This is a genomic window from Pseudoalteromonas nanhaiensis, assembly GCF_051235485.1.
Taxonomy (GTDB): Bacteria; Pseudomonadota; Gammaproteobacteria; order Enterobacterales; family Alteromonadaceae; genus Pseudoalteromonas; species Pseudoalteromonas lipolytica_C.
The window spans coordinates 1-115,343 of the sequence record NZ_JBPNYQ010000005.1 but is presented as its reverse complement, the minus strand read 5'-3'; the positions used below and the strand labels follow the sequence as shown (position 1 = coordinate 115,343).

Genomic DNA, 115,343 nt, shown 5'->3' with positions numbered 1-115,343 from the left:
ATTCAAGTAACAGGATTTAAAGGAAGTATTAAAGAATCAACCCAATTAAAGCGCTACTCTTCAGGTGTTGTTGATGCTATTTCATCAGAAGATATAGGTAAATTCCCAGATACTAACCTAGCAGAATCTTTGCAACGTATTACAGGTGTATCGATAGACCGTAGTAATGGTGAAGGCTCAAAAGTAACAGTACGTGGTTTTGGTCCAGATTATAATATGGTGACTTTAAATGGGCGTACTATGCCAGCAGCCTCACTTCCTGCTGGCGGTGGCTCTCCAAATTCTCGTGCATATGATTTTGCTAATTTGGCATCAGAAAGTGTTAAGTCAGTTGAAGTCTATAAAACCGGAAAAGCAAATATTGCATCAGGTGGTATTGGGGCCACAATAAACATTAATACTGCCCGCCCTCTAGACAATCCAGGTTTAATTACCAATGTTGGTGTAAAAGCTATGCACGATACAACTAATCGTGTCGGCGATGATATTACACCAGAAATCTCAGGTATCTTTAGTTGGACTGACGAAGAAGCGAAGTTTGGTGTATCACTTACTGCAAGCGTTCAAAAACGTGATAGTTCGGCAGCAGGTGCTTTTGTTAACGAATGGAGAACGACTGCATACGACGGCACAATTCCTCAATCTGCAGATGACATCATCATCGAAAATGCACCTGCAATGGGGCAATATTATTCAATGCCTTCCGATCTTCGTTACACAATCGCCGATCGTGAACGCACTCGAACAAACGCGCAGCTAACACTGCAATATAGTCCTGTAGAGTCACTTACCGCAACACTTGATTACACCTACTCTCAACAAGAGTTATTCGAGTCACGTGCTGAGCAGTCAATCTGGATGGATAACTATAAAACGCACTTAATCTTTGATGACAATGCGGTTAAAACACCAATCTACTATAAAGAAGAACGCCGCGATCTATCAACGCGTGATCTAGGCTTAGCGTTACAAGAGCTCAATCAACTTAATAAAAATGACTCTATTGGTCTTAATCTTGAATACTTTGTAAATGACCAACTCAGTTTTGTATTTGATGCGCATAGTTCAAAAGCAACGAGTGAGCCCGATGCGCCTTATGGCAGCTGGGTAAATGCAGGGTTAGGAGCGAATATTGTCGCTTCTCAAGAAGTCGATTTTAGTCGTGATTTACCCTCTATGGTGATTGATTTTGATGATTGTAGTCGTACTAATTTAAACTGTAATGGAGTGTTAGACCAAGATGACGTTGGTACTTCTATACTTGATTCTAACTTTGCACGCCAAGAATCAACGGTTGATGAATTCCGATTACTTGGTAAATATGAAATTGAGTCAGGGGTAATAGACTTTGGTATTGAGTCACGCTCAATGGAAAGTCATTCATTGCAGTCACTTACTCGTAATACGATGGGTAACTGGGGTATCGAAAACCCTGGTGAGTTACCTGATGGCTACCTTGACCCGACAAATTTCTTAAGTGAATTAGACGGCTACAATACCTCAGGTTCATTTGATCAAGGTTTCACTGGCAGCGCGTCAGAAATTGGTTATTGGGCAGCAAGCCAATACGGGTTTAATTTTGCAGCAGATGGCGCATTTGCAACAAATCGTACTATTAAAGAAGATATTCAAGCTGCATTTGTACAATATAAGCATCAAGGTGAAATTGGTGATATGCCATTTAACCTCTTAGTTGGTGCTCGTTACGAAACCACAGATATCACATCAACAGCAAATATTGACTTACCAAATGCAGTCGCTTGGGAAGGTAATAACGATTTTAATGTGCGATATGGCACTGACAAACAAGATTACTCTCTAAGCTCTGATTATAATCACTTTCTACCTAGTATCGATTTTGATATTAACGTGGTTGATGATGTAAAAATTCGTGCTTCATATAGCACCACAATCGCACGACCTACTTATGATAATTTAAGCTCTGCAGCAACGGTTGGAGTACCAACGGGGCCAAGTTTAATTCCAGGTACCACTAATGCACCAGCTTCAACGGGTAACCCAGGCTTAGTACCGCTTGAATCAGATAATATCGATGTTTCAGCTGAGTGGTACTACAGCGATGTTAGTTATGTTTCTGTCGGTTATTACAATAAAAAAGTTGATAATTTTATTGGTTTAACACCAATGACTCAAAATTACTATGACTTACGAGATGTTTCAGCAGGTCCCCGCGCTCAAGCAGCAAAAGCTGAACTAGAGGCTAGAGGTCTTGCCGTAACTGACTCAAACCTATTCCAAATGGTTGCAGCCATGGAAAATGGAGTTGCTTTTGATTCAATGACTTATGAAGAGTTTGAAGCAGCCTACGATATCTTGCCTAACAGCGATGATCCACTAATGGAATTTACAGCTCAAGTTCCTACTAACAATAAAGATGCAAAAATTGACGGATATGAATTTGCTATCCAACATTTCTTTGGTGATTCGGGCTTTGGTATTCAAGCAAACTACACGATTGTAAATGGCGATGTTGACTTTAATGTCGCAGCAGATCCTACGACAACGCAGTTTGCATTAGTAGGTTTAAGTGACACAGCTAACTTAATTGCAATGTACGAAAATGATAAATTTCAAGCTCGTATAGCCTATAACTGGCGTGATAAATTCTTAAACAATGCGGCTCGCTATGTAAATGAACCTGCATTTACTGAAGAGTATTACCAAGTCGATTTTAATGTAGCTTATAACTATAGTGAGAAACTCTCTTTCTTTTTAGAGGGAATTAACATTACAGAGCAAGACAACCGCCAACATGGACGATACAAAGCGCAGTTATGGAATTTAGACAAAAATGGTGCTCGCTACAATTTAGGTGTACGTTATAACTTCTAAGCTATTGCTGAAGCAAGAGTATACGGTCTAATAGCAATTTACATAATATGTGGGCTCTTGGGGATAGAAAGGCGTTATTATTTAGTTATTCTTAATTAGATATTTTTAACGCTAATAGCGTCAATTTAGATCCCCAAAAGTTCACGATTAGCGTGAATTGATAAAAAGCCGCTCCTATTGAAGCGGCTTTATATTTAAAGTAAGCATATGAGCAAAATAATTAATAATATTGTGATCATTGGCGGTGGCGCTGCGGGGTGGCTTACAGCCGGATTACTAGCAAAAGAACATCCACATCTTCATATCACTCTCATTGAATCTGCTGATATTGGTATTTCTGGTGTTGGTGAAGGCACATGGCCGTCAATGCGAAATACTTTACAGCGAATTGGGGTCAAAGAAACTGACTTTTTACGTCAATGTGATGCGTCCTTTAAACAAGGTTCAAAGTTCATCAATTGGCGAGGAGAACAGCAAGGAGATAACTATTATCACCCTTTTATGATTCCTGAAGGCTACTATGAATATGATGTTCATGCTGCTTGGAAGCAATTATTTTCTCAGCAAAAATATGCTGATGCTATGAATATGCAAAGCTTTATTTGCCAAGCAGCACTAGCGCCAAAACAGATTAATACACCACAGTATGCTGGTGTTACAAATTACGGCTATCATTTAGACGCTCATAAATTTGCACGCTTTTTAACACAGCATTGTGTAAATACGCTTAACGTAAAGCATATTGTTGATAATGTGATTTGTGCAAATAACGATGAGCAGGGCTACATTAAAAGTGTCAGCACACAGCATAATGGAGCGATAACAGGTGACTTATTTATTGACTGTTCAGGTAGTCAAGGGCTATTAATCGCCAAGCATTATCAAATCCCGTTTTTAGATCAAAGCCACATTCTATTTAATAACACAGCAGTAGCAGCCCAAATACCATACGAAAGCCAATCTCAAAATATTGCCTCTGCGACATTATCAACTGCACAATCCGCTGGTTGGATTTGGGATATAGGTTTACCAACCAGACGCGGAATTGGCTATACATTTAGCGATAAATATTGTGACGAAGCAAGCGCAATAGAAACACTAAAAAGTTACGCGGCACAAACGATAGGCACTCAACAAGCAGACAAAATTGAAACACGAACACTTCGTTTTACCCCGGGTTACAGAGAAATATTTTGGCATAAAAACTGTGTCGCGATTGGCATGTCACAAGGCTTTATAGAACCATTAGAGGCATCTGCGTTAGCCATGGTTGAACTTAGTATCAGTATGCTAAGTGAGCAAATGCCTGTAGACCAAGATCACATGCAGCTATTAAGTACCCGGTTTAATAAACGTTTTAAATACCGCTGGGAGCAAGTCATTAACTTCCTAAAACTTCATTATGTATTGAGTAATCGTGATGATAATGGTTATTGGCATGCTAACCGCAACCCTAATAGTATCCCACTTGAATTACAGAACTTGTTAACACTGTGGCAGTATCAAGCACCCAGCCGATTTGATTTGGTCGAAAATGAAGAAATCTTTTCTTCTGCAAGTTATCAATATGTGCTGTACGGTATGGGGTTTGAAACCAGTCTAACCACAAAACTTGATGGCCAAAAGTGCCACAAAGCAGAACAACTATACCAACTCAACCGCAACAAGATTGCACAATACTTACAAAAATTACCCACTAATCGACTGTTATTAGAACAATTACAAGGGAGTAAGGTGGCAACATGAGACAACAATCAATTAAACAGGTGATCATCGCTGGCGGCGGAACTGCCGGTTGGATGACCGCAGCTGCGTTAGCCAAATTACTAAATAAAGATATTAAAGTCAGCTTAGTTGAATCGGACGACATTGGCACCGTAGGTGTTGGCGAAGCAACCATTCCACCTATTCGCACCTTTCATAAATTACTAGGTATTGATGAAAAACTTTTTATGAAAGCTACCCAAGCAACCTTTAAATTGGGGATCAGCTTCGAGAACTGGCACAAGCCACAAAGTGACTATATTCACTCTTTTGGTATGACAGGTAAAGAATGTTGGGCTGGCGAGTTTCATCATTTTTGGTTACATGCAAAAAAAATGGGGAATAAAGACGACTTTGGAGATTACTGCTATGAATTACAGGCAGCTAAACAGGGGAAATTTGGTATTAGCCCTCATAACCCAATTAATTATGCATTTCATATGGATGCTAGCCGTTATGCGGCATTCTTACGAGAGTTTGCAGAAAATCTAGGTGTAAAACGCTTTGAGGGCAAAATTGAACGAGTAAATAAGCATGCTGATAATGGTTTTATAAAGAGTTTATTGCTCGATGACGGCACAGAGATAACGGGTGACTTCTTTATTGATTGCACTGGTTTTAAAGGTTTACTGATAGAGCAAGCCTTACATACTGGTTATGAAGACTGGTCACATCTATTACCTTGCGATAGTGCAGTAGCAGTTCAAACGAAAGGGACACCCGAAATCGCTCCTTACACGCGATCCATTGCTCATCAATCAGGTTGGCAATGGCAAATTCCTTTACAAAATAGAGTTGGCAATGGCTTAGTCTATTGTAGCCGTTATTTATCAGACCATGATGCAACTCAGTTATTATTAAATAATCTAAGCAGTGAAACTCTCACCGAACCAAAAATTATCAAATTTAAAACTGGCCGACGACGCAAGGGTTGGAACAAAAACTGTTTAGCGCTGGGTCTTGCCAGTGGTTTTTTAGAGCCTCTTGAATCAACCAGTATCCACCTCATCATGACTGGGATTATTCGCTTTATGCGATTATTTCCTTTTACAGGCATAACCCAGCACGCTATTGATGAATACAATAAACAATTACAGTCAGAGCTTGAAAGTATTCGTGACTTTATTGTTTTGCATTACAAAGTCACCGATAGGGATGACAGTGAATTTTGGCAGCATTGTAAAACAATGGAAACACCTAAGTCACTTGCCCATAAAGTCGCATTGTTTAAAGAGACTGGACGAGTTTTCTTAGATGATGGTGATATTTTCCGCGTCGACTCTTGGGTGCAAGTCATGCTTGGGCAAGGCATAATGCCGGAGCAATACCATCACGTAGCTTCTTTGATGAATGATCAAGAGCTAAGCCGATTTATGCAGGGGATCAAACAGCAAATAGCGCAACGCTTACAACAATTACCGACACATAGAGCGTTTATTGAACAATACTGCCCTGTAGATACTTAAGTCTAAAAAGGCATCACTATTGCTAAAATACTTATAATTAAACGAACTGTAAAGCCACATCAAAAATGTCGGCTTTACCTTAATTGCAAGCTAAATGATGTCTCTTTTGACGATACTTATAAGCGTTAAACTTTCCTAACTATTGAAGAGCTGAGCGTGCTGGCTGTAAAAAGTTAAAGCTAGCAACATAATACAGCACCTAGCTTAGTTACGTCGTTATTAGCTCTTAAATTAGCGCTAAAGTTATAAAAGTAATAAACCATTAACCTATTAATTATTAAAAGATAAAGCAGATTTTCACTGTATATTTCGAGCTAAATAAAATAAACGGTTGACCGTTTGCAGATTAGCCTCTAACCTAAATATGGAAGCGCTACCACAAAACACCAAACACCCTTATGGTTTATTACGGTAATTTTATGGAAGCGCTACCATAAAATTTTAAATTTAGCCGCAAGATTTACTTGCTCTTGTTTACCAAAGGTTTCATTTCATGACTCAGCTCACGTTACCAAAAAACTCAACAATGCTTAGCAAAGACTTTATCTATGGCGTTGCGACAGCTTCGTTTCAAATAGAAGGAGCTGCCGATAAGCGCCTTCCATGTATTTGGGACACCTTTTGCGCGACTCCAGGAAAAATCGCTGATAACTCAAATGGTAATTTCGCTTGCGAGCATGTCAAAAAATGGAAAGACGATATTGAACTAATCGACTCTTTGGGTGTAGATGCTTACCGTCTTTCTATTTCATGGCCAAGAGTCATAAAATTAGATGGCACTTTAAATCAAGAAGGTATTAACTTTTACATTAATATTTTAGACGAGTTAATGCGTCGAAATATTAAAGCATTCGTCACTTTATACCACTGGGATTTACCACAGCATTTAGAGGATAAAGGCGGCTGGTTAAATCGCGAAACTGCTTACGAATTTGCGCATTATGTAGACCTAGTAAGTCAGGCCTTATCAGGAAAAGTCTATTCATACGCGACCTTGAATGAACCTTTCTGCAGCTCTTATTTAGGCTATGAAATTGGTGTTCATGCCCCTGGGATCAAAGGCCGAGAATTTGGACGTAAAGCTGCCCACCACTTGCTGCTTGCACATGGCTTAGCTATGAAAGTACTAAATAAAAATAGCCCAGAGTCACTTAACGGTATCGTACTTAACTTTACTCCTTGTTATCCTGTATCGTCTAGCGAAGCCGATTTAGCTGCAACAGCTTTTGCTGATGACTACATAAACCAATGGTATATGAAACCAGTAATGCAAGGAGCTTACCCTGACATTATCGAACAGTTGCCAGCCGCTCATAGACCTGACATTCTAGCTGGCGATATGGAGATTATTTGCCAACCATTAGACTTCTTGGGCGTTAACTTTTATACCCGATTACGTTATGAAGCAAGTGACACTGATTATTATCATGAACTGCCTCATCAAGCGCCAATGACAGATATCGGCTGGGAGATATATCCACCAGCATTGACTGAGTTATTAGTCTCTTTACATGAAAAATATGAGTTACCGCCAATCTATATCACTGAAAATGGCGCTGCGATGGCTGACAAAATGGTAGATGGAGAGGTAAACGATCAAGACCGTGTTGACTATTATAATGCACACCTAAATGCTGTGAATGACGCAATACTGCAAGGCGTAAACATGGCTGGCTACTTTGCATGGAGCTTAATGGATAATTTCGAGTGGGCAGAAGGTTATTCAAAACGCTTCGGAATTGTTCATGTTGATTACGATACACAAGTACGAACAGTAAAGCTAAGTGGTAAAGCATATAGTCAGTTAATCACGCGCCGATAATAAGACAACAATAATGATAAAACACACTCTTCCTATCTACGAAAAAATAGGCTACGCGATGGGCGATGCCGGCGCTAATTTAGTTTGGCGTGGTGCTTTGGCCTATTTAGCCGTTTTTTATACAGACACATTTGGTATTTCTGCCGCCGCTGCTGCGTTACTTTTTTTAGTTGTGCGCTTATCAGATGGCGTGACAGATATAATAATGGGGATGATTGCAGATAGAACGCAAACACGTTTCGGTAAATTTCGTCCTTGGATATTGTGGTCAACTCCTTTTCTCGCCTTGTTTATGGTGTTGTGCTTCACAACACCTGACATAAGCCCAGCAGCTAAGCTATTTTATGCTTATTTCACTTATATAGGGCTCACTCTAGCTTATACGGTAAGTAACGTACCCTACTCTGCTTTAATGGGGGTTATGACTGGTGATGACCTAGAGCGAACTAAACTGTCTGGCTTTCGCTTTGCCGGAGCATTTGCAGGTGGCTTATTAGTTATGGGCTTTTTACCTGATTTAGTTGCATACTTTGGGCAAGGAAATAGCGCACAAGGTTACCAATACACTATGTATGTATTTGCGGCCTTACTCACTGTACTCATGTTAATCACGTTTGTAAGTACAAAGGAGCGCGTTCAACCTGCAACAAAAACGCAAGTTTCACTAAAAACTGAGCTAACTGATTTAAGTAAAAGCTTACCTTTTATCATTCTTCCTTTATTGGCGATCACATTATTTTTCTATTATCGCGAGCTCTACTCCGGTTTGTTTTTTGCGGCAACAATGATTTTTATGACTGTCGTAATTCGTCGCTTACTTGCAAGCGATCATAGTAAGCTAAGTGGCACTCAACGAGATATGGTTGATTTACTTACAAATAAACCATGGCTGATCTTATTAGGTATGGGCTTTTTAACAATGATGTTTAATGGCATTAAATATGGTGTCATTGCTTATTATTTTAAATATTACGTAGGTAATGAGCTTTTAACTGGCCAATACTTTATAGCTTTATTAATCGTCTCAATTTTCGGCGCGTTAAGTACAGGAAAATTAGCTGAAATTCTGGGTAAACGTACTTTGTTTATCGCTTCATTATTACTAAGTGCCTTCTTTACCATTTGTTTCTTTTGGCTGCCAAATGATAACCTCAGCCTGATCTTTGTTATGGGTTGTCTGTCTGAATTCTTCGCAGCCATGATGCCTACCCTGTTTTTTACGATGCTTGGGGATAGTGCTGACTATTCTGAGTGGAAAAATAAACGCCGTGCCACTGGCCTCATATACTCAGCAGGAACTTTCGTGCAAAAAACGGGGGGTGGATTTGCCGGAGCCTTAGTGCTTGTTGTACTTGCAAGTTATGGCTATGACGGAATGGACGAAACCACCATTGCACACTCACTCGATGGCATGATACTACTAATGAGTTGGCTACCAGCTGCGTTTGCTCTAATAGCCGCAGCACTGATGGCCTTTTATCCATTAACATCTGAAATGACAGAAAAAATAACAGAAGACTTGGCAATTAGGCGTGCAAGTCTGTAAATTAAACAGTTAAGGTTTATATCAAACAGTAATTATGGCAACTATTTATCAGGTATCAGAGCTCGCTGGCGTTTCTTTATCAACCGTATCTCGGGTGTTAAATGAAAATGATTACGTCAGCAAAAAAACCAAACAAAAAGTCCTCGATGCGATGGAGCAGCTAGGTTACAAACCAAATTCGATAGCGCGCTCTCTTGCTTCAAATTGCACCAATAGTGTGGGGATTTTAGTCTCTGAGCTAGACGGTGCATTTTTTGGTGAAATGATGTCTGCTATTGAAGCCCAATTAAGGGCAGCTGGTAAACATGTCATTATTACGCCAGGACACAGTGAAGAAGACAAAGAAAAAAGTGGCTTAGAATTTTTAATTTCTCGTAACTGTGATGCGATCATCGCCCACGTTGAAGCCGTAAGTGATGAATATTTAGTAAAATTAAATAAAGGTAAAACCCCAATCTATCTAATCAGTCGCTATGTAGACCAAATGAAAGAAAACTGCATTAGCCTCGATAACGTAATGGGTGGCTATTTAGCGACTAAGCACTTACTTGAGCAAGGCCATAAACAGATTAATTACATAGCAGGCCCTTTATTCAAGCCAGATGCTTATAACCGACTTGAAGGCCACAAAAAAGCGCTAAAAGAATATGGTATTGCATTTGACGAGCAGTCTCTTTTCGTGGGTGACTTTAAAGAAACAGGCGGATACAAAGGCTTACAGCATTTCTTCAACATCAATAAAGAATTTACAGCTGTTGTATGTGCAAATGATGAAATGGCCTCGGGCGTAATGAAATGTGCAAGAGAGCACAAGCTTGATCTTCCCAAAGATCTGGCAATCATCGGCTTTGATAATGTTCATTTCACAAATTATTTATATCCAACTTTGACGACCGTTGATAACCCTGTCGAAAAAATGGGTATTATGGCCGCGAACTTAGTGTTAAAACAGGTGTATAAACAAAATCGCGCTAATATAGAGCATATATTTACGCCAAACTTGTTGATCCGCGATTCAACAACACGTTTAACCAGATCTTAATAAAAAGCGAATACGATATCGCTTGTTAAAAAGTAACGAACAAAATTGCTATAGAAATGGAGAAGCAGGTGTTTATCGGTGAAGTAGCCAAAAAACCAATTTATCCGTTAAAACAATTCGCTTTTACGAAGAAAAAGGCCTCATAACAACCCCTCAACGTCAAGGAAAGTACCGTGTTTATACAAATGAACACATAGAGGTATTAAAGCTAATCTCAGAAGCAAAATTACTGGGGGTTACACTCGCTGAGTTGAAGGGCTTTATAAAGTATGAAAACGGGCAAGCAAACTGGGCCGAGATTAGAGAATTTTTGTTGCATCTTAAGAGTCGTTTGCAAACACAAATTGAGCAGACAAAACAAAAAATCGCCCATATTGATTCATGTGTTGGCCTTATTAACATCAAATAGTTAGTTGACTCTCCCCTTAAGTGGAGAGTTTATAATCGCTGTAGGTTATTGATTTAATCAAGCTAGATAGCATACACAGTGTGCTTTCAATAAAGTCGTTTTTATATTTTCAAAAATTGGGCCTTTAATAACTTCGATTTCATACCAATTCGCTCTATTAGGTAGCAATTTAGACAAATTAAACCTCGTTGATAACGGGGCAAAGATTACTGATTTAGTTGTTCTAAATAAGAAATCATTAATGCAGGTAGCGACAGGCTTAATCCCTGAAAATAATTAAGCGTTCTTACGAATTAATTAAGGAAGATCATGGAAAAGTTAGCAACCGACATTTGGATTTTTGATGGTGAAGCAGTAACGTTCTTTTTTTTACCTTTTACAACCCGCATGACTGTTATTAAACTCGCGAATGGCGATCTATGGGTACACAGTCCTATCCACCTGAGCGATGCCTTAAAGAGCCAAATAGACCAGTTAGGCCCGGTTAAATACCTTATAGCTCCTAATCACTTACATCACTTGTTTTTACCACAATGGATTGCAGCATATCCCGATGCTAAAACTTATGGCACTAGTGAGGTCATAAAAAAGCGCAATGATATCTCTTTTGATGCATCCCTTAATGACGACTTGGACTGGCAGTGGCAGGCAGATATTTCCCAAGAGTTATTTACAGGCTCACCCTTTATGGAAGAGTGTGTGTTTTTCCATAACAACTCAAAAACATTGATTGTGACTGATCTGATTGAGAACTTTTCTGGTGACAACTTCAAGGCTTGGCAAAAATGGCTCGCAAAAGGTGCGGGGATCTTAGCTCCTAACGGAAAAACACCGATAGATTGGCGCCTCAGCTTTATGTTTAAAAAGCCTCAAGCTAGACAGCATTTTGAAAAAATATTGGCTTGGGAGCCGGAAGTTATCATTATGGCTCATGGAGAATTAATAAAACACCACGCCATGGGGTTTTTACGTGAGTCGTTTAGTTGGCTTAATAAAACCTAACTTTATTGCACCTGTTGACCACTTTATAAAAGCGTTTATATCAGTTTAGTAACTGCACTTACGGGAATTTCATCGGAACGTTGACTGAACAAAATTTCAAAATTTTTTCAGATATCGATTGACTCTCCCGTTAAGGGGAGGCTTTAGAGTAGCAATTATTTCCTAACACAAAGGTCTTGATTGTGAAAAACATACTCATTTTAAACGGAAACCCAAAACCCAATAGCTTTGCTGACTCTTTAGTGGATGCATATGAATGCACAGCTAAAGAAACGGCAAATATACGTACTTTTAGACTGTCTGAAATGGACTTTAACCCAGATCTCAGCTTTGGTTATGATCAGGTACAGCCGTTAGAGTCATGCTTAGAAGCATTTACAAATGCACTCCTTTGGGCCGATCATCTCGTGCTTATTTCGCCAGTTTGGTGGGGTAGCCTACCCGCTAAATTAAAAGGGCTGTTTGATCGCGTTTTTTTGCCTGGGGTTACCTTTACGTTTGAACAAAATAGTTTACTTCCAACACCACTTTTAACCGGCAAAACTGCAAGACTTATCCTAACCATGGACACCCCAAAGGAGCTAATAGATCAATTAGCACAGCCTATTTTAGAGCAGTTGGGTCGACACACGCTTGAGTTTTGCGGTTTTGCACCGCCAAAAGTTAACTTATTTGGCTCAGTTATCTTATCAAGCGACAGGCAAAGATCGGACTGGCAGACTACTGTGGGAGAACTGGGTTCTCAATGTGACTAAAGGCTTATGTTTGTTGTGTAAAATATAATATATTATTATTTCTATTAGGCATTGCTGCAATGATTGAGCAGTGCCTAATTAGAAGTTAGCTGGATAGGACGCATATGGATTATATTAAAGTAAATAGAGATACATGGAATAAAAGAACTGATCTTCATACCCAGTCTAGTTTTTACAATATACCAATGTTTAAAAATGGGAGAAACTCACTCAACCCCATCGAGCTCGCCCTACTCCCAGATGTGAAAGATAAATCGCTATTGCACTTACAGTGTCATTTTGGTCAAGACACGCTCTCTTGGGCAAGGCTTGGCGCGTGTGTAACGGGTGTTGATTTGTCGCCTACTGCAATTGAGTATGCCAATGAGCTCAAACAAAACTTAAATTTAGAAGCCACTTTTATCGAAAGTAATGTTTACGATTTTGACGCTATCAACCAGCAACTTTTTGATATTGTTTACACTTCTTATGGTGTTCTAAATTGGTTACCAGATTTAAATCGATGGGCTAAAGTAATTGCTAACTCTTTACAAGCTGGCGGCACTTTATGTCTGGTTGAATTTCACTCTTTTAATGAGTTATTAAATGGCTACTCTTATTTTCATGACTCTGAACCTACCATTGAAGAAGAAGGAACATACACCGAAAATTGTGATGGTACAAAGTCAAAAACAGTAACCTGGAGTCACTCAATTAGTGACATTATAAACTCACTCATTCAGGCTGGTTTGACGATAGAATCATTCGACGAATACCCATATAGCCCTTATGACTGCTTTGAAGGCTTAGAGTATGTTCATGATAAAGGTTACCAATTACTTCACAAAGGACATCAAGTTCCTTTAGTGTTTTCGATTAAAGCAAGAAAAGGATGTTAATTTGACCCATTTAATTTTTGAGTATGGCAATTCACTTAATTAAGCAATCTACTCTGAGGCAATAAAACCTCGCTAATAACACGGCAATAATTTCGTTATTTAGTGGTTCTAAATAAGAAACTTTAACGCAGCTAGCGACACGTTTTATCCCTTAAAATAATTAAGTATTGCAGATTGGTATTATTATTTTTTGAGGAAGTTATGGATATTAATTTAATCAGTATATTTGTTTCGGTTGCAGCTGCACACTTTCTTGCATTGCTAAGTCCTGGGCCCGATTTTGTTTTGGTTGTTAAAAGTGCATTAAAAGGCAATCAAAAGAATGCGATTGGCGTAGCACTTGGGATCGCAACAGCTAATGCAGTGTATATTACCTTATGCTTAATTGGAGTTGGCGCCATATTATCCACCTCAATTGGTTTGATGGTAACGCTCAAAGTTATTGGTGGCTTATTTTTGATGTATATAGCCTATCACGCCTTAAAAGCCCCTAAAAATGCCTATGCTAATTTCTCCACAAATACCAAGGCATCCACTGAATTTTCATTATCATGCTTTTGCAAAGAGTTTGTAACTGGGTTTCTCTCAGGTATTTTAAACCCTAAAAACTTATTATTTTATTTAAGCTTGTTTACTGTTGCACTAACCCCTGAGGTCAGCATTAGCTTTAAAGTGCTTTTAGGAGTATGGATGACATTAGTCGTCTTTTTTTGGGATGTGGCAATTATTTATATGTTGTCAAAAACGACTATCAGACAAAAATTCATTAGAGCCGCATTTTATATTGATAAAGTAACAGGTGTCGTTCTCGGTGCGATAGGGTTTAACATTCTAAAATCAGTTTGGTCAAAACAGCCGTAAATACTACTGCATAGTAAGGTGCTGTTTATAACGCGGTGTTGTAAAACAGCACCGATTTATTTAAATCAGCTTTTTTAATTGCTTACTGTAGGTTCGACTTACTTTTAAGGTTTTACCTGTAGTTAAGGTTGCCATGTACTCTGAGTTGCGCAATGGCTCAAGCTGTCTTACATAGGCTAAGTTAATAATTGTCGACTTATGGATCCGCAAGAATGCCTCAGGCAGCATATTACTCTCGAGTTCCTTTAATCTTGCTCGCATAACATGGGTATCGGTCGCGGTGTGCACACACATATAATCGCCAGCCGCATCAATCCAAAGAATATCGGTGAATGAAATTATTTGAATCGGGTTTTTAGCATCCCGGATAACCAAGTGATCACTGTCAAAATTATAATCAGACTGATTAGCAGAGTGTTTGTTTTGCTCAGACTTGCTACTCACTTCTTGTTGTAGCGCTATCAACTCACTTTTTTGAAATAGCTTTACTTTACTTATAACTCTTTCAATAGCTTCAGCAAGTCTATCTAGTTTTACCGGTTTTAATAAATAATCGATGGCTCTAACTTCAAAAGCTTGGACCGCATGTTGATGAAATGCTGTGACAAAGATGACCGCAGGACATGCCTCTGGTTGAAAATGCTTTATCAATTCAAAACCTGATTTAGAGGGCATTTCGATGTCTAAGAAAATTAAATCTATTTCTTTGTTATTTATCAGCTCAATTGCATCGTCAACACTGCATGCACTACCAACAATATTAATTTCAGGAAAATGTTCGAGTCGAATACGTAAACCTTCGACGGCGCTGTATTCATCATCAACCAGTATCGTATTTAGTTTTATCATTTATTATGACCACTCATAGGTAATGTTATACATACCCAAGCACCACCTTCGCTTAAGTTGCCCTTTTCTATACGGTGTGACTTTCCATACATTAGCTTTAAACGTTGCTCACAATTAGCTAACCCGATACCTCTTTTGTTGGTACTTTCCTCACCAAATCCCTTGCCAGTATCAGACACTTTTATATTTAAATAACTCTTCGTTTTTTCTATTGCAATGGTGATACACATTTTCTGGTTTGAACACATGCCATGCTTTAAAGCATTTTCGACAAGGGGTTGAATCAACATAGAGGGGATCAACAACTCGTTGCAACCATCGGCAACAGAAATATCAACAACTAGCTTATCAGTAAATCGACACTTTTCTATATCTAAATAATTGCTAAGAATGCCAATTTCTTCCTTAATTGTTACCTTCTCAAGTGGATCTGTATATAAGCTGTGGCGCAATAGATCACACAGTTTTTCGAGCATTTTGACAGCTTCTAAACTTTCTTTCTTCAAAATCAATGTACAAATCGCATTTATACTATTGAACATAAAGTGGGGATTAAGCTGATAACGCAGCATTTTTAATTGTGACTCTTTTGCTAGGTGTGTGGCTTCAGCTGCTTTTTGCGTTTGCTCTAAGTTATCTAAATAAATCTTGATCCCATAATAAAACGCGGCCCATGTTGAAAGCACTGTTAATGACGCCGACGTCCATGTACCAAAGTCAAACCACGTCATTGGTTGCCAAAAGTTTCCATAAAACCACTGCAGCGTAATCCACTTTATTTGTGTCCAAATTAACGTCGCAGTTATAACAACGACAACATGAAGCGCAATCTTCAGTTTTAGCTCAATAAAATTGATATAGGAGAATACTTTTCGCAGGAACAGGGTAATTAAAAAGCCGCAGATTGTATCAATAATCAGATGCGGGATATGGATAGTCCAAGGCTCATCACTTGGTACTTTAATCATTAATTCGGTTAGCATTGCGTAAACAACCCAACCACATATCTGAAACAGCCAAAATAAGTGGCTGCGGGGGTTACTAGTATTCAAATTATTCAATCCATAAGGTAAAGCTGATGGGCATTACTTGCTCATCAGCTTTACTAAGATTTAGTCAGAGCATGAGAGTAAATAAGCATCTGCATTTGGTTTACTAGTCAGTGCTATATCCGCAACAGCTAAGCTGGCAGCATTTGCTGAAACGTTTAGCACCTCTGTCACCTTGGTCATAGTATTTAACGCAGATGGACAATTTAACGGTATCGCTAACGTATGCCATTTCTTATCATTCATCAAGGCTTCTATTGATTCAAACTTAATGTTACGCATGCAATGGTTATTGTTACACATTAATTGTATTTGAGTCGCTTTACTTGGCGCTGTGTTAACTCTCATTTTAAGTTCAAGAATAGCTGACTTACTTGCATCACTGAGCACTTCAGGCTGCTTATAGCTTAAGCTCAAAGTAGCTTTCTTTGCGCCTGCTCGCCAAATGAATTGTCTTGCATCTTCCTGATAAGACAAGTTAACTGATTGCATTAACAAACTAGCACCATCACCACTGGTTGCAGATGAACCTGTTGTTTCGATGGCAGCGGTATTTGCGTCTTTTAAGCGCCAAACTAAGTTCTCTGCTAAGCCTCTAACAAACAGTGGCTTTGCGTCTTCATTAGCTTGCTTTTTAGGTGATGTTTTTTCACTCAGTAAAGGCACATTAACCGTGTCTTGGTAGGTTAATCCGTAGTCGTAAGCAAACAATGGATCATAGTTTTCATCACCTAAGTTTAATGTGTATTGCGTGTCATACTTTGGCCATGAAAAGCTCAACTTACCTGAAAAATCATGTTGAATGTTGCCCTTCGAATCGGTCAATAAAACATCTGCTACGCCCTCGCCTTCTGAGCCAGGTAACCATGCAGCAACAAATGCATCAGATGCATTGAGTTCTTTATTTATCCAAAGTGGTCTACCGCTCAAAAATACAGTAACAACCGCAATGCCGTCTGCTTTTAACTTTTTCAATAATGCTAGATCTGCTTTTGTTTTATGCTGATATTCAAGATATTCGATATCACCAAACCACTCTGCATAAGGTTCTTCGCCAATAACAACAATTGCTACATCAGGTTTGACCGAGTAGTTTCCGGCTTCGTTTAGTTCAATTTGCCCACCGGCATTTTCAACTTGCTTCTTTAAACCACCAAAAATTGACGTCGCATTTGGAAAGTCGTCATTGGTGTTGTCTGTGCCTTGCCACGAAACACTCCATCCACCTGCTTGCTTTGCAATACTATCGGCACCATCACCAGCAACCAGTATCTTGCTTGTTGCTTTAATTGGCAGTATTTTGTCATTATTTTTCAATAATACTAATGATTTACGAACAGCTTCTCTAGCAAGCTCACGGTGCTCAGCAGCACCTAACCATTCAGGATGCTGAGATTCAGATCGGCTTGATGGTTTACCTCTTGAGAATAAGCCCCATCTGATCTTCGCTCTTAAAAAACGTCGAACAGCATCATTAATTCTTTCTTCAGAAATAGTACCCTCTTTCACTTGCGCAACCGTGTTGTGATAAAAGGCTTCAAAGTGCTCTGGAACCATAATAACATCAACACCTGCATTGATAGCTGCAGCACATTGCTCTAAATCACAACCCTCAACAAATTTGTGAGCATTCCAGTCACTGACAACAAAACCATCAAAGCCCATTTGCTTTTTAAGTACCTCTGTTAGCAAGTATTTATCACCGTGCACACGTTGACCGTTCCAGCTATTAAAAGATGCCATAACTGACTGAACACCTTCATTTATTGCTGAAAAATAGCCAGGACTATGAATATCTCTCAAACCTTTTTCATCAATAATAGTGTTGCCACGGTCTATACCACGTTCAGTTCCACCATCACCAACAAAGTGCTTTGCTGTTGCAATACGATTTGTTCCTGTTAAGAAATCATTGTTGATGCTTCCCTGAATACCTACAACCATTTCGCCTGCGTAATCTTTAACTAGATCAGGGTTCTCAGAATAACTCTCATATGTTCTGCCCCACCGATCGTCTCTGACCACTGCGACAGTAGGCGCAAAACTCCATTCTATTCCGGTTGCAGCAACTTCTTTTGCTGTCGCTTGACCAATGCGTTTAATTAGCTCTTTATCTCTGGTTGCACCTAAACCTATGTTATGTGGAAATAACGTAGCTCCATAAACATTGCTATGTCCATGCATTGCATCTGTGCCCCAAACCGTCGGAATTGCGCTTCCATCTATCGATGCATCTACTGATGCCTGATACATCTCATCGGCATATTGAAGCCACTGTTTCATCGAGGCACGTTTATTACCATAAGGCGCGGTGTTACCACCATTTAAGTACGACCCAAAGCCATACTTGCGCATCTGTTCGACACTTAAATAGCCTATTTCAGGTTGAACCATTTGTGCTACTTTTTGCTCAATTGTCATTCCTTCAATGAGCTCATCAATTTGCTTCTCAACAGCAGGGTCTTGTTTGAGTTTAGTGTTTACATCAGGCCAGTTTACCTGTTCGCTGTCGATGGCATGTGAAAGATGACTATAAACAAGCCCAATAAGAACCAATGGGCTTAATAATAATGGTGAAAATTTAAATCTAGACATTTAAAACCTATAATACAACACGTTGAAAAATAAATAGTTAGTTAGGTATGTATTCAATAAAATCATAATATACCCAAGATGAAGCACCATAATATTGCCCAGGAAAGTAATTGGCTTCTTGTGAGTTATCGCCGTGCCAGTGATTAATCATAATTTTGGTGTTATCAACAGGCCAAGCGTATGCAGGTATCTCATTATTTGCCAGCACACCATCACCATTATCTTTATAAACGGTACGAATAGTTTGCTCTTGGCCATTGGCATCATACAGATACCAACGAATAACACTGCTAGACCAATCAAAGCCTATCATGAGCAGATTTTCACGGTAATCAAGCCCAAATTGGCTTAAATCGATGTCTTGTTCCCAGCTTTGATATAAACCACCTTGCGGTTGATAGATAATATTTGTATGTACAACATTACCAAGTGAGGGCAGCAATTCAATGTCTATTTCTTGCCATGCTCGACCTGGACTATCCCACCATGAGGTATAAGTGAATATCGATGAAACCGTACCAGCAACATTGCCTGACTTTAATCGACCTTGTACCTTGCCATAACTATAAAACTGATTGCTCTGTAATTCTGAGCATGTGCCTTGCGATAAGGTTAGTGTTAAGCCATGCTCGCTGGGGCTTTGCATATTAGGCTCAAAGGAGCACCCAAATGGCGTGCCATTGTCACCTTGTCGTGCAGTCCAAATACTCGTGTTGTATCCCCAAGAAAAGTTATCTTTGAAGTAGTTTGCACTTAAATTAGGGGATAAAAAAGCAACACATAAAGTTGCTAGTGGTAGCCATAATTTTTTCATTTTTTTGCCTCATAATCTGGTTAGCTCTCATATTGCAGAGCAATATGAGAGCGCTTAATCGTAAGGTTAAAATGAGAAACCGGCTCTAACACCATAGTATCTCGGCATGCCAAAACTACCTTTTGGTACACCTTTACTCGTGTTGTTCCAATATTGAATGGTCTCATCAGAAGCGTTGTTAATGAATAACTCCGCATACCATTTTTGGCTTTGAGGCTCATACTTCAAAGATGCGTTATAAACGGCGAATGCATCTCGGCTATCATCAATATATTTTGTCGCTTCGTCTGAAACTGCAAAATCCATATCATCTAAATGTTTATCAAGATTCCACACCGTTGAATACGATTTATCTTTCCAACTTGCGTTAAACCAACCATGAATAAAGCCATACTCACCTAAATTGAACGTATGCGTATAACTAATATTCGCAGTGTATTTAGGTGTCATTGCTAGGTTGTTACCTTTGAGGTTTGTCGCTAACAATGTGTTTTCTGGATCTTTTGACTCTTCATAAGAGATATCAAATAGATACTCTGAATCATAATCCCACTTAGTATTCCAATCTTCCGTAATTTTAGCATCAGTCCAAGTTACGTAACCTGTAATGCGACCATTTGGATATGGCTTCCAGTCAAATTCAAATTCAATACCTTTAATTGTTGATGCTGGAACATTCTGAGTGTAATAAGCAATCACAGGTTGATTTTGATAATCAAGAAGAGGCTCGCCATCATCACCTAAAATCGGTGTTCCGTTATCATCTTCCACAACTGATAAGCGTTCAACATTACCGATCGAACCAACCGATGCGTATTGCATATCTGTATAGTCTGTATAGAAAAAAGCAGCTTTTAAATTCAGTGAGTTATCAAAAAAGCTTGATTTAGCCCCTAGCTCCCACGTTAATACTTCTTCTGGATCAAACTTCGTTTCAAACCGGGTAACATCACCGGTTCTATCGTTAACTACTTCGTATACATCACCAATACCACCCGCTTTAAAGCCACTCGCTAAATATGCATACAGCATGGTTTCTGATGAAATGTCATAATCTAAGCCAACACGGAAGTCATGATGTTGCCAGCTTCCTTTGTTGTCATTTTCAAAGTAAGATGCATATATAGATGGGTCTTCGTAATAGTCGACTGGCAGATTGTTTAGGTCTGTTCTATTTAACCAACCTACAGCACACCCATCGGCATTTGAGCATCGATACGTTCTGCCGCCTTTGTCTTGCTTAGTTTCATCACTAAAACGATAGCCTAAAGTTGCATGTAACTTCTCGGTTAGCTTGTATGTTCCTTGACCAAAAATGGCAAATGCATCTGTTGAGCGATCAGGTTGATCCCAAAACGCTTTATCATCCATTGGATTATCATAATAACCCACAGTTGTGGTTTTTTCGTGGAAGTAGTTTGCCCCTACAATCCATATGAAGTCACCATATTCATCAGATTGAAGTTGTAATTCTGTTGAAAACGATTCAGCCCCAGTGCCGTTTAAAAAGTAGGTTGCACCATCCCATGGGTCAAGACCTACTTCACTGTCTTGTGCTGACTCTCTTTTCATGTCTTCATAACCCATCAACCAAACGATATTGTATTCATCATTTAGGTTATAATTTAATGTGTTGCGAAGATAAGTGATGTCTAAATCTAATTGTCCAGGAACATTCACAACCGCTTGATAAGTGTTGTCACTTGGCAAGAAATTTGAGCAATCGCCCCCCATTTCAGCTGGACGTCCTCTTAACTTATCACAGTTAACTAAATCAAGATTATTGTTGCTGTTATTTACGTACTTTTGGAAAACCGTATGGTTTGAGAAATTACCATTTAATGGCTCCCAAAGTGTGCTCACACGGAATGAATATTCATCTGCATTGTTATAAAAATCACTTTTATCTGCAGGTGTTAATGCGCGAACTTTTTGTGCTTCTGGATCGGTACCAGCACCATCAATCCACCAGTTTTCTCTTTGAGTGACGGTTTGACCAACACCTTGATAAGAGTCTTCTGATATTACAGGTGCATTTAATACATCATCAGAAAGCCTGCGAGTATCGTACTGGTTAGGATCATAGTAGCCTTCTAAATAAGAATCACGCTTCAAACCTTTTGCTGCGAAACGAACTGCAAATTCCTCGTTAATTGGAATATTAACAACGCCATCAATGTTTTTGCTGTTGTACTTACCTGCCTCAACATTCACATTGCCAAAGAAATTTTCAAATTGTGGCTTTGCAGATATAACATTAATACTACCAACCGTAGAATTTCGGCCGAATAAGGTGCCTTGAGGACCACGTAATGCTTCAACACGGTCAATATCGTACATCAATGCAAGCGCACCTTGCATTCTCGGTGAATACACCCCATCTAAGTGCACACCAACCGCTGGATCACCTAGCTCTGTTAGGTTGGTTGAGCGTACCCCGCGCATTGAAATAACGGGTGCTGATTGGTCGGTTGCTGTTGAAATATCAAGGCTAGGAACAAGGTTCGCAATATCCTTAATATTATTAACACCATTTTTTTTAAGCTCAGCTTCTGTTAACGCCGTAATTGCTACCGGTGTTTCCATCAACTTCGTTTTGCGTTTTGTTGCCGTAACAGAAATGATTTCTAAGCCACTTTGCGGCTCTTTTGATACTTTATTGTCAATATCCTGCTGATTTTCGTTTTGTGCATGTACAGGTAATGAGCAAGCTAAAGCGACAGCAACTGCTAATGCCTTTTTATTTATTGTGTGCATATTCAACCTTTAGATGTGTGTTCAAATTTAAAAGTATTTACTTTTAATTAACAGTATCTGCAGGTTCATTTTTCATTACCAGTCAAATTCGGCAAGACGAGTTTGAAATAATACAAAGCGAATTTAAAGTTACTTTTACGTTGGATTTTACGTACTTTTTGAGCACAGACCACAAGGAAATAAAGGGGCTTTAAACTGTTCAGATTTAGTTTAAAGCCACCATCATCAATGTCTATTTAAGGTGATCGGATATTAATTTTTCTGTATGAGAGAGCAACTCATATCCGCCTACATCACCATGCCCGGGAACAACCATCACTGCGCTTTTAAATTGTTTGTTTAATTGCTTTGTTATATTTAGCCAAGAATGAATGTCGCCATGAACTAAGTTACCAACAGATGATGACTGAAGTGATCGAACCGCACAACCACCAAATAAAATTCTTTTTTCAGGTAACCATACCATAACATTGTCCATTGCATGCCCGGCCCCTGGATAAAACAGCTCAAGTGAGCCAAATTTAACAACTGAGCCTGCTTCTTTAAGCTCTTTAATGGTATTGTTTGGCACTGCCGCTCCTTGCTCTGTCGTTAGCTGAACAGTTAATGGATGGGCAAAAACATCGATCCCCTTAGATTCAAGTACATCAACTCCTGCAGCTCGGTCGCCGTGGGCATGTGTAACAAATGCTTTGCTTACTGGCAGTTTAATTTCAGAGTGTATTGCTTCGAGAAGATCTAAAGTGAGTAACTCTCCCCACGCAGTGTCGATAAGTGTCAAACTATCTCCTTCTTTAACAATTAAGCCATTTGAAGGAAATCGTGTACCATTTGGGTAAGTATAATAAGATGTATGTAGCCACACCCCTTCATCTAGCGCAGTGATAGTGACTTGATTAGGCTTGCTATCTTGCGCTGCACCATGAAAACTACATATTAAAAGAAAAAAAACAAAATAACCGAGCATCCTAAATTTCATCATCGCTCTATATATCCCTAAATTAAGACCAAAAAAATAAATTATAATAAAAACTACCAACAGGTAGGAATATAATTATGAAGCACAATTTATTTGTAAGTCTATAAGAAGTAGTACTATTTTTTAGTGATATAGAAAGCGAGTATGAGAATTAGTCAGTTATAGCTTTTACGATGTTCGCTAACTAATTCTCTTCAGTGTGATTGAAGAAAGTGGCAATAGTGGCTCTTTGCGCCATAAACATAACACCATAAATCATGGTATGTGGCTTCAAGGTTTAACTACTCAGACTTATCTAAATGTTCACTTTTTAGAGGTAACATACGTTTTAAAGTGTTATCAGCCAAAAAGTAATGGTGAACTAATGCGGCAGCGGCATGTATACCTATTAAGTAGTAGCCAACTTCACCCACTGTCTCGTGTAATTCTTTAATCGTTTTAGCAAGGTCTTTATTTTCACTTGCTAATGGAGGAAGCTCTAAGCCAAAAAATGGCACGGGTTTACCAGCCATACTCAATATCAGCCAACCTGCTATTGGCATTGCAATCATGAAGACATAGAGCGCAAGGTGCACTAGTTTAGCCAATGTATTTTGCCACTTTGCAGGCTCAGGTTTTATCGCTGGCGTTGAGCCTGCCAGTACACGCACTACTAACCTTATACTTACTAGGGCTAAAACAGATAAACCCAACATAAAATGCCACATTTTAAAAGCGTCGCGGGTTTCTGTACCTTTATCAAATAACTCGCGCAATTCAATACTGCCAAAAACAGTGACGATTAAAATAAACATAAGCCAGTGCAATACAATAGAAAAAGTATTGTAATGAGTCGTTGTATTTTTAATATTCATAATGCCTCTTTAGTAAAAACGCCTTTAGATAAGTGCCCAATTTATACGTAATATAGACTCACAATTAAGCTATCCTTTGAGCGCTCATGCTGTAATGATCTAAAACAAAAATGAGCTATCTAAAATTATCTTGTTTACTTATTAGCGAAACTCTACTGTACTTGTTTAAACTTAAAATAAACTTAAGTCATTTAATTATATAAGCTTACTACTCTTTATAGCCCTCAAGATCCGCCTTACATTATCGTGAGCAATACCCAGTTTATTGCCCCAACTGACAAGCATATTTCCGAACACCTCTCACCATCTACTTCTATTTGAGTTCGTAGAATTTGAAATAAAACTTCCTGAGCATTACCGTGAAAATTACAATCCGGTTTTTCGATTACAACAATCCTTTTATTCCATTTTAAAGATTAAAAATAATGAGCAATACTAAACTCATCAAATTATGAGAGTTAGGGTATTCAAAATGATTAAAACAGTTACTTTTGCAATAATGCACTTCACAATCGCGTTTACAGTGACCTACTTTTTAACAGGTAGTTTTTTAATTGGTGGCTTGGTTGCCATTGTTGAGCCTGCGGTCAATACGGTTGCGTTTTACTTTCACGAAAAGGTGTGGCGCAATCTAGAGAGTAAGGATAGCTTCAAACAAAACCCAGATGGGATAATGTTTGCATAAAAATTAGGTTGAATTGACTCGCAAAGCAACGAATACCCCATCTTACACTTCGAACTGTAAATTAAGCTTTGCCACTAGAGCCGGTGGCAGAGCTGCAAACTAAACTGGCTATTGTTGTTAAGCTTTATAGCCAAATTCAAACACATTCTGTAAATGGGCTCTACACTCCCACTTCCCTGAATAATTACCTACATGAGCTGAACCTATCAAGCATATCCCCATGAATTAAAATAAAAAGCAACTATTCCTAAAGCTCTCCTTATCACATTTTAAATTCTTAAAAGTTGCATATAGCTCCGTCAATTTAGAGCTAATACTCAAATTAGACTTGCAATTATCACTTTTCGACTTACACTTGTGCGCTAAGTGAGCGTACACCTGTAAGCTAAAGGCAAAAAATGAGCGCGTTATTTAATTCATTATCAAAACACTTATTACATCATCAATCATGGGCTGGATACTGGGAACCTGTGATCCAGTGCTTTAAACCTGGCTGGCGCGAAGGCTACTTTCGTGCACAAGTAAAACACGTACAAGTGTTTGCTGAGCAAAATGTTGAGCTGGTTCTTGAACCAGAAAAAGCATGGCCAATTCATCAAGCAGGCCAGCATATTGCGTTAACTATACAAACAAATGGACGATTGCTAACGCGTGTATTTACTATAGCCAGCGAACCACACATGGCAAAACAGCAAGGTCAAATTAGGTTACTGATCCGCAGTCAAGAGGTAGGCGCGTTTACATCAAAGCTAACTAGTCTGAAGTCTGGACAATGGCTTAATATTTCTGAGCCTAAAGGCCAGTTTGTTATGCCAAATACTGCTCGCTCTTTAATTATGCTTGCCGGTGGTTCTGGCATTACGCCATTTATAGCTATGCTTAAATCTATACCTGCTGATAGCAAAAAAACCATAACCTTGCTTTATTACGCAAAACCAAACAGCCACTGGCTTAAAGATGAGCTTGAGCAACTAAAACAAACACTGAGCAATTTTGATTACCACTTACTTGAGCGCAGCAAAGATGGCGATGCGACGACATGGCTGACACCAAATGCGCATAAACACTGGTTAGTATGCGGCCCAACTTCTTTGTATAACCAAGCAGCTACTTTAGCTGAACAGTTAGATACACCTATAAATAGTGAGCATTTCAGTGCAGTCCCTGCTGTTTTAGCAACCTCTGATAAGCACGAACTAACACTCACTCATCAGGGCAAAACATTCACTATTGATAACCAACAAACCTTACTGACCCACTTACAAGCGAATAAGCAACCGGTGACAGTTGGCTGTGGTATGGGCATTTGCCATCAATGCCAGTGCGTTAAAAAGCAAGGCATAGTGCGTGATATTCGTACCGGTGAGCTCTCTGATAGCTCAGAGCAATTAATTCAACTTTGCATATCGCAACCAGTCAGTGACGTGGAGTTATCAGCATGAAGACAACAAAAACAGTCAATTTTGAAAAATTAGCAGCTCAACTCGATAGCGTTAAAGCAGATGTAAAATCAAGGCTCGGTGAGCAAGATGCAAAATATATTCGCCGCGTTATTGTTTGCCAGCGAGTGTTTGAATGGAGTGGCCGAATTTTATTAATGCTAGGCTTTATTCAGCCAGTTTTATGGCTCGTGGGTGTGCTTAGTTTAGCCACAGCAAAAATCCTCGATAACATGGAAATTGGCCACAATGTGATGCATGGCCAATACGACTGGATGAATGATAAATACATAAATTCAAAGTCTTACGAGTGGGATATAGCGTGCGATGGAGCTAGTTGGAACCGCGTTCACAACTACGAGCACCACACCTATACCAATATTATTGGTAAAGATCGCGACTTCGGTTATGGATTACTGCGCTTATCGAATGACTTTCGTTGGCGGGTAAAAAACCTGTGGCAATTTGTCACTTACCTATTACTCAGTGTGCTGTTCCAATGGGGTGTGTCGTACCATGAAATGGCAGCCGAGCGAGTATTTTTTGGCAAGAAAAAAGATGACCGCGATTACAAAGTACCGCACAGCGAACTTAAAAAGCGCTTTTTTAGTAAAGGTGCACGCCAGCTAGTGAAAGACTACCTGCTCTTTCCATTGCTTGCTGGGCCTTTATTTTTGTGGGTTTTCACAGGTAACCTAGCGGCTAATTTATTACGTAACCTGTGGACCTCAACCATTATCTTTTGCGGGCACTTTACCGGTGAAGTTGAAACATTTAACCAGCAAGACTGCGAAAATGAATCGCAAGGCCAATGGTATTATCGCCAAGCGTTGGGCTCATCAAATATCAAAGGGGGTAACCTGTTTCATGTAATGACTGGGCACTTGAGCTATCAAATAGAGCACCACTTATTCCCAGACTTACCAGCAAAGCGCTACCGCGAAATAGCCCCAAAGGTGCAAGCTATCTTTAAAGAGCACGGTATTCACTACAATACCGGCGGCTTCTTTCGCCAGTACTTTTCTGTAGTAAAACGAATTGTACGCTACTCTTTTCCGTAAATAATGAACGCCAGTGCAAAGTACTGGCGTTAAATCTCATTCGATTCAGACCAAACCCGTAACTCATCAAGAATATGCAGTGCTGAGCGGCCAAAGTCAGTAAGCTCATAGGTCACCGCTATCGGACGCGTACTAATAACATGACGGGTGATCATCGCTCTACTTTCAAGCTCTTTTAGACGTTGGTCGATCATTTTTTTACTTGCACCACCCAGCATGCGCGTTAAATCATTAAAGCGCACAGGGCCATCTTTTAAATGATAGATAATAGAGCCCGTCCATTTACCGCCAATCAAACGCATGCCTTTTTCAATAGCACACGGCTCCATGCAAGCATTTAAAACTTTTTTTCTACCCTTACTATCTGTTTCTACTGAACTTTCCAAAACATCCTCGCATTTTTCAGCCTAGTTACAAAAAGGTAACTGGTTGATTAAATAATCTAGGTTACTATTATATACCACAGAATGTATTTTGAACACGATAAAGTAACTAGCAAACGGATACTCAACTATGAAAAACGTATTAATTCTTAACGCACATCACTATTACCCTTTTTCTGAAGGTAAGTTAAATGCTGCTTTAATCGAAAAAGCCGACGCTTTTTTTCAAGCAAAAGGCTATCAAACTCGGGTGGTTAATACACAAGACGAATTTGATGTAGAAACTGAACTTGAGAACCATCAATGGGCAGATATCGTCTTTTTGCAATCACCTATTAATTGGATGGGCATGACTTGGTCATTCAAAAAATACATGGATGAAGTGTACACCGCGGGCATGGGTGGAGCGCTTTGCCATGGTGATGGTCGTCATCAAGACAATCCAAAAGCCAATTACGGTAAAGGCGGCACCTTGAATAACACTCAATACATGATGTCGCTGACTTTAAATGCACCTGCAGAATCATTTGCAGATGCCACTGACTTTTTTGAAGGTAAAAGTGTTGATGACCTTGTTTTCCCAATGCATATGAACTTTAAGTTTTTCGGTATGCAAGGGTTACCTACTTTCGCCTGTTTTGACGTGATGAAAAATGCAGACATTGACAGCGACTTTGCGCGCTTTGAAAAACACTTAAACGAGAACTTTTAAGGAGCACTCATGAGTAACGAATCTGTTTATAGCAATAAACTCCATCCGGGCAGTGCATTTCCTAGTATTAGTGCTGCACTTTTGAATGGTGAAGAGGCTGTTCTTGGTCAACCTCAACACGGTGCAAGCTGGCAGCTTGTTGTTGTTTATCGAGGTAAGCATTGCCCTTTATGTACTCGCTATTTAAACAGCCTCGAGCAGTACAAAGCTGCGCTATTAGAAACGGGTGTTGATGTAATTGCTGTTTCAGGTGATAGCAAAGAGCAGTTAGAAGCGCATTTAGAACAGTTATCTGTGTCATTTCCACTTGCTTACGGTTTGACTACAGAGCAAATGCAAACATTAGGTACTTACATATCTGATCCCCGTTCACCGCAAGAAACAGATCACCCTTTCGCAGAGCCTGCTCTGTTTGTGGTTAACGAGCAAGGTAATGTACATGTGGTTGATTATTCTAATAACCCATTTGTAAGACCTGATTTAGCAACCTTGGTAAGTGGGCTTAGCTGGATACGCGACCCAAAAAATAACTATCCAATTCGCGGTATGCATAAGTAGAGAGTAGCCATGAGCAAATTTACAACTTTGCTGATTGGCTTGGTGAGCATAATGATGTGCTCACCACATGCCTTTTCAGCACAACTCCCCCATGCACATATTGCTTCACCTAATCACTATGAAGTATTGCTAGATAACAGTGAAGTACTTGTTTTGCGTATGACTTTAGCACCAGGTGAGCAAGATAATTGGCATAAGCATAATGCTGAAACTGTCTATTTTGAGACGGGTGGTAAGGCAACCATCAGTACTAAAGAGTCACAAACAACACTTGAGATCCCCAATGGCTATGTGATGTGGCATGACGCATGGACTCATCAAGTCAAAAATGAGGGTGAAACCACCATCACTGCAATTATTGTCGAAAGGAAATAGATAGGATCAATTATGGCATTAGAAAACCACCCAATGTGGCGCTTACCTAAGCATCACCTAGATTTAAAAAGTTCACATGACCATGTTCATTGGGTTGAATTATTTTATGATCTTATCCATGTGGTAATCATTTTTCTGCTAGGTAATTTTTTAAGCGACCACTTACATTTAAGTGGTTTTCTTACTTTTGCAGGTTTATTCATCACCGTATGGTTCGCGTGGGCTGACTCCAGCGTTTTTAACTCACTCTATGTCAGTACCGATGTAAAACATCGGCTGATAATGGCCTGCCAAATTGTCACAGCCATGGTTATGGCAGCCTCTATTCCCCATGTACTTGACAAAGGCTGGACATATTTTGCATTGGCCTATGCAGCTAACCGACTTATTACAGCGTATCTATTTCATCGCACCAATCAATTGGGGATCGAATCAACTAAATTAGCACGCAGTGTGAGCCGTAACTACTTTGCACTTGCCATTATCTTTGCGACCACAGCTTTTATGCCTGCACCCTATCGTTATTGGGTATTTGGCACTGCGATTGCCGCTATCCAAGTTTTGTATATGGCTCCAAAAATTGGTGTACTTGAAAATAAACGTTTTTTACCACGCCTTGGGCATATGTCTGAGCGCTTTGCCCTTTTACTGCTCATTGTCGTAGGCGAAGGTTTCTTTAAATTGGTGATTACTTTATCAGAAAAAGGAATTTATAAAGTCGACCCCTCTGTACTGGCTAACTTTATGTTTGGCGGTATTGCAGTATTTGTTCAATGCTGGATTTACTTTGACTTTGTTGGCAATGGTAAACCTAAGAATCAACATAAATGGACACTCGTAAGTTGGTGGTTAGCACACCTATTTTTAATGTTATGTGCAGTTATGGTCGGCGTTGCGCTCGCCGGCGAAGTGAAAGCTGGGTTTTGGCAACCTTACCCACTTAAATATGGTGTCATTGGCTGTGTAGGGTTAGCAGGCTACTTATTGAGTTTATTGTGGATCCAGTTAATAATCGAACACCGTGTAGCCCATCGTTTTGCAACAGCTAAAGTAAGAATGTTTGGCGTTATACTCGCTTTAGTTACCATTCCCATTTTACCCCATGTGCCTTCGCTCATTGGCAACTTACTTTGGGGCACAGCACTGATTTCACAAATTGCCTACCCTGTCACTCGCGCATACTTTACACTTTCAAAAGAAGAAGCTAATTCATAACGATTAAAACACCTTTGCAAAAACGACAAAGGTGTTTTGTTATCCCTGCTGTTTTTCGTAAAGACTTTCCTAGCAATAATATCGCTATTCAATCGCCCCTCTTTAGGGGTTGAAACAAGCATTAACGGACTCATGTCATAACTAAAGGCAATGAAAAATGCCGGTGTGAATCACATTGGCCTGCACTTTAGACGTAACGAATTACCCATCGAATGGGCATTAAAGCACATCGGCGAATATGTTTTGCCCAAGTTCCATAATTAAGGAGTTATGATGTCACAATCAATTATGCCAAAACTGGGTTTTGGTACATTTAGATTACAAGACGAAGTTGCATATCAAAGTGTGCTAACAGCTATTGAAAAGGGCTTTAGACACATCGACACCGCGCAAATTTACGGTAACGAAGAAGCTGTTGGCCGAGCGATTAAAGACAGTGGTGTTGCACGTGGTGAGTTATTTATTACCACCAAAGTATGGAATGATAAGTTAAATAAAACGGACTTTATTAACAGCGTAAAAGAAAGCCTGACTAAGCTCCAACTAGATTACATCGACTTACTGCTTATTCATTGGCCAAGCCCAGCCAATGGCGAAAGCATGGATGAGTACTTAACCGAGTTACAATCAGCAAAAGAGCTTGGTTTAACGAAAAAAATTGGTGTTTCAAACTTTACCATTGCACAAATGGAAGAAGCCTTAAATATTTTGCCAAAAGGCGCGTTATTTACCAATCAAGTAGAAGTACATCCCTACCTAACCAACCAAAAGGTACGTGATTTTTGTGCGCAAAACGACATTCTCGTTACCGGCTATATGCCATTTGCGGTAGGTAAAGTACTTAAAGATCCAACCATTAAAGCGATTGCAGACAAACACCAAGTGAGCACCGCTGAAGTGGTCATTGCTTGGGAATTAGCGCATGACATGGTGACGATACCGTCATCGACCAAACGCGAAAATATGGCTACCAACTTAAAAGCCCTTTCGCTTAGCTTAAGCCAAGACGAGATTAATCAAATTAATGCCCTTAGCTGCGGCGACAGGCAAGCAAACCCGGATTTTGCTCCTGAATGGGATCATGATGAAGTAAAAACAACTCAAGCTTGGCAATTTCAAGGGGCTGATAAAGCACTCGCTTTGGGATTAAAAGCTGTACCAGCACTTAAAGCAGGGCAAATTTTAGTCCGCAACCTTGCAATTGGTATCAATCCAGTTGATTGGAAGTTTATTCAAGCCAATCCTATTAATTGGCCAGATGCACACACGCCAGGCGTAGACGGTGCAGGGGTTATTGAGAAGGTAGGCGATGGCGTCGATAGCAAACTAATTGGTAAAACAGTCGCTTATCATCATAGCTTAAGTGAAAACGGCAGCTTTGCTAAGCACTCGGTGCTTTATGCTGAACGTGTTATGCAGGTACCAAAAGAGTTAGCTGCTAATGTTGCTGCTGCATTGCCTTGCCCACTGCTTACTGCGTGGCAAGCCTTTAGCAAAATACCATTACGCAAAGGCGAAAAAGTATTAGTTACCGGCATGGGGGCTGTTAATAAACTACTGACGCAAATGCTGAACCACAGTGGCTTTGAAGTTCATGCATTATCAACAAGCTTAACGACAGAACAAGCTGAAAAACTTGGCGTTAAGTTAGTATTACGCGACGCGCCTTCTGAAGGTGGCTACTTTGCACTCTTTGATGCTAATGGCCCTGAAGAAGCTAAAAGGTTAGTGCCACTCCTAAAAGCAAATGGCCATGTGATCAGTATATTAGGACGTATTGAAACACCTGTAGATGAGCCATTTACGCGCACTATTTCTTATCACGAGATTGCCCTTGGTGTATTACATGATTATGGCGATACACAGCAATGGCAACGCCTTGTGAGCGATGGAGAAAAGCTCCTTAATGACATTGCTTCGGGTAGTTTAAATGTTGAAGAACCTACTGACTTTGAATTTAACAATCTCAACGATGCGCTTGAGTTTTCTAGAATTCAAAAGCAAAAAGCCGTTGTCGTTGTTTAGTTCTCATTTTAAAGGCCTCTAATGAGGCCTTATTATTTTATTCTGCTGTTTGATTAGGTGTTTTATTAATTACAGCTAAGTGATAGATAATCACTAAGTTCGCAATAAACCACAGATCTTTAATCACAAATTGACCAAGTCCAGCTAAAACGGTTGTACTGCTAAGCGCATTCGGTGCGGTAATTAAAAATGTTTGTGTCATGATAAAAACAGCACTGCAGGCAAGCCCAGCTAACACTATTAGTTTGTTGTTCTTAATTAACAAGCCAACACAAAGCAACAGCACACTGACAATATCAAACACGCCAATCACATTCGATGCACCCTGCACACTAAAAACCTGATATAACCACGACATAAACGGCGATGTTTCTACAAGGCTCACAATTCCCTTCGCTTCAAAAGCAAAAAACTTCATGGCGCCAATCCAAACCAGCACTAATGCCACCGATGCATAATTCAGAGCAATATGCGCTTTATCAGTTAAAGCATCTTTGTAAAACACAAATATAAACAGTGGAATAACAGCAAAATACTTAATGATCCCCTGCCCCGAACCAATCACAGGGAAGCCCCCTTCACTAGCAAGCCAACGATTAGCGCCAAACAGAGTTATTAAACATACCAGTGAGATAGCAAGTGCGGTGACGGTCGGAAGCGCTTTATTAATAAACCCCAAATGTGAATGAAGGCTGGTAATGCCAACAAAACAAAATGCAAAGCCTGCTATCATACTCATTAAATGAGCAGGCACCTGAGCGTCTAAACCATAAAACGAAAATATACTGCCAATGGCATTAGGGTTTGCCCCTAAGATAAAAGACAAGCCCAATAACGAAAAACTGATAGTGATAAGTGCAACCACTAAATTATTTGCTGTACGTAAATTCATTTAACCCCCACTTTACTGCTTATTTAAAAGACCCAAGTTAGGGATAAAAACATTCACACTAAAATCAAATATAAGAAAAGCCAGACCGGAACTATTTATAAGAAATTGAAAAATAAATAAAATCATTACTGCTATTTGCTGTTATTTAGTTAAAAATTAATCTCCTTAATTCAATATCAGCAATTTTGTTCAAGTTTTTAGGTTGCCTGCTTCGCTATATTGGCGTAGGAATAATAACGAAGCGCACAACCTTCAGGAGCATCTGTGAGCAAAGACAATCACTTTAAGTACATCAACAACGAACAGCATCAAAGCATCTCGATGTTAACTGCGACTATGAGTGATTTTACCTATGCAAAGCATGCTCACGAAGAGTATTCAATTGGCATTACTCTACAGGGGCGGCAAGATTTCTTTTGTCGTAATGCGTTTTATAAAAGCGTACCTGGCAATGTCATTTTGTTTAATCCTGAAGATATTCACGATGGTCACTCTGGCACTGAGCAAAACCTAGAGTATCTAATGCTGTACATTCATCCCGATGAATTTCAGCCGTTGTTCAAAGCGCTTGGGTATAAGGAAGATTGCACATTACGTATGGCAAACACCTTGTATGCTGATCCATTACTGCGTAATCAAGTGATTAACTTATCGAGGCTTTTACAAACCAATAGCACCAGCAAAATAGAGCGAGAAGCTGCGCTATTGCAAATGGCGCAGTCTTTAGTAAGGCTCAATGGCAGCCTTGATTTGCCAACTTTAAACACCCGTGTTGATAGCTTACTACTGCGCGCAAAAGACTACATTTTGGCAAATATCGACAATGACATTGCTATTGATGACATTGCCCATGCTGCCACTATGTCTAAGTTTCATTTTATCCGCCGCTTTCGCGAGCACTTCGGTATTACTCCACATCAATATGTTTTGAACTGTCGTATTAATTATGCCCGTAGAGCGTTACAAGTTGGCCGCGATGCCACCAGCGTAGCGGTTGAATCTGGCTTTGCAGATGCCAGCCACCTCAATCGTAACTTCAAACGAGTATTCGGTATGACACCAAAACAATTTCAACTGCAATGGGCTCGTAGATAGAGCTAAATTACTGATTTGGAGCTGTTATGGCAGATATCTTTGGATATGCTATTGGCATTATGTACACCCCTGGGCCAATCAATTTACTTGGTTTAGGCAGCGGCTTAAATAAACAAACTCGTTCACACCTTGGATTTTTTATCGGTGTGGGTAGCGCGATGTTTATCTTATTTGTACTGCTTGGCTACCTTGGCTTACAAGTGATCAATCCGCAGTTTTTGCCTTATGTGAGCTTAATTGGTTGCGGCTATATTTTGTACATTGCTTGGAAGGTTGCAAAAGCAAAAGTACAGGTGAGTGATACGTCTGCTGATGCATCACTTAGCTTTTTCGATGGCCTGTTTATGCAGCTATTAAATCCAAAAGCCTTGGTGGCTACTCTGCCAATTGCTACGATTCAGTTCCCAAGTGCAGATATTACCGGCGCTGCAATCGTATTTTGGTCTCTTATTTTAGCCATTCTTGCCTTTGGTGCGCCTACAAGTTACTCGTTAGCGGGCTTGGTGCTTGGCAAACAAGTATCACGGCCGGGTATTTTTAATGTGTTTAATAAACTGATGGCTGTTTTGTTGGTTTATGTCGCGCTAATGATTGCCTACGAGCATGTGCTAACCCCGTTAATGGCCTATAAAATTGATCATCCCTAGCAAACAGGCATAATAGCGTTATTCAGCAAATGGTTATCACAAAACGATGCAAGGCAACCTATCTATCCGCTCATACAGTACTAAGCCTGTTAGTCATAGCCATGACTATCATCAACTTGTACTGCCCTTAAAAGGTGTGATTGCTATTAGTGTGGGTGATTTTCAAGGTAAAGTCGCCCCCGGTGAATGCGTAGTTGTCAAAGCCTCGCAAACACACCTGTTTACCGCAATGCCAGAGGCACGATTTGTGGTGGCCGATATGCCAACGCTACCGGATAACCTGGCCACTGCTGAGCGCTGCGTGTTTGCTATTAATCAATCACTTTGGGCATTTTTGCAGTTTGTAGCAAAGCAACTTGAGCAAGCGGTTAATCGTGAATTAGAACTTGCCATGTTTAACACCTTCAATTTGCTACTAACTGAGCAAATTATGCAGCCAAAGGTCGACAGCCGAATTAGTGAGGCCTTGCTTTATATTGACAGTCACCTAAGCACTCCTCTTCATATCAAACACCTTGCCAGCATTGCCTGTTTGAGCCCAACACAATTTAAACTGCTGTTTAAGCAACAAACGGGATTGACTGTCATGCACTATGTAACTAAACAACGAATGGAAAAAACCCAAGCCTTGCTAAGTCATACCGACTACCCGCTACAACGTATTAGTGAGTTAGTTGGTTACAATGATCTTTCATCTTTTAGCCGCAGTTTTTCAAAGTTCTTTGGTTTATCACCGAGCAAATTCAACAAATAACTTTAGTTTTAAACGCCAACAAAACCGTCCTTTTTGTCAAAAATTGTGCATCGATTTTGATTATGCTTTTTATATCTTAAATTTAAAGCGAATCATCAATGAACCATACCATCGCGACCATTGCCGTTTTAGTTGCCAGTGTGTTTTGGGGCACAACAGGCACGGCCGCAAGCTTTGCACCAGACATTAGCCCTTTTGCAATAGGTGCGTTTGCGATGGGGGTTGGCGGCGTATTACTTTGTTTAACCTCACTAAAACAGCTAATAAACAATGCGAGTACACTACGTAAGCACTACAGCCTAACCTTGCTCGGCTCGGCTTGTGTGGCTATTTATCCGCTGGCATTTTATACCTCTATGAATAGTGCTGGTGTGGCAATTGGTACTGTTGTTTCGATTGCCAGCGCGCCTTTATTTACCGTCTTATTGGAATACTTAATTGAGAAAAAGCCCATTGCAACTCGCTGGCTAGTCAGCTTTTGCTTTGGTGCAATAGGCATTGGCTTAATCGCGTTAGGTAAAGAGCATAACCTTGCTGCTAAGGGGCTGTTTAGCCAAAACATCGGCATTTTACTTGGCTTAATTGCAGGGCTTACCTATGCAGGTTATTCATGGGTTGCCAAACGTTTAATTAGCAGCGGCGTTCATTCAAGAGCGACTATGGCAAGCCTATTTGGCGGCGCAGCATGTGTGCTTTTGCCTTCGTTATTGATCACTGGAGATGCGCTTTTTGCCTCAGTTACCAACACCTGCGTGGCGCTTTACATGGCCATAGTACCGATGTTTTTAGGTTATTGGCTATTTAGTATTGGCTTAAAAACCATCGCGGCTAGCCAAGCCGTGCTCATTACTTTACTTGAGCCTATCATCGCCACCATACTGGCTATTGTGATTTTAAATGAGCAATTTCAGCAAATTGGCTGGCTTGGAATTGGCTTAGTGAGCGTTAGCTTGATAATTCAAACGGTCAATTTTAAACGAATATTAGTGCGCTACTCGAAACGTTTACTTATACCCTGAATTAAAATAATTAGAGAGGAAACTCAAAAGGACAATGTCTTGATAATATAGATTAAATGTATGCGCTAAGTCAGTTTAAACTCACTTAGCGCATGTTTACTTTAGGCTGTTTTAAAAGGATTACGCGTATCTTGGTTAGCATCAAGATTGCGCATCAAAATTGCGTGATCTAAATCGATATCTTCTGGCAGAGGAATTTTAACAATATGGCCTGAGCCTTTTGCATCGCTAATGGCTTCGCCTTTTTTGTTTTCCATAAAATCTAGCTTGAAGTTGATATTCCCTTTTGGCGTCATAAGCTCGAGTGAGTGACCAGTACAGAATTTATTTTTTACATCAATTTCAACTAAGCCATTATCGTTGCGGCCTAATACCTCACCCACAAACTGCTGTTTATCTGATACCGAATGACCGTACTCATAGTTTTGATAGTCTTGATGTGCATGGCGTTTTAAAAACCCTTCGGTATAACCACGGTGTGCTAAGTTTTCGAGAGTTTTAAATAAGTTTGCATCAAATGGGCGACCAGCAACCGCATCATCTATGGCTTTACGATATACTTGCGCAGTACGAGCAACATAGTAGAAAGACTTAGTTCGGCCTTCAATTTTTAAACTATGCACGCCCATTTTTGTAAGCTGATCAACATATTGAACTGCACGTAAGTCTTTTGAGTTCATAATGTAAGTACCATGCTCGTCTTCAAAAGCAGGCATGTACTCGCCAGGACGGCCTTGCTCTTCAAGCATAAATACTTCGTTACTTGGTGCACCATCACCAAGTGTTGGGATCACCGCTTTAGGGTCGATTTTATGCACCATTTCGCCGGTTTCATTTTCGGTGCCGGGTTTCACATCGTAATTCCAACGACATGCATTAGTGCAAGTGCCTTGGTTTGGATCGCGTTTATTAATATAACCTGATAACAAACAACGGCCAGAGTACGCCATACATAGTGCACCGTGAACAAACACTTCAAGTTCTGTATTTGGGCATAGTTCACGAATTTCAGCGATTTCTTCAAGCGATAATTCACGCGATAAAATAACTCGCTCAATACCCTGCTGAGCCCAAAAGTTCACTGTGGCATAGTTTACTGCATTCGCTTGCACAGATAAGTGAATCGGCATGTCTGGCCACTTTTCACGCACCAACATGATAAGCCCAGGATCAGACATGATCAGTGCATCAGGCTGCATCGCAATGACTGGCTCAATATCGCGTAGGTACGATTTAACTTTGGCATTGTGAGGAGCAATGTTCGACACCACATACAATTTTTTATTTTGCGCGTGCGCTTCGTTAATACCGATTTGCAGGTTATCTAGGTCAAACTCATTGTTTCGAACACGAAGACTATAACGAGGTTGCCCAGCGTAAACAGCATCTGCACCATAGGCAAAGGCATAACGCATATTCTTTAAACTACCTGCAGGTGATAACAACTCAGGCGTAAAAGGACGAGGGGTCAAAATAGGTGACGACATGAAAGCTCCATACATCGAACCGAGTACAAGTCGGTTGCATGAATTAATACGATAATGAAGCGCGGGAGTATAATAATCTGCCCAGTAATTTTATTGATCTAGATCATGATTCAATAAAACTCAGCAGCACGGTTATACCAATACGCTTAATTAAGGGAGCTCTTTTGAAGCAATAAAACCTTGTTAGCGACAGGTTTGATGCTTCAAAATCTTTAAGTATTATTGCGGATTGGTACCACATAGCATGCATATGTATAAATGATGTCTAAAGCAAAAAGTGACCGTAAGATGGTCACCTTTATAGCAAAGTCGACTGACAAGCTATTCTCATTAAAGTTATCGCCTTAAACTCCTGATAAACGCTCTCTGCGCTTTTTCCAAAGTAAAAACTGATAGCCAAGTAAACCGTCAGCTTGCATATTAATACGCCCCCCTGCGGCTTTTTCAATTTTCAACTCAGCGGGCTTGCCTGCTTGCTGAAACTCAAATAGATAAAAGCGCGTAGTTTGTTTATTTAAGTGAATAGCGAGCTGTTGCCGAGAGTCATTATAAAAGCTTATTAGGCTATTATTCTCAAATTGATACCTAACATTTTTATTTGTCGCTATTAACTTAGTCATAAGTTTGGCGAAGCTGTCATTCCAATTTGCTGACTTTTTCGCATATTCTATCGATGCCGGCGCATCTAATTCCCATACAGTCATTAATTCGCTGGGAAATTCACTTTTATCTTGATAGTTATCTGTTGTTGGGTTTGATTGTGCCCATCCATTAAAAGAAGTAAAGCTTAACAACAAGGCGGCAGCATAGAGTGGGATTCTTTTAAACATTGAAAACTCTTTGATACTGTAAAAATTAAAATAAAGACCCACTTTTCAGTGGGTCTTATGCGCTTAACAAAATAAACGATTAGTCATCTAAGTGCGCGCAGCGACCAAATTCAGCACCTAGTTTAACTGCCTCAACCACTTGCTTAGGGAAGCTAAGCTCACGGTCGCGGCCGTTATCACATACAAATGCTTTATTGGCATCAATTTCGATTGACAGTGTTAATCCAGCCACACCAGCCATAATCTCAGAGCCATTCGCACTTAAACCAAACATGTTATCGGTTAAGATACCTTTTGCTTCGGTTACGCCTTGTTTACCAAAGAACTCTTCTGTTGACATCCAACCAATACCTTTAAGGTAAATAGCGCCAACAAAACCGCCTGCTAATGGGCTACCAGCACGACCCGTAATTACTGACAAGTCGTCGTTTGCATCAAGTACCATAACTGAAGGTAAGCCAAAACCTAATTCAACTAACTCTTCATGGCTGTAGCCTAGGTCACAGTAATTAGTCCAAAAGCTTACCGCTGGAATGTTGTCACACCAACGCAGGCTACCAATTTGCTCTGTGGTATTTGATACTGTGTCCCAAACTTTAACGCCAACAGCACGACGGTTTTCAATTGCACCAAACGCAACATAGCGACCATCAACAGAAATAACTGAGTTATCAATCGCACCAAACTCGGTATGAGTATCAACAAGTTCACCATTTACCCAAGCAATTTGGGTAAAGCCATTTGTAGAACCTGTAATAGTCTTACCATTGCCTGATATACGGTCAGCTCGAGCCCATGCTGTACGACGGATCTCGGTATCACCATCTACTAGAGCGATTTCTTTACCTGAACCATACGAACGGTCAACCATCTTAGTACCTGGTAACAGTGTTGCCTTACCTGTTTTAACATCCCATACTGTTGGCATACCGACAGAACGAGCGCCTTCACCTTCTGCACAGCGGTTAGTTCCGTCATAAGGGAAGCGTGTATTACCTACGACAAGTTTACCCGCATCATCCATATCCCAAACACTTTGCGAGCTAAAACCTTGCTGGCTAGATAACGCACAGCTATTACCCGTCAAGTCTTCAAGCATTGATACGTGGCCTGAGTTAATATCCCAGATACCGCCTTGCATAATTCCGTTGTCATTAAAATGTGCGGTGATTGCTGCTTTAGTTGCAGTTTTATTCATCGCAGTATTTGTAGAGCTCAGTAATGCGTATCCATCAGGGCTAACTAATGTGTCAAATGACTTAGTCGCGCTGTCATATAAAAATGGGATACCTGATGACGTTGTTCCTAGCGCCTTCTTACCATTTTTCGCGTGGTCCATAACAAATGCTGAAATAAGTGGTGTATATTGGATACCGTCTTGATAACCGTTAAAGATCATCTCAACTTGCTTTGTCTCGCCTGCTGAAACAACAATTTCAGTTAAAGCACACGCATTATCAGTACTTGGGTCCGCACTTTCATTTTCATTCCAATACTCTGCTTCTGACAAAATATTTGTTTGCTGAGTTGGGTAGCCGCCAGCATTAATCTCTTGGGTATAAAGTGCATAACGCGCACCCGGAGTTAAACCATTAATAGTAAATGATCCATCAGGTCCAATACGACCTTGAGTCATATTACCTGACTGCTGACTGATCACATCTTCATAAGGATTATCAAGATTTCGAGCTATCAAGTTAATACCTGAGTACTCAACGCCTTCTTTTGTAAAAAGCTTGCCTTGAATGCTACCAAACTGTGATTTGTACTCGGCTGTTGGGTAAAGATCAGAGATGTTTACAATATCGTCTTTTACATTAATGGTATGCTGATTAGAACCTGCGCTTGAGCGAACATTAATAAACGGGAACATTGTTTCAATCGCTGAGAAATCTAGCATACTTGAGCTGGTAAACTTAGTTACACCAGCACAACCAGGCACACCATCGTATTGCGGACTATAGCTTGCCGACATATACACTAAATGACCATTTGCTTGAGAGTGAGACATATTAATCGCATGACCGAACTCATGGGTAAATACCCCACCTACTTGCGTGCCGTCAGTATCGTTAATATCAACATACCAGCCATTCATCAACGCAGTGGCTTCTAATATTTCACCTGTTTCTTCATCAGCCCATTCTGGGAATGCAATACCAAGCACTGAATTGCGAGGCACACCAAAATAGTTTTCTAAAATTCCACCGTCGGTGTCGTAGTTAACCCAAAAACCATAGCCGTTTTCAACGCCATAAATTTGGTCTACATTTTCAGCTGTTACATCAGCAATGCCGGTTTTTTCAAAGATTGTGCCTTGAATAGACATCTCAAATGTTGATGTTTCAACATCAGACCACTCTTTTACAGCGTTCGCTGTCACTGCATTTGCTTGCTCAACTGTTAAAAAAGTATAGTCACGGTCGAGCTCTGTATTCGCTGGGATCACAGTGCCATCAGGTAAGGTAACATCAATGTTAAATACGGTACCTTTTTCAAGCACACTAAATGTTTCAACATCATTACCATCTTTGTCTTTGATCAGCTGACCACCATCGGTCCAAACAGGAATACTGCCATTTGAAGTATCCCATTTGTAAGGCTGCATAGTTTGTTCATGAATATACAAAGGGCCGCCAGCTAATGCACCGGTTGATACTGTTGCTAGCGCTAATGCTGCTGCGATTCTTGAAAATTTCATTATTGTTGCACTCCAGATAGTTTACCCACTAAATCCATAAAAACACCTACATCAACCGCACCTGGTGTGGTTAAAAGGTTCTGTTGTTCAGCTGACAACTTACTGGTGTCTAACCCTTCAAAAACGCCTTGATTAGCAAAAATATTTTCTACCTTACCGTTACGTACAACAAACTTACCTTGTGCCAGACCTACCGTAGTTTGAAAGCCTGTAATAGATGCTGGTTTATACATAAAAGCAATCACTTGCTCGCCTTCGCGCCATTTAGAAAATCCCTCAGGTGTAGCCCCTAAGTAAACTTTGCCATTACCCATTGAACGAGGCTTAATCAAACCAAACTGGCGAAATGTATAAGTTGAGTCTTCTTTTACTTTGCCTTTTGCATCAGACGAAACTTCAATGGTCACTTCAGTATAAGGGCGGTTATTATCAAAACCGTCAGTAACACTAACTACGCGTCCTGAAATGATGCTTTGTGATTCCACCGTCATCTGTTGCAAATTTTGTTGTTTTAATTTCATTGCATTCGCTGCTGGCGAAAGTGTCAGCATCGTGCCTAAAGCAAAGGCCGAAGCACATGACAGCTTGGTAAACGCGCTGCGTAATTTCATTGATATCTCCTTCAATTATTAGAATTGTTTTCTCAGAACTGAACTTTGCCCATGACAAAGAAGCAATCCGTTACTAATTTATGACTGAATAGAAGTCGGAATTCACGTAAAACCATGTAGCGTTTTGTACACTCAAATTTAACATTTGAGTTACATTTTGATGTAAGGTGAATTACTAACCACTAATTAAAGAGTGATGCAAAAAGTAGAGTTAAAACACTAATTAATAGGAGAAAATAAAAAACAAAAGGATGATAAAGAATAGAAAACCCAGACTTAAATGAACCTAAAATTAACAACTGCACATTAATTGTTAATTATTTGTTTAAGCTAAATAAAGCTAACTTCAGCTTTAAAATTTGAATGCCTTAAAACTAAAAAAACACCTCGTTATTGCTTAGTAAATATCAGTGAAAATAATGTGCTGATTTTGCACTTCAGGCCTGACATTGAGCATAGAGTTCGCAAAACATCTTTATCTACATCAGCGACATTAAAGGTAAGAGTATCGAGTACAAACTATGCCCCAATTACTTTGGTATCATTAACTTACCATACGATTATTGGTTGACTGCATGACTTCTCTAGGGAAAATTTATACATTCATAAAAATGCCATCACGCTAATGTTTAATTAAATTAGGAATTTTCACGTAAAGCGCGTATAATTCGCGCCCGTTAATATTTATCCTTTTATATTCAAAATTATTGGAGCATAAAGATGGCTTTAGAGCGTACTTTTTCAATCGTAAAACCTGATGCAGTTGCTAAAAACCACATCGGTGCAATCTACAACCGTTTCGAAACTGCGGGTCTTAAAATTGTTGCAGCTAAAATGGTTCACCTTTCAAAAGAGAAAGCTGAAGGTTTCTACGCTGAGCACAGCGAGCGTCCTTTCTTCGGTGCTTTAGTTGAGTTCATGACATCTGGTCCAGTAATGGTTACTGTTCTTGAAGGTGAGAACGCAGTACTTAAAAACCGTGAAATCATGGGTGCTACTAACCCTGCTGAAGCACTAGCTGGTACTTTACGTGCTGACTACGCAGACAGCATCGACGAAAATGCTGTTCACGGTTCAGACGCTGTTGAATCAGCTGCACGTGAAATCGCATACTTCTTCGCTGACGAAGAAATCTGCCCACGTACTCGTTAATTTCGAGTTCACAGCTAAGTCTGTGATGCAGAAGAAAAAGGGCTTTCGGGCCCTTTTTTAGTCATTAGCTAAGCCTATTGTAAATCTGTTTAGCTAATGACTAAGTCGATTAAATAATATACAATCGCGCACCAAAACTACTTACCACCGTCACTGATTGAGGTTGTTTCATGACCACTGAAAAAAAGATTAATTTGTTAGATTTAAACCGAGACGCAATGCGTGAGCTATTCGTATCGTTCGGTGAAAAGCCATTCCGTGGCGATCAGGTGATGAAATGGATTTATCATTTTGGTGTAGACAATTTTGACGATATGACCAACGTCAATAAAAAGCTTAAAGAAAAACTAAAAGCTGAATGCGAAATTGTTGCTCCAGAAATCTCTGTTAAGCAAGTGGCAAGTGATGGCACCATCAAATACGCCCTATTGCTTAAAGGTGGCCAAGAAGTCGAAGCTGTTTGGATCCCTGAAAAAGACCGTGCAACTTTATGTGTTTCATCACAAGTTGGTTGTGCTCTTGAATGTACGTTCTGCTCTACAGCACAACAAGGCTTTAACCGTAACTTATCTGTGTCTGAGATCATCGGTCAGGTTTGGCGCGTAGCAAAAGACATTGGTTTAGACGGTGACAGCACAAAACGCCCTGTGACTAACGTGGTAATGATGGGTATGGGTGAGCCTCTGCTTAACCTTAAAAACGTCGTACCTGCGATGGAGCTTATGATGGACGATTGGGGTTTTGGTTTATCAAAACGTCGCGTTACTTTAAGTACATCTGGCGTGGTGCCTGCGCTTGACTTATTAAAAGAGAAAATCGACGTAGCGCTGGCTATTTCACTGCACGCACCAAACAATGAGCTGCGTGATGTACTGGTACCAATCAATAAAAAGTACCCAATCGAAGAGTTTTTAGCGGCGTGCCGTCGTTATATTGATGGCTCTAAAGCAAATAAAGATGTGACTATCGAATACGTTATGCTGCAAGGTGTGAACGACAGCACAGATCAAGCACACGAATTGGTTAAAACACTAAAAGGGACGCCTTCAAAAGTGAACCTTATTCCGTTTAACCCATTCCCGGGTAACGAATATGGTCGCTCAAGTAACAGCCGCATCGACCGCTTTTCAAAAGTACTACAAGCAGCGGGCATTACCTGTATTGTGCGTCGTACACGCGGTGATGATATTGATGCAGCTTGTGGCCAATTAGTCGGCGACGTTGTTGACCGCACTAAGCGTTTAGCGAAGAAGAAAATGCGCGAAGATAACGCAATTGCGGTAAATGTTCACCAAGCATAATCACAATATTTAAAGTAAAGCCTTTGTGCTAAACCTTTTATTTTTAAAATAATAGATGCAACACAAAGGCTTTTCGGTAAGATAGGCATACGGAATCAAAGAAGAGATTAGGTAATGCGATCTATACTTGCCCTAACAGTTAGTACATTGGCATTAGCAGGATGTGTCACAGAAAATAGCTACGACGGCAGTAACAGACCCGTTGTTGAAAAAGAAATAAACAACAGTGGTGCGGCGCGCACCCGTATAGCCCTTGCTTTACAATACTTAAAAACAGGCAATAATTCTCAAGCTAAGTACAACTTAGAACGTGCTGCCGATTTTGCACCTGATATTCCCGAAGTTCATTATTCTCTTGCCTATTATTATCAACAGGTTGATGAACCAGAACTCGCCGATAAAGCCTATCAACGCGCATTAAAAATTGCTCCAAATGATCCAAACACCTTAAATAACTATGGTGTATTTTTATGTGGTATTGGCGAATACGACCGTGCCGCTGAAGAATTTCTAAAAGCGATCGCAATTCCTAGCTATATTCGAGTTGCAGAAAGTTATGAAAATTTAGCTTTGTGCGCAATTGAGTTTGATGACTTTGATAATGCAGAAAAATACTTAAAATCAGCTTTAAATCACAGTTCACAACGCGCTTCATCGCTGATCACTCTCGCTGGACTTCATTACGCTAAAAGTGATTTACACAAAGCAGAAAGCGTTTTAGAAAAGTACGAATCAACAGGCCGTGTTACCCCAAGAGCATTAATGCTCAGTTATTTAATTCAACAGCGAATGGGCCACATCGAGAAAGCTGAAAAAACAGCCGGGATCATTTTACAAACTTATCCAGGTTCGAGCGAAGCAAAGATAATTTCATCAGGCCAAAATAAACGCTCAGAATTTGAAATTTTACGCGAAAAATATCGCCAAGCTCAGTTAGAAGAGCTACAAATTTCAAGTGATAACTTAGCTGTGAGTAAAGAGCAGCCAAAAATTCGTATCGTAAAGAAAAAAGTACCGCAAACAAAGGCTCGAGCAGGTCAAAGCACGGCTCTGTCTGCTGAATCTAACTCAAAACCAGCTGCGCAAGCGCTAGCAACAACATCAAGTAATGATCAACAAGCGTACGGTATTGAACCATCAACAATTGATGAAAATAAAAGCCAGCAGACAGCTGCAAAGATTGAAACTGAAAGTACCGGCTTTAAAACAGTTACTTCAACACCAAAAAATAGTAACCAAGCTGTCGATACGTCAGCCGTAATAAGCGCGCTATCTGTTGACGTTACCCCACAGACCACTGCCTCAGTCAGCTTACCAAATACTAAAAATGATGACGTAACGATTGTCTCGTTTGGTGAACCACAATCTGCTTATAAGCCAGAGCCTTCGGTTTCATCAAATCAAGTCGAAGCGGACAGTTCAGGCAGTGTGGTATTTTACGAAGCACAAAAGGATGAAAGCGTATTTAGTACCGACTCTGGGTTTTCATCTACATCAAGCCAACCTAGCTATAATGTGAGTGCAGAGCAAGTACAACTCCCCATGCTAAACCCAAGTGTACCTGCGCTGAATATTCCCTACCATATTATTCAAAATGGCGAAAACCTATTTAGCATTTCGGTGCGATACAATGTTAAACTACAGCAGATTTTGCAGTGGAATGGCTTCAAAGAATCGGATCGGGTCGAAAACGGCACCAAAGTGTATTTAAATGATCCGAACATTTATCACACGATCACTGAAGGTGATACGTTGTACAGCATAGCCACCCAGCATGGCGTGTTAATTGATCAATTAATGCGCTGGAATAAATTGAGCCCAGACGTTGCCCTTGAACCTGGGCATAGACTCTTATTAGTGGACCCTGACTCATACTCATTATGAATGAAGAAAATAACCTAGAACAACCGCAAGAAACGCTCGGCCAAGCGCTAAAAAAGCGCCGCGAAGAAGCAGGAATGAGCCTTGAGCAACTTGCCAGTGCATTAAAACTATCCGTTTTACAGCTGCAACGCCTTGAGAACGATGAGCACGAACTACTCGGCCCTATTACGTTTGTAAGAGGCTACATTAAAAGCTATTGCCGTGAGCTTAAAATTGATACTCAGGCAATTCTTGCTCTTTTACCTGAGCAAGTTGAGCCAGCTAAAAAGTCAAAGATGCAGAGCTTTTCGCGTCGTACAGAAAAAGAAGCAAATGATAACCGCTTGATGCTGTTTAGTTACTTTATCTTAGCAGTGATCATTGGCTCATCGGTTTTTTGGTGGTGGCAAAATAGCTCACCAGCACTTGAAGAACAAACCGCGACCGTAATGCCAAGTCAGCTCGAAACCAGTGAACTTACACCAGCAACAGAACAGTTGAGCAGTGAAACTGAGCAACTTAACGCGCAACCAGCAACAAGTTCAGTGCCACCAGAGAGTGAAAATGCACAACCTGCTACCAATGATGCCAACGTCGTTGAAGCTAAAAAGCCTATTGAAGAGCAGAGTAATTTAGACCCAGAACACAGCACTGTGGTAATGCACTTCAATGAAGACAGCTGGGTAGAAATTCACGATGGCAATGGCGATCGTATCGCATTTGGAGTTAAAAAAGCCGGTTACGTGATGACCGTAACAGGCCCTCAGCCGTTTAATGTTGTACTTGGCAAACACCAAGTGGTTGATATTACTTTTCAAGGTGAAGCCGTCGACACCTCACATTTTGCCAAAAATCGCTTAGCCAAATTTACTTTACCGTTATCAGAGTAATCGCAATGTTTTCAGAATCTCCTATTAAACGCAGAAAATCGACCCGTATTAACGTAGGTAATGTACCAATTGGTGATGGTGCACCAATTGCCGTTCAGTCGATGACCAACACCAACACCTTAGATATCGATGCCACGGTTGCGCAAATTCAAGCTATTCAAGATGCGGGTGCCGATATTGTGCGCGTATCTGTGCCGACCATGGAAGCGGCTGAAGCATTTAAAAGCATTAAAGAGCAAGTCACTATTCCACTTGTGACCGACATCCACTTTGACTACCGTATTGCGTTGAAAGTGGCACAATATGGCGCGGATTGTTTGCGTATTAACCCTGGTAACATAGGTAGCGAAGAACGTATTCGTGCCGTTGTAGACTCAGCGCGTGAGCATAATATACCTATTCGAATTGGTGTCAACGGCGGTTCATTAGAGCGTGACTTACAAGAAAAATACGGTGAGCCAACACCAGAAGCCTTGCTTGAGTCAGCAATGCGCCATGTTGAAATCTTACAGCGTTTAGACTTTGATCAATTTAAAGTATCCGTAAAAGCCTCTGATGTATTTTTAGCGGTGGGAGCATATCGTCTACTAGCTAAAGAAATCGACCAGCCTTTGCATTTAGGTATTACCGAAGCAGGTGGTATGCGTTCGGGCTCTGTTAAATCAGCTGTTGGCTTAGGTATGCTGCTTGCCGAAGGCATTGGTGACACACTACGCGTTTCACTTGCTGCCGATCCGGTACAAGAGATCAAAGTGGGTTTTGATATTTTAAAATCATTACGCATTCGCTCACGCGGTATTAACTTTATTGCCTGCCCGAGTTGCTCACGCCAAGAATTTGATGTGGTAAGCACCATGAATCAGCTTGAAGAGCGACTAGAAGACGTGGTTGAGCCTATGTCAGTGTCTGTTATTGGTTGTGTGGTGAATGGTCCAGGCGAAGCACTCGTTAGCGACATAGGTCTTGCAGGAGCTAACCGCCGTTCTGGTTTATATATTAACGGTGAGCGTCAAAAAGCACGTATTGATAACGATAACATTGTTGATCAGCTAGAAGGTTATGTGCGTGACTTTATCGCCAAAAAAGAGAAAGAAACGCCAATCGACATCAAAATCGTTGAATAATTCGCATATACTCGGCAAACCCTCAGGTTTGCCGTTTACCTTTATCGCCCAAACGGTATAATAGCGGGTCAATTTTTTAGTTTTTCTTGATGCGCGATTTTTCAGCGCAAGTACAGTATTTAGGATTTATCAGTGGCAAAACAAATTCAGGCAGTTCGTGGTATGAACGATTGTCTGCCAGGCGATACGCAAATTTGGCAGAAAGTAGAAGACATTTTACGTGAAACAGTTTCATCGTTTGGTTATCAAGAAATTCGTTTTCCAATTGTTGAATCAACCGACCTTTTCAAGCGCTCTATCGGTGAAGTGACTGATATCGTAGAAAAAGAAATGTATACCTTTGCTGACCGTAATGGCGATAACCTAACACTTCGCCCTGAAGGTACTGCAGTATGTGTGCGTGCAGGTAATGAAAACGGTTTACTGTATAACCAAGAACAACGCTTATGGTACATGGGTCCGATGTTCCGCCACGAGCGCCCACAAAAAGGCCGCTACCGTCAATTCCACCAATTTGGTTTAGAGACATTCGGCATCGCCACTGCTGATATCGATGCAGAAGTTATTTTGCTGACAGCCCAATTATGGAAAGAGTTTGGTATTAGCGAACACGTTCGTCTTGAGCTTAACTCACTGGGCTCAAATGAAGCGCGTGCTGACTACCGTGATGCGCTTGTTGCCTATTTAGAACAGCATGTAGATGTACTAGACGAAGACTCAAAACGTCGTATGCACACTAACCCGTTACGCGTTTTAGATAGTAAAAACCCTGATGTACAAGCAATTTTGACTGATGCACCTAAATTATCAGAGCACTTAGACGCTGAATCAAAAGAACATTTTGCAAATTTATGTGAACGTTTAGACGCTGCTGGCGTCGAATACACGGTTAATGAAAAACTAGTGCGTGGTTTAGACTACTACAACCGCACTGTGTTTGAATGGGTAACCGATAGTTTAGGCGCACAAGGCACTGTTTGTGCCGGTGGCCGTTACGATGGACTTGTAGAACAACTCGGTGGTAAAGCAACCCCTGCAGTTGGTTTTGCTATGGGTCTTGAGCGTTTGGTGTTATTACTTCAAGCCTTGGAATGTGTAGGTGACATCCGCCGTAGTGCTGATGTATATTTGGCAGCCATGGGCGACAAAGCAAGCATTCAAGCGCCAATTATTGCAGCTCAATTACGCAATGACGTTGCTGGCCTTCGTGTTATGGTTCACGCTGGCGGCGGCAACTTTAAAAAACAGTTAAAACGCGCAGATAAAAGCGATGCACTCGTGGCCGTTATTATCGGTGAAGATGAATTAGAACAAGGCGTTGTGACAATTAAGTACTTACGTGAGCGTAAAGAACAAGTCACCTTAAAACTAGAAGAAGCGAAAACGCTACTAGCTGAGCTTATTTAAGCCCAGCTAGCAACAGAGGTAAGCATGGAAATTTATTCAACTGAAGAACAACAAGCAGAAGCAATCAAACGCTTTTTCCGTGAAAACGGTTTAGCACTAGGTATTGGTATCGTAGCTGGTTTAGGTGGACTATACGGGTGGAAAGCGTATAACCAAAGCCAAATCACCAATGCAGAAAATGCATCTGACTCATTCAATCAACTTGTTGAAAGTGGTGCCGTGCTAGAGAATGCGGATAACTTCATTAAAAACAATAGCGAATCAAGTTATAGCACGTTAGCTGCTTTTGTTGCTGCTAAAGAAGCAGTAGAGAAAGGTGACCTTGATACAGCTAGCGAAAAGCTAAACTGGATCATCACTAATGAACAAAATAAAGAGCTAAAAGCAACGGCAACAATGCGTCTTGCACGTGTTCACCTTGCACAAAAACAATTTGAGCAAGCATTAACAACCTTGAATGCACAGCTACCAGCATCATTCACCGCTGCAGTTGCTGAATTAAAAGGCGACGTTTATGCTGCACAAGGCGATAAAGCAGAGGCGCGCAGTCAATACCAAGCTGCTGCCGACAATGGTGGCCTTGATAACAATCCGTTATTACAAATTAAACTTGATGACTTAGCACAAACTAGCCCAGCGGCGTAAGGGGTTAAGATGAAAAAGTTAACAGCGGCAACACTTGCTCTGTGTATCGCAACCCTAACTGGGTGTTCGTCAAGTGATGACGAAGAAGAACTTGTATTACCGCAAATTGTTAATCAATTTGAAACGGACGTAGTGTGGCAAGAATCAATAGGTGATGGTGTTCAACACTATTTTTCACGTTTAACACCTGTGGTACACGATGATGTGGTGTATGTTGCAAACCGTGAAGGCCTAGTTGAAGCGCTATCGCTTGAAAATGGCAACACGCTATGGCAAACAGACGTACGTGAAAATGCATCTTTTTGGCCTTGGGAAACCACAGAAAGTGCCAAATTATCGGGTGGTATTTTACAAGCTTACGGCAAGATTTATATTGGCTCTGAACACGGCTATTTAACAGCCCTTGATCGCGAAACCGGTGAAATTGTTTGGCGCAAAACAATGCCTGGCGAAGTACTTGCTAAACCAGCTGCAGGCGATGGCCTAATTTTTGTAAACTTAGCTTCTGGCAAATTATTAGCTGTGCACCCAGATACAGGTGAAGAGCGCTGGCGCTTTGAACAAGAAGTACCACCGCTAACATTGCGTGGTCAAAGCTCACCAACCGTCGCGAATGGTGGTGTATTACTTGGCCTTGAAACAGGCAAGCTAAGCGTACTAATTTCAGAAAACGGTTACTCTGCATGGAGTGCTGAAATTGCCACACCAAAAGGGGCATCTGAATTTGAGCGTTTAGTTGATGTGGATACTCAAGCACTGATCAGTGGCCCATATGCTTACGCAATTGCCTATAATGGTAATTTAGCCGCTGTTGATATTCGTTCTGGTAATGTTGTTTGGAAACGTGAATATAGCAGCTACCGTGATTTATCTATGGATAGCCAGTCTATCTATGTAGTTGATAGCGATGGCGTTGTTTACGGTCTAGATAAGACATCAGGTATTGAGCGTTGGAGCCAACCGGCACTACGCGGCTGGTACTTAACAGGCCCAACTGTGGCTGGTAAGTATTTAGCACTGGGTGACCAAGAAGGTAACCTGCACTGGTTAGACAAAGAAACGGGTGAGCTTGTATCGCGCGAAGACTTTGACAGCTCAGGCTTCTTTATCGAGCCTGTTGTTGCCGGTGACAAATTAATTTTATACACCCGAGATGGTGAAGTTAGCGCGGTTAAAATCCCAAACTAACTTACTAATAGTAAACGTTATTTTTCTAAGGCTTCGCTTGGCGAAGCCTTTTGTTGTTTTTTTAAGAGGTAGTTTATGCTTCCCGTGATCGCTCTTGTTGGGCGACCCAATGTGGGCAAATCCACATTATTTAACCGTTTAACACGTACTCGTGACGCCCTCGTAGCCGACTTTCCTGGCTTAACACGAGATAGAAAATATGGCCAAGCTGACTACGATGGCTATGAATTTATCGTGGTAGACACGGGTGGTATTGACGGCTCTGAGCAAGGTATTGAAACCGAAATGGCTGAGCAGTCGCTATTAGCGATTGAAGAAGCCGATATCGTGTTATTTTTAGTTGATGCTCGCGCAGGTATGACTGCTGCTGACCAAGCGATTGCTAACCATCTACGCAAACAACAAAAGAAATGTTTTGTTGTAGCAAATAAAGTAGACGGTATTGATGCAGACTCATATTGTGCTGAATTCTATCAATTAAGCCTAGGTGAAGTGCATCATATTGCAGCGGCTCACGGCCGTGGTATCACGCAACTCCTTGATACGACTTTACAGCCTGTTATTGCTGAACTTGCAAGCGAAAGTGAAGAGCTTGAAGAAAGTGATGACGAACTAATTGATCTTTACAGCGAAGATGAAGAAGGCGAAAACAGCGAGCAAGCCTTTGCTGACAAGCCTATAAAGCTTGCTATTATCGGTCGCCCTAATGTTGGTAAGTCAACACTTACAAACCGTATCTTAGGTGAAGAACGTGTAATCGTTTACGATATGCCGGGTACCACCCGTGACTCTATCTATATTCCGATGACACGTAACGATAAAGAATACATCCTTATCGATACCGCAGGTGTTCGTAAGCGTAAAAAAGTAAGTGATGTTGTTGAGAAGTTCTCAGTTATTAAAACATTACAAGCAATCGAAGATGCCAACGTCGTGTTACTAGTGGTTGATGCGCGCGAAGGTATTTCTGATCAAGACTTAAGCCTACTAGGTTTTGCTTTAAATGCAGGGCGTTCTTTGGTTGTTGCTGTAAATAAGTGGGACGGCCTTGATGATTACGTTAAAGAGCGTATTAAGTCAGAGCTTGACCGCCGCTTGGGCTTTATCGATTTTGCACGTTTGCATTTTATCTCTGCCTTACACGGCACAGGTGTTGGTCACTTATTTGAGTCAGTAGACGAAGCCTACGAGTCAGCAACTAAACGTATTAGCACAGCTATGCTGCGTCGTATCATGGATATGGCACAAGCCGATCACCAACCGCCACTTGTTCGCGGTCGTCGTGTTAAACTTAAATATGCTCACGCAGGTGGCTATAACCCACCACGTATCGTGATCCACGGTAACCAAGTTCATGACTTACCTGATAGCTATAAACGCTACTTAATGAACTATTATCGCAAAGCATTAAATATTATGGGTACGCCAATCAAAATTGAATTTAGAGAAGGCGACAACCCTTACGCTGGTCGTACTAACAAAGTGACCTTATCGCAAAAACGTAAAATCCGTGCGTTTGCGAAAGAAAATCGCAACAAGTCGTAGCCAATTGCTAAACTAAGTGTAAAGTATTAAAAAAAACCTTGTGAGTATGACTTACAAGGTTTTTTTATTAATAAAACTATGCTTTATTTAATAAACGAACAATAAATAGAGCAACATAAATGGACTTTCTAAGTCAGGTTATTTACGTCGATAACGTAGAAGAAGTACTCGACTTTTACTATCAAGCATTTGGTTTTAATACCAATCATATCAGTGATGATGCCGATTACGGTGAACTTGTTACAGGGCCTGTTAAGCTTGCTTTTGCAACCCATCCGCATGCGCAATCGTATTTTAAGCAAGGGTATATTCGTGCCCACCCTAAGCAACCTGCACTTGGTTTTGAGCTAAGGTTCAGCTGCCATAATTTAGTAGAAAGTTACGATAAAGCAGTGCTTGCTGGCGCTGAGCCATTGTGTCCGCCAACTAAAAAAGACGCCCAGCATTATGCGTATGTTCGTGCTATTGAGGGCACCTTGGTATGTTTAGTAGAAGATTAGCCTTTGGTAAGGTCAGTCTTTTGTAAGATCCGTTTTAGTAAGGTCAGTGTGTAGCTCAAGGGTTAACTCGCGTAATAACTCGATTCGCTCCAAACTCATGTTTGAGCGCGCCATTAACTTAGCCGTTAATGCTTCGGCATCAGTTTTAAGCTGCATGCCCTGCTCTGTTAATGAGATTACTTTTTTGCGCTCATCTTCATTCGATACCTGACGCGTCAATAAACCTTTCGTTTCTAAGCGTTTAACTATTGGTGTTAAGGTGCCTGAGTCTAAGTGCGTATCATGAGAAAGCGCTTTTAAACTCACCTGATTTTTATACCAAAGTGAGTGCATCACAATATATTGCGGATAGGTCAAGTCATAAGCTTCAAGGATTGGTCGAAACGCTCTGATCAACGCATTTGTTGCACTGTATAAAGTGAAACACACATTGTCTGATAAGTTGTTGCTCATGCTATTACCCTAAACTGAAATACAGCCGTATTATTGCCTTAATTTAGTTTGCGCGCAAATTATTTTCTGACGATCTATTGCCTTTTACCGTAAACTTCATTAAATTGGCCGCAAATAGTTTGCGCACAAATAATTTGCGCAGGCTATAATTATTCGCTCACTAGCCTAGCTAGCTCAAGTATTCGAGGTTTATATGGTTACAAGTCAACAAATTCACTTAGTTTCACGCCCAACGGGCATGCCTACACAGGCTAATTTTGCGCAGGTAGACGTATCACTTCCAGATTTGAACGACGGCGAAGTGTTAATTAAAAATACTTGGATGTCTGTCGACCCTTACATGCGCCCACGCATGATCGATCGTAAATCATATATCGCGCCTTTTAACTTAAACGAAGTGATGGAAGCCGGTGCTATCGGCGAAGTAGTTGAATCACGCAATAACGACTTTCCGGTAGGAAGCAAAGTAAGTCATATTAGTGGCTGGCGTACCATGCACATTAGCGATGGCAGCGATTTAACCCTACTACCTAGTGTACCACTGCCTGACCAACTGTTTTTAAGTACTATGGGCATGACAGGGTTAACCGCATGGGCAGGTTTAACAAAGGTAATTAGCCTAAAAGAAACCGACACTGTGTTTGTGTCAGCGGCATCAGGGGCTGTAGGTAGCGTAGTGTGCCAAATTGCTAAGCTAAAAGGCTGTAAGGTAATTGCATCGGTTGGCTCTGACGAAAAAGCGCAGATGGTAAAAGCGTTAGGCGTTGATGAGGTAATTAACTATAAAACGGTAGCAAACCTAACAGAAGCTCTTGAACAAGCGGCACCACAAGGTATTGATGTGTACTTTGAAAACGTAGGTGGCGATCATCTGGAAGCCGCACTTAATGTAATGAACGATTACGGCCGTATTCCTGTTTGTGGCATGATCTCAGGTTACAATAACGACACAGCACAGCCAGGGCCAAGCAACCTGTTTTATATCAACTCGAAAAAGCTCACCATGCAAGGCTTTATCGTGATTGATTATTTTGATCAGTTCCCTGAGTTTATTGAGCAAATGGGCGCGTGGATCAGCGAAGGTAAAATTAAATCTGAAGAAACAGTTTACCATGGCATCGAAAATGCCGTTGATGCATTTCTTGGCCTGTTCGAAGGTAAAAATAAAGGAAAAATGCTAGTTAAGCTTTAACACTTAATAGCTAATAAAGCCTGTATCTTAATTGGTACAGGCTTCTTATTTTCAGTCATTCAAAATCGATAAATAGGCAAGTTCTGCTAGTTTTTCTAAAGATGACGTTGCATTAGACTCAGGCTTTTTAGCATGAACAGAGTGACGTCTTTTCGAGATTTTAACTTGAATAAAACCATGATTATTGGCCATATCAATACGCAGCATTTCACGCTCTTTTGGCGTTAAATGATTTTCATGAATTTTTTCAAGCTCACCATGATCGAGCCAGATAGCCGCACAGTTTGGGCACTCGTCTATTTCAACCACTTTAAGTGGACTAAAAAAACGCCGCATCATCACCACCTCAGGGCACTTAGGGCAATTAATTCGCGTTGCTATATCAACACATTCTGTTGGCAAGGTTTGTAAATGAGCCACCAGCACTTGCGCGGGTTTTAAACTTGGATCGCTAAAGTGAAATATTTGTCGGTTATCAAAAAATACGCCACCAGATTTTGATAAATATACTTTAACATCGCCAATACTCACTTCTTCAAGGGCTGTTTTAGTACGTGGGCAAAACATATTACATCCTTGTTTTTATAATTAATTTAGCGCTTTTGTTATTAACGGCTTAAGTGGCTCAGGTAAGCTGATGTGTCCAGCTAATACAAATTCATGTGCTTCATCTGACATTTTTTGCCATGTTTTACGAATAATACCCAGCCATTTTTGCTCATCGTAATCAGGCTTGCTACTTGCAAAGTCAAGCATGTAATGCTCAATAAACACGAGGCTGGCGATATCTTCAATCAATTGGCTATCAGGATTTCGTTTTATATTCTTTTTAGCAACGGCTGCATAAACACGCTCACAATCAGCCGTTGAATAACCAGCCGCTTTCATGAGGGCTGTTACACGCTCAGCATGAAAATCATATAAAGCTGTGCGCCATTGATAATAACCTTGCTTACCCATAGGAAAATCACTTCGCGGAGAGCGCCAGCGCTCAATATGTTGCCCTCGGGCAGCAATATGCATTAGCTCATCGGCTTGAGGCTTAAAACGATTGAGCATATCGGTCATACGCATGGCATATAAACCTTCTTTTGCAAATTCTTGTTCATCGACTAGAACTCGATTTGGGTCTACTGCATTGGCTGTATCAATGGCTTTAATAACGGCGGTATACATCATGGGTTCTCATTGTTATTGCTTCAAAGTGATTGTAAATGGCAACAATCACTTTGGCTATATTGCATCAGGCAATCTGGAACTGCTAGCTTGAGATCTAGTTTTGCAAAGTTAAATCAGCAGCAATACTTTGCTTTGGTTTTTCTATCATGCGCGCGAGCTCTTTTTCGCCATTGCTAACGATAATGGTTGGCGTATACAGTAAATCGTGCTGCTTTGCTAAACCGGCAGGATCAAGCTTATCGTAGCCTACAGCCACTAATTTAAGGGATCCTAATTGCACATTCGCTGTATCAATAAGTTTTAAAAAACGAGGGACTTCACGTTTAGAGTCATGGCACCAAGTGCCTAAAAACACCAACACTTGCTTACCTTGCAGTGCTCTTATAGTACTTAGCTCTTCTTCACTGGGTGAGTAATCATTATATTCTTCACTAAAAGCAGGATAGTCTTTAAGTAAGTCTGCAACGCTGATATCTCCACTATAAGGACCTGAGCTTGCAAATGTAAAAACAGAAAATAACAATAAAGCGATATAAACTAATTTTTTCATATTTTGTTCTCTGAATATTTTTCTCACCATAACCAATTTAACAGCAACACTCCAGCATGCTATTAGCGTGAATCCTGTTTTTTTGCAGCATAAATTGGCATGTAGAGTAAATGCGAACTACTATATTAGATATATCTAATATAAGGCCTTACAATGCATACTTTAAGAACGATAGCGCTTTGCACTCTATTGCTTTCACCTAACCTTTATGCTGAAACGAATTCTGCTACCCTAGAAACCCAAGCAGCTGAGCGAGTAACTGAATTTGCCACTACGCTCAAATCAGCACTAGGAGCCGCTATAAAACAAGGCGGTTTAGTTGAAGGTATTAACGTGTGCAAAATGCAAGCCCCTGCTATTGCCGAAAGCTTATCAACCGATGGTTGGACTGTGGCACGTAAAAGCACTAAAAACCGAAATCCGAACAATAAACCAGATGACTGGGAAGCTGAAAAAATCGCCCAGCTAATTGATATGATCAGAAACTCAGAAAGCATTGATAATGTGACTTTCTCGACCAATAAAGATGGCCAATTCCGCTTTGCTAAAGCAATAAAAGTCGCGCCAGTTTGCCTCAATTGTCATGGTCAAACGATTGCTCCAGAAGTAAAGCAAGTGCTTAGTGAGCATTACCCCCATGATTTAGCCACAGGCTATCGGCTTGGTGATTTAAGAGGAATATTCTCTATTACCAAAGAACTCGACACGTCTGAGCCATAAAATATAAGCCTTATGCTCGCTTAGTTTGCTCTTAGCCATTAAAATACGCTTTTAAAATTAACCAAGGTGTTTTTATGTCTTTTCCTCCTTGTCCAAAATGTAATTCTGAATACGTATATGAAGATCAAAACAACTTAGTATGTCCAGAGTGCGCTCATGAGTGGGATCCAAATGCTGTTAATAACGATGATGTGATCGATGTAAGAGATGCTAACGGCACCTTATTGGTCGATGGCGACAAAGTGACTGTTGCGAAAGATTTAAAAATTAAAGGCAGCTCACAAGTAATTAAAATTGGTACCAAAGCCGTGATCCGCCGCGTGTTAGATAAAAAAGACCACGAACTAGACTGTAAAGTTGATGGCGTAGGTGAAATGATGGTAACTGCTAAGTTTGTTAAAAAAGCCTGATAACATTATAAAATTGTTATATATTGCTGTGAATAATTACGCAGCAATTTCAATAAGCTAACTTTTTTAATAGCCAAACTTTTCAACAACAATCCCCGTTACTTCACAATGTTCGCAGCTCAACTGCCAGCCAGCAGCCCATGTGGTTGCACTAAGATTTCCTTTGCAAAGTGGGCAAACTTCGCCAGCAAACGTACTGGGGGTAATATCTTTAGCTTGCTTAGAAAACGGTCTTAAAAACCATAGAATATTATCGTCGATACTGATGGTTAGAGCGTGGCGTAACGTCTCGCAATAAGCATCAAACACCGCTTGTTTGTACTGTTTTGCGTCGTTTTCAAACAACCCACAGCCAATGCTCGAAGAGCTTTTCAAGTCAGAAGATGACTAATTTTGTTATTTCTGATGCTATGCATGAATAAAGGTAAGCAATAAAGCATGCTTACCTTTATAGGGCGTGTTGAAATTTAACTAAATTTGTTTTGGTAATTTAGTCGAAATAACGGCGGTAATAACAATAAATAACAGCGATATAGCCAAACACGCTGCTAAGCCATACACCTGAAACACTAAGCCCGACAGCACAGTGCCAATTAAGCGTCCCATGGCATTGGCCATATAGTAAAACCCGACATCAAGTGATACGCCATCGGCGTCAGCCATGCTAACAATTAAGTAGCTGTGCAAAGATGAGTTAATTGCGAATAACACGCCAAATAACATCAACCCGCCTATCAGCATTGGTTTTACAGCCCAGTCAAAGCCAATAGCAAGGGCAATGACTAAGGTGACTAAAGCAAGCAATGATGCCCACTTAACTGTTTCTGCACTTGGTGATGTTTGCTTATTAAGCTTAATGATTTTAGGTGCAAAAGATTGCACAGCCCCATAGCCAATAACCCAACTCGCTAAGAAGGCACCCACGGTCCAGTGGTCCCAATCAAAGGCTTGTGATAAAAACACCGGTAGTGCAACTACAAACCAAACATCACGCGCACCAAACAAAAACAACCTCGCGGCCGACAAGATATTGATTGAACTGCTTTTTGAAAATATCTCGTTAAACTTGGGTTTGTTTTTGGCTTTGCCTAAATCATTTTTAAGTGCATAAATACTAAAACACCACACCACCAGCAAAGTAGCAGCCATAGCAAGCATTGCGCCTTTAAACGACATTAATGTCAGTAGTAAGCCACCTAAAAAGAAGCCCACACCTTTTAATGCGTTTTTAGAGCCCGTAAGTATCGCCACCCATTTAAACAAGGTGCCTTCTTGGCCACTGGCAACCAGCATTTTAATTGAGCTTTTAGCACTCATTTTATTGAGATCTTTTGCAATGCCCGACAGAGCCTGCGCCAACATCACATAGGCTACACTCAGCCATTCAGCGGGGACTGCCAACATGAACAAGGCTGCAACCTGTATGGCAAGGCCAATGTTCATGGTCTTGTTTAAACCAAGCCTTGCGCCTAAATAGCCGCCCACTAAGTTAGTGACAACACCAAAAATCTCATAAAACAAAAACAGCATGGCAATACTCAAAGGCGAGTAGCCAAGCGCATGAAAATGCAGTACCACCAACATTCTCAATGCGCCATCTGTTAGCGTAAATGCCCAGTAATTCCCGGTGACAATTAAGTACTGCTTTATATCAGCGGGAAGATTAGCCAAACGCGTCATTTCTTTTAACCTTGTAGTGATCGCGCAACTTTACGGGCAAGTTCGGCGGTGCGGTTTGCATAACCCCATTCGTTATCGTACCAAACATACAGCTTAACTTGAGTCTCGTTGACAACCATGGTTGATAGCGCATCAACAATGCTTGAGCGTGGATCAGTTTTGTAATCGATAGAAACAAGTGGCTTTTCTTCATAGCCTAAAATGCCTTTTAGCTCGCCCTCTGCGGCTTCTTGCATCCATTGGTTAATTTGCTCAGCGGTGGTTGGCTTTGTAACTTCAAACACACAGTCAGTGATTGATGCATTTGCTAAAGGAACACGAACCGCGTGGCCGTTTAATTTGCCTTTAAGTTCAGGGAAAATATGTGTAATTGCTGTTGCAGAGCCTGTTGTAGTTGGAATTAAGCTCATGCCGCATGCGCGAGCACGACGTAAATCTTTATGCGGTGCATCTAAGATAGTTTGCGTGTTAGTAATATCGTGAATGGTCGTCATTGACCCATGTTTGATACCAATTTTTTCTTGCAGAACTTTAACCACAGGCGCTAAACAGTTGGTAGTGCACGATGCTGCTGTAACGATATCATGCTGATTTACATCGTATAAATCATCGTTTACACCCATTACAATATTCAGCACACCGTCTTCTTTTACAGGCGCAGTTACAACAACTTTCTTCACACCTTGATCAAGATATGCCTGAAGTAGTGACTTTTCTTTCATCACGCCAGAGGCTTCAATAGCGATATCGCAGCCAGACCAATCAGTGTCTGCAATGGCTTTATTTTGCGTGACGTTAATCACCTGACCATCGATGATCACACTGTTGTCGTTACTTTCAACCTCATGAGGCCAAATACCGTGTACCGAATCATACTTTAGTAAGTGAGCTAATGTAGCTGCATCACCCGCAGGGTCATTAATTTGCACAAACTCAACGTCGTCCCATGCAAACGCTGCTCTTAGCGATAAACGCCCCATGCGGCCAAAACCATTAATGCCTACTTTAATTGCCATTGTTAAGCTCCTACTTTTTGAAAATTGTCGAAAAATGAACGTTGTATCGGGTTTTGCAACGACTTAGGGCGAATAGCCTGCACTTGATTAACTATGTCGTTTTTAGCACAGCCAAGCTCATGCATTAATAAACCAATGACTAAGCCTGTGCGGCCTGAACCGCCTTTGCAATGCACAGCCACACTGCCACCATTTTTTATGATGGCAAGAATATCGTTAAGGTGTTTACTGAATGCTTGATTAAACGCTTCGCTTGGCGCGTCATCATCGATAATAGGTAATTGAAACCAGCTGAGATCTTCTTGCTCACATTCGATTGCAAGCTGCTGCGCGCCATTTTTAACAAGCTCTTCATCGTACATCAGAGTAATAATTGCTTTTGCACCTGCCGCTTTTAAATCAGCAACAGACTGTGATAAGCCAACGTCTTTTGTGCCAGGGCAAGGGGTAAAAATAAATGCCCCAGTTTCTAGTTGTAAAATATCAAATGGATGTGATTGCATTATGATTCCCCAATTATTCTTTAAACCAATGTGTTGTTTTATTGACGATTGCAACCAACGACAGCATCACAGGTACTTCGACCAACACCCCAACAACGGTTGCTAATGCTGCACCCGAGTGCAAACCAAATAATGAAATAGCCACTGCGACCGCTAACTCAAAAAAGTTAGAGGTACCAATTAAACATGCTGGCCCGGCAATGTTGCGCTTAAGCTTAAGTTTTAACGCAATGAAATAGGTGATTGCAAAAATACCGTAGGTTTGCAAAACAAGCGGAATAGCAATCAGTACAATGTTAAGCGGTTGGGCTAAAATCGTGTTCGCCTGAAACCCAAACAGTAAGACCACAGTGGCCAATAAGCCAACAACTGAAAACGGTTTAATTTTCTCTAAAAATGACTGCACTGCAGCTTCATTTTGTGCTGAATTATTAAGCGCTTTTCGTGTTAATACCCCGGCGATAAGTGGCAGCAATACATACAACACAACCGAAATCATCAATGTAAGCCAAGGTACATGAATATCAGATACACCCAGCAACAACCCCGCAATAGGTGCAAAAGCAAAAATCATAATAATATCGTTCACAGACACTTGCACTAAGGTGTAATTTGCATCGCCTTTGGTCAGTTGTGACCACACAAACACCATTGCCGTACAAGGTGCAACACCAAGCAAAATCATCCCAGCAATATATTCTTGCGCCGTTTCAGGGCTAACAAAATCAGCAAATAACCCTTCAAAAAATAACCAACCTAACGCGGCCATTGAAAACGGTTTGATTAGCCAGTTAATGATTAAAGTGAGCATCAGCCCTTTAGGGTTTTTACCCACTTCTTTAATCGTTGAAAAATCAACTTGCACCATCATTGGATAGATCATTACCCAAATAAACAGTGCAACAACAATGTTTACATGCGCCACTTCGGCTTTCGCTATTAGTTCAAATAATGGCGGAAACATCACCCCAAGCCCCACACCTATGGCGATAGCAGCAGCAACCCATACAGATAAATACCTCTCAAAAACACCCATTTTCAGCCCTTAATTGCAGCAACGAGCAACACGAGTTGGGCGATCATCCCCCATCGCATTTAGCCTTGCTAACTCGTTTTCTATGAAATTTGGTTCGTTTACCACGGTCGAGGTAATTGCTTGTTTCATCCACATAGGTAGAGTCGGGTTTAAAGAGTAAAACACCCACTGCTGGTGTTTTCTATCCGACAAAATGCCTTGTTTTTTAAGCTGTGCTAAATGCCTTGAAACCTTTGGCTGGCTCTGCTCATTAAGTGCCGTCATTAGTTCGCATACGCAAACCTCTTGCTCAACGGCGATGAGCAATAAGCTTTTTAAACGAATATCATCTGCAAGGGCTTTATAAAATGTAGTTGGTGAAATCGATGCTGGTTTTTCTTTGTTATGGGATTGCACAAACTGTTTAATTCGCTCATTGAGCTCTTGCAAGGTTTTTTCAAAGGCGTGAGGTTCAGGACGCGTTTTAGGATCAATAAAGTCCCATGCAAGGCAATGGCTGCCATCGACGCGATTAGCGCATTCTTTTACAGCGTCATCACATAGGGTAATGACGTAATCAAAATGCAGATTACTGACATCGTTTAAGTGCTTTGAGTGTAAGTCATCGGTTTTTAAGCCAAAATGTTCAATCGCCGCAAGCGTACGAGGGTCTACCGCATAAGGTTCGGTACCCGCACTAAACACCTCAAACTCACCTTTACCATGATGTTTAAGCAACGCTTCAGCCATAATTGATCGGGCAGAATTTTCTGTACATAAAAAGAGAACTTTCACGACTAACTCCATAACAATTTGGTTATATAATATTTTTGTTATATAAAGTGCGCAAGTTATTTATTAGTTTAATGCTGACTCTTAGTGAGAGTTATAAGTGAGGTAATGATGGTTTATCTGGCTATTTACTTGCTTAGGCTTGGGTGATTTTTTAAAAGGCTGCTTTAATAGTTGCAGCCTTAGCAAACTTATTTTGAGGACTTTTAAGAAGTTACTGATGCTCCCTTAAGTCTCTTTCAAATTCAGTTTCTGTTTTAACTGGAGTGCAACGCGTAGTGACTTCAGTTTTGCCAATTTTTTCTGGTTCGTCTGAGCTATAAATCGTGGTGTTATAGCTTCGATCTATTTCCCCTGGGCAGTGATGTTCTGCGGTCACTACATCCTCAAACTCACCCATTTGCTGCTGTGAGGCACAGCCAGATAAAAGTAATGCAATAAAGGTTACCGTGTATTTCATAACAAATCCTTTTCAAAAGTTCGGGGTGAGTTTTTTGGCACTTTGTCTTGGCGTAAAATCCATTTTGCTATGTCATCTTTACGCATAAACTTAACCCTCTTGTGCTGCTTTGCATAGGTTATAAAGTCATCCAACGCTTTCACTCTGGCTGGAGTGCCCGCTAATCTATCGTGAGCACTGATAGACATCATTCTTCTGCGTTGTTTGCCCTCTTCGTAGAGCACATCAAACTCGTCCTTAAGCTCTTGTAAATACGCTTTACCAGTCATGGCTGTGCTGCCAGTGTAGCGAACTATATCGTTGTTTCTATAAGTGTATGGAACAACAACAATGTCGTCACTTCCAACGGGGGTTAGCGATGGCTCATCACGAGATAAATCGTCTATATGATAAATAAAACCTAATTCTTTAAGGATTTTGAGTGTGTTTTTTGAGTGCCTCATCCAAAAAGCGTTAAACCCCACAGGCCGTTGCCCTGTTACTTTTTCAATGATATTTGCACTTTTTATGTATGACTGTCGCTCTTGCTCTTCACTCATAGAGTATTGAGGGGTCCATGTTTGTCCGTGCCCTGATGCTTCATGCCCGCGCCGAACGACTTCTTTTGCTAATTCAGGATTTAATTCAACAGCTCGGCCAACCATATGAGAGGTTACTTTAATTTGATGCTTATCCCATAAGTCTAGCAGTCTAGGTATGCCTTCATTCATGCCATACTGGTACCAAGAAGGCGAAATAGTGTCAGGATAACCCAGCTCTTGCGGTGGAAACGGGCCAGGATCTGATGGGTCTTGCGCTGTTGCCTCAAACTGCATCGAAATAGAGATCACAAGTTGAGCATCATCAGGCCAAAATGCAGGTGTTGCTCCCTTCGCTTGCACTACACCTAAGCAACTAAAAACAACCCCTGAAGCAATTAAAATTGGCTTTAAAAATTTCATCAATTATTCCCTTGGTATGCTGTGTAGTCTGTGTAACCGCGCTCATCACCACCAAATAAAGTAGTAGGATCTGATATTTCATTTAGAGGTAAATTGTGCTCTAAGCGATAAGGTAAATCTGGGTTTGCAATAAACTTTCTGCCAAACGCAACATAGTCAACTAAGCCTTCAGCAATTAGTTTATCGGCCTTTGTTAATGTGTAATTTCCTGCAACCACTATTTTGCCACCAAAGCTTTCACGTAATTTAACTCTAAACTCATCTGTTACGATGGGAGCATCATCCCAATCAGCTTCTGCTAAATGCAGATAAGCAATGCCAAGTTCATCAAACTTTTTAGCTAAATATAAAATGGCATCGATTGCTTGCGGATCATCCATGCCTCTTTGTGTAATAAAAGGTGCTAATCGAATAGCCGTTCTTTCAGGGCCGATAGCTTGGCTAATGCCGGTAATGATTTGCAGCGCGAACTTTGCTCTATTTTCAATATTACCGCCGTATTCATCGGTACGTTTGTTTGATGTTTGCCTTAGAAATTGATCTATTAAATAGCCATTGCCTGCATGTACCTCAACACCATCAAACCCTGCTGCAATCGCATTCAAAGCAGCTTGTTTATAGTCTTCAACAATGCTCTTAATTTCACTGGTCGATAATTCTCGTGGTGTAGGGCAATCAAGCATATTCCCTTCGCCATTTTCATCAACCACCCACACTTGCGCATTTGGAGCAATAGCACTTGGCGCAACCGGCAAGCCGTCTGGATGAAAGACGCTATGCGACATTCTGCCAACATGCCACAGCTGAGAAAAAATGAGTCCATTTTGCTGATGAACAGCCTGCGTTACTTTCCGCCATCCGTTGATTTGCTCTTCAGTATAAATCCCGGGAGTAAATGAGTAGCCCTTTCCTTGTGCTGAAATTTGCGTTGCCTCTGAGACAATAAAACCTGCACTGGCTCGCTGCGCATAATATTCTGCCATTAAACTTGTCGGAATATCGCCAGGTTGAGCCGTACGTGAACGGGTCATAGGAGCCATCACTATTTTATTTGCGGTTTTATGATGACCAATTTGGCCTGTATTAAATACTCTACTTTTCATATGTGTACCTTTTAAATAAGCTCACTGCGTGTAAATAAAATTTCTATTTTTAAGCCATCAGGCCCTTGAATGAACACTTGATGCTCATTCGCTGCCGGCACTTCCCGCTCAACGAATGGTATTGAAGTTGCTTCTAGCCGTGCTTTAACTTCTGGATAATCAGTTGCAAAAAAAGCAAGGTGGTCAACTGTTGATAAGCCCTTTACATTTGTTGATACCGAAGCTTGGGTTAAGTAATCAGACTGCGATTCATTTATCCCAAACTTAGCTGCTATATGAATGCATGGCGTATCCAAGTCGTCATATAACCAAACACCATCAAAATCAAATGCTGGCCTTGGCCCCTTTTTAAGGCCTAACGAAGACTCTAAAAACTGAGCCATGTGCTGGATGTTTGTTGCTAAAAGCAGAGCGTGGTTAAACTGCATTTCTATCTCCTTCAAGTGATGAAATGAGTTTAACTATTTTGACTAAACTGATAATTAACCTTAAAGTTAAATCAGTATTCATTAAAACTGAAGAATAATGTCAAAAATTGATGATATGGCGCTTTTTGTTCACGTTGTAAAAGCGGGAGGTTTAGCCGCTGCGGGAAGAAAATTGGGGCTTTCGCCTGCAAGCATGACAGCACGAATTAATAAAATTGAACAAAGTTACGATACGCGATTATTAACGCGTAATACGCGCAGTATTGCCTTAACAGATGCAGGCGAACGTTTTTATAGTGGCTGTTTAAGAGTATTAGCAGAAGTCGAAAACACTGAAAACATACTTCAAGAGTCGCAACAAAGCCTAAGAGGCCAGCTGAAACTCTCTGCAACATCTGACTTTGGTCGCCAGTTTGTTGCACCCGCATTAGCAGAATTCATCAATAACCACCCAAATGTTAAACCGCATTTAGTACTGACAGATGGGGTTACCAATATTGTTGAGGAAGGTATTGATCTGGCATTTAGATTCGGCAATTTGCCTGATAGTAACTTGATTAGCCGCCCGCTATGTAATAACCGCCGTGTGCTTTGCGCCTCACCTAGCTATATAGAATCGTTTGGCTTGCCAAGGCATCCCGAAGATTTAAAAAATCATCGTTGCCTTGTACTTGAGCGACTTGGGCAACCGCTAAATGACTGGCATTTTGAGGTAGATAACACGCACTTTTCTATTAAAGTAGCTCCCCACCTTTCATGCTCAGACGGTGAGGTGGTAAGACGCTGGGCAAATCAAGGCCATGGCATAGCCTTAAAATCATACATTGATATCAAAAATGACCTCAAAACAGGCGACCTTATTTTGATACTAGATGAGTATGTTCGAGGCTTTAGCCACAGCGATAAAAAAAGTGTCGGCCTACAGGTGATATATCCAAGCAGGCAATTTCAACCTCGGCAAGTGAAAGCGTTTATAGAGTTCTTTGAGTGTTGGTTTAAAGAGCACTGCTAACTTTAAATAAATCGCAAAGTAGATTTAATCGTTAAAACTACTTTATAAGCATATTCACAGCCATAATAACCAGCAGCCCTGCAAAGATTTTTTTGATGGTAGAGACAGGCAAATGATGCGTTGCTTTTGCACCTAATGGCGCGGTAAACCACGAAGTACAAACAATACCAAACAAGGCAGGCAAATAAACAAAACCAGCAAAGCCTTCTTTTAATGTAAAGTACTGACTGCCAGAACTGATGTAACCCACTGAGCCAAATAGCGCAATGACAATACCGCACGCCGAAGCACAGCCAATAGCTTTTTTCATATCGACCGAGAAAAACGTCAGTAACGGCACAAGTACCGCACCACCGCCAATGCCTATCATGGCAGAAAGCCCCCCTGTGATGCTTGTGTAAAGCGTTAAAAGCCCTTTATTAGGAAGCGAGCGTGATGTTTGGCTGTCGTTTTTACTGCTGAAAATCATTTTTAATGCAATAAGCACCACACTCACAGCAAACACTATTCGCACCACATTTGCCGGTAATAGCGAAGCCAAAAAACCACTGATAAGTGCGCCTAGTGCAACCCCTGTCATCACCCACGGAGCCAATTGCCAAGGCACATTACCATTTTTATGGTGAGCGATAGCTGATGAGGTTGAAGTAAACAGAATTGAGGCAAGCGATGTAGCAATCGCCACCAGCACAACTTGCTCAGCAGGTAACACCTGAAAGTGCAGCAAGATCATGCTTAATATGGGCACAATCACCAAACCGCCACCAATTCCTAATAGCCCAGCTAAAAAGCCAACCCCGCTGCCAAGTACGGCGCAAGCAATAATAAGCACGATTAATTCGTTCATTGTATTTGTCTGTATTGTTGATTTAGGGAACCGAGTATAACAACAATAAAGTACGGGGTTGCTCTCAAAAGTACTGTTAAGTAGTGAATATTACTCACGTTTTATATGAAATTACTGCAACTCCAATAAATTAATTTAGAAATCTAGACGTCCAAAATGACTTAAAAGCATTTTTTCACTATCCGTTCCTAAAAGTTTTACTAAAACAGTAAATATTTATGAATCTGCCTCATGTTTTACCTGAAATAAAAACGTTTTTCTTCATGATAGTAAGCACGTATAAATTGATACCCAAGCCACCTCAAAGTTAATGACCTAGCGATTTAAGGAAGGTGAGCAGCAATCATTTATCTCAGGAAATATGGACACATTGCTATGAACAACGATTTTAAATATACAGTTAAAAGTTTAAAGCTAGACGAAAACTATCACCCATCTAACAGCACGCGTATTACAACTAACTTTGCTAACTTGGCACGAGGCGCAAGCCGTCAACAAAATTTGCGTAATGCATTAAAAATGATTGATAGCCGCTTTAATGCACTAGCAAATTGGGATAACCCGCAAGGCAACCGCTATTCAGTAGAACTTGAAATCATTTCGGTTGATTTAGAAATTGCGGGGAGCGCTGAAGCTTTCCCATCTATTGAGGTATTAAAAACCAACATCATTGATCACCAAACTAATGAACGTATCGAAGGAATTGTTGGTAATAACTTTTCATCGTATGTACGTGATTACGACTTTAGCGTGCTATTGCTTGACCATAATAAAAACAAAACAGAGTTTACTATTCCAGATAACTTTGGTGATCTTCATGGCAAACTTTTTAAAAGCTTTATAAATTCAGAAACCTATAAACAACACTTTAAAAAACCACCGGTTATTTGTTTAAGCGTTTCTGATAATAAAACCTATCATCGCACTGAAAACCAACACCCGATTTTAGGTGTTGAGTATCAACCGAATGAGTCCTCATTGACCGAGCAATACTTTAAAAAAATGGGCTTACAGGTGCGCTATTTTATGCCACCAAACACGGTTGCTCCGCTGGCGTTTTATTTCTTTGGTGACCTGCTGAATGATTACACCAACTTAGAGTTGATCAGTACGATTAGCACCATGGAAACATTTCAGAAAATCTACCGTCCAGAAATTTATAACGCCAATGCCGTGGCGGGTAGTTGCTATCAACCAAATTTAAGAAACAACGATCACTCTATCACGCAAATCGTTTACGACCGTGAAGAGCGCAGCCAACTGGCTGTTGCACAAGGTAAATTTACTGAACAACACTTTATTAAGCCTTATCAATCAGTACTTGAGAAGTGGTCTGCTAACTGCACTATTTAATGAGAGTAAAAATGAAAAAGTTATTACCGACATCTACAGCAGGCAGTTTACCAAAACCTGCTTGGCTTGCTGAACCTGAAACCTTATGGTCACCTTGGAAGTTACAAGGTGCAGAGCTTACCGACGGCAAACAAGACGCACTACGCGTTGCCTTACAAGAGCAACAACAAGCTGGCGTTGATATCGTGAGCGATGGCGAGCAAACCCGCCAGCACTTTGTGACCACCTTTATCGAACACTTAAATGGCGTTGATTTTGAAAACCGTAAAACAGTGACCATTCGTAATCGCTACGAAGCCAGTGTACCGAGTGTGATAGGCCCGGTATCACGCAGCAAACCAGTGTTTGTTGAAGACGCCAAGTTTTTACGTTCGCAGACCAAGCAACCTATAAAATGGGCACTGCCAGGACCTATGACCATGATCGACACCTTGTACGACGCGCACTATCAAAGCCGTGAACAATTGGCGTGGGAATTTGCCAAAATCCTCAATCAAGAGGCAAAAGAGCTCGAAGCCGCGGGTGTTGATATTATACAATTTGATGAGCCTGCGTTTAATGTGTTCTTCGATGATGTTAATGACTGGGGCATTAAGTGCCTAGAAAGAGCAATCGAAGGCTTAAAGTGCGAAACCGCCGTGCACATTTGCTACGGCTATGGCATCAAAGCCAACACTGACTGGAAACAAACACTGGGCAATGAATGGCGCCAATACGAAGAAGTATTCCCAAAGCTTCAAAAGTCGAATATCGATATTATTTCGCTGGAGTGCCACAACTCTCGCGTACCCATTGAGCTATTAGCACTGATACGCGGCAAAAAAGTGATGGTTGGCGCCATTGATGTAGCAAGCAATGAAATTGAAACCCCTGACGAGGTAGCACACACATTACGTGAAGCGCTTAAATATGTTGATGCCGATAAGCTTTATCCATGCACAAATTGCGGTATGGCTCCCCTCCCTCGCAACATAGCAAGCGCCAAGCTCAGTGCGCTAAGTAAAGGCGCAGAGATTGTGAGGGGGGAGATTCTAGCGGCTAGGCTCTAGCTCTAGGAGTAGTTGCGAGTTACTAGGGAAAGGTGAAAGTTACGAGGTACGAGGATCGAGGTGTGCACCTACCTCATCCCTTGTCGCCATAAATGACGACCTACATTGTAGGTCGGGCTTTAGCCCGTCAAATTTTAAATTTAGTCTGAACCTGATTGTGTAGCAGCGATTTCACATCGCGTTTATGGTTTTATTTTTACGAGAGTAAGTTAGCGAGTTTCTAGGGAAAAAGCTAGCGAGTTACTAGGGGAAAGGGGAAAGTTACGAGGAGCGAGATGCGAGATGCGAGATGCGCTTCTACCTCATCCCTTGTCGCCATAAATGACGACCTTGTAGGTCGGGCTTTAGCCCGTCAAATTTTAAATTTGAAATGGACCTGATTCTGTAGCAGCGATTTCACATCGCGTTTATGGTTTTATTTTTACGAGAGTATGTTAGCGAGTTACTAGGGGAAAGGTGAAAGTTACGAGGTGCGAGGATCGAGGTGCGCTTCTACCTCACCCCTTGACGCCATAAATGACGACCTATATTGTAGGTCGGGCTTTAGCCCGTCAAATTTTAAATTTAGAATAGAGCCGGATTATACGTAAGCGTGAAACGTGTTTCGCGCGCCCGAGAACTTAACCCCTAGCGCCATTGTTAACCTTTAGGGTGTTTAAGCTCAAGCAAGTCCCATTTGTTGCCATATAAATCTTGAAACACCACGACGGTACCGTAAGGCTCTTCCCTTGGTGATTCATTAAATACAACACCTTTACTTTTCATGCTGTTGTAATCACGCCAAAAGTCATTGCTGTGTAAAAACAAAAATACTCGACCACCGGTTTGATTACCAACAGCGTGCATTTGCTGTTGATTACTGGCTTTTGCAAGTAGCAGGTGTGTACCGTTAGAACCCGGTGGCGAGACTAAAACCCACCGTTTTCCCTCGCCTAAATCGGTATCTTCAATCAATGTAAATTGTAATTTTTCGATGTAGAAGGCTATGGCTTCATCGTAATCATTTACCACCAGTGCAACACTGCCGATGTGTTGCTTTATCTCATTTTTCATTACAAAACCTTGCTGCATAAAACCCATTTGGATTATCAGTGTGCCTATTAACGAAAAACAAAACAACTGATTAAGTGAATGACAGTTTAAAGCCGCAGCACAGCAATATCAGCGGATAAAAAACAAGAAAATAAAGAATAAAATATTCAAAGCAAAGACACCCAAAAAGCTCAACCAATTGTTTTAATTGATCATGTATAAATAAACACCAGAAAAAACACCTCGTCCCCAAAACGAAAAAACTCAATTAAATACAAAAAGTTAAATGTTTTTAGGTACAAAACAAAAGAAAATCCAAAAACATTAAACAAATAATAAAATATTCTTGATCTGTTCTATATTTGTACTATTTTAATTTAAGCAGCGACTGTATAGGTGTTGTATTTCGGTCACTGGTAATTAAAAAGTAAGATCCTTTAAGGGTCTTAGTTTCGCTATTAATGCTCAGTAACAACGAGTCAGATTAAAATAATAACAAATTTGAAAGGTGCAAAATGAAAGCTCTTCGCTTATCTAAAATGACCATTGCAGTTCAGTCAGCAATGCTATTGACTGCAAGTATGTCAATGCCAACCTTTTCACAAGAGGTGAAAAAGGACTTACCCACAAATAAAAATTCAGAAAAAAATCTCAAAGATGAAGAAATCGAAGTTATTCAAGTAACAGGTATTCGCTCATCTTTGCGTGAGAACTTGAATAACAAACGATATTCAGATGTTATTGTTGATTCTATTAATACAGAAGATATTGCCAAAAACCCTGATAAAAATATGGCTGAAGCGTTGCAACGTGTGGCTGGGGTACAAATTGAGCGACAATTTGGTGAAGGCTCGAAAGTGTCTATTCGTGGCACGTCACCCGAACTAACCAATACCCTAGTTAATGGTCAATCAGCCAAATCAGCATCCTATTTACCAGGCCAATCAGAAAGTAATGCCTTTGATTTTTCAAATATTCCAGCAGAGCGTGTTTCTAAAATTGAAGTCCATAAATCAGCCCGTGCCGACCTTGATGCCGGTGGTATTGGCGGCACCGTCATATTACATACTAAAAAACCTTTGGAACAAGAAGATGGCTATGGGTATTTTAATGTTGAATCAGAGTATAACGACTCTTCAAAGAAGTATTCACCACAAGTATCAACAGCCTATAACTTTGTCTCTGAAAATAAAAAGTTTGGCGCTTCAATTAGCGTAAGTCATCAACAACGCAAGGCATTTCGTACCGGTTTTGAATCAGATGGTATTGCTGGTAATGAAGGCGCGATCAGCACAGGCTTTGCACAAACAGATGCAATAGAGTGTCCAACAGAAGCATGTGCGAGCAGCGATATCAATCTGCGCCATATGAATAATCATGCCCTAATCATTACACGTCACATGGCGTTAAATGGTTATACCTACGGTGACTTAGAAGCAGTCGCAAATAATGGTGCTTATTGGCCAACAGAAGATCCCAGTAACTCTGGTGTATGGAACAACTATACACAAAATTGGGGGCAACTCGATGAAGTGATAGACCCAACTTATATTGACCCAGTATGGGGGCTTTTTTGGGGTAGCAGAAGAGAAGCAGGGTTAGGTCAAACTCCTGCTAGAACATTAGGTAACATGGTCTACGCGCCAGCTTTCTCAACCAATGAAAGCCGCCTAGATACAACTTTAAACTTTCAGTGGGCACCTATTGATAACTTAAGTTTAAACCTAGAGATAAATCAGAATAAATCTGATCGAGATAATAAAAATGACAATTTATATGCTCAACCACACCGTATTGTACAACTGCTGTATAGCAACGAAGTGCCTGGCATCGATCCCCGACTCGTGATGGATCCTGAACGCGATATTGTTTTATCAGCAACCTACCCTATTGATGGCACAAATTTAGTTCGCGGTGCAGGCATGGTCTGGGATGGTAACAACTATTACGATGGCGATATTCGATGGGGTGAAATGATCCGTCGCGACTCAAACGATAGAAGTGGCACCGAAACTGAACAAAATCGCTACCATCTTACTGTTGATTTTGAACACGATGACTTTGTAATGAAGTTTCAAGCTGGTCACACAGAAGCAGAGAGTACCGTACTCGATCGTGGAACCACACTTGCCAGTCGTTATGGGGATTACGAAACGCTTTACTCAGGTGACGATGCATCTTTAAAAATCCCAACTTATGAAGGGGTCAATTTAGGGTATGGATATAACCCCGATACCGGCAAAGTATATTGGGGGCTTGAGGCTGACCCATCACTAACAGGGCAAGCGCTTATCGATGCACAACAGCGCGCTAAAAACTTCTTGCTTGCGCCTACTAACGAGTTTTATTTACTAACGGGTGGCTTAAATAACTCTGCTCGCTACCGTGAAAACACCGAAGATTTTCTGCAAGGAGATATTACGTGGTCTTTCGAGAATGACTTTTATATTGATAGCATCAAATTTGGCGCTAAGTATCGCGATATAGAACGTACACAGCGCTACTATACAGAAGGAGCGCGTTTTCATGGCTATGCAAATGAATCAAGTGAATTCCCTCTCATTCTAGCAGAGCAAATTGTAGGTGGTACGGTATCTGGCTTAGACTCTGCGGGTCATGATATACCTAATGAATATTTTGATATCGACCAAGCAAAACGTGACTCATTGCTCAATGATCACTTTTTATTACTCAATTCAGAAGGCACACCGAATGAAGGTGCTTGTGTAGATGCAATCGCAAACTCAGCAAACCCTGAAAACTATTATGGCTGTCGTTCTGGTTTAACTGAATCGGCAGGATCAGCCTATAAAGTAACTGAAGAATTACTAGCCTATTATGCAATGGCAAACTTCAGTGGTGAAAAATTCAGAGGTAATGTAGGTATTCGCGTAGTCGACACACAACGAGAATCTGTCGGTAATGAAGTGGCAAAAGATGAAAATGGTCAGCTTCTTTCATACCCTATTGATGAAACCGATCCAAATTATGTCGCGGGTCTTGCTGGTTTTAATCAGTATTCGCCGCTTGTGCAAAAAAGTAGTACTAAAGACTATTTACCAAGTTTTAATATTGCTTATGACCTTGCTGACGATCTTGTTCTAAGAGCCGCCGCGTCAAAGAATATTTCTCATCCGAGCCTTACTCAGCTCAGAAGTAACTTTAGCTTAGTAACCGAACGTTACCGATTCTATACTGACGGTAGACAGCAAGATTTAACGCCAAATGGAGATGCTGAGCGCCTACCAATGGATTCGCAGCGCCGAGGATCGGTTGGTAATCCAAACTTAGGTTCATATTCATCAGTCAACTCTGAAGTAGGCGTAGAGTGGTACTTTGCTGAGTCATCTATTTTTGCCATTACAGCCTTTCAAAAAGATATTAAAGATATGGTGCGATCATCATCTCAAGTTCAAGACTTAAGTTACCTAGGGGATGAAGGGAAAACAGATGATAACGGTTACTCAATATACGGAGACTACGTTGTTAGTTCTTACTTCAATACAGGTGAGCAAAAAGTAAAAGGGCTTGAATTTCAGTTACAACATGATTTCGGTAATGGTTTTGGTGGCTTAATTAATTACACTTATACAGATGTGCCGGATCAAAAGTTCAACACCTCAACCTTTTCATATGAAATAGCTGATATGACTGATACAGAAACTCATTTGAGTGATCCGTCTCAACGTGAGTACTTTGAAGTTACTGGGTTTAATACTCAAACAGTTAGTCAAACAGAACCTATGTTTGGACAGTCACAAGACACCCTCAATGCATCTATTTATTTTGAAAATGACACTTTTTCGGCACGGTTGTCATATAACTATCGAAGTGAATTCGCCAATGCCAGCTTTACAGACGGTATTCGTTACACTGATGCACGCCAACAACTCGACTTCAAAGCGACCTATCAAATCCTAGACAATTTAGTAGCAAGCTTTGCAGTAACAAACTTAACCAATGAAAATGTTGTGCAATACATAAAAACATCACAAATTGTTAATGACCCAGTTATTAATAAAATGAAATGGATCGACGAGATTGGCGAAGATGGTGTCGCAACAGGCAATCGCGTTGTCGCTAAAGATGAAAATGGCAACAATATTATTGAGTCTTCTGTCTCAGGAGAAGAGGCCTTTGCCATTTTATCGCAAGCAAGTGGTATTCCTGTTGAAGAGTTAAAACCTTATTACCAAAATCATTTAGATAAGATATTTGTTAATGAGTGGACTAATGGCCGTCGCTACTATTTAGGCATAAACTGGACCTTTTAGCGATTATTTTTCTATTAAGTGGTTATTAAAATAGCCACTTAATAGTTTACATCTAGCCTTCGCACCTCATTTACAGCAACTCGATTAAAGTAACTACTCAATACTTGTTAATCATCTGCAAAATAAACAAACCTGTTCTAACGCCCAACCATCAATTTAACTTTTAAAAAAGAAATTCTTTAAGCAAATAACCCACTACAAAAAACTTAAGCCATTATTTAGCAATACTTATTTTCTAAATCCTCAATAAAACAATAATAAAGAAGTAAGACCAACTGGATAACCTAACATCTTTTTGCTAAATTAATTTGAACCATGGAGTGGGATTTAGTTAAAGGAACAACAATGAACGAATTTGATATTTTCATTAAAAATATTGTTTTAAATTGCATACGTGAGCAAGGTAGCTGCAGTGATCTTCATGAAGAAGATGAACAACTAACTTTCTATGTGAACATAAACAGCAGCGATAAGTTATGCTCCCAGAAACAGTTTAAAATAACTTACCCAATTAGTTACTCAATTGAGTCTGCACTTAGATACGAAATCGATTTACTTAGATACCTAGATTCAGGTGAAATAAGAACCCCTTTTACATCAGATATTATTGAAGTGCTAAAATCAGAGCTTGAGTATTTTGTATCAAGCAGCAAACCGCAGGGTGAGTACCATATTTGTTGATACCTGAGTGATAGCCTGATAAAAAAAGTTTTATCAGGCTATCACTAATCAAGTTACTGCCATAAATTTGGAAACACAAAATGCTTTCTTGCTGTAGCAGTGACGTGGATCATTTTTATTGTATACGCGCAATCAAATGGCAAGCTCTTCATTAATCTAGCCAAACATTGCCGGTTTGATGTGTCCAAAATATAGATGCTTTGCCATCACTACGCTGATAAAAATGCTTTACCTTTATCAGATGACTAACTTTTGAAATGACCTTTATATTGCCTTTAACAAACGCAATTACTCGTTGCTGTATTTTAAGTTTGCTGGTTCTTCCTGCTAAAGACTGCTAAGTGAAACTTTTAAACACAAAACAAGGATGCTTTGATTGGCTATTTTCAAACATCCTCATTGTGTATTCCAATTAATTCATCAGCTTATTGGTAAAGTAATTTTAATTTGTTTGGTAATAAAAGCTTGTTTTAGAGAGTGGTTTTATTATGTCGTACTCTAGGCCAAAAGCATTTCTATCACCGCTTTTAGGTATAGTGTATTTGTCTAAAAGGACTACTCCCCAATGATTATCGCTAAGGCCACCAAAGATCACATTGACGCTGTCATACTCATCTTTTGTAATAGCTGCAACCTTATACTCAACCATTAAATCTCTGAGTTCTTGTGTATCAGCTGATAGCTCCATCAAGTTTGGCTCTGCATCAGGGCTTAGAATTTTATAATCGGCAGAGGGTACAAACCCAGCATATTTTGATGGTGTATAACTTATTAATTGGGTGGGAGAATAAAAAGTATTGTTAACACGGTACACGTGCGGCGCAGATTGCTGGACAAGTTTTAAAGTTTGGCTATTTTTAAATGCCAAAATTTCTGCCTCCGATACATCTAAAAATGACCGAATTAACTTAAGTCTTTGTTCAGTACACTTTTCTTTTTTACAAATAACTAAATTTGGAAGTTTTGTTCCAACTTGCTCTTTAACATTTAAAAACTGGCTACCAAGCACACCTAAGTTAAAGTTAGTGAACGCTTGCTTATCTTTGTCATTTTTAAATTTAGTGGCATGAATATCAAAGATGCTAAACGGATAAAAAGAGGGTAAGTAGGCAAGCTCTAAATCGGTTTGCGGCATCATTTCATCCATGTGCTTTAATACCGCGCGATATTCTTTATCTATTTCATCATTAAAATAGTCTGGTCTTTCAGCCAGTGCTGTAACAGAAAATAAAAAAGCACTACAAAGTAATATTTTGTTTAACATGAAAAAATAAATCCTTTTGATTAAAACTATTTTGAAAACCATACCATTTGGGTAAAAAATTACATAATTTTCAGTTGAGCCACTTTCAAGCTTGAAAGAAAATCAAAACAGATTAAAGCATTAAATTATTTATATTTTTTCAACATTAAATCTTACAAGCAACAATTTCATTATGCTAAGCTAGCTGCAATTATAAAAAAATATCATTGATTGGTATCAGAGTAGCTGTATGGAGTAATGATCAGATGATAAGGATATTGTGCATATTGCTATTTGCAACCAATGTGGCTGCAAATGATGTTCAGAGTGAAATCAACCGTGTTCTTCACGGTTATACAACATATTCTGAATCTGTCGAAATTTTAGCTAGATTAGAGCAGCAAATACCTTATGCAGATGTGCAAGATGATGCGCATGTAATGGCATTTAAATGTTGGTTTTCTAATACATCTACTCCTAGCGGGCTTAGTGAATATAAACATTTTCTAGAAACAGCCAAGCCAATCATCCAAAAAGCAAATAATATTACCTTAAAACATGAGCTTGCTGTCTGTGAAGCAAATCAAGAGTATACACAAGGTCATTATCAAATAGCTCTTGAGCACTTAAAGCCTATAATCAACACTACATCAGTAGAAAAAACAACCTCCCCTAAGCAATTATCAACCATCGCTACTGCTCACATTGTACTTAACCGAATTCAGTTAGCTAAAGGCAACTATCAAGAGGCATTCGACTCTGCAAAAACTGCTTATCAGTTATTTGAAAAAGCAGGTAACGACTACGAAAAAGCACTCGCATTAAAAGAAATCGCCGATATTCACATAGCGTTGTACAACTATGAACTTGCAATTGAACAATTGCAGCGTGCTAAGTTAGCGCTATCGAAATTTAATGAGCAAGAGCAATACAAGGTACTCGATTTACTCGCGTATGCTTATGAAGAAAAAGGCGACTTAATAAAGGCGGTTGAATTATACGAGTCGATTAAAAAAGATGTTCGTCGTTTCGAAAGTGATAATGGCTATGCTTACATATTAATAAAGCTGACAGAACTCAATATAAATTTAAACAGGTTATCTCAGGCAGAGCCATATCTAACTGAGCTAAAAACACTTTCTGTTGATGACAGTTGGATTTTGACTCTTTACAACTTCACTAAATCAGAATGGTACTTGGCTACAGCTCAGTTGCAAGCAGCCGTTACATCTCATGAGAAGATAGCCGGGCAACAACAATCTTGGCCCGAGAGCTTACAGGAGCGCTATTTAAATTTAACCTCACAGCTTGCCGCTGCAACAGGAGATACTTTCTTACAAATAACATCTCAGCGGCAATTAATCGATTTAATAAATAAAAAACAGCAGGCTTTAGCAAATAACATGCTTATTTCTGCCAGATTAAACTTTAACTATGAGCAACAAAACCGCGAAATTACTCGTTTAGAACATGAGTCAAAGCTACAACAAAAGCTTTTAGCAGTAGCCGAAGATAAGTCATTTTGGCAAGGCTTAACGGTGATGATAACTTGCGTATGTTTACTGCTATTCGCCATTTATACCTTCAAACAAGTTCGCCAGAAAAAGTATTTTGAAATACTCGCTTTAAAAGATGAGCTTACCGGCATACCGAATCGAAGAGCTATTCTAAATTTAAAACGAAGCGTCATGCTGCAAAACAAACTCAATAAACAAGTCAGCTCTTTGATTTCTATCGATATTGATTATTTCAAAGCGGTCAATGATCAATACGGTCACGATATAGGTGATGAATTAATCATATCCATAGTCAATACGATTGTGCACACAGTCCGTTGCTCTGACCGGGTAGGTCGTGTTGGTGGCGAAGAGTTTTTAATTGTGCTTGAGAATCAATCTTTAGAAAATGCACAGGAGATTGCTGAGCGTATTAGGCTTTCTGTTGCCGAAAAGGAGCATACCTCATTATCAATAAGCGCTACTGTTAGTCTGGGTGTCATTGAAATTGCACCTAACGAAACAACGGAGCAGGCCACGAAAAGGGTTGATTTACACCTTTATAAGGCAAAAGAAGGGGGACGAAATACTGTTTTCTCTTAACTTTTGTAGGAGTTCAACAACAATCAAATAAATAGACTTAGGTTTTAATAAATAAATTAAACATTCAACTTTGTTCTGATTTTACGATAAATAATACTTAATATGACAATAGTCATAAATCTGTAATTTAATTAATTCATAATTGGCGCTAATTTAATCACCTAATGTAATGAACAAGTAATGGACAGTGCCTTGGTGCAACTTTCGTTTGCACTCCCCTCTAATGAAGACCCTTTATGTGCAGCGCTTGCGCATACTATGGAATATGAACAATTGCATTTTGCTGCCAATGAGCAAAAGCGTGTTGTATTTTGTTGTGTGCTACCTGACGATGCTCACGAAGGTGATGTGATCTCTATTAGTGCAACACGCCCTGATGCCCGCGAGTCTGCCTATTTTACTGCGTACACGTTAACACAACACGATTTAGAACAGCACGTGATCAGCCTTACTTTAGAAAATGTCACGCACAGTGGCGAATTTGTGCTGCAATTAATGCTGCATGGCATGCATGCAACACTTAAAGACAGCGCCCAATTCGATGTTAGCATTGCTGCAAGCACATCAGCAGAGCTTTTAACTAGCGAGCAAGCTAAAAACCAAGGTCTACGCCGTTACATCAGCAATATTGGCGCAACCTTTTTAGCTTTTTTTTAGGGTCTAGTCAGCAAAGCTAATTTTACCCATGGTAATATCGGGGATCCCTTGCTCGGTATTACCAAAGCGTTGTTGCCCACCCGACAAGCATTCGTTCGCTAAAATAGCAAATAACACAGCCTCTTTTGCATCTGGATTTATACCTAACGAGTCAGTGTTATTTATTACAGTAAGCTCTGGGCAATGAGCCAAAATAATCTTCATTAATAATGGATTATGAACCCCACCACCACTGGCGTATACAGCCACATCAGTTAAGCCTTCACTGCATTGGTTAATTGCCTTGGCAATCATGACTCCTGAAAACTGCACTAAAGTTGCCATAACATCAAAGTGCGATAACGCTTGCGTATTTGAACGTGCTTGTGCCGCTGCTAAATAGTCTAGATTGAACACTTCTGGCCCGGTGGTTTTTGGAAACCCTAAACCAAAAAATGCATCATCACACAGCGCAGTGAGTAAAGCTTCATTTACCGCGCCTTTTGTTGCAATAGCGGCATCTTTATCATAATGAAGGGGTGCAAAGTAACGCTGTACATAGGCATCCATAATGGTATTGCCTGGGCCAATATCAGAGCTAAAAACCGCTCGTGGATCAGCCGATTTTGGCAAGTAGGTTAAGTTTGCAATGCCGCCCATGTTTAACAATATGCGGTTTTCACTGGTACTTGTGAAGTATAAATAATCACCATATACAGCAAGCGGTGCACCTTCACCACCCGCTGCTATGTGTTTTTGTCTAAAATCACCTATGGTGGTAATGCCAGCAGTCACTGCAAGGTGATCGCTATCGCCAATTTGTAGCGTTGCATTGTCATATTCTGGGCGCTTATGTTGGTTTTTAGGGCAGTGATAAATTGTTTGACCATGACTGGCAATCACATCTATCTGCTCATTTTCGACCCCCCAAGAGGCTAACGTTTTTGCGACCATTTCACCATGTAACTGGCCAATCCATGGGTTGAGTAAAGTGACTTCTTCAAGGTCGCACTCGCGTTTGGCGAACACTCGTTTTACACGCGTTTTATAATCATCGTCATAATCAACGGTGGTAAACTTTAATACTTCTACATGGGTGTTCATACCCTGCCCTGATACTTCGCATAGAGCGATATCAAGACCATCTAACGAGGTACCACTCATCAGACCAATAATTAATTTTTTTTCTTTTTTTGCGCTTAAATACAGTTTCTCAATATGTTGATGCATAAATAAATCACTTAAAATCAGCTTATTAGATGTAAATAAGCGGGTTGACGACTTGGAATAGTTTATATTTTAAAATAATAGATTTAAAGAATAATTATTGCAAAGATTTTTAAATTGCTTTAAAACTGTACCAGTGTTCTCCCCAAAAGGAGAACACGACGTATCATAACAAAAAGTATGACTCTTTAAATTAACTAAATGGTCTAGGTAGTAAACCAACCTGCGTTGATTTAAATGATAAAACGCAAGGGAATCATCATGAAAGCAAAGACAACAACCGGACATCGCTCACTATTGCTGCTCTCGCCTTTAGCTCTAGCTGTAAGTTCAGTAATAAGTTATGCCCACGCAGAAGACGCCGAACAAGTTAAAAAGCCTGAGGTGATCACTGTTACAGGTTCACGCATCCAACGAACTGAGCTGGTTTCAAGCAGCCCTGTCGTAAGTGTTGATGAAGCACAAATTCACTTAGATCGCGCAGTGAACGTTGAAGATATTACCGCAAAACTACCACAGGCTGCAGCAGGTGCTAACAGCACAGGTGCAACAGTGGGTGACTCTTTCGGCTCATCAACCATTGATTTACGTGGCCTTGGCCAAAACCGCACATTGGTGCTGATTGACGGTACTCGCGCCGTACCATTTAGTTTTCGTAACTCGGTTGACGTAAATACCATTCCTGCCGGATTAATTAAACGCGTTGATGTATTAACTGGTGGTGCAGCAGCGGTTTACGGTGCCGATGCCGTAGCTGGTGTTGTTAACTTTGTTTTAGACGATGATTTTACTGGCGCTGAATTCTCAACCAGTTACGAAAGTGCCGACGGCGGTAACGAAAAGCTTAACTTTGAAGCTATTTTTGGCGGTGACATTGCCGATGGCAGCGGCCATGTAACTGGCTATATCGGTTATACTGAGCGTAAAGAACTATTAGCCGGCGAGCGTGACTACGCGCTTGAAAACTCAACAAGCATGATCAACAGCGGTGGTTATTATACTGACGTTGCATCTGGCAATAGTATCGGTATTGCTGATTCTGGTGCTGTAACAAGTGAGCGTCAAACAGCTGATTTCACTCCTGATCGTTATTTAACTCAACCAATGGACCGTTTTTCTGCGGGCTTATTATTCGACGTTGATGTCAGCGACAGTGCCATTGCTTATGGCCGCGCAATGTATTCTAAAGTGACCGTAAATGGTGCTGGTGCCAGTGGCCAAACACCGATTTTTGTTAACGAGCAAGTAACCCTAACGCAAGACAATGCATATATTCCTGATGAACTACGCAACCAACTGACGTTTGACAGTGAAGGCAATGCCCTTGTTAATGTTGAACGTAACCTAGGTTTAGGTGTGCAACACACCGAAGCGGTACGTGATTCAATGCAATTTCAACTAGGTTTAAAAGGTGATATAACAGACTACCTATACTATGACGTATATGGTCAGTACGGTAAAACCGACGAAGTAGCCACCATTTATAATAATGCGTATCGCAATGATAACAGTGGTAATAGTCGCTTTGCAGCCCTTGCAAATTCAGTGGATATTTTTGATCCCAACCATGATTTCAGCGACTTTAGCGATCCGCTGCTTTATACCACTCGCGACCGTACTCAAAGTGTGATCTCAGCAACACTATCGGGTGATTCTGGGTTCTTATTTGAATTACCAGCCGGTGCTATCGATTTTGCAATCGGTTATGAATACCGTAAAGAAACCGGTAAACAAACACCGGGCGATGCATTTAGAAACGGTACCAGCTTTGCGTCTATCAGCGCATTTGATATGGATGCAAGCTTTAGCTCAGAAGAGTTCTACGCTGAAATTTTAGTGCCTATCTTAGTTGATAAACCTTTTGCTGAAGAGCTTAGCTTTGAAGGTGCCTACCGTATTTCTGATTACTCAAATACCGAAGCAGAAGACACCTACAAACTAGGTATCAACTGGGCAATTAACAGCGATATTCGTATTCGTGCAAACCGCTTAACCGCGTTTAGAGCACCTAACTTAGGTGAGTTTGCCAGCCCAATCACAGCGCTATCGTTATCATTATTTGACCAAAATAGCGATCAATTTGTACCACGACTAGCAGGGCGTTATAACGGCGATCCATGTTTACTTGGTACCGGTGATGCGACCCAATGTGCTGCGTTTGGTGCGCCGCCAGTTGGCACTGAGTTCGACTCAAGTACAGCAAAATATACCTATGGTGGTAACCCAAATATTAAGCCTGAGCAAGCCGAGTCAGATACATTAGGCATTGTTTACACACCTAGCTATTTAGAAGGCTTTGACTTATCACTCGATTACTACAGTATTCGCGTAACAGATGCGGTAAGCCAAATTCAGCCAGGTGCTGCGCTACAAAGCTGTTATGTTGACGACCCGAACCCGAACAACCCATTGTGTGGAGCGGTACTTCGCGATCCAAACACCGGTTTCATTAGCACAGCTATCGTTAATGACTTTAACTTAGCCGCAATTGAGCAAGAAGGTATCGACGTTGCAGCAAATTATGTCATTGATGCACCAGAGCAAATGGGTGGTCGTTTTAGATTCTCGTACCAAGGTAACTTTGTTACTAAACAAACGCGCCAAAACAACAGTACAGTGCCTGAAGTTGACTGTAAAGGAACTTATGGCAGTGCCTGTTCGGGTGACTTTGCCAGTGTTTTACAAGCTGACTACAAACACCGAGCAAGCATTGATTGGCAGTTAGATAACATGAACTTCCAACTTGGCTGGCGCAGAATTGGTGAAGTAGAGTATGCTGTTGACCGTTCAGAAACAATTTCAGCACAAAATTACTTAGACTTTGCCGCTGCATGGCAAGTTAATGAGGAACTTGCTGTTAACTTTGGTGTCGATAACTTATTAGACCGTGAACCACCAACACCTGAAATAGGCGCAAACCACTTTAACACTGTGAGTGATTATAGTGTGATTGGCCGCTCAGTCGGTGTTTCACTGAGATATGCTCCAAGCTTCTAATTAATCCTACTGTTTTAGCTACACAGGATTGATCCCCTCAAGCGCACCCTGCCCGGTGCGCTTTTTTATTTTAAACAGGCTGTAATTATATCAACAATAAAAAAGGGACAGTGTTTAGATTGTTGGTTATGATATGAGCAACAAAAAGCAGCAAGGAAGATGTAATGCTCAAATCAATAAAGTCAAAAATCCCATTTATTTTCCTAATTAGTATTAGTCTTTTTTGGGGTATGTATTACCAAGGTAGCCACCCGTTAAATGACTTTGGTAAAGCAAACTTTGAATGGTTATACCTGCTTGATGCACTGATAGTATTACCTGTACTTTGCTTAATATTAATTAAAAATAAGAAAGAAGCAGCTTTAAAAGCCTTGATGTTGTGCTCACTCGCTATTTTAGTGGGGAGTTACATTATTCCCGAACAAAACAAGTTTTTAATGAATTACTTAGAGCAAGGTCGTTACGGGCTTTTAGCTTTGATTGTAATTTTAGAGCTAAGTGCTCTCATTACTGTGTACCTGGCAATAAAATCCGCTTTAGGCAAGCAAGCCGATCCAGATATAGCTATAGAAAGACCAATTAATAAGCTTTTCAAACAAAGCGTAATTGCAAACTTTTTATGTTTCGAAACACGGATGTGGGCTTTCTTATTTTACGCTAAACACATTAAACCAAGCTATTTCACTGGTGAACAACATTTTAGTTACCATAAAAAAGATGGATCACAAGCTAACTTACTTGGCTTTATTTTTATTATCTTGTTAGAACTGCCACTGATGCATTTATTTTTACACTTTGTATGGTCATCATTAGCAGCAAACATTATCACTGGTTTAACTATTTTTAGCCTTTTATTCTTCATTGCAGAGTACCGAGCGGTCGCAAAGCGCCCTGTTTCAATTAGTAAAACGCAACTCGTTATTCGCTATGGGCTATATCCTGCTTACAATATTGCTTTAGAAAATATCAAAACCATTGATTTAAATGCCGATTTCATTTCACGCGCTCGAACAATCAAGCGCTATAATTATTCAGGTTGCCCAAATATTAAAATCACGCTCATTGAGCCTATTGGTGATATCAACATTGTTTTTCTAGGACTAGATAACCCTCATCATTTTATAGACTCAATCAACAAGGAGCGAAAAAATGCCATTTAACCAGCAAGAACGCAGCGCGCTTTTAGCGCTCAAAGGTGTGGGGCCTATGGTGATAAAACGGTTTGAAGAAATCGGTATTGAATCGTTTGAGGAGTTAGCCGGGTTTGATGCCAACACCATTGCTGAACGTGTAGCATCAATGCTGCATTCAAGTTGTTGGCAAAATAGCCCGCAAGCGAAAACGGCAATCAACGCCGCTATAACGCGAGCAAAGCAAGGCTAAAGTTCAATCACTTCTATTGCACCGCGCTTTTGCATGGTGACATACACTTTGCTTTGCGTATCGTTAAAGGCCAAATTAGTTGGATGCTGGCCTTTTAATTGGTAGCTATTTAATAGCTTGCCGGTAGGCGATACTTCAAGCACCTTTCCTGCACCGTAACGAGTGATAAACACATGTCCTTGATTATTAACGCGCATGCCGTCTAAGCCATGCTCAGCAAACTTAATCAAAACTTTTTTATTGCTAATGTTTAAGTTCTCATCTAGGTCATATTGCCAAACTATTCGCTGCACACTCTCGTTCACATAGAGCTTAGTGTTGTCGTTATTAACGGCAATACCATTGGTGGTGCCCATGTTCTTTTCGAGTAAATGCGTGCTGCCATCTGCATTAATACGCCAAAGTTGGCCAGTTTCGTTCGTCCAATTAGGGTCACTTGCAAACAGCGCCCCGCTTTTGGTGATAGCAATGTCATTGGGTTGATTCATGTTGCTATTATGGGCGAACACTTCTGCTTTATTGCTGCCTGCAGGTACTTTTAAAATATTGTGATTCACGTAATCGGCAATAAATAAATTACCTTGCGAGTCAAACTGTAAGCCATTACCAACGCTGTCATTTGGTAGCCGTACAAATAACGATGTTTTGCCCATGTTATCAACGCGGCCAATGGTTCCTTGCTGGGCATAGTTCACCGCGTACAAGGCACCGTTATACATGGTTGGCCCTTCAACGCCTTGAGTAAAAACGTTATCTTTAACAAAGTCTTGGCTATCTATCGCTAGCGCAGTTGGTGAGCAAATAAGTGCGCTCAAAACGAAAAAATGACGCGTTGATTTCATGGTAATCCTTTTAATTATCTAAGCTGGTATACACTGCTAATATGGGATATTCGTTTTCACCAAAAGATAAGGTCAAAGAGCGCCTTTCACCATCATCTAACTTAATGCCTTCGTCAAAGCTTTGCGGATGTACACGACGCCCATCAGCAAACAGCGCCATAATGTGGTCAGCCTGTAAAATACGCGAGCCTGATGCTTTGTTTTCAATCGTCACAACAGCTAAACGACGACCACTTTCACTGCTCATTAATACACTATGGACAATGCTAAATTGACTTTGCTTTGGGTAATGTTTGTCATCATTTTCAAATGCAAAATTACCGCTTTGCAGCATCACTGGATCAACCGATAACACGTCGTTATTTGCATAAGCATTAACAGTCACCAAGCCCACTAACAAAATACGCTTCATTACTATCCTTTTAAGTTAGCTTAATTTTAAAACAGCATACACCGTTCCCATATTTAGCGCAAAAACTCATCCTAAAAAAGGGGATGCGTTATCAAGTAATTACAATTTTAGTGTTGATTTTTAATGTTATGCCCGCAAAACGTTAAAGGCGTATCTTAATTTACTGCTGGCAAAAGGAGCCTAGTATGTCTGATATTCAAAATCGTCAATATATTCTTGAATCTCGCCCAAGTGGCGTAGCGAATGAAAACAATGTTGTTTTAAAAACTAACTCAGTATCAGCGCCAAAAGATGGCGAGGTATTACTCAGAACCATTTATCTATCACTTGACCCCTATATGCGAGGACGAATGAGCGATGCTGAATCATATGCTGCTCCTGTAAAGATTGGTGATGTGATGGTAGGCGCAACCGTATGCCAAGTTGAGCAATCAAACCACCCCGACTACCAAGAAGGTGAATGGGTATTGGCCTATACGGGCTGGCAAGAATACGCAATAAGCGACACTGAAGGCTTAATGAAACTGGGGAAAAACCCTGAAAATCCTTCGTATGCACTTGGTATTATGGGTATGCCTGGTTTTACCGCCTACATGGGGCTTTTAGATATTGGTGAGCCAAAGCAGGGCGAAACAGTCGTGGTTGCTGCAGCTACAGGGCCTGTCGGTGCAACTGTAGGGCAAATAGCCAAATTAAAAGGCTGTAAGGTCGTTGGCGTAGCTGGCGGTAAAGAAAAATGCCAACATGCCGTTGAAAACCTAGGCTTTGATGCCTGTATTGATCACAAAGCAAATGATTTTGCAGAGCAGTTAAGCGCAGCGTGTAATAATGGTATTGATGTTTATTACGAAAATGTCGGTGGCCATGTATTTGATGCCGTGTTACCCCTGTTGAATACAAAAGCACGTATTCCGTTATGTGGTTTAGTATCACAGTACAACGCTACCGAGCTGCCGCCAGGTCCAGATCGCTTATCTATGCTTATGGGTCACATTTTAAAGAAACGCATTAAAGTGCAAGGGTTTATTATTTTTGATGACTACGCCCATCGTTATGAGGAATTCGCAAAAGACATGCAAACATGGTTAAGCGAAGGAAAAATCAAATATAAAGAGCATCTTGAAGCTAATTTCGAAAATACGCTGAACGCCTTTAATGCGATGTTAAATGGTGAGAACTTCGGTAAAACTGTCGTGCAAGTTCAGCAGCCAATTTAAATTTCAAGGCGTAGTCAGCTTGGCTACGCCATTTTTAAGGATAACGAATGATTAAATTACACCATTTAAATAAATCACGCTCTAAACGTATTATTTGGTTACTGGAAGAGCTTGGTGTCGATTACGACATTGTTGCTTATCAACGCAATAAAGAAACCTTCTTAGCACCTGATGAACTAAAACAAATTCATCCGCTGGGTAAATCGCCCGTTATTGAAGATAACGGTAAAGTAATTACCGAGTCTGGCGCAATTACTGACTACTTAATTAGTAAGTACGGCAAAGGCAAGTTTATGCCAAGCCAGCAAAGCGACAGCTATGTTGACTATCAGCAATGGCTGCATTTTGCTGAAAGCTCTGCCATGGTGCCTCTTTTACTAAAACTCTTTATTACTAAAGACGGCTGTCAAACTAACTTTATTGCCGACTATGCCGATAATGAAATTGCAAAAATACTGAGCTATGTTAATCAGCAATTACAAGGTAAGCAGTACTTAGTCGATGACACATTGACCGGTGCTGATTTCATGATGTCTTTTGTTGTAGAGCAAGTTGCTCAGGCGGGTAAGCTGTCGTACTTCCCTGAAATCGAACGCTACTTTGAGCAGCTAAAAACTCACGAAAGCTATCACACAGCCAATGAGTTAGAAGCAAAATACGACTGATCTAATATGCAGTGACAATTTATAAACTGTCACTGTTTTCCTTCTTCAAGAAAATAAAGCTGCAAACCTACCAATCAGGTTACACACACTTGGTTGCGTCCCGATTCTTTTGCCTGATACATAGCTTTATCCGCAGCCTCTATTGCTGTTTCAATATCATCGTCAGCGCGAATAGAAGAGACCCCAAAAGAGCCGGTAATTTTTATCTGTTTATCTTTACCTATATCTATTTCAAGTTCTTCAACACCGACTCTCAAGCGCTCAGCAAATGATTGAGCACCTTTTAGGTCTGTTTGTGGTAAGCATACTAAAAACTCTTCGCCGCCATAGCGATACAGATGATCATATTTTCTTAGGTGAGAGTTAATACACTTAACAAGAGCAACCAATACTTTATCTCCTACGGAATGACCATATTGATCATTAACACGTTTAAAATGATCGAGATCGATCATAATCAACGCACAGCTAAGTGACTTTCTTTTCGCAAGCTCAAGCTCCTCTCGCAGATTGCTAAGTAAATGAGTGCGGTTGTTTGCACCTGTTAGGGGATCACGATTATGCAAAAGTTTAGAGAAGTCTTCATTCACTGCCTCAAATAAATAGCGGACTCTATCTAAATCTTCATGAAATTGATCCAAAAGATTGACCGGGATTTTTGAATTAGCTTCATTCAAAGATAAAAGTACTTTAGCCCCGTGGTGCATTTTTTGATGCGCAATTTCAATTTCAGCAAAATACGGGTGTAAATTTTTAGAACTAGAGGGGAGTTTATTAAACCAAAGGCCAAATTCGCATAATGCATGAGCATTATCGTCAAGATCTTCTTCACATGCTGGTACATTGGCAATAAGGCTACGCAGTAAGCGTTTGTACCAACATTGATGCCATTCAATTGCTTGCTCAATTGCAGCAATGAGTTCTTCAAGTTGTTTATTTGAAAGTGAAAATATCCGTTTGCCACCTTGATCAGCAGTAGCCAATTATCAAGCACCTTTTCATTATTTTCGTAAACTAAAACAATAGTTTAAAAAGCCTATAAGCTCAACAGCAAATTAAAAAAGTCGTGACTATTATTAAACTCAATCAACTAATCGATAACCCACAGCGGGCTCAGTTAAGATATGTTTAGGGCTTGCCGCATTTTGCTCAAGCTTTTGTCTTAACTGACCAATATGTACACGCACGTATTCAGGACGATTAATATACTGCTCTCCCCACACCTCAGATAAAATAGCGTTATGCGTTAATACCTTGTCTTTTTGCTGAAATAACAACAGCAAAATAGCGTACTCTTTTTTAGTTAGTTTGACTTCTTCAGCACCTTTACGCACCACATGTTTATGCGGGTCGATGTGAATATCGCCACATTGCAAAGTTAGGCTTGGTGTTGTTTGTGTGCGCAGAAGCACCCGAATACGTGCTAGTAATTCGTTTGCGCTGAATGGTTTGGTCAGATAATCGTTAGCGCCGTTATCAAGGGCGGTGACTTTTTCTGTTTCGCCGTCGCGCGCAGAAAGTACCAGAACAGGGAGCAGACTCCACTGCCTAAACTCCACCAGCCAATCTTGCCCATCCATATCGAGCAAACCTAAATCAAGCAGCACTAAATCAAACTGCTGCTGGCTTAAAAGTGCAAACGCATCAAGCCCTTTCGCGCACACACTGACTTCATGGTTACTTGCTTTGAGCAGTGTTTTTAAAAAACTTTGCAGAGGCGGTGAGTCCTCTAAAACCAAAATATTAGCCACGGCTGTTACTCCAAATTAATATAGCTGTTGCCTGCTTTGTCTGCTCATTGAGGGTTAATTCAAAGCGCCCCTGATGACATTTAGCAACCACATCGCAAATAACACTCCCTAGGCCAACGCCTTCATCTTGACTCGTCTCGTGCTTATTAGCAAAAGGGTTAGTTAACACAATTTGGTATTCGTCTTGTGTTTCAATAAATTGCATGTTCGCCGAACCATCTCCGTAACGAGCTGCGTTTTCGAGCATATTGGCAAAGGCAATTTCAAGTAAGGTTTCATCGCCAAAACAGATGCTTTGTTGCTGAGCTTCGATGTGCAATTTAAAGTTATGTAGTTGTTGCTGACGGCGTGATTTAGCTTCGCTAATTAAGGTCAAAATGGGTAGTTTTTGCCATTTAATATTCTCAGCTAACTTATTCACTTTACTGAGCTCCATGACTTTATCAAAGTGCTGGTTAAGAATTTTACTTTGCTCATAAATATTAGCAGCTTGCTCTTTGATAACCTCAGAGCTTAGTTGAATATCATCATCAGCCAACATACTTGATGCGCCCATAATGGTCGCTAATGGTGTTCGTAAGTCATGGGATAAACTGCGCAACAAGGTGTTTTTTGACCTTTCTAACTCGGCCTGTACTTTTATCGCCGCTGATTGCTCGCGTAGTAAGGTTTTTTCTTGAACCTGATACAGTAAAGAGCACGCTGTATTCGCCAAAGCAAGTTGCTCGGCATTAAGCGCTTTAGCAAACGCGATGCCGCCAAATTCAGCTTGTTGCTCATTTAAATAAATAAACTGCTTAGACGCTGTTAACTGCCAATCACATGCGACCTTTAAATGTGCGGCCATGGTTGTTAAAAACAGCTGCTTTTGTTCCTCAAGGCTATCGAGATCATTAAGTTTTTTAGCTAATTCATACAATAAGCGACTATTACTTGCATGGGCTTGCACATCGCGAACCTTAGTATTGAGCTCACCGGCTAGGTGGCTTATGACTAAACCCACAATCAGCATCACCAAAAAGGTGACCACATATTCAATATTTTCGATATGAAAAGTAAAGTAAGGCACCACATAAAACCAGTCCGTACAGGCAACACTCACCAAGGTAGTAAGCGCAGCAACACGACGATTACTGCGCACCGCAACCCAGGTCACCCACAGCAGCTGTAACATAACAATATCGGTGGTTGTAAACAGTTCTCGAAACGGAAATATCGCAAGCACCACCACAAGTGGCATCAACACACTTAAAAATGCGGCTTTTAAATACTGTATTTTGAATACTGACTGCATCATCTTTTCACTTATTTTTTGTCCCTATTAGATTAAAGGGTTTTCAATTTTGTCACTATAAAGTTTTTATAAAGTTTTTTTATCTCGGCATAAAATCTTTATAAAGCTTTCAAGCTCTCTAAAGACTTCTGTTTTTTTGCTATTAGCATTTAGCGCGTACCCACAATAGCGAGAAAGACAATGGCTCAGTTTGCAGTAATCGGATTAGGACGTTTTGGCGTAACTGCCTGTTTAGAACTTTCAAAACAAGGTCATACAGTGTGTGCCGCCGATATTAGCGAAAGCACCGTTAATCATTATGCCGACCAACTTAGTTTTACCGTGGTGGTTGATGCCAGTGATGAAACACAATTAGCACGGCTAGATTTACCCAGTTGCCAAGCCGTATTGGTGGCCATTGGCGAGAATATTGAAGCCAGTATTTTATGTGTATTGCATTTAAAAAACTTAGGCGTAAAGCAAATTTGGGTAAAAGCCTGTACCAAAAGCCATCATCAGATACTAAGTAAACTCGGCGTTGACCGCATCATTCACCCTGAAGAAGAAATGGGCGTAAGGGTTGCACAAGCGCTTAACTACCCAATGGTTAATCAATATTTCCCGCTTAACCAATCCACATTTATTGTTGAACTAGGCATTGATCTGCAACTTTCAGGTCGCAAAATTGGCTGGCTACTCAAAGAGCGTAATAGCGATATTAAACCGCTCACACTACGACGTGATGATTATTTCAATACAGAGCTGACTAACGACACCGAACTGCGCCACGGAGATAGTCTGGTGTTACTGGGCTCTAAAACCTACTTAACTAAATTAGCAAAACGGTTTCGTGCATTATGATTAACTGGCAAGCCAATGTTTACCCTAAACAATTTAGCGGTGTAAAGTGTCGTAAGCGGCAAAAAGTAAACCCACCTTTAGTGCTCACTATCGGCTTTATTGTGTTAATTATGCTCGGCACGGGCTTACTCATGTTGCCAATGGCAAGCACCCAACCGATCAGCTGGCTCGATGCATTATTTACGGCAACCTCTGCGGTTACAGTAACAGGGCTGGTGGTCATCGACACCGGTACTGATCTGACTGTATTTGGTCAAAGCGTAGTAATGCTGCTGATTCAAATAGGTGGCATTGGCTTTATGACCGTGGCGGTGATTTCAATTTTAAGTTTAGGAAAAACCCTAGGCTTACAGCAACGCTTACTCGCCAGCCGCGCTTTTGACACTAACGATTTAACCTCGGTGATCAAGGTTGCTAAGTATGTTTTAGTGTATTCATTAGTGATTGAGTCGGTGGCATTTTGCTTACTCTTTATTAGTTGGTTCGATGACTACGGCGCACTAAAAAGCGCCTATCACAGTCTGTTTTATACGATTTCGGCGTTCAATAATGCGGGTTTTGCGTTAAGTGGCGATAGCTTATCGGCATTCAAAGGCGATATAACCGTAAACCTGGTGATCACCACTTTATTTATCATCGGTGGCTTAGGGTTTACGGTGCTGATTGATATCTACAAACAAAAGCGCTGGTCATTACTATCAACCAATACCCGCTTGGTGTTAATTGCTACCTTAGTGCTCAACTGCATCGCATTTATATTGATTTTTTTCTTTGAACACGCCAATCCCGCAACATTAGCGCCGCTATCAACGTCTGAGCAGATATTAACGGCTTGGTTTCAAGCGGTGACACCTCGTACCGCAGGGTTTAATACCCTACCGATTGATGGTTTGAGTCAAGATTCAACGCTTTTGACTATGCTGCTGATGGTGGTTGGCGGTGGTTCAGTCAGCACCGCGAGCGGCATAAAACTAGGCACCTTTGTGATCCTAATTTTAGCGATGCGCAGCTATTTAAAACAGCAAACCACGGTTACCGTGTTTAACCGCCAGCTGAGCGACAAGTTGGTGATCAAGGCACTAAGCGTCATGATACTGTACTTATTTATCGCTTTTACCAGCATTATGATCATCACCAAGCTTGAACAAGGGTCGTTACTTGATATTACCTTTGAGGCAATTTCGGCACTCAGTACCGTAGGTCTTTCGCGAGGTATTACTGGGGATTTAAGTGCGCCTAGTCAGCTCATCATCATATTGCTGATGTTGATAGGTCGAGTTGGGCCACTAACATTTGCTTATTGTTTTGCTCGCCAGCACAGCCAACCTTTGACTTACCCTACTACCAGTATTCAAATTGGCTAAAAATCTGTAAAAAAGGCAACCAAGAAAAGGTTGCCTTTGGACTTTATTTGGAATTTCTAAGTAGAAATTAACTTAAATTCTTCATCTTCAAAACTAGTAGCAAAACTGTAGATACTTTTCCTATCTTCAAAGAGAGTGAATTTTGTATTAAGCATTTCCATTTCATTAGTAACTTCATCGTATGCTTTTAAAAACTCTGTTTTTTGGCTTTTGGGCTTCTCAAGCGTAAATAGCATGTTTTGTGCTTCAATAGCTCCAGCCTGAATTAATCGCCTAACGCGATTTATCCATTGTTCACCGTGTTCTATTAATGCTAATGGTTTTGTTTGATTAAAAGACAATGGCTTTATTGCTTTAGTAATTTGACTTCCTTTTGTTACAAAAGGAATATCAATTTGAACACCCAAGCCAGCAGGCAATTTCTGCTGAGTATAATGCACGCCCCTGATATTATCTTTTAAATCTTGTCTTAGAGCCTTAACCATTTGCTGTTCGCGGTACTCTTTAGTCACAAAGTTTCTGGCTATATACTTGTTATATAGCTGTTCAAGTGCGATTTGAGGAGCTTCATGCAGTACAGCTCTTGTCTCACTAAAACTAACAATCCCTTCCCTGAACCGAGTAACTTCTTCAAGCAACTTAACTTGTTGTTCGCCATAAAACCTAGAGCCTAAGCTTTTCACTCTTGTTAATTCTTTTTCAAAAGTAACTAAAGCACTTTTATAAAGCTCACCGTTTAAATCGTCAAAAAATTCTGTAACTCGACCAAAGCTTTTAGGTGCTAATTTGTAGTCAACAAAACCTGTTTTTGGAGAGAATAATAATATTCCAACATTGGCAAATTCTTGTGTTTCACTGAAAGGCATAAAACGTATGATTGAGTATTTGCATAAATTTTTCATCTTATATCCTCCCAAAATTTTGCCAATTTAAATTGTTTTAATACTACGATTATTTCACTCTCAATGCTATCTAAATCATAATATTCAAGCCATTCTTCAGGTAAAGAGTTTATGACAGCATCAATATTTTTTAATGAAGCCTCCATCTTATCTTCGTACTCAACCCGGCTCCAAAGTGGTAACTGCGGATCATTCCAAGCTGACCTGCCTAAGTGTAATTCTTTATGCTTCTCTAAAGAAAAATTAGGTTCAAAAGACAAATTATGATCGAGTACATAAACTTCTTTTTTTAAGGGCTCATAGAACAGATTTGGATTACCTCCAAGGCTTGTTAGATTCCTATCATCATTTTTTATCCAATAATCAAAAATATAGAGATCTCTTAAAAGTTCATTTGATAAAAATTCCAACTCAGCAAATGTAACATCTTGAATATTAGGTATGAATCTAGAACCAAAACACATACCAGGACCAAGATCATCATATCCATATTCAACAAGTGCATCATCAACATATATGAGATCATAATCAGGGTTAGGTAAACCAAAACTTCTACATAAATGCGCAGCAATCCACTCTTTAACCAACCCTTTAGCTGTAGCACGAGCACCTTTTACAATGTATTGCTCATCATTATCAGTCCTACACAAAAATGGTGTCGTCTGGCCTTGTTTAAATTGTCTGACAATTTCCGTAACAGCTAACATTTATATCCTTAAAAACTCAAAGCCTTATATAGAAAGTATAATTTTATTTCGCGAATAAACTTTATACACGTTTTTGTATATTTCAAACTATAAATATTTATTAAACATTAATCTATCCGCTACAACTGCTGTAGCAAGCTTTTAATGTCACTGTAGCGTTGCTGTTCGCAAAGGCCAAAACCTGATAGTTGCCTGACTTTATTACGAGTAAATAAAGGCACGCTCATGCCCGCTAAAAAGCGGCACTGAGTATCGATGCTCACATCACTAATCCCTTTAGCGGCTAAGTGCTGTTTAAGCTCAGCAACTTTACTGGTAATCACATTTTGCTCAGGCATTTGATGCACTAATGAATAACTAATTTTTACCTGATGGCCTCTACATACTGAACAATGGCCACATTGCTGGGGTGCATTTTGGTCATCAAAATAGCGGGCTAAGTTATAACTTAAGCAGCTATCTAGCTCAAAAAAGCGTACTAAAGTGGCGATACGTTTAATTTCAGCCTGTTCTTTTTCGATAAAGTATTGGTGAAGTTGCTGTGCTAAATCAGCGTGGTTTATTACCGAGTTATTCACCTCATACACTTGCGTAATACGTTTAGTTTCAAGGGCTATGTGGCCCTTTTCAGCCAAATAATCGAGCGCTGCAACCACGCGCTTTCTATCAACTTGAGTGGCACGGGTTAACGCATCAAAATTAAGTGTGCCCCAAATTTTCTTAAACTCTGTATGTTTAAATACCTGCTGTAAAAACGCTTGTCGGTCAGCATCAAACTGGCCAAGCAGCTCATTTTGATCCGTTAAAAACTTATATTTAAAATCGGCGTAATAGGCATATAAAGGTGTAATAGCCCCTTGCATTTCTAACTGCACCAGTAAGGTTTTTAACGCTAAAGCACGAATATTACTTTCGCTGGATAAGCTGTACTCTTGCATTTCCCACTGGTTGTTCGTTTGCTCGTTACGAATGTTATTGATGACATAGTCAATCCCACTTTGCTCGGGAGTGTCGGCATAAACGAAGTTTTCAACGGTATTTAAGCCATCAAGGTTTGCTAGGGTAAAACAGTTTGACGGCGCACCATCTCGCCCTGCGCGGCCAATCTCTTGACTATAATTTTCAATCGATTTTGGCAAATCATAGTGGATCACAAAGCGAATATCAGACTTATCAACGCCCATCCCAAAAGCAATGGTTGCCACAACGATATTGATTTTACCCGCCATAAAATCATCTTGAATTTGCCAGCGTTTATCATCCTCAAGGCCTGCATGATAAGCCACCGCATTAAAGCCCGCTCTTGCCAAGCCTTCGGCCACTTGCTCAGCGGTATGTTGTAAGGTGACATAAACAATCCCAGCTCCTTGTTGGCTGGCTATAATACTGGCTAATTGCTGAGATTTTTCTTGGCTTGCAACACTGAGCACTGATAAGTCGAGGTTGCTTCGGTAAAAGCCAGTTTGCACCACACATTCTGGGGCAATAGCAAAACGCTCGCACATATCGCGCTTTACTTTTTTAGTGGCGGTTGCTGTAAGTAGCAGTACCAATGGAATATTAAGCTCATCACGATAGCGCGGCAGTTTTAGGTAATCAGGCCTAAAGTTGTGACCCCATTCAGATATACAGTGCGCTTCATCGACCACCAGCATTGAAATAGGCACTTGTTTAATAAATTCACGAAAGCGCTCATTCTTAAAGCGCTCAACTGAGACCATTAAAATTTTCACCTTCCCTGCTCGCACATCACTCATTACCGTATGACTTTGCTCACTGGTTTGGCTTGAATCAAGGCTTGCCGCGTAAATACCTTTGCTATTTAAAAAGCTGATTTGATCTTTCATCAGTGCCAATAATGGCGATACCACTAAGGTCAAGTTAGGTAAGTGCAATGCACTTAATTGATAGCACAAAGATTTACCCGAGCCAGTTGGAAAAATTGCCAACGACGATTGCTGATTTAATAACTGCTCAATGGTTTGTTGCTGACCTTGGCGAAATTCATTAAAGCCAAAGTATTGATTCAACGAAGTGTGTAGTGGTGTAGTCATCCTGATCCCTCACTGTCATTCCCTTTTTCAGGTAATGATAGGTCTCTTACTGCGAATTAGCCATACTAACGTGTTTGGCTCAATCTCCCAAGGTCATTCATATAACTAAGTTAACTACATTGTTCTTAATGGGTACTGACAAAACCATCAAAAAGGCGCACAATGGGTGGGTTGCCATGGGGTATTGATGGATGGATTTGCAATACCTAAGCGCTTTTTCGCAAGAGTGTTTAGGTATTATACTTTTGAGGGCAACGTAATGATTAACCAACCTCCTAAAATCGTGATAGTCGGTGGTGGCGCTGGTGGCTTAGAACTGGCAACACAATTAGGACACAAACTCGGGAAAAAACGCCAAGCAGAGATACTTTTAATCGATAAAAACCGCAGCCATATTTGGAAGCCGTTACTTCATGAAGTAGCGACGGGGTCGATTGATGCCGATTTAGACGGCGTTGTATACTCAGCTCATGCAGCAAAACATCATTATAATTTTCAACTCGGTAGCTTTTGCCACTTAGATCAAACCAACAAAACCATTACTTTAAGCGAGTTAAAAGACGAACTTGGCCACCGTATTTTACCTGAGCGTCAAGTGAGTTATGACTACCTAGTACTTGCTATAGGCAGTGTCAGTAACGACTTTAATACCCCAGGCGTTAACAAGCATTGTTTCTACCTTGATTCAAACCAACAAGCTGAACGCTTTCAGCATGCCCTACTCGATAACTTCACCCGTTTACATCAAGATGATGATCCGCAGCATTCTTTAACCATTGCTATAGTCGGCGGTGGTGCAACCGGGGTTGAGCTGTCGGCAGAGCTTTATCATGTGTCAGACATGCTAAAAATGTATGGCCTTAATAAAATGACTGCTAAACGCTTACACATTGATTTAATTGAAGCCGGGCCGCGAATTTTACCCGCTTTACCCGAGCGCATTGCAAATTCGGCTAAACGTGAGCTGGTTAAGTTAGGAGTAACAGTACGCGAAGGCACGCAAGTGAAAGAGGCCACAGAAAACAGCTTTATCACCAAAAACGATGAACATATTAAAGCCGATATCATGGTTTGGGCTGCAGGCGTAAAAGCCCCTGATTTCATTAAAGACATTGGTATTTTTGAACTCACCCGCAATAATCAAATTAAGGTGAATCAATACCTGCAAAGTAGTGTTAACGACGACATTTTTGTAATTGGCGATTGCTGCGCATTTACCCAAGAAGATGGCACACAAGTGCCCCCAAGAGCGCAATCGGCCCATCAAATGGCACAATGTGTTGAAAAAAACCTAATAGCCACACTCAAAAATCAGCCACTCAGTGCCTTTACCTACAGTGATCATGGCTCTTTAGTTAATTTGTCACGCTACAGCACGGTAGGTAGTTTAATGGGCAACCTAACCAGTAATAGCTTTTTTATAGAGGGTAAAATAGCGCGATTTATGTATATTTCGCTCTATCGTATGCATCAACGTGCCATTCATGGCAGCGCAAAAACCTTTGCATTGTGGATCAGCGAAAAAGTACTGCGCGTTGTTAGGCCAAAAATGAAACTGCATTAGGCTACAGTGCAAAACATAGCCGACAAATCAGTTGTTTGTCGGCTATTTATGCTCTTCGTCCCTAAGTCATTGACAGCACAATATAAAGCCATACAATTTCTGCAAGTTAAGTCCATGGATTGAATATGAAAAAAGGTATTTCACTCACAGTATTTATAGGCCTTTGTGCAGTAGGAACCTACCTGTACTTTGATAAACAGACCCAAAGCGAGACAGTTACTGCTGAATTGCCCATACACACTAATAATGTTGCTAGCCTGAGCTCTGTAACTGAAGATGTAAATAAACAAAACACCAGCAAAGCATCAGCTCTAAAAAAGTTACGACATGCAAAACTTGAGTGTGAGCAACAAAGTATAAAAGCCACACAAGCGGCCACTGATCATAGCCAAATTGATGCTGCTCTTAAGCAAGCACTCAAAGACGGTTTACCCCTCTCAGAAATTTTAAGTTATTCAGAGCTAACCAAAATATCTTATCGCTCATTTGAGTCCTTACTGATAAACGCAATTAAAAGTAATGCCGAAGAGCAGTTTCAGTATGCAGACTCAATAAGTATATTAAAAAACTGGCAAGGACTTGAGGTTGTTGATTATTTTGATGCCGACACTGTTAAAAAATTAACATCTAATGCTGAGTCTCTGAACATTAATACCCGTTCAATCATGTTCGACGTACCACTCCCAGAGCAAGTAAATAAAACAGCGCTATACAAATTATTAGATAACACTGATAACTTTAATACGTATTTAAAATCACCTTTTCAGCTAGGTCCATCGGCACTTATTTCGCCGTCAACCTTATTTATTCTAAATGCGCATAGTTTAACTGAGACAGAATTTGAAAATGCCATATCGACAAAAGACTTTACGATAAATGACATAGCCATTGCCATAAAAAGCAACTTACCCAATACGTATATAGCAGCATTAATAGCGCAGACGGCACAGTTAAGCGGTGTACCAACAGCCATGAGTGATAATTTTATTCATGAGCAGCTCTATTTAAATCTGGCTGATGTTGCAGTCAGTGAGTTCAATGTGCCGATATTAGAGCTTTTGAATGAGCGCGGTATTGAGCCAACCAATCTGCCCGATGTATTCACGGCGATGGATATCGCTCTTGTTAACTTAAAAGGTAGCTCAAACAGTCAAGTACAACCTATTGAAAACAAACACCGAGAGACATTAAAGTACCTTAAGGATAAAGGCTACAAAGCCCATGGCGAGCATGTGCGAGGCACATCAGAAGATCGCTTGTTGATGTTTAAGTCATCATTTTTACCAAACAGCTTATTGTTCGTAGGTGATCAATTTGCCGCAAAAGCATTTGATGAATTAAGCGATATTCCCCTGATTGCAAACAAAGCAGCCTTCAAGCATCAAAGCAAAGATGATTCAGCTATTTCAGACGCGCTGCGTGCCTACGAAAAGCAAAAGCAACAATTTAAACCCGCTGATGAAACCTGCCAACAGGTAGAACAAGATTTAAGTAATTTAGAAGCGATTAAAACCCGCTCACAAGCAATGGATGAAATAAAACAACTCGAAGCGCGCCAAGGCCCATTGACCGCTGACATGTTGCAAGAGATTGACCCCATGCTTGTTCATTACTGGCATCTCATGCATTTTCGTGATTTAAGGCAACAAACCCCTTATCAACCAGATGCCTTTAAAGAAGCAATTAACAATAACGACTTTAATGCCCTCGCAACTATTACGCAGGGTGCCAAACTCAGCACGCACCAAACGAATTTACTGCTTGCAAAAACCTTAGAAAATATCGAACAAATGAACGCTATTTGGCAAAGCAGAGCTAACCCAACTCCACCAAGCGCCCTTTACTTACTGAAGAATCTTCCACTATCAGATTGGCAATCATTAGCCGAAAATGGTTTTGATTTTTCGTTAACAGATACATTTGACATGGATATGTATTTTTATGCGACTGATCACTCAAATACAGCAATTGAGTTTTTAATCAAATTGGGAGTACCCCACGACTTTTCAAAACCAGGATTAGATATTCTCGATCAAGCACTTGAGCAAAGTTATAACACGCAAAATCTTGTTGACTATATGCCAAATGCACTCAAGCTTGTTAACCATTTCGAGCAAAATCATTTTAGCCGGGTACAACGACTCAAAGAACTCGCTCCAAGCGTCTATGAAGCGCTTATTAAACTTGAGCCAAAACTCACACCTGCTGAAGGTACACTCATGAATAACTATCAATATAGCGCTTTATAAGTTCAATACAGAGCCCTAAAAACAAAAATTAACCTATCTGTTTAAAGTTCTAGTGCGTATAATACGCACTTTTTGTGGGGCGCAAAAATTGAACATTGTTACTCTGAGTGTATTATCACTTGCTATGTCTACCGATGCATTTGCCGCATCAATCACTAAAGGCAGTACACTAAAAAGCCCGCGCGTTTTAAGTGCGATTAAATTGGGTTTGATCTTCGGCTGTATTGAGGCCATTGCCCCTGTTATCGGCTGGCTAATTGGCAGTGCAGGTGCTGAATATGTTGAAGCCTATGATCACTGGATTGCTTTTGTGCTATTGGTAGGCCTAGGTGTTCATATGTTGCTTGAAAGCCGTAAAGAAGATGACGATGAAGACGATACATTAACAGCAACAAATAAACGCTCGTTAATGGCCACCTTACTTACTGCTGTTGGTACTAGTATTGATGCTATGACAGTGGGTATCAGCCTCGCATTCATGAAAGTAAACATTTACTTAGCAGCCGCCATGATTGGCCTTGCAACAACGATAATGGTCACTATTGGTTCATTACTTGGCAATGTCATCAGTGGCTGGGTTGGTAAAAAAGCTGAAGCGATTGGTGGTATAGCTCTAGTGTTAATTGGCTGCGGTATTTTGTACAGTCATACTATGGCTTAATCTAACAACGCATCAAACGCTTCTTTGGGCATTGGTTTATAAAAATAATACCCTTGCCCAAGCTCACAGCCTAATTCAATTAAACTCTCTAAATGTGCTTTTTCTTCGATTCCTTCCGCTACAATCTGTAAATTTAGAGTATGCGCTAAGCTTGTAATGGTTCTAACAATATCCATACTTTGCGTATCAGTGAGCATATCGCGAATAAATGACTGATCAATTTTTAACACATCCACCGGAAACAGTTTTAAATATGACAAACTTGAATAACCTGTACCAAAGTCATCAATAGCAATCGCTAACCCCAACGAAGCTAGGTTATTCAACATACTTTTGATTTCTTCGAAATCATGCATCAGTGCGCTTTCTGTTACCTCTAACTCCAACAACTCACTTGGAAGCCCTGTCTCTTGGAGTGTTTGAGCAACAGTATTGCAAAAGTTTTTGTCAGTAAATTGTTTCGCGGCAATATTTACCGCTACTTTTATTTTATAGCCTTTATCAGCCCAATCTTTGGCTGCAGCACAACTTTGTTTTAAAACCGATAACCCTAACGCATGAATTAAGCCCGTTTCTTCGGCAAGCGGAATAAAATCCAGTGGCGAGACAAGGTTATTATTCTCATCCCGTAAACGTACTAAAGCCTCTACGCCTACAATTTCCCCACTGGCAAGAGCCAGCTTGGGTTGGTAATAAACGTCTATCTCTTCGTGTTCAATTGCATTTCTTAATAGCTTTTCAATGCTTTGACGCTGCTTAAATTGATGTTCTAAGTCATCAGAATAATAACAAAACCGGTTTCGCCCTTGTTCTTTTGCTCTGTACATAGCAGCGTCTGCATGAGTCATAAGCTCTTCTGCGGTAGATGAGTCGTTTGGATTCATACTCACACCAACACTCACAGACAAGTTATAATCTTGGCCATCAATGCGAAAAGGCATTGCCATCGTATTTATAATTTCTAGAGCAATACTATCTACGTTACTTGTCGATTTTACATCGGGGATCAGCACCACAAACTCATCGCCACCAATACGTGCGAGTGTAGTATTTAAATCAAGCAATGACTCTAGCCGATTGGCAACATGCTTTATGATCAAATCGCCTTTATGATGCCCTAATGTGTCATTTAAATATTTAAAGTGGTCGATATCTATCAACATCAAAGCCACACTTTTTTTCATGCTTGAGGCGACTTTACACGCATGAACCACCCTATCATGTAGCAAAACTCGGTTAGGCAAATCTGTCAATAAATCATGATTTGCCAAGTGGGTCATTTTTACTGCCATTGCTACCGACTCACTGACATCATGAAAAACGATGATGCCACCAATAATGTTGTTTTCAATATCACGAATAGGAGCTGCAGAATCTTCAACGCGATGAACACGGCCATCAAAACCAACCAATTGGCTATTAAGGGCCATTGCAACAATACGATGCTCTTTTAAAGCAACTAAAATAGGATTCACCAAGCGTGTATTTGATGATGCATCAACCAGGTTCATAACTTCTTCAATATGCCTGCCTTTTGCGTCATCGGCATGCCATCCGGTCAAACGCTCTGCAATGGGGTTCATAAAGTTAATTATTGCGTTGTTGTCCGTGGCAATCACTGCATCACCAATCGAATTGAGCATAACTCGTAGACGTTCTGATTCATTCGATAGCTGTTTTTTTGTATTGGTAATAGAGGTGATGTCCGAAAGAGTAAGAATGACACCAGTAACCTCTTGCTCTATTACTTTTAAATTTATTTGCGCTCTAACATATTCAATCCTATTACGAGGACTGGGCAACTGTATATTTAAAACTTCTTGCTCTATGCCTTCAGTTAAACAACGATGAAAAGCCTCATACAGCTTTTCAGGTAATACATCTTTAGCGAAACAACCAAGCATTTGCTCACTGCTTTTTGCAAACCAATGGGCGGTTTCATCATTACTAAATAAATTTTCCTCTGTTTTTGACCAGTAAGATATATACACAGGAACTTGCTCAACCAACGTTGAAATATCATTTTTTGCTGCAAGAATTTGTCTTTCTTGATGTTTAATTTTTAATTGATTTTGTACTCTTAAACGACAAATAGTTAAATCGACAGGTTTAATGATTAAATCGATACCACCGCTTGCAAAACTCTGGTATTCAAATTTTTGTCCATTGTGTGAAGTTACAAATATGACACTAATTGATTGGGTGATAGGGTTGTTTTTAAGCTGTCTACAAACCTCAAAGCCATCCATATCTGGCATTTCAATATCAAGTAAAATAACATCTGGTTGAAATAATACCGCTTTTTTAAGCGCCTCAGCGCCATTATCGACACATTCAATCTCACCAAGGTCGTTTAAAGCCTCTAACATAATCATTAAGCTTGTTGGCTCGTCATCAACAACCATAATTTTACTGGGTTTGTTCTCTTGATGAGTAAAAAGCACTTCCGTCGCCTCTTTTAAAATCATTAAGAAAACTCTAGTCCTTTATTATTGCCATCGCCAATTAAAATTATTTTTTAGCACCTTTAACTATAGGAATTTAAAAAATGCGGCTACGCTTTATACAACAACTAGAGGAATCATTTTGCAACCTTTGGCAGCCAACGATTTAAAACTTGATGAGTCTGTTATTTTAATAGTTGATGACGAACCAATTAATACAACAGTGATTGAAAGTTTACTTGCTCCGCATTTTAAAACTCTCACCGCCGATTGCGGTGAGAGTGTTTTGCCCATGTGCGAGTCTCACTCTCCTGATTTAATCCTCTTAGATGTTAATCTAGGCAACACAAATGGTTTAGATGTATGTAAGCAGTTAAAAGCACACTCTCAGTACAGTCATATCCCGGTTATTTTTATTACCTCTATCATGGATCTTGAAGCTCAGGATAAATGCTGGCAAGTGGGCGGTGTTGATTTTGTTTCTAAGCCCGTATACGGCAATATCTTATTGAATAAAGTTAAAGTTCACTTAACCATCAAAAAGCAAGCTGACCTGCTAAAAACAATGTGCGAACAAGACAGCCTCACAGGGTTAAATAACCGACGCTACTTACAAAGTACACTTGAGCAAAATATTCGTTTAGCAAAACGTTATGATAATCCTCTTTCGGTGTTAATGATCGATATCGATTGGTTTAAAGAATACAACGATACTTTCGGCCACCAACAAGGTGATGAGTGTTTAAAGTTAGTCGCTCAAGAGATTAAAAGAAGTGTTAACCGCTCAACCGACACCACTGTGCGTTTTGGTGGTGAAGAGTTCTTATGTGTATTACCAGATACTGATATCCAAGGGGCTCAGTATATAGCTCATAAACTATTAGCTAATATTAAAGCGTTAAATATCACCCACCCAAACCCAGAAGCGACAACGGTGTCTATAAGTATTGGCAGCGCTACCTTACAGGGGCACGAAAACTTAGATTCTGAACAATTGATAAAATGTGCTGACAAAGCACTGTATCAAGCCAAACATCGAGGCAGAAACTGCAGCGTTTGCCTACTTGCTGAAATATCAATCATTGCCTAATCTCAATGTAATCGAAAATAACACCTTCCAACTAAGATTAAGATGATGTCATACAACTTTGTGCGTAAAACTTCTCATCAATATTCAGAAAGTCGTCATCTATTTTATTGGGCTTTTTTATTTATTATGACGGTGTTGTGTTTAGCTATTTTTGTATTTGAACAACAATTAGAAAAAGAGCTAACTACTTCGATTAAATCACGTCTTGAGGATTCAAGTAGTACAGTGACCCTTCAAGTCCAAGAAAATATCAGTAAATACAAAAATGACTTACATTTTCTATACTCCACACCGCCTATTGCAGGACTCGCACGAGCAGCGGCAAATAATGGCAATGACCCCCTCGACAACACGACAACTGCACAATGGAGAAAACGACTTGAAACTATCTTTGTTGCTTTCATACAGGCAAACTCTGAGTTTGAGCAATTACGGGTTATCAGTACTCAAGATGCCGGCCAAGAATTGATTCGTGTTGATAGAGCTGCCGGTGGCATCGTTGTAAAAACGTTCAATCAACTACAGAATAAAAGTAGTCGTGATTACTATCAGCAAAGTGCGCAGCTTTCTTTGGGTGATATGTACCTATCTGCCATTACCTTAAACCGTGAATACGGTAAGCTTGAGTTTCCATACAAACCAATGTTGCGACTTGCTTTACCTATTTTTGATGAAAACATGCAACGTTTTGGTTTTATTATAGCCAATGTAAATACCCAAATTCTGTTTAACTCACTGTCTGAGCTTGTTCAAACTCCTCACAGCTTAATTCTCACAGATAATGAGGGTTACTTTCTTATACATCCAGATCAACGTTTTAACTTTAGCCGAGATCTTGCACCTTCGAATCGCTGGAATACCACTTATCAAACTAATACTGAAAACCTCGGTGGCTTAGTGAGTATTAACGCTACCTATGATAATAATAAAAAGAGTGAAGTGTTCAGTCGCAAAATCCCACTTTCAGGTGATACTGAATCAGGCTTTATAACATCTCATATCTTACTCTCCCATGACGACATTGCAAAAATCCGCCTCGAGCGACGGATCAGTACGTATGTTTTCTTTCTTGGTGTTTCACTATTTTTGCTTTTTATGTTGGTGTTTTTTATCGAAACCTCAAGCGCAATCAAGAGCTTGCTCAGGCAAGAGCCGTATCATCCGCTATAATTAGTGGCTCTAAAGATGCAATCATTAGCATAAACAACAAAGGGGTTGTTACCAGCTGGAATAAAGCAGCAACAAATTTATTTAGCTTTCAACGAGAGCAAGTACTCGGCACCGACATTAATACACTTAAACTTTTGCCAAATATCGATATACAAAAGGTATGTACCGAGTTAAGAGATAGTCGCAAGCGATATGAAATTGACATTGATTTTACACCTCAGTCACAGACTAGCTGTCACTTAACAGTCTCATTTTCTGCCATTATTAACGAGCATCAACAGCAATGCGGCACAGCAATTATTATTCGAGATAACACTCTCGAAAAAGAAGCTAGCAACAAAATAAAGCAAGCTAACAATGAGCTCGAAGTTAAAGTTGCAAAAAGAACCGCACAACTTGAAAAAGCCAGCCAAGTTAAAAGCGCCTTTATCTCTAATATCAGCCATGAAATGCGTACACCATTAAATGGTATTATTGGTACTCTGAATTTAATTAAACGCGAATCACTTAGTAATCAACAAAGGCATTACTTAGCAATGACTGAGGTAAGTGTGAATAACCTCAACGTGTTAATAAACGATATTCTCGATCTATCTAAAATTGAAGCAGGCAAGTTAGACCTTGATAAAAAAGCGTTTAATCCTATTAAGTTTTTTGAAAGCTTAGCTGGCAGCATGGCCGTTAAAGCACAAGAGAAAAACTTAGAATTTATATTAGACATCGCCGATGTAGAATTTAATTCTATCGTCACTGACCCTCATCGCTATTCACAAGTACTAACCAACCTTATTAATAACGCGATTAAGTTTACCAAAACTGGTTATGTTAAGTTTTCAGCATACACCCGTACCATTGATACAAACACCGCCGTATTAACATGTACTATTAAAGACTCTGGCTCAGGTATTCCTGACGAACATCAAAGCAAGTTATTTAATGCATTTACCCAAGCAGATAGCACTATTGCATCACAATATGGCGGTACAGGGCTTGGGCTTTCAATCTGTAAGCAACTTGCAAATTTACTCGATGGCGAAATAAGTTTTGAGTCAATCGAAGGACTAGGTAGTACATTTGAGTTTTCGATTCGCTTAAAAATTAATGACGTTCAAAAATCCCCTAGCAATCAGCGTTTAAGTGGCAAAACATTTGCACTTTTTGTTAAGCACCCAGAGCTCGAAAGTAGTATGGCCAAACTCATAAACGTGTATGGAGGAGAACTATCCAATATTGACATTGAAGACTTTGAACTCACTAAGAGTATGCCTTTCGAAACCCTTATTTTAGAACCCGGAAACCCACTATTAGCTAAGTTAGATAGTTATTGTGAAAATGAATGTTCAAGCTCATTACCATTTAAATTAGTTGTGCTAATAAATCCTACAGAACCACCCCCTCAGGCAAGATTTTGCTCTTTCACACGACTATCTAAACCAGTGCTTATTTCTGAGTTTTTACTAAAACTCGCCGATGAACGAGTTGCACAAGATCTGAGTGTGCAAAATCAAAAACGTCGAGATAGCGATGCGCAAACACACATTGACGCCAGCGTCGAAGGTGCAAAGATACTTATAGTCGATGATAACGAGATAAACGCAGCAGTTGCTAAAGGTACTTTGACAAGTCTTTCACTTCGCTTTGAAGTGGCTTCAAACGGTAGACAAGCTGTAGATATTTTGGCAAATACAGATGTAAATGATCCTTTTCACTGTGTGTTGATGGACTGTCAAATGCCCGTATTAAATGGCTATGATGCCGCCACAGAAATTAGGAATGGAGCTGCAGGAGAGCATCATATTAATATACCTATTATTGCTATGACGGCAAATGCAATGTTAGGTGAACGTAATAAATGTCTAAATGCAGGAATGAACGACTACATAACTAAACCCATTAGTGCTGATAAATTAATCATGACAACAGCAAAATGGATATCATCAGTGTTTCCTAAACAGCCACACCCGAAGAACAAAGCTCCCGAAAATCAGGCGCAAGTTACCACAGCACCAGAACATAGCGAGCTAATTACCGACGAAAAAATTCATTGGAACAAAGAAGCTGCCCTTGCCCGGTTGATGAATAACGAAGTGCTTCTTAATAAAGTGTGTAAGATGTTCTTAGACAGTTCTAATGAAAAAATAACGCAGTTAATCACAGTAATTAAAGAGCAAGATTATCACGGTATTGCCACAATAAGCCATGCCCTAAAAGGCACCTGTGGTGACGTTGGCGCCACTAAATTACATCAGCATTTTACAGAGTTAGAAGTACTCGCTGCTAGCAAAGGAAATAACCTTAAAGATATCCAACATAAGCTAATCGATATCGAAAAAGATTACGAGGTATTACTCAGCATATTACAAAGGCACACCATAGCGAGAGTAAGTTAATAAATAACGATAAAAAAATACGGGCTTTGTCAGAACAAAGCCCGTATTTTTTTATCGCGCTATGAATTTGTCTTCTAATTTTAATAAATGCTCTGTATGTTATGACAAACCACTAAAGGAATGACGCTATGAACGCTAAAACGCTGATTTTCAACTTTGATGGCACGGGCAGTGAGCCTCGTGATGCAGAACAATTTAGTGCCGCACACTTCAAAGAAGACGCCAGTATCTCAAATATTCTCAAACTTCATTTACTGTTTGGCGGTGCACTAAATAGTGAACCTGAGACCCCCTTCCCGAGCCAGCTTAGTTTTTATTACCAAGGTATAGGTACTCAAGGTAGTCGCTTTAAGCGTTTATTTAACCAAGCCTTAGCTCCTAGAGGTGATGACGTTGCCAGCATTTTAAACCGTGCAATGAATGACTTTAAAAGCTACTACGCTGTGGGTGATAAAGTTTTATTAACCGGTTTTAGCCGCGGTGCGGCTCTTGCGCGACGCTTTGCAAAATGCCTTGAACCACTGATCAGTGACGACGTATACCTTTGTGTATTTGACACTGTGGCATCAATTGGTTTTTCAAAAGTAACTAAAGCAACCCGCGGTGCAGAGCACGTTATTTTTGAAAACTACACGCTAGCAAGCAATATAAAATCAGCCCTTCATTGCGTGGCTCTTGATGAAAAGCGCCGTGCTTTTGAGCCAACATTAATTAACAAAGCCCCCCATGTTGAAGAAATATGGTTTGCGGGAGCTCATTCAGACGTAGGTGGCGGTTATTATCGTGATGGATTAGCAGATATTTGCTTACGTTATGCCATTGAGTGGTTGATTGAACAAAGTGTCTCACTTAATCTACTGACAAGCGCAGAAATAAACTACAACAGTTTGCTCCCAGCTGAGCATCGCAATTTGATAGCGCAAGATGATGTGACAGTAACCCCAGATCCGCTTGCTCTGAGCCATCAGCAAAATTATTTTTGGTTCAATCCGTTATTCAAGCTTGTAGATCGCGAGTGTTGCGTGTTGGTTGATAACGAACAAAGCGAACACCCACCTACTATTCATTACACGGTTGCAGAACGTATCAATCGCTTAACAAGTTACCGTCCTGAATCACTAAAGAGCCTTAATTATGATGTACTTTACAGTGATGAAACTCGTTTAAGTTTTACAGGATTAAGCCCACATATTGCACTTGATAAACAAAATATGACGGTACTTAGCATAGATGAAAGTAAAGATGTATTTGTGTATGGCGCCGAAAAGTACAATCATACAGGCTTAATGTTAGAGCAAGGTGGTACCTATCGATTCACTCCCTACCCAAAACAAATTTGGTATGACGATGGTATCAGCTGTGGGCCCGGCGGTTGGCATCGCGACAATATTCAACTTGGAGTGAAAGAAATTCCAATGGCAGTGCTTGAACCATTTAGACGTTTGCCACACGCACAATGGTTTGCGCTGATTGGCGCAATAGACAACAACGACGAAAACTTGTTTGAGATTGCCGAAGGTGCCGATATTCGGATTGCAAAATCAGGCGAGTTTTGCCCTTTTGCCAACGACCTAAACCGCTTTTATGGTGCAAACGCGGGCCGCATAAAACTTCGTGTTACGCGTTTAGGTTAATTTGTAACATAGCGAGCGATAATTTCTTTTATCGCTTGCTTATTCGACACAATTGCTTGGCTAATCGCAGCCCTTTCATTAGCATCCAAAGTTACTTTACTCAGCATCAAATACACATCGTTATTGTGTATTATATAGGGGTGAAGGGCGATACCACTGTGTTGATTATTTTGAATTAAATAAAGCCCTGCTAATTCGTCATCAATAAAAAAATCAACCCGCTTAGCGCTAAGCATAGCAACGCGCTGGCGTAACGAAGGGACAGTGATCAGCTGCGATTTATATTTTTCCACAGTACTAAAGTGTGAAAATTCGGGGCCATAATAACTACCGCTGTTTGATAAGATAATTTGTTGTTGTTCAAGCAAGCCTTGCAGATCAAGCTTTTCTAAAAATGGTTTCGGATACCAAAATAACCGCATGACTTCTAGACGATAAGGCTCTGAAAAATAACTAAATGCATCTCGTTCTTTGCTATAACTCGCCGCAGGCAACAGATCAACATTGCCATGCTTTAGTTCAGCAAAGCCCCGTTTTGACGAAGGCATAATGACGTATTTAGCGCAAAACCCAGCTTCTTTAAGTACTAAGTTAACCACATCTATATCAATACCTGTGAGCTTTCCATTTTGCGTAAAAGTATACGGCGCCCACTGCTGACTAATTCCCACTTTTAAGGTTTTATCGCAGCTAAAAGCCGAGTTGCTTACTACAGCAACAACAAGTAAAAACAGCGCTTTTAACCCCATCAACCCACCTTAGCTTAACTACCTAGAGACCGCTTTATTCAAGTATGGTTGATAATACCTGAAAGACCAGTGTATAAAATAAGAAAGGGAAAGTTACTAGTTTCAAGATTAGAGCATGTAGTAGCGATTTTATATCGCGTTTTATGTTGTTTTTCTTGTCTCGCAAATCGCGTTAATCCGCGCGGTATAAAGCCTCTGCTACGTGGGTGCAGTGCAGAAGCTCTCCTGCTGTGTCTATGAATAGCAAGGGCTTCATCCGACAGGCTGTGATAAGCACGAAGCAGACATAAAACCACTTCTAGTAAATTGTTAGCTGTGTTTATCAAAGCCGAACCTAGGTTTCTATTTCTCGCGGTTTATTTTGCTAGTAATTAGGTGTTGTTTTTAATCGAAACAGTTGGCTACACTTTTTAAGATTTTGAATTTGCCTTAGGTAGTGTAAAAAGATTATGTGAACGCAATGAATGGTCATGTCATTGCGTTCAGAGGGTGGCAATATGGTTTAGTATTTACCAAGGTAAGCTACTGGCTTACCTAGTTCAGTTAATAAATATGTGGTTAAACTAAAACTTATAAATAACGCCAACGCCCACTTCAGCTTCGTAATCACTGCGTGCTATAGGGCTATCTCTGACTTCACTACTAAAATACTCGAATAACGCTTCACCATAGATTTGCCAATCACTGTTGAGATTTTGTCGGTAATTATAATCAATACCAAACGAGCGCAATCCACCACTTAAATTTGTTTCTTCTAGGCCTGATGACGGTGATTGCATAGCATCAACACCAAAGCCATTATTGGCGTATTCACTGTCGTGTACTACAAACACAAGATTGATTTCAGAGCCTGTGCCGTCCGTTTGCTCACCGAATCGACGTCCAACACCAAATAAGGCTAAATTGCCGTTTTCACTGGCAACGAAACGACTAACTAACCAATAACGCCAATCTTGGGTAAATGAGCGGCGAGCTTGTAAAACTAGTTCATACCCTTCTTCTTGATTACCAAGGCCATCTAATCTGCCATCGTCAGAATCACTCTCTTCTCGACCTTCTTCAAATCCAATCAAAGCATCTAGCAGCCATTGATCATTAAGTAATCCTCGCCAGCCAAATGCTTCTCCTGCAAAGTAATAAATATTATCACCACTGCGCCATTGCACGGCACCGGCTGGCTGTGCCTCCAGTCCAAATTCATCAGATCCTTCGTAAGCAGATTCATATTCTAACCCCACACCTAAGCCAAATGCCCAGCCATCTTCACCTTTGGTGAAATCATCAATAGATGGAAGGGGAACTAAAACTGTCTTATCTTCTTGAGCTAATGCTGTGTTATTAAAGGTAGTGTGTATAAGCAATAAAACGGCTAAATATATAAATTTTTTCATGGTACTTATTCTGTTTATTAAATGGGTTGTTACATAAACAATTTTACGAATTCGCTTAGGATATGGTTCATAACTACTTTTGTATTTTTTCTTCTAACCCGGCAGCAAACTCGTAGCAGCACATTTACACCCCGTCATAACCTCTTTTATCGCATCTCGCTAATTGCTACCCACAAAAAAGCAGCCATAAGGCTGCTTTGAAGGGAAATCACATTTTAATGATGGGCATTAAATGTGGTTATTACACTTAAAGTGCTTTCCATACATCCGCGACACCTGGCTCGTCTCCTTGAGTCCACCATTTCGCTTCGTATTTATTGCCTTGGTGAGTGACTTGGTCGCCACCGTTGTAGATACCCGCCGCTTGCCACACAACATCACCATTACCGTCGGTTGGTTGTGAACTTGCTTCCCATGGGCCACCTAAATCAGGGCGATCACCTTGTGTCCACCACTTAGCTGTGTACTCTACGCCGTTGTACGTTACTTTATCACCACCTACATAGATTGCAGTATCACTCCAGCTGGTTTCACCATCTGGCGGAGTTGTTGTGCCAGAATCTGTCACGGTGACATTAAAGCTCACTGCTGTTGCAGTTTGACCATCACTTACCGAAACCGATACAACATAACTAGTATCAGCATCAACGCTGCCCGCTTGTAAACTCACATCAGCTCCTGAGCCCACTAACGTTAAGCCTGCTGGCACTGTCCAGCTGTATGAAAGCGCATCGCCATCAGCATCAGATGCCGAAACCGCTACAGCCACACTCGCCTCTTCTGCCACGGTTTTATCTGCAATTGCCGCAACCACTGGTGCTTGGTTCTCGCCTGTTGTTGGTGCTACAACATTCACTGTAACGTTACGGCTTACACTTGCCTCGCCATCGCTCACAGTCACAGCAACCGTGTATTGCGTATCAGCAGTCACTGATGGCGCTGTGATAACAAGGGTATTTGAATTTTCACCCGTTACTGTTAACGCGCTGTCAGCGGTCCAGCTAAAGCTTAGCGGATCGTTATCCGCATCAGTTGCCGATGCTGTCACAGATACACTTTCGCCTGAGTTAACAGATACTGTGCTTGATACAGATAGCACGGGCGCTCTATTGCTAGGCTCAGTGACTGTGCCGCCAAGTGCTTCGTGCATTGCGTTGAGGATATCACCATTATCTGCGTCAATTTCCCATGCAAACAGGCCGCCTAGTACTCTTTCACATATATTTTGATCAGTTGCCCCTACTTAAATTCAGGTAACTGATCTTTTTCAATCAATAAT

At 40.4% G+C, this 115,343-nt stretch carries 100 protein-coding genes and 1 pseudogene (1 of these 101 running past the window's edge); 58 read left to right on the top strand and 43 right to left on the bottom strand.

What is annotated here, in order from left to right:
• The 11 genes from ACSFVZ_RS06995 to ACSFVZ_RS06945 all read left to right on the top strand — a co-directional run.
• On the top strand, positions 1-2,853 hold the 3' portion of the coding sequence (locus tag ACSFVZ_RS06995) for a TonB-dependent receptor (protein WP_063529643.1). 120 nt of this gene lie to the left of the window's left edge; only the last 2,853 of its 2,973 coding nucleotides appear in the window; the start codon falls outside the window, past its left edge; it ends in the stop codon at positions 2,851-2,853.
• 207 nt (positions 2,854-3,060) lie between these two features.
• Positions 3,061-4,599: a tryptophan halogenase family protein gene (locus ACSFVZ_RS06990; protein WP_235383446.1), complete on the top strand. Its 1,539-nt coding sequence runs from the start codon at positions 3,061-3,063 to the stop codon at positions 4,597-4,599.
• The gene (locus ACSFVZ_RS06985; protein WP_235383447.1) at positions 4,596-6,083 is read left to right on the top strand and encodes a tryptophan halogenase family protein; all 1,488 of its coding nucleotides are present in this window, start codon (positions 4,596-4,598) and stop codon (positions 6,081-6,083) included. Before ACSFVZ_RS06990 ends, ACSFVZ_RS06985 begins: the two co-directional genes overlap by 4 nt.
• Positions 6,084-6,576: 493 nt before the next feature.
• On the top strand, positions 6,577-7,905 hold the full coding sequence (locus ACSFVZ_RS06980) for a GH1 family beta-glucosidase (protein WP_063527689.1): 1,329 nt from the start codon (positions 6,577-6,579) through the stop codon (positions 7,903-7,905).
• Positions 7,906-7,918: 13 nt separating this feature from the next.
• A complete protein-coding gene (locus ACSFVZ_RS06975; RefSeq protein ID WP_135926812.1) occupies positions 7,919-9,451 on the top strand; it encodes an MFS transporter in 1,533 nt (510 codons plus the stop codon).
• Positions 9,452-9,485: 34 nt separating this feature from the next.
• On the top strand, positions 9,486-10,493 hold the full coding sequence (locus ACSFVZ_RS06970) for a LacI family DNA-binding transcriptional regulator (protein WP_135926811.1): 1,008 nt from the start codon (positions 9,486-9,488) through the stop codon (positions 10,491-10,493).
• Positions 10,494-10,608: 115 nt separating this feature from the next.
• A complete protein-coding gene (locus ACSFVZ_RS06965; protein ID WP_435558508.1) occupies positions 10,609-10,902 on the top strand; it encodes a MerR family transcriptional regulator in 294 nt (97 codons plus the stop codon).
• A 309-nt stretch (positions 10,903-11,211) separates the two neighbouring features.
• Complete coding sequence (locus ACSFVZ_RS06960) at positions 11,212-11,904, top strand: DUF4336 domain-containing protein (RefSeq protein ID WP_063527685.1); 693 nt, start codon at positions 11,212-11,214, stop codon at positions 11,902-11,904.
• Between the two features lie 182 nt (positions 11,905-12,086).
• A complete protein-coding gene (locus ACSFVZ_RS06955) occupies positions 12,087-12,659 on the top strand; it encodes an NAD(P)H-dependent oxidoreductase (RefSeq protein WP_138558239.1) in 573 nt (190 codons plus the stop codon).
• Between the two features lie 104 nt (positions 12,660-12,763).
• Positions 12,764-13,537, top strand: a complete 774-nt coding sequence (locus ACSFVZ_RS06950; RefSeq protein WP_063530194.1) for a class I SAM-dependent methyltransferase — start codon at positions 12,764-12,766, stop codon at positions 13,535-13,537.
• Positions 13,538-13,738: 201 nt separating this feature from the next.
• A complete protein-coding gene (locus tag ACSFVZ_RS06945) occupies positions 13,739-14,398 on the top strand; it encodes a LysE family translocator (RefSeq protein ID WP_135926808.1) in 660 nt (219 codons plus the stop codon).
• Positions 14,399-14,458: 60 nt separating this feature from the next.
• Here the strand turns inward: ACSFVZ_RS06945 and ACSFVZ_RS06940 are convergent, their stop codons facing one another.
• From ACSFVZ_RS06940 to ACSFVZ_RS06910, 7 genes are all read right to left on the bottom strand, one after another.
• A complete protein-coding gene (locus tag ACSFVZ_RS06940) occupies positions 14,459-15,247 on the bottom strand; it encodes a LytR/AlgR family response regulator transcription factor (RefSeq protein WP_435558466.1) in 789 nt (262 codons plus the stop codon).
• Positions 15,244-16,215: a sensor histidine kinase gene (locus ACSFVZ_RS06935; RefSeq protein WP_244667140.1), complete on the bottom strand. Its 972-nt coding sequence runs from the start codon at positions 16,213-16,215 to the stop codon at positions 15,244-15,246. Before ACSFVZ_RS06935 ends, ACSFVZ_RS06940 begins: the two co-directional genes overlap by 4 nt.
• Positions 16,216-16,359: 144 nt before the next feature.
• The gene (locus tag ACSFVZ_RS06930) at positions 16,360-18,891 is read right to left on the bottom strand and encodes a glycoside hydrolase family 3 protein (protein ID WP_435558465.1); all 2,532 of its coding nucleotides are present in this window, start codon (positions 18,889-18,891) and stop codon (positions 16,360-16,362) included.
• A 37-nt stretch (positions 18,892-18,928) separates the two neighbouring features.
• Entirely contained in the window at positions 18,929-19,705 is a 777-nt protein-coding gene (locus ACSFVZ_RS06925) for a family 16 glycosylhydrolase (protein ID WP_135926804.1), read from the bottom strand.
• Between the two features lie 66 nt (positions 19,706-19,771).
• A complete protein-coding gene (locus tag ACSFVZ_RS06920) occupies positions 19,772-22,462 on the bottom strand; it encodes a TonB-dependent receptor (protein WP_138558243.1) in 2,691 nt (896 codons plus the stop codon).
• Between the two features lie 232 nt (positions 22,463-22,694).
• Positions 22,695-23,444, bottom strand: a complete 750-nt coding sequence (bla, locus tag ACSFVZ_RS06915) for a subclass B1 metallo-beta-lactamase (RefSeq protein ID WP_435558464.1) — start codon at positions 23,442-23,444, stop codon at positions 22,695-22,697.
• A gap of 278 nt (positions 23,445-23,722) precedes the next feature.
• Positions 23,723-24,295: a cytochrome b gene (locus ACSFVZ_RS06910; RefSeq protein WP_063528325.1), complete on the bottom strand. Its 573-nt coding sequence runs from the start codon at positions 24,293-24,295 to the stop codon at positions 23,723-23,725.
• Between the two features lie 472 nt (positions 24,296-24,767).
• On the opposite strand from ACSFVZ_RS06910, the gene ACSFVZ_RS06905 reads away from it, so the two are divergent.
• The 3 genes from ACSFVZ_RS06905 (at position 24,768) to ACSFVZ_RS06895 (ending at position 27,480) form a co-directional block, all read left to right on the top strand.
• A complete protein-coding gene (locus tag ACSFVZ_RS06905; RefSeq protein ID WP_063527308.1) occupies positions 24,768-24,980 on the top strand; it encodes a DUF2061 domain-containing protein in 213 nt (70 codons plus the stop codon).
• Between the two features lie 398 nt (positions 24,981-25,378).
• The gene (locus ACSFVZ_RS06900) at positions 25,379-26,422 is read left to right on the top strand and encodes a flavin reductase family protein (protein ID WP_435558463.1); all 1,044 of its coding nucleotides are present in this window, start codon (positions 25,379-25,381) and stop codon (positions 26,420-26,422) included.
• The gene (locus ACSFVZ_RS06895; RefSeq protein WP_235383458.1) at positions 26,419-27,480 is read left to right on the top strand and encodes a fatty acid desaturase family protein; all 1,062 of its coding nucleotides are present in this window, start codon (positions 26,419-26,421) and stop codon (positions 27,478-27,480) included. Before ACSFVZ_RS06900 ends, ACSFVZ_RS06895 begins: the two co-directional genes overlap by 4 nt.
• Positions 27,481-27,509: 29 nt before the next feature.
• On the opposite strand, the gene ACSFVZ_RS06890 is transcribed toward ACSFVZ_RS06895, so the two are convergent.
• Entirely contained in the window at positions 27,510-27,866 is a 357-nt protein-coding gene (locus ACSFVZ_RS06890) for a winged helix-turn-helix transcriptional regulator (protein WP_054553546.1), read from the bottom strand.
• Positions 27,867-27,993: 127 nt separating this feature from the next.
• On the opposite strand from ACSFVZ_RS06890, the gene ACSFVZ_RS06885 reads away from it, so the two are divergent.
• The 6 genes and pseudogenes from ACSFVZ_RS06885 to ACSFVZ_RS06860 all read left to right on the top strand — a co-directional run bounded on the left by ACSFVZ_RS06885 (position 27,994) and on the right by ACSFVZ_RS06860 (position 32,748).
• Positions 27,994-28,575 carry an NAD(P)H-dependent oxidoreductase gene (locus tag ACSFVZ_RS06885; protein WP_063530087.1) on the top strand — a complete coding sequence of 194 codons (582 nt, stop codon included), beginning with the start codon at positions 27,994-27,996 and terminating at the stop codon, positions 28,573-28,575.
• A gap of 9 nt (positions 28,576-28,584) precedes the next feature.
• Entirely contained in the window at positions 28,585-29,133 is a 549-nt protein-coding gene (locus ACSFVZ_RS06880; protein ID WP_135926799.1) for a redoxin domain-containing protein, read from the top strand.
• Between the two features lie 9 nt (positions 29,134-29,142).
• Positions 29,143-29,508: a cupin domain-containing protein gene (locus ACSFVZ_RS06875; protein ID WP_240704567.1), complete on the top strand. Its 366-nt coding sequence runs from the start codon at positions 29,143-29,145 to the stop codon at positions 29,506-29,508.
• Positions 29,509-29,520: 12 nt separating this feature from the next.
• The gene (locus ACSFVZ_RS06870) at positions 29,521-30,723 is read left to right on the top strand and encodes a low temperature requirement protein A (RefSeq protein WP_435558462.1); all 1,203 of its coding nucleotides are present in this window, start codon (positions 29,521-29,523) and stop codon (positions 30,721-30,723) included.
• 273 nt (positions 30,724-30,996) lie between these two features.
• Positions 30,997-31,803 (top strand): annotated as a pseudogene (gene dkgB, locus ACSFVZ_RS06865) (2,5-didehydrogluconate reductase DkgB); the annotation flags it as partial.
• Positions 31,804-31,863: 60 nt separating this feature from the next.
• Positions 31,864-32,748 carry an alcohol dehydrogenase catalytic domain-containing protein gene (locus ACSFVZ_RS06860; protein WP_435558507.1) on the top strand — a complete coding sequence of 295 codons (885 nt, stop codon included), beginning with the start codon at positions 31,864-31,866 and terminating at the stop codon, positions 32,746-32,748.
• Positions 32,749-32,785: 37 nt separating this feature from the next.
• Here the strand turns inward: ACSFVZ_RS06860 and ACSFVZ_RS06855 are convergent, their stop codons facing one another.
• Positions 32,786-33,640 carry a DUF417 family protein gene (locus ACSFVZ_RS06855; RefSeq protein WP_435558461.1) on the bottom strand — a complete coding sequence of 285 codons (855 nt, stop codon included), beginning with the start codon at positions 33,638-33,640 and terminating at the stop codon, positions 32,786-32,788.
• 264 nt (positions 33,641-33,904) lie between these two features.
• Between ACSFVZ_RS06855 and ACSFVZ_RS06850 the strand changes: the two genes are divergently transcribed.
• From ACSFVZ_RS06850 to ACSFVZ_RS06835, 4 genes are all read left to right on the top strand, one after another.
• Positions 33,905-34,735: an AraC family transcriptional regulator gene (locus ACSFVZ_RS06850; RefSeq protein ID WP_435558460.1), complete on the top strand. Its 831-nt coding sequence runs from the start codon at positions 33,905-33,907 to the stop codon at positions 34,733-34,735.
• A gap of 26 nt (positions 34,736-34,761) precedes the next feature.
• Positions 34,762-35,382: a LysE family translocator gene (locus ACSFVZ_RS06845; RefSeq protein WP_435558459.1), complete on the top strand. Its 621-nt coding sequence runs from the start codon at positions 34,762-34,764 to the stop codon at positions 35,380-35,382.
• A gap of 46 nt (positions 35,383-35,428) precedes the next feature.
• Complete coding sequence (locus ACSFVZ_RS06840) at positions 35,429-36,136, top strand: helix-turn-helix domain-containing protein (protein ID WP_435558457.1); 708 nt, start codon at positions 35,429-35,431, stop codon at positions 36,134-36,136.
• 98 nt (positions 36,137-36,234) lie between these two features.
• Positions 36,235-37,155, top strand: coding sequence for a DMT family transporter (locus tag ACSFVZ_RS06835; RefSeq protein ID WP_435558456.1), 921 nt, complete (start codon positions 36,235-36,237; stop codon positions 37,153-37,155).
• A 101-nt stretch (positions 37,156-37,256) separates the two neighbouring features.
• Here ACSFVZ_RS06835 and trhP read toward each other — a convergent pair whose 3' ends face one another.
• From trhP to ACSFVZ_RS06815, 4 genes are all read right to left on the bottom strand, one after another.
• Entirely contained in the window at positions 37,257-38,642 is a 1,386-nt protein-coding gene (gene trhP / locus ACSFVZ_RS06830) for a prephenate-dependent tRNA uridine(34) hydroxylase TrhP (protein ID WP_135926793.1), read from the bottom strand.
• A 344-nt stretch (positions 38,643-38,986) separates the two neighbouring features.
• Positions 38,987-39,472: a hypothetical protein gene (locus ACSFVZ_RS06825; RefSeq protein ID WP_135926792.1), complete on the bottom strand. Its 486-nt coding sequence runs from the start codon at positions 39,470-39,472 to the stop codon at positions 38,987-38,989.
• A 79-nt stretch (positions 39,473-39,551) separates the two neighbouring features.
• The gene (locus ACSFVZ_RS06820) at positions 39,552-42,173 is read right to left on the bottom strand and encodes a zinc metalloprotease (RefSeq protein WP_138558254.1); all 2,622 of its coding nucleotides are present in this window, start codon (positions 42,171-42,173) and stop codon (positions 39,552-39,554) included.
• Positions 42,173-42,784 (bottom strand): hypothetical protein, encoded by a 612-nt coding sequence (locus tag ACSFVZ_RS06815; protein WP_199527499.1) that lies wholly within the window; start codon positions 42,782-42,784, stop codon positions 42,173-42,175. Before ACSFVZ_RS06815 ends, ACSFVZ_RS06820 begins: the two co-directional genes overlap by 1 nt.
• 720 nt (positions 42,785-43,504) lie before the next feature.
• Between ACSFVZ_RS06815 and ndk the strand changes: the two genes are divergently transcribed.
• From ndk to ACSFVZ_RS06765, 10 genes are all read left to right on the top strand, one after another.
• Positions 43,505-43,936 carry a nucleoside-diphosphate kinase gene (ndk, locus tag ACSFVZ_RS06810; RefSeq protein ID WP_036972405.1) on the top strand — a complete coding sequence of 144 codons (432 nt, stop codon included), beginning with the start codon at positions 43,505-43,507 and terminating at the stop codon, positions 43,934-43,936.
• A 170-nt stretch (positions 43,937-44,106) separates the two neighbouring features.
• Positions 44,107-45,237, top strand: coding sequence for a dual-specificity RNA methyltransferase RlmN (gene rlmN, locus ACSFVZ_RS06805; protein ID WP_135926790.1), 1,131 nt, complete (start codon positions 44,107-44,109; stop codon positions 45,235-45,237).
• 114 nt (positions 45,238-45,351) lie between these two features.
• Entirely contained in the window at positions 45,352-47,121 is a 1,770-nt protein-coding gene (gene pilW, locus ACSFVZ_RS06800; RefSeq protein ID WP_235382977.1) for a type IV pilus biogenesis/stability protein PilW, read from the top strand.
• The gene (locus ACSFVZ_RS06795) at positions 47,118-47,990 is read left to right on the top strand and encodes a RodZ domain-containing protein (RefSeq protein ID WP_235382976.1); all 873 of its coding nucleotides are present in this window, start codon (positions 47,118-47,120) and stop codon (positions 47,988-47,990) included. The genes pilW and ACSFVZ_RS06795 overlap by 4 nt, the downstream gene beginning before the upstream one ends.
• A 5-nt stretch (positions 47,991-47,995) precedes the next feature.
• Positions 47,996-49,114, top strand: a complete 1,119-nt coding sequence (gene ispG, locus ACSFVZ_RS06790) for a flavodoxin-dependent (E)-4-hydroxy-3-methylbut-2-enyl-diphosphate synthase (protein ID WP_054553525.1) — start codon at positions 47,996-47,998, stop codon at positions 49,112-49,114.
• A gap of 132 nt (positions 49,115-49,246) precedes the next feature.
• Complete coding sequence (hisS, locus tag ACSFVZ_RS06785; RefSeq protein ID WP_138558258.1) at positions 49,247-50,521, top strand: histidine--tRNA ligase; 1,275 nt, start codon at positions 49,247-49,249, stop codon at positions 50,519-50,521.
• A 24-nt stretch (positions 50,522-50,545) separates the two neighbouring features.
• On the top strand, positions 50,546-51,166 hold the full coding sequence (locus tag ACSFVZ_RS06780; protein WP_135926786.1) for a YfgM family protein: 621 nt from the start codon (positions 50,546-50,548) through the stop codon (positions 51,164-51,166).
• A 9-nt stretch (positions 51,167-51,175) separates the two neighbouring features.
• Complete coding sequence (gene bamB / locus ACSFVZ_RS06775; protein ID WP_235382975.1) at positions 51,176-52,354, top strand: outer membrane protein assembly factor BamB; 1,179 nt, start codon at positions 51,176-51,178, stop codon at positions 52,352-52,354.
• Between the two features lie 75 nt (positions 52,355-52,429).
• Complete coding sequence (der, locus tag ACSFVZ_RS06770) at positions 52,430-53,899, top strand: ribosome biogenesis GTPase Der (protein ID WP_135926784.1); 1,470 nt, start codon at positions 52,430-52,432, stop codon at positions 53,897-53,899.
• Between the two features lie 119 nt (positions 53,900-54,018).
• The gene (locus ACSFVZ_RS06765) at positions 54,019-54,399 is read left to right on the top strand and encodes a VOC family protein (RefSeq protein ID WP_135926783.1); all 381 of its coding nucleotides are present in this window, start codon (positions 54,019-54,021) and stop codon (positions 54,397-54,399) included.
• Positions 54,400-54,411: 12 nt separating this feature from the next.
• Here ACSFVZ_RS06765 and ACSFVZ_RS06760 read toward each other — a convergent pair whose 3' ends face one another.
• The gene (locus ACSFVZ_RS06760; RefSeq protein WP_135926782.1) at positions 54,412-54,852 is read right to left on the bottom strand and encodes a MarR family winged helix-turn-helix transcriptional regulator; all 441 of its coding nucleotides are present in this window, start codon (positions 54,850-54,852) and stop codon (positions 54,412-54,414) included.
• 193 nt (positions 54,853-55,045) lie between these two features.
• Here ACSFVZ_RS06760 and ACSFVZ_RS06755 point away from each other — a divergent pair, with 193 nt between their 5' ends.
• Positions 55,046-56,044: an NADP-dependent oxidoreductase gene (locus tag ACSFVZ_RS06755; RefSeq protein ID WP_138558260.1), complete on the top strand. Its 999-nt coding sequence runs from the start codon at positions 55,046-55,048 to the stop codon at positions 56,042-56,044.
• Positions 56,045-56,095: 51 nt separating this feature from the next.
• On the opposite strand, the gene ACSFVZ_RS06750 is transcribed toward ACSFVZ_RS06755, so the two are convergent.
• The 3 genes from ACSFVZ_RS06750 to ACSFVZ_RS06740 all read right to left on the bottom strand — a co-directional run bounded on the left by ACSFVZ_RS06750 (position 56,096) and on the right by ACSFVZ_RS06740 (position 57,773).
• On the bottom strand, positions 56,096-56,611 hold the full coding sequence (locus ACSFVZ_RS06750) for a TFIIB-type zinc ribbon-containing protein (protein ID WP_435558455.1): 516 nt from the start codon (positions 56,609-56,611) through the stop codon (positions 56,096-56,098).
• 21 nt (positions 56,612-56,632) lie between these two features.
• A complete protein-coding gene (locus tag ACSFVZ_RS06745) occupies positions 56,633-57,220 on the bottom strand; it encodes a DUF4202 domain-containing protein (RefSeq protein WP_135926959.1) in 588 nt (195 codons plus the stop codon).
• 97 nt (positions 57,221-57,317) lie between these two features.
• On the bottom strand, positions 57,318-57,773 hold the full coding sequence (locus tag ACSFVZ_RS06740; RefSeq protein ID WP_435558454.1) for a TlpA family protein disulfide reductase: 456 nt from the start codon (positions 57,771-57,773) through the stop codon (positions 57,318-57,320).
• 153 nt (positions 57,774-57,926) lie between these two features.
• Here ACSFVZ_RS06740 and ACSFVZ_RS06735 point away from each other — a divergent pair, with 153 nt between their 5' ends.
• Together ACSFVZ_RS06735 and ACSFVZ_RS06730 are read left to right on the top strand one after the other, a co-directional pair.
• Complete coding sequence (locus ACSFVZ_RS06735; RefSeq protein WP_435558453.1) at positions 57,927-58,493, top strand: Tll0287-like domain-containing protein; 567 nt, start codon at positions 57,927-57,929, stop codon at positions 58,491-58,493.
• Positions 58,494-58,567: 74 nt separating this feature from the next.
• Positions 58,568-58,903: a zinc ribbon domain-containing protein YjdM gene (locus ACSFVZ_RS06730; protein WP_135926777.1), complete on the top strand. Its 336-nt coding sequence runs from the start codon at positions 58,568-58,570 to the stop codon at positions 58,901-58,903.
• 66 nt (positions 58,904-58,969) lie between these two features.
• Here the strand turns inward: ACSFVZ_RS06730 and ACSFVZ_RS06725 are convergent, their stop codons facing one another.
• The 10 genes from ACSFVZ_RS06725 to ACSFVZ_RS06680 all read right to left on the bottom strand — a co-directional run bounded on the left by ACSFVZ_RS06725 (position 58,970) and on the right by ACSFVZ_RS06680 (position 66,841).
• On the bottom strand, positions 58,970-59,248 hold the full coding sequence (locus tag ACSFVZ_RS06725) for a hypothetical protein (protein WP_435558452.1): 279 nt from the start codon (positions 59,246-59,248) through the stop codon (positions 58,970-58,972).
• A 126-nt stretch (positions 59,249-59,374) separates the two neighbouring features.
• Positions 59,375-60,583 (bottom strand): organoarsenical effux MFS transporter ArsJ, encoded by a 1,209-nt coding sequence (arsJ, locus tag ACSFVZ_RS06720; protein WP_435558451.1) that lies wholly within the window; start codon positions 60,581-60,583, stop codon positions 59,375-59,377.
• 5 nt (positions 60,584-60,588) lie between these two features.
• Positions 60,589-61,599 (bottom strand): ArsJ-associated glyceraldehyde-3-phosphate dehydrogenase, encoded by a 1,011-nt coding sequence (locus tag ACSFVZ_RS06715; protein ID WP_435558450.1) that lies wholly within the window; start codon positions 61,597-61,599, stop codon positions 60,589-60,591.
• Between the two features lie 2 nt (positions 61,600-61,601).
• Positions 61,602-62,102, bottom strand: coding sequence for a phosphatase domain-containing putative toxin (locus ACSFVZ_RS06710; RefSeq protein ID WP_435558449.1), 501 nt, complete (start codon positions 62,100-62,102; stop codon positions 61,602-61,604).
• Between the two features lie 13 nt (positions 62,103-62,115).
• The gene (arsB, locus tag ACSFVZ_RS06705; protein WP_435558448.1) at positions 62,116-63,138 is read right to left on the bottom strand and encodes an ACR3 family arsenite efflux transporter; all 1,023 of its coding nucleotides are present in this window, start codon (positions 63,136-63,138) and stop codon (positions 62,116-62,118) included.
• A gap of 9 nt (positions 63,139-63,147) precedes the next feature.
• Positions 63,148-63,924, bottom strand: coding sequence for a metalloregulator ArsR/SmtB family transcription factor (locus tag ACSFVZ_RS06700; RefSeq protein WP_435558447.1), 777 nt, complete (start codon positions 63,922-63,924; stop codon positions 63,148-63,150).
• 199 nt (positions 63,925-64,123) lie between these two features.
• The gene (locus ACSFVZ_RS06695; protein WP_435558445.1) at positions 64,124-64,369 is read right to left on the bottom strand and encodes a hypothetical protein; all 246 of its coding nucleotides are present in this window, start codon (positions 64,367-64,369) and stop codon (positions 64,124-64,126) included.
• Complete coding sequence (locus tag ACSFVZ_RS06690) at positions 64,366-65,310, bottom strand: polysaccharide deacetylase family protein (RefSeq protein ID WP_435558444.1); 945 nt, start codon at positions 65,308-65,310, stop codon at positions 64,366-64,368. The genes ACSFVZ_RS06695 and ACSFVZ_RS06690 overlap by 4 nt, the downstream gene beginning before the upstream one ends.
• Complete coding sequence (locus tag ACSFVZ_RS06685; RefSeq protein WP_435558443.1) at positions 65,310-66,413, bottom strand: alkene reductase; 1,104 nt, start codon at positions 66,411-66,413, stop codon at positions 65,310-65,312. The genes ACSFVZ_RS06690 and ACSFVZ_RS06685 overlap by 1 nt, the downstream gene beginning before the upstream one ends.
• Before the next feature lie 11 nt (positions 66,414-66,424).
• Positions 66,425-66,841 carry a VOC family protein gene (locus ACSFVZ_RS06680; RefSeq protein ID WP_138558273.1) on the bottom strand — a complete coding sequence of 139 codons (417 nt, stop codon included), beginning with the start codon at positions 66,839-66,841 and terminating at the stop codon, positions 66,425-66,427.
• 97 nt (positions 66,842-66,938) lie between these two features.
• On the opposite strand from ACSFVZ_RS06680, the gene ACSFVZ_RS06675 reads away from it, so the two are divergent.
• On the top strand, positions 66,939-67,853 hold the full coding sequence (locus ACSFVZ_RS06675; RefSeq protein ID WP_435558442.1) for a LysR family transcriptional regulator: 915 nt from the start codon (positions 66,939-66,941) through the stop codon (positions 67,851-67,853).
• Positions 67,854-67,890: 37 nt separating this feature from the next.
• Here ACSFVZ_RS06675 and ACSFVZ_RS06670 read toward each other — a convergent pair whose 3' ends face one another.
• Positions 67,891-68,700: a sulfite exporter TauE/SafE family protein gene (locus ACSFVZ_RS06670; protein ID WP_435558441.1), complete on the bottom strand. Its 810-nt coding sequence runs from the start codon at positions 68,698-68,700 to the stop codon at positions 67,891-67,893.
• 375 nt (positions 68,701-69,075) lie between these two features.
• On the opposite strand from ACSFVZ_RS06670, the gene ACSFVZ_RS06665 reads away from it, so the two are divergent.
• Both ACSFVZ_RS06665 and ACSFVZ_RS06660 read left to right on the top strand, forming a co-directional pair.
• Complete coding sequence (locus ACSFVZ_RS06665; RefSeq protein ID WP_199527481.1) at positions 69,076-70,053, top strand: DUF1852 domain-containing protein; 978 nt, start codon at positions 69,076-69,078, stop codon at positions 70,051-70,053.
• An 11-nt stretch (positions 70,054-70,064) separates the two neighbouring features.
• Positions 70,065-71,102, top strand: coding sequence for a methionine synthase (locus ACSFVZ_RS06660; RefSeq protein ID WP_235382959.1), 1,038 nt, complete (start codon positions 70,065-70,067; stop codon positions 71,100-71,102).
• Between the two features lie 639 nt (positions 71,103-71,741).
• Here the strand turns inward: ACSFVZ_RS06660 and ACSFVZ_RS06655 are convergent.
• Positions 71,742-72,155: a VOC family protein gene (locus tag ACSFVZ_RS06655; protein WP_435558439.1), complete on the bottom strand. Its 414-nt coding sequence runs from the start codon at positions 72,153-72,155 to the stop codon at positions 71,742-71,744.
• A gap of 494 nt (positions 72,156-72,649) precedes the next feature.
• Between ACSFVZ_RS06655 and ACSFVZ_RS06650 the strand changes: the two genes are divergently transcribed.
• Both ACSFVZ_RS06650 and ACSFVZ_RS06645 read left to right on the top strand, forming a co-directional pair.
• Positions 72,650-76,408, top strand: a complete 3,759-nt coding sequence (locus tag ACSFVZ_RS06650; protein ID WP_235382958.1) for a TonB-dependent receptor — start codon at positions 72,650-72,652, stop codon at positions 76,406-76,408.
• A 345-nt stretch (positions 76,409-76,753) separates the two neighbouring features.
• A complete protein-coding gene (locus ACSFVZ_RS06645; RefSeq protein ID WP_138558180.1) occupies positions 76,754-77,089 on the top strand; it encodes a hypothetical protein in 336 nt (111 codons plus the stop codon).
• A gap of 442 nt (positions 77,090-77,531) precedes the next feature.
• Here ACSFVZ_RS06645 and ACSFVZ_RS06640 read toward each other — a convergent pair whose 3' ends face one another.
• Positions 77,532-78,395, bottom strand: a complete 864-nt coding sequence (locus tag ACSFVZ_RS06640; RefSeq protein WP_240704566.1) for a hypothetical protein — start codon at positions 78,393-78,395, stop codon at positions 77,532-77,534.
• A gap of 203 nt (positions 78,396-78,598) precedes the next feature.
• Between ACSFVZ_RS06640 and ACSFVZ_RS06635 the strand changes: the two genes are divergently transcribed.
• Entirely contained in the window at positions 78,599-80,431 is a 1,833-nt protein-coding gene (locus tag ACSFVZ_RS06635) for a GGDEF domain-containing protein (RefSeq protein ID WP_435558436.1), read from the top strand.
• A gap of 180 nt (positions 80,432-80,611) precedes the next feature.
• Complete coding sequence (locus tag ACSFVZ_RS06630) at positions 80,612-81,088, top strand: hypothetical protein (RefSeq protein WP_135926760.1); 477 nt, start codon at positions 80,612-80,614, stop codon at positions 81,086-81,088.
• Positions 81,089-81,091: 3 nt separating this feature from the next.
• On the opposite strand, the gene ACSFVZ_RS06625 is transcribed toward ACSFVZ_RS06630, so the two are convergent.
• A complete protein-coding gene (locus ACSFVZ_RS06625; protein ID WP_235382955.1) occupies positions 81,092-82,297 on the bottom strand; it encodes an anhydro-N-acetylmuramic acid kinase in 1,206 nt (401 codons plus the stop codon).
• A 258-nt stretch (positions 82,298-82,555) separates the two neighbouring features.
• Between ACSFVZ_RS06625 and ACSFVZ_RS06620 the strand changes: the two genes are divergently transcribed.
• The 3 genes from ACSFVZ_RS06620 to ACSFVZ_RS06610 all read left to right on the top strand — a co-directional run bounded on the left by ACSFVZ_RS06620 (position 82,556) and on the right by ACSFVZ_RS06610 (position 86,674).
• Positions 82,556-85,291 (top strand): TonB-dependent receptor domain-containing protein, encoded by a 2,736-nt coding sequence (locus ACSFVZ_RS06620; RefSeq protein WP_295508577.1) that lies wholly within the window; start codon positions 82,556-82,558, stop codon positions 85,289-85,291.
• 164 nt (positions 85,292-85,455) lie between these two features.
• On the top strand, positions 85,456-86,451 hold the full coding sequence (locus ACSFVZ_RS06615) for a hypothetical protein (RefSeq protein ID WP_435558434.1): 996 nt from the start codon (positions 85,456-85,458) through the stop codon (positions 86,449-86,451).
• Positions 86,441-86,674, top strand: a complete 234-nt coding sequence (locus tag ACSFVZ_RS06610) for a helix-hairpin-helix domain-containing protein (RefSeq protein WP_435558433.1) — start codon at positions 86,441-86,443, stop codon at positions 86,672-86,674. The genes ACSFVZ_RS06615 and ACSFVZ_RS06610 overlap by 11 nt, the downstream gene beginning before the upstream one ends.
• Here the strand turns inward: ACSFVZ_RS06610 and ACSFVZ_RS06605 are convergent.
• Both ACSFVZ_RS06605 and ACSFVZ_RS06600 read right to left on the bottom strand, forming a co-directional pair.
• Complete coding sequence (locus ACSFVZ_RS06605) at positions 86,671-87,516, bottom strand: SMP-30/gluconolactonase/LRE family protein (RefSeq protein WP_435558432.1); 846 nt, start codon at positions 87,514-87,516, stop codon at positions 86,671-86,673. The two genes, ACSFVZ_RS06610 and ACSFVZ_RS06605, sit on opposite strands and share 4 nt — an antisense overlap.
• A gap of 10 nt (positions 87,517-87,526) precedes the next feature.
• Positions 87,527-87,928: a hypothetical protein gene (locus ACSFVZ_RS06600; RefSeq protein WP_138558187.1), complete on the bottom strand. Its 402-nt coding sequence runs from the start codon at positions 87,926-87,928 to the stop codon at positions 87,527-87,529.
• A gap of 185 nt (positions 87,929-88,113) precedes the next feature.
• Here ACSFVZ_RS06600 and curA point away from each other — a divergent pair, with 185 nt between their 5' ends.
• Positions 88,114-89,145 (top strand): NADPH-dependent curcumin/dihydrocurcumin reductase, encoded by a 1,032-nt coding sequence (gene curA / locus ACSFVZ_RS06595; RefSeq protein ID WP_138558188.1) that lies wholly within the window; start codon positions 88,114-88,116, stop codon positions 89,143-89,145.
• A 47-nt stretch (positions 89,146-89,192) separates the two neighbouring features.
• Positions 89,193-89,810, top strand: a complete 618-nt coding sequence (locus ACSFVZ_RS06590) for a glutathione S-transferase family protein (protein ID WP_063527596.1) — start codon at positions 89,193-89,195, stop codon at positions 89,808-89,810.
• A gap of 74 nt (positions 89,811-89,884) precedes the next feature.
• Here ACSFVZ_RS06590 and ACSFVZ_RS06585 read toward each other — a convergent pair whose 3' ends face one another.
• The 3 genes from ACSFVZ_RS06585 to ACSFVZ_RS06575 all read right to left on the bottom strand — a co-directional run bounded on the left by ACSFVZ_RS06585 (position 89,885) and on the right by ACSFVZ_RS06575 (position 92,858).
• Positions 89,885-90,793, bottom strand: a complete 909-nt coding sequence (locus tag ACSFVZ_RS06585) for a diguanylate cyclase (RefSeq protein WP_435558431.1) — start codon at positions 90,791-90,793, stop codon at positions 89,885-89,887.
• Positions 90,794-90,892: 99 nt separating this feature from the next.
• On the bottom strand, positions 90,893-91,561 hold the full coding sequence (locus ACSFVZ_RS06580) for a response regulator (RefSeq protein ID WP_135926753.1): 669 nt from the start codon (positions 91,559-91,561) through the stop codon (positions 90,893-90,895).
• Entirely contained in the window at positions 91,554-92,858 is a 1,305-nt protein-coding gene (locus ACSFVZ_RS06575; RefSeq protein WP_421966334.1) for a DUF4118 domain-containing protein, read from the bottom strand. Before ACSFVZ_RS06575 ends, ACSFVZ_RS06580 begins: the two co-directional genes overlap by 8 nt.
• Before the next feature lie 177 nt (positions 92,859-93,035).
• Here ACSFVZ_RS06575 and ACSFVZ_RS06570 point away from each other — a divergent pair, with 177 nt between their 5' ends.
• Entirely contained in the window at positions 93,036-93,695 is a 660-nt protein-coding gene (locus ACSFVZ_RS06570; RefSeq protein ID WP_054553462.1) for a potassium channel family protein, read from the top strand.
• Positions 93,692-95,059: a TrkH family potassium uptake protein gene (locus ACSFVZ_RS06565; RefSeq protein ID WP_435558429.1), complete on the top strand. Its 1,368-nt coding sequence runs from the start codon at positions 93,692-93,694 to the stop codon at positions 95,057-95,059. The genes ACSFVZ_RS06570 and ACSFVZ_RS06565 overlap by 4 nt, the downstream gene beginning before the upstream one ends.
• A 56-nt stretch (positions 95,060-95,115) precedes the next feature.
• Here ACSFVZ_RS06565 and ACSFVZ_RS06560 read toward each other — a convergent pair whose 3' ends face one another.
• From ACSFVZ_RS06560 to ACSFVZ_RS06550, 3 genes are all read right to left on the bottom strand, one after another.
• Positions 95,116-95,961 (bottom strand): DUF3037 domain-containing protein, encoded by an 846-nt coding sequence (locus ACSFVZ_RS06560; RefSeq protein WP_138558190.1) that lies wholly within the window; start codon positions 95,959-95,961, stop codon positions 95,116-95,118.
• The gene (locus ACSFVZ_RS06555; RefSeq protein WP_435558428.1) at positions 95,958-96,668 is read right to left on the bottom strand and encodes a HipA family kinase; all 711 of its coding nucleotides are present in this window, start codon (positions 96,666-96,668) and stop codon (positions 95,958-95,960) included. The genes ACSFVZ_RS06560 and ACSFVZ_RS06555 overlap by 4 nt, the downstream gene beginning before the upstream one ends.
• A gap of 119 nt (positions 96,669-96,787) precedes the next feature.
• A complete protein-coding gene (locus tag ACSFVZ_RS06550; RefSeq protein ID WP_435558427.1) occupies positions 96,788-98,722 on the bottom strand; it encodes a RecQ family ATP-dependent DNA helicase in 1,935 nt (644 codons plus the stop codon).
• Between the two features lie 259 nt (positions 98,723-98,981).
• Between ACSFVZ_RS06550 and ACSFVZ_RS06545 the strand changes: the two genes are divergently transcribed.
• From ACSFVZ_RS06545 to ACSFVZ_RS06535, 3 genes are all read left to right on the top strand, one after another.
• On the top strand, positions 98,982-100,286 hold the full coding sequence (locus tag ACSFVZ_RS06545) for an NAD(P)/FAD-dependent oxidoreductase (protein WP_135926749.1): 1,305 nt from the start codon (positions 98,982-98,984) through the stop codon (positions 100,284-100,286).
• A gap of 125 nt (positions 100,287-100,411) precedes the next feature.
• Positions 100,412-102,535 carry a hypothetical protein gene (locus ACSFVZ_RS06540; RefSeq protein WP_435558426.1) on the top strand — a complete coding sequence of 708 codons (2,124 nt, stop codon included), beginning with the start codon at positions 100,412-100,414 and terminating at the stop codon, positions 102,533-102,535.
• 88 nt (positions 102,536-102,623) lie between these two features.
• A complete protein-coding gene (locus ACSFVZ_RS06535) occupies positions 102,624-103,196 on the top strand; it encodes a manganese efflux pump MntP (protein ID WP_135926747.1) in 573 nt (190 codons plus the stop codon).
• On the opposite strand, the gene ACSFVZ_RS06530 is transcribed toward ACSFVZ_RS06535, so the two are convergent.
• Positions 103,193-105,664: an EAL domain-containing protein gene (locus ACSFVZ_RS06530; RefSeq protein WP_435558425.1), complete on the bottom strand. Its 2,472-nt coding sequence runs from the start codon at positions 105,662-105,664 to the stop codon at positions 103,193-103,195. The two genes, ACSFVZ_RS06535 and ACSFVZ_RS06530, sit on opposite strands and share 4 nt — an antisense overlap.
• Before the next feature lie 118 nt (positions 105,665-105,782).
• On the opposite strand from ACSFVZ_RS06530, the gene ACSFVZ_RS06525 reads away from it, so the two are divergent.
• From ACSFVZ_RS06525 to ACSFVZ_RS06510, 4 genes are all read left to right on the top strand, one after another.
• Positions 105,783-106,730, top strand: coding sequence for a diguanylate cyclase (locus ACSFVZ_RS06525; protein WP_435558424.1), 948 nt, complete (start codon positions 105,783-105,785; stop codon positions 106,728-106,730).
• A gap of 42 nt (positions 106,731-106,772) precedes the next feature.
• Positions 106,773-107,900, top strand: a complete 1,128-nt coding sequence (locus ACSFVZ_RS06520; protein WP_435558423.1) for a hypothetical protein — start codon at positions 106,773-106,775, stop codon at positions 107,898-107,900.
• Positions 107,813-110,290, top strand: a complete 2,478-nt coding sequence (locus tag ACSFVZ_RS06515) for an ATP-binding protein (RefSeq protein WP_435558506.1) — start codon at positions 107,813-107,815, stop codon at positions 110,288-110,290. Before ACSFVZ_RS06520 ends, ACSFVZ_RS06515 begins: the two co-directional genes overlap by 88 nt.
• Before the next feature lie 128 nt (positions 110,291-110,418).
• Positions 110,419-111,924 carry a phospholipase effector Tle1 domain-containing protein gene (locus tag ACSFVZ_RS06510; RefSeq protein ID WP_135926744.1) on the top strand — a complete coding sequence of 502 codons (1,506 nt, stop codon included), beginning with the start codon at positions 110,419-110,421 and terminating at the stop codon, positions 111,922-111,924.
• On the opposite strand, the gene ACSFVZ_RS06505 is transcribed toward ACSFVZ_RS06510, so the two are convergent.
• The 3 genes from ACSFVZ_RS06505 to ACSFVZ_RS06495 all read right to left on the bottom strand — a co-directional run bounded on the left by ACSFVZ_RS06505 (position 111,921) and on the right by ACSFVZ_RS06495 (position 115,214).
• The gene (locus ACSFVZ_RS06505; RefSeq protein ID WP_135926743.1) at positions 111,921-112,673 is read right to left on the bottom strand and encodes a substrate-binding periplasmic protein; all 753 of its coding nucleotides are present in this window, start codon (positions 112,671-112,673) and stop codon (positions 111,921-111,923) included. The two genes, ACSFVZ_RS06510 and ACSFVZ_RS06505, sit on opposite strands and share 4 nt — an antisense overlap.
• 563 nt (positions 112,674-113,236) lie before the next feature.
• The gene (locus ACSFVZ_RS06500) at positions 113,237-114,064 is read right to left on the bottom strand and encodes a MipA/OmpV family protein (RefSeq protein WP_435558422.1); all 828 of its coding nucleotides are present in this window, start codon (positions 114,062-114,064) and stop codon (positions 113,237-113,239) included.
• 247 nt (positions 114,065-114,311) lie between these two features.
• A complete protein-coding gene (locus ACSFVZ_RS06495; protein ID WP_435558420.1) occupies positions 114,312-115,214 on the bottom strand; it encodes a carbohydrate-binding protein in 903 nt (300 codons plus the stop codon).
• Positions 115,215-115,343 lie beyond the last annotated feature (129 nt).

What these genes read in the sequence shown, in the direction of transcription:
- ACSFVZ_RS06665 (WP_199527481.1), top strand. Translation starts at nt 69,076, where the DNA reads ATGAACAACGATTTTAAATATACAGTTAAAAGTTTAAAGCTAGACGAA.
- ndk (WP_036972405.1), top strand. Translation starts at nt 43,505, where the DNA reads ATGGCTTTAGAGCGTACTTTTTCAATCGTAAAACCTGATGCAGTTGCT.
- ACSFVZ_RS06880 (WP_135926799.1), top strand. Translation starts at nt 28,585, where the DNA reads ATGAGTAACGAATCTGTTTATAGCAATAAACTCCATCCGGGCAGTGCA.
- ACSFVZ_RS06560 (WP_138558190.1), bottom strand. Translation starts at nt 95,961, where the DNA reads ATGAAAAATTTATGCAAATACTCAATCATACGTTTTATGCCTTTCAGT.
- ACSFVZ_RS06550 (WP_435558427.1), bottom strand. Translation starts at nt 98,722, where the DNA reads ATGACTACACCACTACACACTTCGTTGAATCAATACTTTGGCTTTAAT.
- ACSFVZ_RS06910 (WP_063528325.1), bottom strand. Translation starts at nt 24,295, where the DNA reads ATGAATATTAAAAATACAACGACTCATTACAATACTTTTTCTATTGTA.
- ACSFVZ_RS06990 (WP_235383446.1), top strand. Translation starts at nt 3,061, where the DNA reads ATGAGCAAAATAATTAATAATATTGTGATCATTGGCGGTGGCGCTGCG.
- ACSFVZ_RS06520 (WP_435558423.1), top strand. Translation starts at nt 106,773, where the DNA reads ATGATGTCATACAACTTTGTGCGTAAAACTTCTCATCAATATTCAGAA.
- ACSFVZ_RS06645 (WP_138558180.1), top strand. Translation starts at nt 76,754, where the DNA reads ATGAACGAATTTGATATTTTCATTAAAAATATTGTTTTAAATTGCATA.
- trhP (WP_135926793.1), bottom strand. Translation starts at nt 38,642, where the DNA reads ATGTCGTCACCTATTTTGACCCCTCGTCCTTTTACGCCTGAGTTGTTA.
- ACSFVZ_RS06835 (WP_435558456.1), top strand. Translation starts at nt 36,235, where the DNA reads ATGAACCATACCATCGCGACCATTGCCGTTTTAGTTGCCAGTGTGTTT.
- ACSFVZ_RS06500 (WP_435558422.1), bottom strand. Translation starts at nt 114,064, where the DNA reads ATGAAAAAATTTATATATTTAGCCGTTTTATTGCTTATACACACTACC.
- ACSFVZ_RS06680 (WP_138558273.1), bottom strand. Translation starts at nt 66,841, where the DNA reads ATGCAGTTTAACCACGCTCTGCTTTTAGCAACAAACATCCAGCACATG.
- ACSFVZ_RS06675 (WP_435558442.1), top strand. Translation starts at nt 66,939, where the DNA reads ATGTCAAAAATTGATGATATGGCGCTTTTTGTTCACGTTGTAAAAGCG.
- ACSFVZ_RS06750 (WP_435558455.1), bottom strand. Translation starts at nt 56,611, where the DNA reads ATGTTTTGCCCACGTACTAAAACAGCCCTTGAAGAAGTGAGTATTGGC.
- ACSFVZ_RS06960 (WP_063527685.1), top strand. Translation starts at nt 11,212, where the DNA reads ATGGAAAAGTTAGCAACCGACATTTGGATTTTTGATGGTGAAGCAGTA.
- ACSFVZ_RS06950 (WP_063530194.1), top strand. Translation starts at nt 12,764, where the DNA reads ATGGATTATATTAAAGTAAATAGAGATACATGGAATAAAAGAACTGAT.
- ACSFVZ_RS06780 (WP_135926786.1), top strand. Translation starts at nt 50,546, where the DNA reads ATGGAAATTTATTCAACTGAAGAACAACAAGCAGAAGCAATCAAACGC.
- ACSFVZ_RS06825 (WP_135926792.1), bottom strand. Translation starts at nt 39,472, where the DNA reads ATGTTTAAAAGAATCCCACTCTATGCTGCCGCCTTGTTGTTAAGCTTT.
- pilW (WP_235382977.1), top strand. Translation starts at nt 45,352, where the DNA reads ATGCGATCTATACTTGCCCTAACAGTTAGTACATTGGCATTAGCAGGA.
- ACSFVZ_RS06975 (WP_135926812.1), top strand. Translation starts at nt 7,919, where the DNA reads ATGATAAAACACACTCTTCCTATCTACGAAAAAATAGGCTACGCGATG.
- ACSFVZ_RS06630 (WP_135926760.1), top strand. Translation starts at nt 80,612, where the DNA reads ATGGACAGTGCCTTGGTGCAACTTTCGTTTGCACTCCCCTCTAATGAA.
- ACSFVZ_RS06875 (WP_240704567.1), top strand. Translation starts at nt 29,143, where the DNA reads ATGAGCAAATTTACAACTTTGCTGATTGGCTTGGTGAGCATAATGATG.
- ACSFVZ_RS06840 (WP_435558457.1), top strand. Translation starts at nt 35,429, where the DNA reads ATGCAAGGCAACCTATCTATCCGCTCATACAGTACTAAGCCTGTTAGT.
- curA (WP_138558188.1), top strand. Translation starts at nt 88,114, where the DNA reads ATGTCTGATATTCAAAATCGTCAATATATTCTTGAATCTCGCCCAAGT.
- ACSFVZ_RS06740 (WP_435558454.1), bottom strand. Translation starts at nt 57,773, where the DNA reads ATGAAAAAATTAGTTTATATCGCTTTATTGTTATTTTCTGTTTTTACA.
- bla (WP_435558464.1), bottom strand. Translation starts at nt 23,444, where the DNA reads ATGATGAAATTTAGGATGCTCGGTTATTTTGTTTTTTTTCTTTTAATA.
- ACSFVZ_RS06945 (WP_135926808.1), top strand. Translation starts at nt 13,739, where the DNA reads ATGGATATTAATTTAATCAGTATATTTGTTTCGGTTGCAGCTGCACAC.
- ACSFVZ_RS06605 (WP_435558432.1), bottom strand. Translation starts at nt 87,516, where the DNA reads ATGAAATCAACGCGTCATTTTTTCGTTTTGAGCGCACTTATTTGCTCA.
- ACSFVZ_RS06795 (WP_235382976.1), top strand. Translation starts at nt 47,118, where the DNA reads ATGAATGAAGAAAATAACCTAGAACAACCGCAAGAAACGCTCGGCCAA.
- ACSFVZ_RS06615 (WP_435558434.1), top strand. Translation starts at nt 85,456, where the DNA reads ATGCTCAAATCAATAAAGTCAAAAATCCCATTTATTTTCCTAATTAGT.
- ACSFVZ_RS06510 (WP_135926744.1), top strand. Translation starts at nt 110,419, where the DNA reads ATGAACGCTAAAACGCTGATTTTCAACTTTGATGGCACGGGCAGTGAG.
- bamB (WP_235382975.1), top strand. Translation starts at nt 51,176, where the DNA reads ATGAAAAAGTTAACAGCGGCAACACTTGCTCTGTGTATCGCAACCCTA.
- ACSFVZ_RS06900 (WP_435558463.1), top strand. Translation starts at nt 25,379, where the DNA reads ATGAGCGCGTTATTTAATTCATTATCAAAACACTTATTACATCATCAA.
- ACSFVZ_RS06920 (WP_138558243.1), bottom strand. Translation starts at nt 22,462, where the DNA reads ATGCACACAATAAATAAAAAGGCATTAGCAGTTGCTGTCGCTTTAGCT.
- ACSFVZ_RS06925 (WP_135926804.1), bottom strand. Translation starts at nt 19,705, where the DNA reads ATGAAAAAATTATGGCTACCACTAGCAACTTTATGTGTTGCTTTTTTA.
- ACSFVZ_RS06655 (WP_435558439.1), bottom strand. Translation starts at nt 72,155, where the DNA reads ATGAAAAATGAGATAAAGCAACACATCGGCAGTGTTGCACTGGTGGTA.
- ACSFVZ_RS06985 (WP_235383447.1), top strand. Translation starts at nt 4,596, where the DNA reads ATGAGACAACAATCAATTAAACAGGTGATCATCGCTGGCGGCGGAACT.
- ACSFVZ_RS06815 (WP_199527499.1), bottom strand. Translation starts at nt 42,784, where the DNA reads ATGAAATTACGCAGCGCGTTTACCAAGCTGTCATGTGCTTCGGCCTTT.
- ACSFVZ_RS06820 (WP_138558254.1), bottom strand. Translation starts at nt 42,173, where the DNA reads ATGAAATTTTCAAGAATCGCAGCAGCATTAGCGCTAGCAACAGTATCA.
- ACSFVZ_RS06885 (WP_063530087.1), top strand. Translation starts at nt 27,994, where the DNA reads ATGAAAAACGTATTAATTCTTAACGCACATCACTATTACCCTTTTTCT.
- ACSFVZ_RS06755 (WP_138558260.1), top strand. Translation starts at nt 55,046, where the DNA reads ATGGTTACAAGTCAACAAATTCACTTAGTTTCACGCCCAACGGGCATG.
- ACSFVZ_RS06745 (WP_135926959.1), bottom strand. Translation starts at nt 57,220, where the DNA reads ATGTATACCGCCGTTATTAAAGCCATTGATACAGCCAATGCAGTAGAC.
- ACSFVZ_RS06635 (WP_435558436.1), top strand. Translation starts at nt 78,599, where the DNA reads ATGATAAGGATATTGTGCATATTGCTATTTGCAACCAATGTGGCTGCA.
- ACSFVZ_RS06970 (WP_135926811.1), top strand. Translation starts at nt 9,486, where the DNA reads ATGGCAACTATTTATCAGGTATCAGAGCTCGCTGGCGTTTCTTTATCA.
- ACSFVZ_RS06735 (WP_435558453.1), top strand. Translation starts at nt 57,927, where the DNA reads ATGCATACTTTAAGAACGATAGCGCTTTGCACTCTATTGCTTTCACCT.
- rlmN (WP_135926790.1), top strand. Translation starts at nt 44,107, where the DNA reads ATGACCACTGAAAAAAAGATTAATTTGTTAGATTTAAACCGAGACGCA.
- ACSFVZ_RS06765 (WP_135926783.1), top strand. Translation starts at nt 54,019, where the DNA reads ATGGACTTTCTAAGTCAGGTTATTTACGTCGATAACGTAGAAGAAGTA.
- arsJ (WP_435558451.1), bottom strand. Translation starts at nt 60,583, where the DNA reads ATGACGCGTTTGGCTAATCTTCCCGCTGATATAAAGCAGTACTTAATT.
- ACSFVZ_RS06660 (WP_235382959.1), top strand. Translation starts at nt 70,065, where the DNA reads ATGAAAAAGTTATTACCGACATCTACAGCAGGCAGTTTACCAAAACCT.
- ACSFVZ_RS06600 (WP_138558187.1), bottom strand. Translation starts at nt 87,928, where the DNA reads ATGAAGCGTATTTTGTTAGTGGGCTTGGTGACTGTTAATGCTTATGCA.
- ACSFVZ_RS06940 (WP_435558466.1), bottom strand. Translation starts at nt 15,247, where the DNA reads ATGATAAAACTAAATACGATACTGGTTGATGATGAATACAGCGCCGTC.
- ACSFVZ_RS06895 (WP_235383458.1), top strand. Translation starts at nt 26,419, where the DNA reads ATGAAGACAACAAAAACAGTCAATTTTGAAAAATTAGCAGCTCAACTC.
- ACSFVZ_RS06540 (WP_435558426.1), top strand. Translation starts at nt 100,412, where the DNA reads ATGAAAAAAGGTATTTCACTCACAGTATTTATAGGCCTTTGTGCAGTA.
- ACSFVZ_RS06590 (WP_063527596.1), top strand. Translation starts at nt 89,193, where the DNA reads ATGATTAAATTACACCATTTAAATAAATCACGCTCTAAACGTATTATT.
- ACSFVZ_RS06625 (WP_235382955.1), bottom strand. Translation starts at nt 82,297, where the DNA reads ATGCATCAACATATTGAGAAACTGTATTTAAGCGCAAAAAAAGAAAAA.
- ACSFVZ_RS06685 (WP_435558443.1), bottom strand. Translation starts at nt 66,413, where the DNA reads ATGAAAAGTAGAGTATTTAATACAGGCCAAATTGGTCATCATAAAACC.
- ACSFVZ_RS06640 (WP_240704566.1), bottom strand. Translation starts at nt 78,395, where the DNA reads ATGGTTTTCAAAATAGTTTTAATCAAAAGGATTTATTTTTTCATGTTA.
- ACSFVZ_RS06845 (WP_435558459.1), top strand. Translation starts at nt 34,762, where the DNA reads ATGGCAGATATCTTTGGATATGCTATTGGCATTATGTACACCCCTGGG.
- ACSFVZ_RS06670 (WP_435558441.1), bottom strand. Translation starts at nt 68,700, where the DNA reads ATGAACGAATTAATCGTGCTTATTATTGCTTGCGCCGTACTTGGCAGC.
- ACSFVZ_RS06760 (WP_135926782.1), bottom strand. Translation starts at nt 54,852, where the DNA reads ATGAGCAACAACTTATCAGACAATGTGTGTTTCACTTTATACAGTGCA.
- der (WP_135926784.1), top strand. Translation starts at nt 52,430, where the DNA reads ATGCTTCCCGTGATCGCTCTTGTTGGGCGACCCAATGTGGGCAAATCC.
- ACSFVZ_RS06690 (WP_435558444.1), bottom strand. Translation starts at nt 65,310, where the DNA reads ATGAAATTTTTAAAGCCAATTTTAATTGCTTCAGGGGTTGTTTTTAGT.
- ACSFVZ_RS06855 (WP_435558461.1), bottom strand. Translation starts at nt 33,640, where the DNA reads ATGAATTTACGTACAGCAAATAATTTAGTGGTTGCACTTATCACTATC.
- ACSFVZ_RS06505 (WP_135926743.1), bottom strand. Translation starts at nt 112,673, where the DNA reads ATGGGGTTAAAAGCGCTGTTTTTACTTGTTGTTGCTGTAGTAAGCAAC.
- ACSFVZ_RS06870 (WP_435558462.1), top strand. Translation starts at nt 29,521, where the DNA reads ATGGCATTAGAAAACCACCCAATGTGGCGCTTACCTAAGCATCACCTA.
- ACSFVZ_RS06545 (WP_135926749.1), top strand. Translation starts at nt 98,982, where the DNA reads ATGATTAACCAACCTCCTAAAATCGTGATAGTCGGTGGTGGCGCTGGT.
- ACSFVZ_RS06980 (WP_063527689.1), top strand. Translation starts at nt 6,577, where the DNA reads ATGACTCAGCTCACGTTACCAAAAAACTCAACAATGCTTAGCAAAGAC.
- ACSFVZ_RS06710 (WP_435558449.1), bottom strand. Translation starts at nt 62,102, where the DNA reads ATGCAATCACATCCATTTGATATTTTACAACTAGAAACTGGGGCATTT.
- ACSFVZ_RS06905 (WP_063527308.1), top strand. Translation starts at nt 24,768, where the DNA reads ATGATTAAAACAGTTACTTTTGCAATAATGCACTTCACAATCGCGTTT.
- ACSFVZ_RS06935 (WP_244667140.1), bottom strand. Translation starts at nt 16,215, where the DNA reads ATGATTAAAGTACCAAGTGATGAGCCTTGGACTATCCATATCCCGCAT.
- ACSFVZ_RS06730 (WP_135926777.1), top strand. Translation starts at nt 58,568, where the DNA reads ATGTCTTTTCCTCCTTGTCCAAAATGTAATTCTGAATACGTATATGAA.
- ACSFVZ_RS06570 (WP_054553462.1), top strand. Translation starts at nt 93,036, where the DNA reads ATGGCTCAGTTTGCAGTAATCGGATTAGGACGTTTTGGCGTAACTGCC.
- ispG (WP_054553525.1), top strand. Translation starts at nt 47,996, where the DNA reads ATGTTTTCAGAATCTCCTATTAAACGCAGAAAATCGACCCGTATTAAC.
- ACSFVZ_RS06575 (WP_421966334.1), bottom strand. Translation starts at nt 92,858, where the DNA reads ATGATGCAGTCAGTATTCAAAATACAGTATTTAAAAGCCGCATTTTTA.
- ACSFVZ_RS06495 (WP_435558420.1), bottom strand. Translation starts at nt 115,214, where the DNA reads ATGCACGAAGCACTTGGCGGCACAGTCACTGAGCCTAGCAATAGAGCG.
- ACSFVZ_RS06930 (WP_435558465.1), bottom strand. Translation starts at nt 18,891, where the DNA reads ATGTCTAGATTTAAATTTTCACCATTATTATTAAGCCCATTGGTTCTT.
- ACSFVZ_RS06715 (WP_435558450.1), bottom strand. Translation starts at nt 61,599, where the DNA reads ATGGCAATTAAAGTAGGCATTAATGGTTTTGGCCGCATGGGGCGTTTA.
- ACSFVZ_RS06565 (WP_435558429.1), top strand. Translation starts at nt 93,692, where the DNA reads ATGATTAACTGGCAAGCCAATGTTTACCCTAAACAATTTAGCGGTGTA.
- arsB (WP_435558448.1), bottom strand. Translation starts at nt 63,138, where the DNA reads ATGGGTGTTTTTGAGAGGTATTTATCTGTATGGGTTGCTGCTGCTATC.
- ACSFVZ_RS06530 (WP_435558425.1), bottom strand. Translation starts at nt 105,664, where the DNA reads ATGATTTTAAAAGAGGCGACGGAAGTGCTTTTTACTCATCAAGAGAAC.
- ACSFVZ_RS06650 (WP_235382958.1), top strand. Translation starts at nt 72,650, where the DNA reads ATGAAAGCTCTTCGCTTATCTAAAATGACCATTGCAGTTCAGTCAGCA.
- ACSFVZ_RS06700 (WP_435558447.1), bottom strand. Translation starts at nt 63,924, where the DNA reads ATGGAGTTAGTCGTGAAAGTTCTCTTTTTATGTACAGAAAATTCTGCC.
- ACSFVZ_RS06695 (WP_435558445.1), bottom strand. Translation starts at nt 64,369, where the DNA reads ATGAAATACACGGTAACCTTTATTGCATTACTTTTATCTGGCTGTGCC.
- ACSFVZ_RS06555 (WP_435558428.1), bottom strand. Translation starts at nt 96,668, where the DNA reads ATGTTAGCTGTTACGGAAATTGTCAGACAATTTAAACAAGGCCAGACG.
- ACSFVZ_RS06620 (WP_295508577.1), top strand. Translation starts at nt 82,556, where the DNA reads ATGAAAGCAAAGACAACAACCGGACATCGCTCACTATTGCTGCTCTCG.
- ACSFVZ_RS06610 (WP_435558433.1), top strand. Translation starts at nt 86,441, where the DNA reads ATGCCATTTAACCAGCAAGAACGCAGCGCGCTTTTAGCGCTCAAAGGT.